The following is a 111,955-nucleotide window of genomic DNA, read 5'->3' as shown; positions in this document are numbered from 1 at the left end:
GGACTCCTGCAGCAGCTCGACGATGCGCTTCTTGGCGCTGAACACCGTCTTGCCGGCGAGTTCCGCGTATGCCGCCTTGGCGGCATCCGTCACGAGCACGTCGGGGGCCTCCTCGATGATGCGGCCGTCGCGGCCGAGGATCGTGCGGTTCGGCAGGTCGAGCTCGCGCCACCAGATGATGTCGGTCACGTCGCCGAACGTGCAGATCATCGCGATGCCGGTGCCCTTGTCCTTCACCGCGAGGGGGTGAGGGAGGACCGGCACCTCGACGTCGAACAGCGGCGTGCGCACGGTCGAGCCGAAGTAGGGCTGGTAGCGCTCGTCGTCGGGGTTCGCCACGAGGGCGACGCAGGCGGCCAGCAGCTCGGGACGCGTCGTCTCGATGTGGATGTCGCCCGAGCCGTCGCTCTTGTGGAAGGCGACCCGGTGGTAAGAGGCCTGCTGATCGCGGTCCTCGAGCTCGGCCTGCGCGATGGCCGAGCGGAAGTCGATGTCCCAGAGGGTGGGCGCCATGGCCTGGTACGCCTCACCGCGGTCGAGGTTACGCAGGAACGCGAGCTGGCTCGTGCGGATCGTGTCGTCCGAGATGGTCCGGTACGTCTGCGTCCAGTCGACCGAGAGGCCGAGCTTGCGGAACAGGTCCTCGAACTGCTTCTCGTCCTCTATCGTCAGCTCCTCGCAGAGCTCGATGAAGTTGCGGCGGCTGATCGGGACCTGGTCAGCAGGCTTCAGGCTCTTCGCGTCGCCGCGGAAGGGCGGCGTGAAGTCCGGGTCGTAGGGCAGCGAAGTGTCGCAGCGCACGCCGTAGTAGTTCTGCACGCGGCGTTCGGTCGGCAGACCGTTGTCGTCCCAGCCCATCGGGTAGAACACCGTTTTGCCGCGCATGCGCTCGTAGCGCACCTTGACGTCCGTGTGCGTGTAGCTGAACACGTGACCGATGTGGAGCGATCCGGATGCCGTCGGGGGAGGCGTGTCGATCGAGAAGACGCCCGCGCGCCCCTTGGCCTTGGCCGCGTCGCGGTCGAACAGGTACGTGCCGGCGCCGGACCAGGCGGCATCCCACTTCTGCTCGAGGCCTTCCAGGGCGGGCTTGTCGGGAATGTGCGCGTTCGTCATGGTGATGCTCCTCGAGCGATATGTGCGGCACTGTGTGAGCGTGCCTGAGTGTGGGTGCCGCGCCAGTCTACCGCCGGGGTGCGTGCCGGCTCAGAACGCGGTCTCGATGGTCTTGTTGCCGTCGATGATGTCGCGCACGGGGTCGCTCGTGAAGGCGTCGATGAGGGCCTTCGTGGACGCGGCATCCTTGTCCTCACCGGGGACGACCAGCTGGAGGGCGAAACGGTCGTCGAGCTCGGTCAGCAGGCCGTCGTCCTGAGGGGTGAGGCCGAGCGCGGCGATGTGCGAGGGCCACTGGAAGACGAGGTCCGCCTCGTCGTAGGCGGTGTTGAGCTGGTTGATCTGCAGCTCGAGGAACTGCAGGTCCTTCGGGTTCCCGGCGATGTCGCCGAGCGTCGCGGCGTAGGGGTCGACGCCCTCGGCGAGCGTGATGATCTTCGCGTCGGCGAGCATCTTCAGTGCACGCCCCGTGTTGGACGCATCGTTGGGGATCGCGACGGTGGCGCCCTGGGGGAGGTCGGCGATGTCGTCAAGGGTCTTCGAGTAGAACGCGATCGTGAAGTTGTAGATCGGCTGCACGGCGGTGAGGTCCGCTCCGTTGGCGGCGTTGAACTCCTCCATGTAGGGCTTGTGCTGCGAGAAGTTCGCGTCGATGTCGCCCGCGGCGAGCATCTTGTTGATCGTGACGTAGTCGGCGACCTCGACGAGCTGGATCTTGTAGCTGTCCTCGATCTCGTCGGCCGCGGCTTCGACGATGTCGGTCATCGGCGAGGTCACGGCGCCGACCCGGATGGTCTGGACGTCGCCGCCGCCCTGCGCGGCGGGGGAGGCGCAGCCGGCGAGGAGGGCGACGGCGGCGGCGGTGAGGGCTGCGGCGAGGGTGAGGCGGCGGGGGGACATGGTGCTCCTTGTGGGATGGGGATGGATGCCGGTGGTGAGCCGGAGTCAGCGGTGGTCGAGGCGGACCGAGATCCGCTGGCCGACCGCCTGGATGACGAGGACGATGACGAGGATGACGAGGATCGTGAAGTACATGAGCACGTCGTCGTACTCCTGGTAGCCGTACCGCAGCGCGAAGTCGCCGATGCCGCCGCCACCGACGACTCCGAGCACCGTCGAGTACGAGAGCAGGCTGATGCTCGCCGAGGTCAGCGCGTAGACGAGACCCGGCAGGGCTTCGGGCAGCAGGAAGCGCCAGACCGTCTGCGGGACGGTCGCGCCGAGGGTCTGCGCGACACGGGGGATGCCGGGGCTCACCTCGCGGAGGATCTGCTCCACCAGCCGGCCGTAGACGGCCACGGCGACGACGCAGAGCGAGAACGTCGCCGCGGGCGTCCCGAAGGTCGTGCCGTAGACCGCCCGGGTCACGGGGACGAGGAAGACCACGAGCAGCAGGAACGGAAAGGAGCGGATGACGTTGATCAGGAAGTTCGCGACCGACCAGACGAGGCGCTGGGGGCGGATCCCGCCGGGACGGGTCAGGTAGACGGCGGCGCCGAGGGGCAGGCCGAACACCACCGCGGCAGCGAGCGAGACGCCGAGCATGTAGCCGGTCTCGCCGAGGGCCTCGACGAGGTCGTCGCCGCGCTCGGCGAGCGACGCTCCCAGGGAGGCGAAGACGTCCTCTGTGCCGCTCATGCGCCGAGCTCCCGCCGTGCGCGATCGAGATAGGTCTCGCGCTCGCCGCGTGCCGACGGCGCGACCGCGAGGATGTCGACGAGCCGACCGTCCTCGAACAGGGCGACCCGATCGCAGACGCTGCGGACGACGTCGAGGTCGTGGGTGACGATGACGATCGTCGTCCCGAAGCGGTCCCGCGCGTCGCGGAGCAGGTCGAGGACCTCGCCCGCGGTCGCCGCGTCGAGCGCGGAGGTGGGCTCGTCGCACAGCAGCAACCGGGGCCGGCTCACCAGCGCCCGCGCGATCCCGACCCGCTGGCGCTGCCCGCCGCTGAGCTGCGCGGGGTAGGCATCGGCCCGGTGATCAAGCCCCACGAAGCGCAGCACGTCGTCGACGGCGCTCGCCGTCCGCTCCTGTCGGGGTCGCAGCGCGAGGGCGACCTCGACGTTCTGCCGGACCGTCCGGTTCGACAGCAGGTGGACCCCCTGGAACACGACGCCGATCTCGCGTCGCAGGCGGCGGAGACCGGCGCGGTCGAGGCGGCCGATGTCGGAGCCCAGCACCGCCACGGAGCCTGACGTGGCCGTGACTTCGCCGGTGAGCAGGTTCAGGAGGGTGCTCTTGCCCGCACCGCTCTCGCCGATGATCCCAAGGATCTCGCTCTCGGCGACGGTCAGGTCCACGTCGGCGAGACCCTGCACGCCGCCGGGGTACGCCACGCCCGCACGAGCGAGCTCGACGGGGGACGGGGACAGCACGAAAGGACCTCAAGACGTTGTTGGATGCCGTCCAACTATAGTTCTGCCATGAGCACCAGGTACCGGACCGAGGCGATCAACGACGACGGCGGGACCGGTGTCAGCCGGGTCACGGGCGGCCTGGAGGTCGCGGTGTCGAACCCGCTGAGCCCCGACGCGGACCTGTCGCGGAGCAATCCCGAGCAGTTGCTCGCCCTCGCCTGGGCCACCTGCCTCGACGCCACCCTGCAGGCGATCGTGAAGGGCGCCCAGCGCACGCGGGTGCGCGTCGAGGTCGAGCTCCACGACTCCCCGGAGCGCGGCGGGTACGAGTTCCACGTCACGGCGTTCGTCTCCGCGGAGGGGCGCACGCTCGGCGAGACGGACGAACTCGTCGCGGCCGCGCACGACCGCTGCCCGATCTCGCGCCTGCTGCAGGGGGCGGCGACCGTCGGCATCCGTGCGGAGGACTGGGCCTCCTAGCAGTCCACGGCGAATCCGAGGTGCGGCATGTCGACGCCTCGGTAGTGGGTGACGAAGCGGCGACGGACCGTCATCCCGAGGCGGATGGCGACGTTCATCGACGCGATGTTCGTGTCGCGGACCTTCGCCCACACGGCCGGGGCGTCGAGCGCGCGGAACGCCCAGTCGCGGGACGCCGCCGCTGCCTCGGTCGCGTACCCCCGGCGCCAGTGGGCCGGGCGGAAGAGATACCCGACCTCCAGGACCTCGTCGTCGTCAATGCGCTGCCGGGTGATGCCGCACTGCCCGATCACCTCGCCCGGGGCGTCGGCGAGCTCGACGGCCCAGAGCCCGAACCCGTCCTCCGCATAGCGCTGGAGGTTGCGCTCGAGCCACGCTCGACACTCGGTCTCGGCGAAAGGGCCCTCGTACGCGGTCATCGCGACCGGGTCGGTGAGGATCGTCCGGAGTGCCGGCAGGTCGTCCTCGCCCATGTCGCGGAGGACGAGCCGCGCCGTCCGCAGGGTCACGCGTCCGTCCTCACGTCGATGCCGAGGGATGCCGCGAGCGCGAGCGCATGCGAGGTCGCCTGATCGGCGGTCAGGGTGACGCCCCGCAGCATCCGGACGTCCGTGAAGGAGAGCACGTCCGCGCCGCGCAGGTCGACGTCGCCCGCCTGCCACTCCCTGACGTCCATCTCGTCCACCGACGTCTCCGCGAACCGCATCCGCTCCACGCGGGCGCCGGGGAGATCGAGGGTGCCGATGCGGCATCCGGTCACCTCGACGTCTCGGAGCGTCGCACCGCCCGCCGTCAGGTAGTCGATCCGCACGCCGTCCAAAACGAGACCGTCGCAGCGCGCGCGGGACAGGTCGAGGGTCCCGATCCGCCCGCCGCGGACGACGACCGTCCGCCACGTCCCCTCCCGGGCGATCAGCTCGGCCGTCGACACGGCGTCGAGGACGACGTCGGTGAGGATCGCTCCGGTCAGATCGAGCGTCTGAACGGATGCCGCGGCCACGAGACTCTCGCTGATGCGGGTGTGCGCGGCATCCGTCGTCCCGGGGTCGAGGTCGATGCGCGCCTCGGACGTCTCGCCCGACCGGTGGAGCATCGCGGACGAGAACTCCAGGGGGAGATCCGGATCCGGGATGCGGGGAGGCTCGGGACGGATGCGGGAGCGGGCCATGACGCCAGGCTATGCCGACGGTATGATTGTCCGCATCAGCACCGATCCGGCCATCACCGGGGAGCTCTCGGAAGAACAGCGGTCCGCCGCCCAGTAGAACCGAGCGGGGCAGGCCCGTCATCGCCGCAGGTGAGTGGGTGCACCCGGATCCGGGTCGCACCAAGCGGGGTGGTACCGCGGTCCTCGGATCGTCCTCGCAGGACCAGACCTGCAGGAGCGACATGACCTACCCCCGACCTTCCGCCTTCGGCCCCGCCGCTGACGCCCCCGCGGCCGTCGTCCCGAGCCCGCGGTTCCCCGACCTCGAGCGCGACGTCCTCGCGTTCTGGGAGCAGGACGACACGTTCCGAGCGTCGATCGCGCAGCGCGACGGCGCCGACGAGTGGGTGTTCTACGACGGCCCGCCGTTCGCCAACGGCCTGCCGCACTACGGCCACCTCCTCACCGGTTACGCGAAGGACCTCTTCCCGCGCTTCCAGACGATGCGAGGCAAGAAGGTCGACCGCGTCTTCGGCTGGGACACGCACGGGCTGCCCGCCGAACTCGAGGCGATGAAGCAGCTCGGGATCACCGAGAAGAGCGAGATCGAGGAGATGGGGATCGCCGCCTTCAACGCGAAGGCGCGCTCATCCGTCCTCGAGTACACGCAGGAGTGGGAGAACTACGTCACCCGCCAGGCGCGGTGGGTCGACTTCGAGCGCGGCTACAAGACGCTCGACACCGGGTACATGGAATCCGTCCTCTGGGCCTTCAAGGAGCTGTACGACAAGGACCTCGCCTACGAGGGCCACCGCGTGCTGCCGTACTGCTGGCGCGACGAGACCCCGCTCTCGAACCACGAACTGCGCATGGACGACGACGTCTACAAGATGCGTCAGGACCCGTCCGTGACGGTGACCTTCCCGCTCGTCGGCGCCAAGGCCGAGGCTCTGGGACTCACGGCGGTCCGCGCCCTCGCCTGGACGACGACCCCGTGGACCCTCCCGACCAACCTCGCGCTCGCCGTCGGCCCCGACATCGAGTACGTCGTCCTGCCGGGCGGTCCTGCCGGAGCCGCCGACGTCCACGAGGACGCCCTCGAGGGTCAGTCGCACCGCTACCTGCTGGCCTCCGACCTGCTCGCGAACTACGCGAAGGACCTCGGCTACGCCTCGGCCGACGAGGCCCGCGAGGCGGTCGACCAGACCGTCCGCGGTGCGGACCTCGCCGACGTCGCGTACGACCGGCTCTTCGACTACTACGCCGACGAGGAGACCTGGGGCACCCAGCACGCCTGGCGCATCCTCGTCGACGACTACGTCACCACGACCGACGGCACGGGCATCGTCCACCAGGCCCCGGCCTACGGTGAGGACGACCAGCGCGTGACGGGGGCCGCCGGCATCCCGCTCATCATGAGCCTCGACGACGGAGGACGCTTCCTGCCGCAGGTGACCGACGTCGCCGGCGAGCTGTGGATGGACGCCAACCGTCCGCTCATCCGCCTGCTGAAGGCCGAGGGCCGGCTCCTGCGCGAGGCGTCGTACGAGCACTCGTACCCGCACTGCTGGCGCTGCCGGAACCCCCTCATCTACAAGGCCGTCTCGAGCTGGTTCGTCCGGGTCACCTCGATCAAGGACCGCCTCGTCGAGCTCAACGAGCAGATCACGTGGGCGCCCGAGAACGTCAAGCACGGCCAGTTCGGCAAGTGGCTCGAGGGCGCCCGCGACTGGTCGATCAGCCGCAACCGGTTCTGGGGTTCGCCGATCCCGGTGTGGAAGAGCGACGACCCCGAGTACCCCCGCGTCGACGTCTACGGCTCGCTCGCGGACCTCGAGCGCGACTTCGGCCGGCTGCCCGTGAACGAGGCGGGCGAGGTCGACCTGCATCGGCCGTTCATCGATGACCTGACCCGTCCGAACCCCGACGACCCGACCGGGCAGTCGACGATGCGCCGCATCGAGGACGTCTTCGACGTGTGGTTCGACTCCGGCTCGATGCCGTACGCGCAGGTGCACTACCCGTTCGAGAACCGCGAGTGGTTCGACGAGCACGCCCCCGCCGACTTCATCGTCGAGTACATCGGGCAGACCCGCGGCTGGTTCTACGTCATGCACGTCCTGTCGGGCGCGCTCTTCGACCGCCCGGCGTTCTCGGGCGTCGCCTGCCACGGCATCGTGCTCGGCAGCGACGGTCAGAAGATGTCGAAGTCGCTGCGCAACTACCCGGACGTCAGTGAGGTCTTCGACCGCGACGGCTCCGACGCGATGCGCTGGTTCCTCATGAGCTCGTCGGTCCTGCGCGGCGGCAACCTCGTCGTCACCGAGGAGGGCATCCGCTCGGGCGTCCGCGAGTTCCTGCTGCCGCTGTGGAACGCGTGGTACTTCTTCTCGACGTACGCGAATGCGGCCGGCGGCCAGGACGGTGCCGGCTACGAGGCCGTGCGGCGCACCGACTCGACGAACGTCCTCGACCGCCACATCCTGGCGCTCACGGGCGACCTGGTCCGCGACGTCGCCGCGGACCTCGAGGCCCTCGACTCGACGATGGCGGCGGCGAAGCTCCGCGAGTTCGCCGAGGCGCTGACCAACTGGTACGTCCGTCGCTCGCGCGACCGGTTCTGGGTGGGGGTGGATGCCGCCGACCCGACCACGACGGAGGCGTTCGACACGCTCTACACGGTGCTCGAGACGCTCACCCGCGTCGCGGCTCCGCTCATCCCGCTCGTTTCCGAACGCATCTGGCAGGGTCTCACCGGGGGGCGGAGCGTCCACCTCGAGGACTGGCCGGACGCCGACGAGTTCGCCCCGGCATCCGACATCCGCGAAGCGATGGACACCGTCCGCGAGGTCTCGTCCGTCGCGAACGCGCTGCGCAAGAAGGAGGGCAAGCGCGTGCGTCTGCCGCTCGCGAACCTCACGGTCGCGGTGGGCGGTGCCGACGCGCTCGCGCAGTTCGAGGACATCGTGCGCGACGAGCTCAACGTCAAGGCCGTTCAGGTCGTCGAGCTCACCGACGGCCTGGCCGAGCAGTACGGCATCAGCCAGCGCCTCGCCGTCAACGCGCGTGCGGCGGGTCCGCGCCTCGGCAAGCAGGTCCAGCACGTCATCAAGGGTGCCAAGGCGGGCCTGTGGACCGAGGAGGACGGCGTGGTCGTCGTCGACGGCATCGCGCTCGAACCGGGGGAGTACGACCTCACGCTCGAGGCGGGCGGCGTCGCCGAGGGCACCGCGATCGCGCTCCTGCCGCGAGGCGGGTTCGTCCTGCTCGACACCACGACGACGCCCGAGCTCGAGGCCGAGGGTCTCGCGCGCGACGTCATCCGCGCCGTGCAGGACGCCCGCAAGGCCGCCGGGTTCGAGGTGAGCGACCGCATCGCGCTGCAGCTCACCTTCGACGACGACGGCGACGCCGAGGCGGTCGCGGCGGCGTTCGACGTCGCCGACGTCGCGGGGGAGACCCTCTCGGTCGCCGACCTCGTCGCCACCGCCGACGGCACCGCCCTCCGCGGCGAGGCCTTGCGCTCGAGCCCCGAGCACACGGCATCCGTCCCCGCCGGCACCTACGCGAATGCCGGCTCCTTCACGATCGGCGTGCGCCGGATCGGAGCGACCTCATGAGCGACCGGACACGAGCGGATGCCGTCTACGCGGCGCTCCTGGAACGGCAGGGGGAGCGCTGGGTCGAACCCCGGGTCGAGCGCACCCGTCGCGCGCTGGAACTCCTCGGCGACCCGCAGCGGAGCTACCGCGTCATCCACGTGACGGGCACGAACGGCAAGACCTCGACGAGCCGCATCGCCGAGTCGATCGTCCGGGCCCACGGGCTCCGGACCGGGCTCTTCACCAGCCCGCACCTGCAGCGCTTCACCGAACGGATCATGGTCGACGGCGAGCCCATCGCAGATGCCGCGATCGCGGACGCATGGGATGAGATCGCGCCCATCGTCGCACTCGTCGACGAAGAGCTCGACGGCACGGACGAGCCTCCGCTGACCTTCTTCGAGCTGCTCACCGTGCTCGCCTTCGTCGCGTTCGCCGACGCCCCCGTCGACGTCGCGGTGATCGAAGTGGGCATGGGCGGTGCGTGGGACTCGACGAACACCGCCGACGGCGACGTCGCGGTGTTCGCGCCGATCGACATCGACCACGCCGACAAGCTCGGCGACACGATCGGCGAGATCGCCACAGTGAAGTCCGGCATCATCAAGCCGAACGCCGCCGTGGTGTCTGCGGCCCAGCAGACCGCGGCGCTCAGCGTGCTGACGACGGCGGCTCGGGCTCAGGGCGCGTCCTTGGCCGTCGAGGGGGAGCAGTTCGGCCTGCTCGACCAGAAGCTCGCCGTCGGCGGTCAGCTGCTGACGGTCCGCGGGCTCGCGGCCACGTACGACGAGCTCTACCTGCCGCTGTACGGCGCGCACCAGGGCCACAACGCCGCGCTGGCGATCGCGGCCGTCGAGTCGCTCATCGGGGGAGCGTCGCAGCCCATCGCCGCCGACGTGCTCGCCGACGGCCTCGGCAACGTGACCTCGCCCGGACGTCTTCAGCTCGTCGGCATCGCGCCCACCGTCCTCGTCGACAGTGCGCACAACCCGCACGGTGCCCGCTCGCTGGTCGCAGCCCTGGGGGACTCGTTCGACTTCGACGACTGGGGTCTCGTGCTCGGCGCCTTCGCCGACAAGGACGTCGCCGGGATCGTCCAGACGCTCGCCCCCGCGGTCGCGCACGTGTTCGCGACCGCTCCCGAGTCCGACCGCGCGGAGGAGCCGGATGCCGTCGCCGACCTCGTCGAGCAGACCGAGACGCCCGTCACGGTCCACCGCGACCTCGCCGAGGCAGCCGAGGCCGCCCGCGCGTGGGCGGCGGAATCCGACCGGCGCGCGGTGGTCATCGCCGGCAGCGTCGTGCTCGCCGGCGAGGCGGTCGTCCTCGCCGAGGCGGAGGACTGGAAGTCGGGGTACCGATCGTGAGCAGGTCACCGCGTCAGCCCCGTCCGCGCCGCCAGCGCGGCGCGCGCGAGTCGCTCCTGTCGGTGATCCTCGGCTTCGAGTCCATCGTCGCCTTCCTCGCGGGCCTGTCGGTCTACGGGCTCCGTGCGCTTCCGCAGGGGGTCGAGCCGTGGTGGGGGATCGTGGGTGGTGTCACCCTCGGCATCCTGATGATCGTCGTCAGTGCGTTCACCCGTTATCGCGCGGGAGTCATCGCCGGCGGACTGCTGCAGGTCGTCGTCGCCCTGGGTGCGTTCCTCGTGCCGGCCGTCCTGATCGCGGCCGCCGTTTTCGGCGCGTTGTACGTGTATGGCACCATCAAGGGCGGCGCGCTCGACGAGCGCAACGCCACACTCGCCGCCGAGGCGGAGAAGAACGGAGACTGACATGGCCACCGAACAGACACTCGTCCTCGTGAAGCCCGACGGCGTCGCGCGCGGACTGACCGGCGCGATCCTCGCCCGCATCGAGGCGAAGGGGTACTCGCTCGTCGACATCCGCCTCGTCGACCCCGATCGCGAGCGCCTCGAGCAGCACTACGCCGAGCACGAGGGCAAGCCGTTCTACGAGCCGCTCCTCGAGTTCATGATGTCGGGCCCGTCCGTGGCGATCCGCCTCGCAGGCAACCGCGTCATCGAGGGTTTCCGCTCGCTCGCGGGGACCACCGACCCGACGACGGCCGCACCCGGCACGATCCGCGGGGACTTCGGACGCGACTGGGGCCTCGCCGTCCAACAGAACCTCGTCCACGGCAGCGACAGCGTCGAGTCCGCGAACCGGGAGCTCGCGATCTGGTTCGACTGACGACACGTCGTCACGCGCCCGTCCCGATCACCGGGGCGGGCGCGTCGTCGTCTCAGCGGGTGAACTCGGAGATCCAGTCCAGTCGCACCTGAGCGATCACGCCCACCACCGCGAACGCCACGATGGCCATGAGCGGTGTCCAGGGCATGAGTGCGTCCGCGCGTCGTCGGACGGCGGCGGATGCCGGGATCGCCCCTTCGCGGACCAGGTGGACCGCGACGGCGAAGAACGTCGGGATCGTCACAGACCACGTCACCATGCACCAGGGGCAGAGGGTGGCGAGCACGAAGATGCTCTGCGTGATGAGCCAGAGGACGAACGCGAACGCAGCGGTCACGCCGAGCCCGAACAGCAGCCAGAACCACTTCGCGAAGCGCGCCCCGGCCAGCAGCGCCGCACCCACCACGATCGGAGCGACCCACCCGGTGAGCCCGAGGATCGGGTTCGGGAACCCGAACACGGACCCCTGGGCCGAGTCGAGGTTCTTCCCGCACTGGACGAGAAGGCTGATGTCGCAGGATGCCGACGAGCCGGGGTTCTCGAGGAGCGAGAACTTCTCGGTGGTCAGTGCGAACGCCGCGATCCACCCCACGACGCCGGCGAAGATCAGCCAGAGTGCGAAGACGGTCGGGCGGGGAGAGCGGGTCCGCGTGGTCATGTCGGCGATTATCCCATCGGGACTGATCACCTTTCTGATGCGCCGGCCGTGCATATCGGAGAGCTCCGGTCACGGTTCGGGTCCGGGTAGTGGGATAATGGGGCTCGACGTCCCCGCGGCCGCGCCGCCAAGATGTCACCAGAAGACTTCGGGCGATCACGCCCGCGCAGCATCACCCCGCCGAGTGTGCGGGGATCGGCTGCAGACCGAATGAGTTCGCGGCACCTCCGAGACCGGAGCGTCGCCGCCCGATTTTCGCCGGACGGCACGCGGGGCCGTCGGCTGGGAGTAGGCCAGAGATGGCAGATGACACGAACGACACGACAGCGACCGACGCGATCGATGGGGATCTGACGGCCACGGCCGACCAGACCGCCGAGGTGGCGTCGTCCGATCAGGATGCAGCTCAGCTCGAGCAGCAGGTCGAGCCCGAGCAGCACGTCCAGTCCTCCGGTCCCGAGGAGCCGACGGAAGACGCTCCGTCCGCGGAGGCCGAGCAGCCTGCCGAGCCCGAGCAGCCTGCCGAGCCCGAGCAGCCCGCCGAGCCCGAGCAGCCCGCCGAGCCGGAGCGGTCCACCGAGCCGGAGAAGCCTGCCGAGCCGGAGAAGCCCGCTGAGCCGGAGCAGCCTGCCGAGCCGACGATCCCGACGGCGGTCAGCCTCGGGCTCCTGCCCGAACAGTTCGTCTCGGCCGTGTCGACGGCCCTCCACTTCTACGCCCCCGAGGTCCCGCCGTTGCCGGCTGCGGCGCGCGACGAGCGCGACCGGGACGACCGCGGCCGGGACGACCGTGGGCGTGACGACCGTGATGAGCCGTCCGCCGAGTCCGGCGGCAGCTCGCGTCGTCGCAACCGTCGTCGCGGTGGCAACGCCGTCGAGCAGAACGACGAGCCGGTCGCGCCCCGCCGCCGCGCCGTCGAGGTCATCACCGAGCCGCAGCGGATCAAGGGATCCACGCGACTCGAAGCCAAGAAGCAGCGCCGTCGCGACGGGCGCGAAGCCGGTCGTCGCCGCGCCGTCGTCACCGAGGCCGAGTTCCTCGCCCGCCGCGAGTCCGTCGATCGCGACATGATCGTCCGCTCGCGCGGCGGTCGCATCCAGATCGGCGTGCTCGAGGACAACGTCCTCGTCGAGCACTACGTCGCCCGCAACCAGGATGCGTCGCTCATCGGCAACGTGTACCTCGGTCGCGTGCAGAACGTCCTCCCCAGCATGGAGGCGGCCTTCGTCGACATCGGTCGCGGCCGCAACGCCGTGCTGTACTCCGGTGAGGTCGACTGGGATGCCGTCGAGACCGGCAACCAGCCCCGCCGGATCGAGCTGGCACTCAAGTCCGGCGACCGTGTCCTCGTGCAGGTCACGAAGGACCCCGTCGGCCACAAGGGCGCCCGCCTGACGAGCCAGATCTCCCTTCCGGGTCGCTACCTGGTGTACGTTCCCGGCGGCGCCATGAACGGCATCTCCCGGAAGCTCCCCGACACCGAGCGTGCTCGCCTGAAGAAGATCCTCAAGGAGGTCCTCCCGGAGTCGTCCGGCGTCATCGTGCGCACGGCCGCCGAGGGCGCGACCGAGGAGCAACTGACGAGGGACGTCCAGCGGCTCACCTCGCAGTGGGAGCACATCAGCACGCAGGCGCAGACCGGCCAGGCTCCGGCGCTCCTGCACTCGGAGCCCGACCTCCTGGTCAAGATCGTCCGCGATGTCTTCAACGAGGACTTCCGCAAGATGCTCATCCAGGGCGACGAGGCATACGAGACCATCACGTCGTACCTGACGGGCGTCGCTCCCGACCTGCTCGAGCGCATCGAGAAGTACGAGGGCGAGCAGGACCCGTTCGACGTCTTCCGCGTCACCGAGCAGATCGAGAAGGCGCTGGATCGCAAGGTCTGGCTGCCCTCCGGTGGTTCCCTCGTCATCGACCGCACCGAGGCGATGACGGTCGTCGACGTCAACACCGGCAAGTTCGTCGGCACCGGCGGAAACCTCGAAGAGACGGTCACGAAGAACAACCTCGAGGCCGCGGAGGAGATCGTCCGCCAGCTGCGCCTTCGCGACATCGGCGGCATCATCGTCGTCGACTTCATCGACATGGTGCTCGAGTCCAACCGCGACCTCGTGCTCCGCCGCCTCGTCGAGTGCCTGAGCCGCGACCGGACGAAGCACCAGGTCGCCGAGGTCACCTCGCTCGGCCTCGTGCAGATGACCCGCAAGAAGATCGGCCTCGGCCTGCTCGAGACGTTCAGTGAGGCGTGCGAGGTGTGCGCTGGTCGAGGCGTCATCGTCCACCACGACCCCGTCGTCAAGCACCGTTCCTCGGGCGGCGACCGCGGCAACGGCAACGGTGGCAACAACGGGAACAACCGCCGTCCGCGCCAGAACAGCGGTTCGTCGCAGAATCAGGGCGCAAACGCCCCCGCCGCGGCACCCGGCCACACCCACGTCATCACGGAGGGTGTGAAGTCCGCGCTCGCGCAGATCGCGGCATCCACCATCCAGCCTCACGAGGAGGCGGCCGCGGCCGCTGCGGAGGAGCAGGTCGCCGAGCGGCCCGAGCGCGCCAAGCGTCCCCGTCGCAAGAAGGCGGATGCCGCGCCGAAGACCGATGCCGATCGTCTGCTCGACTCGGTCCTTGAGGCGCTCCCCGAGCCGAAGGCTCCGGGTCAGGGCCGCGCGCGCCGTCGTGTGACGACGGCCGCCCTCACGGGCACACCCGTCCAGACGGCTCCGGAGGACTGATCCGGCGCGTCACCGCCCCCGACGTTGGCGGGCGGTGACGCGCAGTCCCGAGGCGATCAGTCGGCGCACGAGCTCGTGCGCGCCGACCTGCTCGGCGCCGCCGGCGACCAGGCGCGCAATCGCGTCCTCCGGGACGTCGTAGTGGTCGCGATCGAATGCACGCGGCGGGATGCCGTGGGTCGCCGCGAAGGCGTGCAGCTCATCCAGGTCGCTGTCCGAGACCAGGTGGGCCCACAGCCTGCCGTGGGCGGGCCACATCGCGGAGTCGACGAGAACGGTCATCCGCCGATCTTAGGCGGGCGCGTCCCGGGCGGGACCGCGCGCGACGCGCCGGGGGTCGCTTTTGCCCTCACTGCGGGGATCGGGTATTCTGGTCCCTTGGTGCGTCACGTGTCGCAGGCAGTTGCGATGCAGAGCCTGGCTTCCGCACCATGACTTCCAGTCTCATCAGACAATCGGAGCCGTGCGCTCCACAGAAGAAACAAGGTGTGAAGTGGTTTACGCAGTTGTGCGCGCCGGTGGCCGTCAGGAGAAGGTTCAGGTCGGAACGATCGTCGTCCTCGACCGTCAGTCGGCCAAGATCGGCGACAAGATCGAGCTCCCCGCCGTCCTGTTCGTCGACGGCGACGCCGTGACGACCGACGCCGACAAGCTCGCCAAGGTCAAGGTCACCGCCGAGGTCGTCGGCGAAGAGCGTGGTCCGAAGATCATCATCCAGAAGTTCAAGAACAAGACCGGCTACAAGAAGCGCCAGGGCCACCGCCAGGACCTCACGCGCGTCAAGATCACCGGCATCAAGTAAGTAGCCGAGAGGACACGAGAGATGGCACACAAAAAGGGCGCAAGCTCCACCCGTAACGGTCGTGACTCCAACGCACAGCGCCTCGGCGTGAAGCGGTTCGGTGGTCAGAAGGTCCTCGCCGGCGAGATCATCGTCCGTCAGCGCGGCACCCACTTCCACCCCGGCGCCGATGTCGGCCGCGGTGGCGACGACACGCTGTTCGCTCTGGCCGCCGGTGCGGTCGAGTTCGGCACGAAGGGCGGCCGCAAGGTCGTCAACATCGTGCCGGTCGCTGAGTGACCACACACAATCCTTGACGAGGGGCGGGCTGCGGCCCGCCCCTCTCTTTTTCCCCGCCGACCGTGGTCGGCTTCCCCGTCAGGAGACACCGCATGGTGACGTTCGTCGATCGCGTGACGCTGCATTTGAGCGCAGGCAAGGGCGGCAACGGCTGCGTGTCCGTAAAGCGCGAGAAGTTCAAGCCTCTCGCCGGTCCTGACGGCGGCAACGGCGGGCACGGCGGCGACATCATCCTCGTGTCCGACCCCCAGGTCACCACCCTGCTCTCGTACCACCACTCGCCGCACCGTTCCGCCGGTAACGGCGGCTTCGGCATGGGAGACCACCGCTCCGGAGCCCAGGGCGAGCCGCTCGAGCTCCAGGTGCCCGTCGGAACCGTCGTCAAGGACGAGACCGGTGAGGTCCTCGTCGACATGGCGACGCCCGGCATCCGCTTCGTCGTCGCCCCCGGCGGCCAGGGTGGTCTCGGCAACGCGGCGCTCGCGAACCCGAAGCGCAAGGCGCCCGGATTCGCACTCCTGGGTACCCCGGGGTGGGAGGGCGACGTTCAGCTCGAGCTGAAGACCGTCGCTGACGTGGCTCTGGTCGGGTTCCCGTCGGCCGGCAAGTCGAGCCTCATCGCGGCCATCTCGGCGGCGCGGCCCAAGATCGCCGACTACCCGTTCACGACGCTGCACCCGAACCTCGGTGTCGTCCAGGCCGGCGATGCCCGCTACACCGTGGCCGACGTCCCCGGGCTGATCGAAGGCGCGAGCGAGGGCAAGGGCCTCGGGCTCGAGTTCCTCCGCCACGTCGAGCGTTGCACGGCCCTCGTCCACGTGCTCGACTGCGCGACGCTGGAGCCCGGTCGCGACCCGATCAGCGACCTCGACGTGATCCTGGCCGAGCTCGCCGCCTACCCCGTTCCCGAGGGGCAGATTCCACTGCTCGAACGGCCGCAGCTCGTCGCGCTGAACAAGCTCGACGTGCCCGAGGCGAAGGAGCTCGCAGATCTCGTTCGCCCTGAGCTCGAGCAGCGCGGATTCCGTGTCTTCGACATCTCGACGGTCAGCCGCGACGGCCTCCGTCAGCTGACGTTCGCCCTCGGTGAGATCGTCGAGGAGCACCGTGCGGCGCTGGCCGCGGCGCCCGCTCCCGAGCGCGTCGTCATCCGCCCGCAGGGAACGAAGAAGGACTTCGAGATCCGCGTCGAGGGTGGCACCTACGGCAACATCTACCGCATCCTCGGCGACAAGCCGGTGCGGTGGGTGCAGCAGACGGACTTCCAGAACGAAGAGGCCGTCGGCTTCCTGGCCGACCGCCTCGAGAAGCTCGGCGTGGAGGACGGCCTCTTCAAGGCCGGTGCGCAGGCTGGGTCGACGGTCGTCATCGGCGCCGGCGACGGGATCGTCTTCGACTGGCACCCCTCGCTCGGCTCCGCAGCTGAGCTCATGACCGCGCCGCGTGGCACGGATCCCCGACTCGACCTGAACCCCCGTCGCACGACCTCGCAGCGCCGTGATCGCTATCACGAGCGGATGGATGCCAAGGCCGAGGCGCGCGCCGAGCTCGAGTCCGAGCGGATCGCTGCGACGCGCGGGGAGGACGAGGACGAGTCGTGACGCTGCAGGACCGTGCCGGGCTCGCGGGCGCACGCCGCGTCGTGGTCAAGGTGGGCTCGTCGTCCATCAGTGGTGAGAACGCGGAGAAGATCGGGCCGATCGTCGATGCCCTGGCCGAGGCGCACGCCCGCGGGACCGAGGTCGTCCTGGTGTCCTCGGGTGCGATCGCGACCGGGATGCCGTTCCTGCTGCTCGACGCCCGTCCGAGCGACCTCGCGACGCAGCAGGCCGCGGCCGCCGTCGGGCAGAACGTCCTGATCTACCGCTACCAGGAGGCCCTTCGGCCCTTCGACATCGTCGCCGGGCAGGTGCTCCTGACCGCGGGGGACCTCGAGAACCCGACGCACCGTTCCAACGCCCGACGGGCCATGGAACGCCTCCTGGGCCTGCGCATCCTCCCGATCGTCAACGAGAACGACACCGTCGCGACCCACGAGATCCGCTTCGGCGACAACGACCGATTGGCGGCCCTCGTGGCTCAGCTCGTCGGCGCCGACGCCCTCGTGCTCCTGAGCGACATCGAGACTCTCTACACGCGCCCGCCGGACGAGCCGGGCGCCACCCCGATCATCGACGTCGCGTACGGCGACGATCTGTCGGGCTATCAGTTCGGGTCGGTCGTCGTGAACAGTGTCGGCACGGGCGGAGCGGCGACGAAGGCCTCGGCCGCTCGGCTGGCAGCATCCGCCGGGATCGCGGTGCTCGTCACGAGCGCCGACCTCGTGCACGACGCCCTGCGGGGCGAACAGGTGGGCACCTGGTTCGCACCGAACCCCCAGCCCGCCGCTCCCGTGGCTACCGCTCCGGTGCGGGTCGACGGCGCTTGAGACGCTGAGACCCGGCATCCGCCGCCCTAGACTTGGCGGATGACGATCACCGCTGCCACGCCCCAGGAGCGCATGCATTCGGCGCGGACCGCCTCGCGGTCGCTGGGACTGCTGACGGATGCCGCCAAGACCGCCCTCCTGCGTTCGATCGCCGAGGCCATCGATGAGAACGTCGACGAGATCGTCGAAGCGAACGCCGACGACGTCTCGCGCGGGCGAGCTGACGGCCTCACGACGGGGCTCATCGACCGGCTCACCCTCGACGGCAGTCGGGTCGCGGCCCTCGCGACGGCGGTGCGCGACGTCGCCCAGCTGCCCGACCCCGTCGGACGCGTCCTCGACGACCGCGTCCTCGACAACGGGCTGCACCTGCAGAAGGTCTCCGTGCCGTTCGGTGTGATCGGGTCGATCTACGAGGCTCGTCCCAACGTGACCGTCGACATCGCCGCCCTCGCGCTCCGTTCGGGGAACGCGGTGGTGCTGCGAGGGGGGAGTGCTGCGCAGTCGACCAATGCGGCGCTGATCTCGGTGATGAGGGGCGCTCTCGCCGACGCCGGCGTCGACCCCGAGGCGATCCAGACCGTCGACGACTTCGGTCGCGATGGTGCGCGGGCCCTCATGCGGGCGCGCGGCCTCGTCGACGTCCTCGTGCCGCGGGGGAGCGCGCAGCTCATCGAGACCGTCGTCACCGAGTCCTCCGTCCCCGTCATCGAAACCGGTGCCGGCGTCGTGCACATCGTCCTCGACGCGACCGCACCGCTGGACTGGGCGACCGACATCGTCGTCAACGCGAAGGTGCAGCGTCCGAGTGTCTGCAATGCGGTGGAGACCGTCCTCGTGCACCGCGATGCGGCATCCCGTCTCCTGCCCTCCGTCATCGAGGCTCTGCAGGAACGCGGCGTGACCGTCCACGGCGATGCCGCCGCGGCATCCTTCGGGCGGAATGTCGTACCCGCGACCGACGAGGACTGGGCCACCGAGCACATGAGCCTCGACATCTCGATCCGCGTCGTCGACGACCTCGACGACGCGCTGGCTCACATCCGGCGATACTCGACGCAGCACACCGAATCGATCATCACGACCGACGACGACGTCGCCGAACGGTTCCTGGCCGAAGTGGATGCCGCCGTCGTGATGGTCAACGCGTCGACCCGGTTCACCGACGGGGGAGAGTTCGGCTTCGGCGCCGAGGTGGGGATCTCGACCCAGAAGCTCCACGCCCGAGGGCCCATGGGGCTGCCCGAACTGACGACCACGAAGTGGTTGGCGCGGGGCGCCGGGCAGATCCGGTCCTGACCGCCTAAACTGTTCCTGCACCCGACCCCTCGAACGGAGCCCGAATGAACTTCGCGACGACCATCGTCCTCGCCGCAGCCGAGACTGAGCACCACGGTGGAAACGTCATGGCCACGACCTACGGGTACGGCATCGTGGCTTTCGCGCTGTTTATGCTGCTGGGCCTCGTGAGCGTGTCGTACCGCAACGTGGCCAACCGTCACGCCCACAAGGCCGAGGCGTACGCCGCGAAGAACCCCGTGCAGCAGGCGGGCCACGGCCACCACTGAGGCCGCGTTCATGGGAACCACGCGGGCACCGCGTATCGGTGTGATGGGCGGCACGTTCGACCCCATCCACCACGGTCACCTCGTGGCGGCGAGCGAGGTTGCGCAGTCGTTCGACCTCGACGAGGTCGTGTTCGTCCCGACCGGTCAGCCCTGGCAGAAGTCCGGCGTGTCGTCGTCGGAGCACCGCTATCTGATGACCGTCATCGCCACGGCATCCAACCCCATGTTCACCGTCAGTCGTGTCGACGTCGACCGCACCGGGGCCACCTACACGATCGACACGTTGCGTGACCTCAAAGCGCAGCGGCCCGATGCGCAGCTCTTCTTCATCACCGGTGCGGACGCGATCGCGCAGATCGTCGGCTGGCGGGACGTCGACGAACTGTGGGACCTCGCGCACTTCGTGGCGGTCTCCCGTCCGGGCCACACGCTGAGCGTCGACGGGCTGCCCTCGGACGACGTCAGCGTCCTCGAGATCCCGGCGCTGTCCATCTCGTCCACCGACTGCCGCGCTCGCGTGAGCCGTGGGCACCCCGTATGGTACCTCGTGCCCGACGGCGTCGTCCAATACATTGCGAAGCATCACCTGTATCGGAGCAAGGCATGAGCACACCAGACCAGCCGAGCACCCCGCCCCTGACACGGCGGCAGCTGCGGGAGCTGCGCAACACGGCATCCACGCCGATCATCACGCCCGAAGAGGCGCAAGCGGATGCCGACGCGTCGGACGCCGCTGCCGTGGAGGCTGCTCTCGCCGAGGTCGAGCACGAGTCCGAGGTCGCCCCGGAGCGCACTCCGGCCGTTCTCGCGGACGACGTGGACCTCGACCCTGACGCCCACCCCGTGACGCGACGCCAGGCGCGGCATCTCGCGAAGCTGCGCACTGGGACGGTCGACGTCGTCGAGTCCGCTCCCGTAACGGACGAGGTCTCGACAGGCGACGCCGCGGCGACCGAGCACGAGACGACCGAGCACGAGACGGCTGAGCACGAGACCGCCGATGGTGAGCCGGTCGATGGGATCCCCGCCGATGGGGACCACGATGACGACCATGCGTCCGCCGACGACGCCGAGACGCCGCAGGAGGACGCTGAGGGGTCGACCTCGGTGGACGAATCTGCGGAACCCGTCTCGGACGCGCCGGAGCACACTGTCGAGCCGGATGCCGACTCCGCAGAAGTTCCCCTCGACGCGGCCCCCGCGGACGTGGAAGCCGAGGCCGACGAGTCCACCGACGCGCCGGAGCCCGCGCGGGTCGTCGCTCCCGAGCTCGGCGCGCAACTCCTCGCGGACGGTGCGGCGCCCGTCGACGTGCCGCCGTCGTTCGACCACCTGCTGACGCGCGGCGGCAGCGGCTCGTCGTCGGCGCCTAACGCGCTGATCCTGTCGCAGACGCCCGAGACCGGATCGCTCTCGGTCCCGATCCTCGGCACGGGAGAACTGATCATCACCGGCAGTTACGCGTTGCCGGAGAGCTTCGGGTCCACGGGGACGTCCCCTGGATCCGACGGTAAGGATGCCGACGCCGCCCTCATGGACGGCGAACTGCCGCCGGCATCCTCACCGACCCCGATCGCCGCATCGGCGGCGATCAGTACGATCAAGAGTGCGGATGAGATCATCCGCCCCCCGGCTCCCGAAAAGGGAAGCCGCCTCATCATGACCCTCGCGATCTGCGCCGGTGCCCTCGGGCTGGCTCTCGCGACGGTGCTCATCTTCACCGTTGTGAACGGAGTCTTTTAATGGTTGCTGCAGAGCACACGCACGAACTGGTCCAGGTGGCCGCGGCCGCCGCCGACAGCAAGGGGGGAACCGATCTCGTCGCCTTCGACGTGTCGGGACCGCTTCCGCTGATCGACGCCTTCCTCCTCGTCACCGGTAACAGCGAGCGCAACGTCGCCGCCATCGCCGACGAGGTCGAGGACAAGATGCTCGAGGCGGGCCAGAAGCGCCTGCGCCGCGAGGGACGCGACGAATCGCGCTGGGTGCTGATCGACTTCGGCGACCTGGTCGTCCACGTCTTCCACGAAGAGGAGCGCGTGTTCTACGGCCTCGAGCGCCTGTGGAAGGACTGCCCGATCATCCCCGTGACGATCGCGGAGCCCACGCGCAGCGAGTGACGTCGTCGCCGCGTGTTCAGAGCACTCCTCCGCGTGTAGTAAGCTGGATGAGTTGCCGCGAGCGGCGACCAAGGGCCTGTGGCGCAGCTGGTAGCGCACCTGCATGGCATGCAGGGGGTCAGGGGTTCGAGTCCCCTCAGGTCCACCAAATACCCCGGTTCGCCGGGGTTTTTGTGTTTCTGGAAGGTGCGGGTGTCACGTGCTCGTCGAGGTCCGGAGCGCACTCCGCGGGTTCCTGTAGACCCGCGCGCGCCGGTCACAAATCCTCGAGGTCACGCGTCCGGTCGCTGGCATGCGCCACGACGTCGCGGGCGACGTCGGCGAGGCGTTGCTGATTCGTGCGTGCCTGTGCCCGTAGACGCTGAAATGCCTCGTCCATATCGATGTTGTGCGCATGAGCCAGGACACCCTTCGCCTGTTCGATCACGACTCGACTGTCGAGCGCCTGCTGCAGCTGCGTGCGCGCCGCATCCGCCTCGCGGAAAGCCTGCTCGTGGAGAATGCCGATCGTGGCGATGTCGGCCAGCCCACGCGCTGCGAGAGAGTCCTCGGGACTGAGGCTTTCGGAACCGTCGCCGAAAAGATTGAGCGACCCGATGACCTCGTCGCGCAGACGCAACGGCACAGCATGCATCCAGTTGTAGCCCAGAGCCCCTGCCTTCTCCGCGAAGAGCGGCCAGCGCTCGCGGATGGATGAGATGTCGTCGACCGTCACCGGCTCGCCAGATCGATAGGCGTCGACGCACGGACCCTCATCCGCGGTGAGCTGCAGGAGGCTGATGAGCTGGCTTCGCTCCGTCGTCGAGGCGACGACTTCGAGTGGTTGCCCTCCGATGCGCAGAAGTATGCCGGCGTCCGCCGCCGAGAAGATCACCGAGCACCGTGACACCAGGCGATACAGCAGATCGACCACGTCATATCCACCCACCATGGTGTCCGCGATCTCCACGAACGTCTCGATGAGCTGCTTCTCCCGCATTTCCCTGCCCATGTCTGCAACCTCCTCCGAATCGATCCGGTCTCAGGCGGTGAAATCGATTTCGCGACTGATGATGGACTCCGCAATCTGCGTCACTGATCTTCCAGACGCGAAAGCATGGGCACGGATGACCACGAGAGCGTCGTTGGAATTCACTCGCAGCTGGGCGCACACCATTCCGGTCGCCTGGTGGACGACACGTCGAGACGACCCTCCGGATCCGCCGTCGGCATCGTTGCCGGATAGAACCCGCTCGAAGATGCGAAGGGCGGCGGCATCCGCCATCACGGAGGCGAGAGCAAGATCTCGCTGTTTCAGCGCTCCGAGGCCGTCGGCGTACAGATCGACGACCCCCACCTCGAGCGCGCCGACCGTCATCGGGAACGCGTAGAGGGAGCGAACACCGTGGTAGGCGGCGACGGACCGGAGCATGGGCCAGTCCGTCGTCGTCGCGTCGCGGAGGTCGTGCAGAAGCACAGGAGCACGCGCGATCCGGGCGTCCCAGCCTGGCCCAACCCCGGAACTCAACTGGACCTCTTCGAGCGCCGCAGCCGCGCCGTCGCTCGCGCACACAGTCTCGACGTCGAACGGATCACCCAGCGTCGAGACGCCCACATGATGGATCGGGAGCATCGTCAGAAAGACCGCACAAATCGGATCATCGTCTACTGAGTCGGAACCGAGCACGTTTCCTCCAGACCTGGGTATCCCGAGGCGGCCGAGGTCCAGGGACGCTGATCCCATTGTAGGGAGTCCGCGAGCTCGCATCGATCTTCTTGTGCCGGTCTCCGGGGTGGCATTACAGTGGCACCACGTTGCCCCGGACCCCGGCTCACCATCAGAACGAGAGCAGAGGACCGTGATGCCGACGTACCTCGGACCACAGAAGGACGCGCTCCAGTGGAAGGTAACCGAGCCGGGATTGCACGTCTGCGACGACCACGCGCGACGTGTGGGTTACGTCGTCCGCGTTGATGGGGGTTTCATCGCGTTTGATGATGCGTCAACCCCCCTCGGCCGGTACCAGCGACTTCGGGCCGCGAAACAGGCCGTCGAGACGATCCCGGCGCGGCGCTCAATGCAGTGACGACCTCATGTGTCCGAGGCATCGTCCACCTCGAGGTCTCCACCTCGGGGTGCGTGGAAGCGGGCCTCGGGTGCGATCGTGTCCACATCGTCTGGTGCCCCCATTGGCGCCGGGGGGAGGCCATCCTGCTCGCCGCCGACGAGTCGTTCCAGGTCGGGCGTGGTGGGCGTGTCGTTGGTGCTCATTGGTGTCATCCTCTCGCTTCTTCGATAGTGACCTTCCCACGACAGCGGGTCGAGGGTCTTGACGTTTTCGTTCTCCCTCGCCACGTCGATCAGCGCGAGGAGCCGCGCGCGGATCGGCTGCGACCGCTCGGTGAACCGTCGTTGCCCAGCGACGTACTCGGCCTTGCCCGCCGGCGTCTCGATGGGCACGGGGGAGTAGCCCCAGTCGCTGAGGTCGTACGGCGAGGCTCGCATGTCGAGTTCCCGGATGTCGCGGGCGAGCACGAACGCATCCAGGAGCAGCTCGCCGGGAACGAGCGGGCCGAGCTTCACCGCCCACTTGTAGAGGTCCATCCCCGCGTGGAGACACCCCGGCTGCTCCGTCAGCGCCTGCGTGTCGCGCGTGGGAGCGAAGCGATTGCGTGGCGCCGCGTCGGGCGTGAAGAAGCGGAACGCGTCGATGTGCGTGCATCGCAGATCGTGCGCCTCGACGACGGCATCCGTCCCCTCGGCACCGAGTCGCAACGGCACGGGATGCCGCGTCTCACCGTCCCGGTAGACCATCGCCCACTCGTGAAGGCCGAAGCATCCGTACGAGCCCGTCCGCCCCAGCGTGCTCGACAGGATGCCCCGGATCGCGCGGACCAGCGGCGCCTTCTCGGTGAGGAACGCGTCGGCGTCGGCCGCGACGGTGCCCGCCTCGCTGCGGTACCAGCGCCACCCCGCGTGCGGCGAGTCCGCGGCATCCGCCAACCGGACGTCACGCCCCGGATGCCAGCGGCGCAGGACGGCCGGCTTGTAGGAGTAGTACGTGTAGAGGAAGTCGTCGACCGGGTGCGTCTCGCCCCTGGCCGCGCGATGACGGCGTCCGGCGGTCAGCGCATCGGCCCGCTCGGCGTGCGCTCGCATCCGCTCGGTCCAGTCGGTCCGCGCGAGGACGTCGCTCGTCAGGGTGGGCATCACGGGCCGGTCAGAGGGGCTGGATGAGTTCGGGGGAGTCGTTGCGGACGTTGCCGACGGCGCTGGAGACGACGTGGTCGGTGAGGCCGGCGACGACCTGGGGGGCCGCGTCGACGGCGGCGTCGAGGAGGTCGCCGACGTTGTCCACCTCGGTATCGAGCCACGCGTCGGCGAAGTCGGCGTCGAGGAACAGCGGCATCCGGTCGTGGATCGACCCGAGCGGCGCGACGGCGTCGCGCGTGATGATTGTGAAGGACAGCACCCAGCGCGTGGGGTCGTCCTCGGCCTTCGCCGGGTCCTTCCACCACTCGTAGAGTCCCGCGAACAGCAGCGGGGACCCGTCGGCGGCATGGATGAAGTACGGCGTCTTGCCCTCGTCGGTCGTCTGCCACTCGTAGTACCCGGTGGCAGGCACGATCGCGCGGCGCTTGATGAGGGCCTGCCGGAACATCGGCTTGTCCTCGAGCTCCTCCGAACGCGCGTTGAACGCCCGCGCGCCGACCTTCACGTCCTTCGCCCACGAGGGGACGAGGCCCCAGCGCGCCGGCTCCAGCCGCCGTGTGGGCGGGTCGGTCTTGGCCGAGTCGAGGACGATACCCACCCGCGAGGTCGGGGCGATGTTGTACGACGGAGCGGGGAGGTCGTCGCTCTCGACGTCGACGCGGAGAACGCCGACCAGTTCCGAGGCGACGTTGGCAACGACGAAGCGACCGCACATGGCTGTCAGCCTAGGAGGAGGTGGGGACATCGCGGACGATGTCGACGTCGGTCAGTCGCTCGAGCAGCTCCGCGCCGTCGTCGCCGGTGACCCAGGGCACGCCCGCGGCGCTGTGGTCGTCCACGGCCGTCCGACCGCCCGCGAGGACCGCCTCGGCGGGAGTCAGTCGCCGGATCGCGACGGCGGCGACCTGCTCGGGATGCTCGATCGTGAACTGCGTGTAGATCTCGTCATCGTGCTGACCGTCGTCGCCGATGAGCAACCAGTCGATGTCGGGGAACTCATCCGCCAGGCGGCGCAGGTTCTCGTGCTTGTGCTCCTTGCCGCTGCGGAACCACCGGTCGTGCGTCGGACCCCAGTCCGTCAGGAGCATCGCGCCGAGGGGGAACAGATGCCGCCGCTGGAATCGCACCAGGGTCGGCGCGACGTTCCACGCACCTGTCGAGAGATACAGGATGGGCGACCCGGGGTTCTCACGAACGAGCCGCTCGAGCAGGACGGCCATGCCGGGAACCGGCTGGCGGGCGTGCTCGTTGAGGACGAAGGAGTTCCACGCCGCTACGAAGGGCCGGGGGAGGGCGGTGACCATGACGGTGTCGTCCACGTCCGAGATCACCCCGAACCGGATGTCGTCTCCGACGATGAACACGCGGGCGTCGACCGGGTCGGCATCCTCCACGCTCATCGTGATCGTCTGCCAGCCCGCTGCGAGCGTGGCCGGGAGCACGGCGTCGACGACCCCACCGCGATCGGCGGCGACCTCGTGGCTCACCCCGTCGATCATCACGGTCACCCGCGCGTGGGCGATCGGCACGGCGGCGAAACTCCGCCATCCGCGCACACCGGCGTAGTCGCCCCGCTCTCGGCGCTTGGCCTTCGGGGGGATCAGCACCCGGCCGAGGACGCGCACCCACTGCGTGCTGCCGTACCCGGGGAACGCGGCGACCGTGGGCCGGCGGCCGTTCGCGCGGGCGCGCTTCTCGCGCCAGGCGTGGAACCGGTATTCGAGGCGTGCCAGCCAGAGCACCTTGGCGTCGCGGGGGGAGGAGGACATCGATTCAGTCTTTCACGTCGTCGGCCCGAGCCTCCGGCGCATCGTCGAGCTCGAGGTGGCGTGCCTCCCGGGCGCTGATGACGCGCTTCGCGATGTAGACGAGCAGGACGAACGCCGCGATGACGGCGACGAAGAGGTAGCCCGCGTAGTGGAGGCTGTCGGAGAGTTCGCGGTACCCCTCGGCCGCGGCTGCGGCGACGGAGACGTACGCGACCGACCAGACCGTGCAGGCGGGGACGGTCCACGCGAGGAACCTGCGGTACGCGAATCCGCTCATCCCCACAGTGAGCGGGACGAGGGAGTGGAGGACCGGGAGGAAGCGCGACAGGAAGATGGCGGGCCCGCCGCGTCGACGCAGATAGAGCTCCGCCCGCATCCAGTTGCGTTCGCCGATCAGCTTCCCGACGCGCGAGAACCGGATGCGCGGTCCCAGCCAGCGTCCGAGCGCGAATCCGATGCTCTCGCCGATGAGCGATCCGACGAGAATGGCCAGGACGAGCCAGGTGCCCTCGGCGAGGTTGTCGACGGCCGTGCCGGCGACGATGACGATCGTGTCGCCGGGGACGATGAGCCCGACGAGGACGCTCGTTTCGAGCATCATCGCGAGTCCGGCGACGATGACGCGCACGACCGGGTCGACCGCCTGGACGGTACCGAGCAGCCAGTCGAGGATCTCGTTCACGACCTCAGATTATCCGCCGTCTACCCTGAGGGGGTGCCCAGCGACCTCGCCTTCCGCGCACTCGACGGCTGGCTCGATCCCGCGGTCGCCTTCGCGACGGTCGTCGGCGATGCCGGGGACGCCTTCTGGTTGGATGCCGGTCCCGACGCCGCCGACGGGTGGAGCTGGGTGGGCACCGGCATCCCCTCGTCGCCTCCTCACGAGGTCCGCCTCTCCGGTGGGACGGATGCCGCTGCGGGACCCTTCCGTGGCGGCTGGGTCGGCTGGTCGGGGTACGACGCGGCGGCCCGTCGGGCCGGCGCGCCTGCAGCGGACGACGTCGGGCCCGCGGAGGTGTGGCTCCGCGTCGATCGGATGCTGGGGTTCGATCACGCTGCACGGCGGATGGTCGCCTTCGGTGCGGAGGACGTCCTCGACGGGCTGGCCGCGGCGGTCGCTCGGGCGATCGCGACGGGAGAGACCCCGAGCCCTGCGGAACCGCCTGTGGTCGAGGTCATCGCCCGGCACGATCCTGCGGGGTACATCGCCCTCATCGAGCAGTGCCGCGAAGAGATCAGGGAGGGGCGTGCGTACCAGCTGTGCCTCACCACGCGGTTCGAGACGGCGGCATCCGTCGACCCGGTCGACACGTACCTGCGGCTGCGAGCCGCGACACCGGCGCACCACGGCGGACTCATCCGCAGCGGCGGGTGGGCGCTCGTCAGTGCGTCACCCGAGCAGTTCCTGTCGGTCTCGGAGGGGATCGTCCGCACGCGCCCCATCAAGGGCACGCGACCGCGCTCCGTCGACGTCGTCGAGGATGCGGCTCTCGCCGCCCAGCTGCGGGGGAGTGAGAAGGAGCAGGCCGAGAACGTCATGATCGTCGACCTCATGCGCAATGACCTGCAGCGCGTGTGCCAGACGGGGACGGTCGCGGCGGAGCGACTGCTCGAGGTCGAGTCCTACCCCGCGGTGCACCAGCTCGTGAGCACGGTGGCGGGGCGGGTGCGCCCGGGGACGACGGTCGGCGACCTGTGGGATGCCGCTTTCCCGGCCGGGAGCATGACGGGCGCGCCGAAGCTCTCGGCGATGCAGATCCTCCACCGGCTGGAGGGCGCGCCGCGCGGTGTGTTCGCGGGGTGCTTCGGGTGGGTCGGCTCGGACGGGGGACTCGACCTCGCCATGGTGATCCGCTCGATCGTGACCCATCCGGGCGGGGCCTATGTCGGTGCCGGCGGCGGTATCACGTGGGGCTCGATCGCGGCCGACGAGGTCGCGGAGGTGGGGATCAAAGCCCGAGCGCCGCTTCGCGCGCTGGGGGCGGAACTGCCACCGGGATGGTGAAAGTCCTGGTCCGCTAGGCTGAAAAGGCGCTTTCGCGCGCCCTCCCGACTTTGCACGATTGGTTCACCGTGTCCTCCAGCACCTCCTCCGACGCATCGACTCCCGAGCAGACCGGTTTCGACTCGCGCGCCATCCAGGCCAAGTGGCAGGCCCGGTGGGCGGAGTCCGACCCGTTCAAGGCCGGCGGCGACGAGGACACGCGCCCGCGCAAGTACGTGCTCGGGATGTTCCCCTACCCCTCGGGCGACCTGCACATGGGCCACGCCGAGAACTACGCCTACGTCGACGCCGTCGCACGCTTCTGGCGTCACCGCGGCTACAACGTGCTGAACCCGATCGGCTGGGACTCCTTCGGCCTGCCCGCCGAGAACGCCGCGATCAAGGGCGGCGCCGGGTCCGACCCGCGCGAGTGGACCTACAACAACATCGACCAGCACAAGGTCAGCTTCCGCGCGTTCGGGTCGTCCTACGACTGGAGCCGCGTGCTCCACACGAGCGACCCCGAGTACTACCGCTGGAACCAATGGCTGTTCCAGCGCCTGTTCGAGCGCGGGCTCGCTTACCGCAAGCAGAGCGCCGTCAACTGGTGCCCCAACGACCAGACCGTGCTCGCGAACGAGCAGGTCGTCGACGGACACTGCGAGCGCTGCGGGTACGAGGTCGTCAAGAAGAAGCTGACGCAGTGGTACTTCAAGATCACCGAGTACGCCGACCGTCTGCTCGATGACCTGAACCAGCTCGAGGGCTTCTGGCCCCACAAGGTGCTGCAGATGCAGCGCAACTGGATCGGCCGCTCCATCGGCGCCGACATCGACTTCGAGATCGAGGGGCGCGCCGAGAAGATCACCGTCTTCTCCACCCGCCCCGACACCCTGCACGGCGCGACCTTCATGGTCGTCGCGCCTGACTCGGACCTCGCTGCGGAGCTCGTCGACGGCGCCTCGCCCGAGGTTCAGCAGCGCTTCCGGAACTACCTCGACACGGTGCAGAAGACGAGCGAGATCGAGCGCCAGACCGCCGATCGCCCCAAGACCGGTGTGTTCCTCGACCGTTTCGCGATCAACCCGATCAACGGTGAGCGTCTGCCGATCTGGGCGGCGGACTACGTCCTGGCCGATTACGGTCACGGCGCCGTCATGGCCGTCCCCGCGCACGACCAGCGCGACCTCGACTTCGCCCGCGCGTTCGGCCTGCCGGTCAAGGTCGTCGTCGACACGACCGCTCCGGTCACCGGTGCCATCCCGGTCATCGAGGTCGACGAGGACGGCGTGCCGATCGGCGATGACCTCGAGTCGATCGACCCCGCCCGCACGGGCACCGCCCTGACGGGCGACGGACGCCTCATCAACTCCGGGTCGCTCAACGGCCTGTCCAAGCGCAACGCGATCGCCCGCGCGATCGAGGAGCTCACGTCGGCGGGAACCGGTCGCGCCGCGAAGACCTATCGCCTGCGCGACTGGCTGATCTCGCGCCAGCGCTTCTGGGGCACACCGATCCCGATGATCCACACCGAGGACGGGCGGATCGTCCCCGTTCCCGACGAGCAGCTGCCCGTCATCCTGCCCGACGCCAAGGGTCTCGACCTGAAGCCCAAGGGCACGTCGCCGCTGGGCGGCGCCACGGAGTGGATGTCGACGGTCGACCCCGAGACCGGCGAGCCGGCTCTCCGCGATGCCGACACGATGGACACGTTCGTCGACAGCTCGTGGTATTTCCTGCGCTTCCTGGCCCCGAACGGGGCGACGGAGCCGTTCCCGACGGCCGAGGCATCCAAGTGGGCGCCGGTCGACTCGTACATCGGCGGCGTCGAGCACGCGATCCTCCACCTGCTGTACGCCCGGTTCATCACGAAGGTCCTGTTCGACATGGGCCTCGTCGACTTCACCGAGCCGTTCACGAGCCTGATCAACCAGGGCATGGTCCTGCTCGACGGCTCGAAGATGTCGAAGTCGAAGGGCAACCTCGTCGAGTTCGCGTCGAGCATGGACGACCCGGGTGCGGATGCCGTCCGTGTCGCTATCGCATTCGCCGGGCCCGTCGAGGACGACATCAACTGGGAGGACGTGTCGACGACCGGCGCTCAGAAGTTCCTCGCCCGTGCGATGCGCGTCGCCACCGACGTCGCGAGCCCGTCGGACGTCGTCTGGGCCGAGGGGGACACCGCGCTCCGCCGCGTGACCCACCGCCTGTGGGCCGATGTCGTCGGGCTCGTCGAGCAGTCGAAGTTCAACGTGGTGGTCGCGCGTCTCATGGAGCTCGTCAACGCGACGCGCAAGACGATCGACTCGGGCGCAGGCGCCGCCGACCCCGCCGTCCGCGAGGCCGCCGAGGCCGTCGCGATGATCCTCGACCTCTTCGCCCCGCACACCGCGGAGGAGATGTGGGAGATCCTCGGCTACAAGCCGTTCGTCGGCGTCGTGCCGTGGCGTCAGGCCGACCCCACGCTCCTCGTCGAGGAGTCGGTGACGGCGGTCGTGCAGGTCAACGGCAAGGTGCGCGGCACGCTCACCGTCCCGGCGAAGATCTCGGGCGACGAGCTCGAGAAGCTCGCCCGGGCCGACGAGAAGGTGCGTCGCGCCATCGGCGACAAGGAGATCACCCGCGCCGTCGTACGCGCGCCGAAGGTCGTCAGCTTCACCGTCGCCTGAGCGCCTTCTCCACCGCGGTCGGCTGACCGCTGCCCATCCACCGGCCGTGCGCCGGGCCGAGCGGGGCTGTGCCGCGCCGCGAGGATTGTCCCATGGGTGCGGAGGCGGTGCCGGGATCTCGACGCCGGTTGGGGATCGGAGCCGCGATCGTCCTGGTCGTCGTGGTAGCCGCGGTGACCATCGCAATCGGGATCGTCCGCACCGGCGCCGACTCCGCCGTCGAGACGGTCCCTGACGCCGTCGCCGAGACGGTCGCCCCCGCCGCGGTCTACGTCCACGTCTCCGGTGAGGTCCGCGCCCCCGGTCTCTATCGCCTGGACCAGGGCGCCCGCGTCGTCGATGCCGTCGCTGCCGCGGGCGGGTTCTCGGACAAAGCCTCCCGCGACGGCGTGAACCTGGCGCGGCCGGTGAGCGACGGTGAACAGCTGCACATCCCGGCCGAAGGAGCCGAGCAGACGGATGCCGGTGCCTCGACCGCCCCTGAGGGGGTCGGTCGTGTGAACCTCAACACCGCTGACCTCGCCGCCCTCGACACGCTCCCGCGGGTGGGTCCGGCGATCGCGCAGCGGATCCTCGACTGGCGCGAGGAGAACGGCCGCTTCACCAGCGTCGACGATCTCATGGCGGTGCCGGGGATCGGGGAGAAGATGCTCGCGTCTATCCGCGACCTGGTGACGGTGTGAGTGTTCGGACCGCGCGGCGTCGAGACCTTCGGTTGCTGCCGGTCGCTCTCGTGGCCTGGGCCGGTGCAGGCGCCGCGATCGTCTTCCCCGAGCATGCAACCGCTCTCGCTGTCGCACTGTGGGTGGTTGCCGTCCTTGCTCTGGCGATCGCGGCGCGAGGGTCCCGGCCGACGACGGCGGCACTGATCGCGGTGGCCTTCGCTGTCGCCGCGGGCGCGGCATCCCATGTCGCGCTCGCTCAGCCCGCGCGGGACGCCGTCGCAGACCTGCCGATCACCGGGGGGCGAAGCGCCACGTTCGAGGTCGATGTCGTCGGCAAGGTCGAACGGTCCGCCACCGGTTTCCGCTATGACGCGATCACCCGCGCCGTCACGATCGGCCCCGACACGACTCCGGTCTCGGCTCCCGTCCTCGTCCGGGCGCAGGAGAGGCCGCCCGGGCTCGACCTGGGGGCGCGTGCGGTCGTGACGGGGACCGCGTTCCGAGCGGATGCCGGGGACCGGGAAGTCCTCGTCATCGAGGCGTCGTCGATCGAGCTCGCGCGTCCGCCGACGGGTCCGCTCGCCGCGGCGGCCCAACTGCGGACGGGCCTGGTGAACGCGGCCGACGGCCTCCCCGACCCAGGTGCGGGGCTCGTTCCGGGGCTCGCCGTCGGCGACACGTCAGCGGTCACCGAGGACCTCGACCAGCAGATGAAAGCATCGTCGCTTTCGCACCTCACCGCAGTCTCCGGGGCGAACTGCGCGCTCGTCGTGGGGATCGCCTTCGGCATCGCAGCCCTCTGCGGGGCGCGGCGCGGTATTCGCGTCACGGCGGGACTCGCGACGCTCATCGCGTTCATCGTGCTCGTCTCACCCGAGCCCAGCGTCGTCCGCGCGGGAGCGATGGCGGCGATCGCGATGCTCGGGGTCCTGCTGGGACGCATCGGCGCGGGCATGTCCATCCTGTCCGCGTCGGTGTGCGTGCTGCTGGTGTTCGACCCTTGGCTCGCGGCCTCCCTCGGCTTCGCCCTGTCGGCGGTGGCGACCGGGTCGCTCCTGCTGTTCGCCGGGCCGCTCGCCGACGGGATGTCGCGATGGATGCCGGCGCCCCTCGCGCTCGCCCTCTCCGTGCCGCTCGCGGCTCAGCTCGCCTGCGGCCCGCTGCTCGTGCTGATCGAGCCGACCGTGCCTCTCGTCGGCGTGCTTGCGAACCTGCTCGCAGGACCCGCGGCGCCCGCCGCGACCGTCCTCGGGCTGCTGGCATGCCTCGCGCTGCCATTTCCCGTCCTCGCGCAGGGGCTCGCGGCGATCGCGTGGCTGCCCGCCGCCTGGATCGCGGGGACGGCGGACGTGTCCGCGCGGCTGCCCGGGGCATCCATCGGATGGCTGGAAGGGATGCCGGGTCTCATCGCCCTCGCCGCGACAGGAGCCGCGATCGGCATCGTGCTCGTGGCGCGTCGGCATCGGTTGCGGCGGTGGGCGGGGTGGGCGCTCGTCGCGATCGTCGTCGTCGTGCTGGGGGCGGGGCCGTTCCGGACCCTCATCGACCGCACCCGTGCCCCGGACGAGTGGGCGATCGTCGCGTGCGACGTCGGCCAGGGCGACGCCGTCCTCGTCCGGTCCGGCGACGCGGTCATGCTCATGGACACGGGGCCAGAGCCGGCGCCCCTCCGCGCGTGCCTCGATCGATTCGCGATCGACCGTGTCGACGTCCTCGTCTTGACGCATTTCGACATGGATCACCGCGGCGGTGCAGACGTCATGGTCGGCCGCGCCGACCTCGTCCTGCACGGTCCGATCCCCGATCCTGAAGCGGCCACCGTGATCGCCCGCTTCACGGTGGCCGGTGCGCGTGCGCTCGAGGTGTCCGCCGGCCAGAGCGGAGCCCTGGGGGAGTGCCGCTGGCGCGCCCTGTGGCCCAAGCCGCGCGACCCGGTCTATCCCTCCGGGAACGACGCGAGCGTCGTCATCGACGTCACCGGATGCCGCGTCCCCGACGCCATCTTCCTCGGCGACCTGTCGGCGCAGCCGCAACGATCCCTGCTCGCTTCCCACGCGATCGACCGCACCTATTCGGTGGTCAAAGTCGCGCACCACGGCAGCGCCGATCAGGACCACAGCCTCTATGAAGGGCTCGACGCGGCCGTCGCCCTCGTGACCGTCGGAGAGAACACCTACGGCCACCCACGGGACGAGATCCTCGACCTCCTCCGCGAGGAGCACGCGATCATCGCCCGCACCGACAGGTCCGGTGACGTCGCTCTTTGGGGCGACGGTGACGGGATCCGGCTGTGGCGGTCCCGCGGGGAAGACGGCTGACCCTCGTAGGCTGACCGGATGCCTCCCACCCGCACGGCCCTTTCGCTCACCTCTCTGCGCGATGCTCCTCGCGGCGGTCGCGGCTGTGTGGGCGCTGTCCCGAATCGTCCTGCCACGACGGCGAGGCGTCGGCGCCCCTCGGTAGGCTGGACCCATGCCGAGCCCCCGTCGTCCTGCCGCGAAGACGGCGAAGTCGGCGATCCCGCAGATCTCCTGGCGTGCGCCGCAGCCCGCGCCCGTCGTCCTCGTCTCGGGGCCCGAGGAGATCTGCGCCGAGCGGGCGACCGCCGGCATCCGTGAATACCTGCGCGCCGAGGATCCGAGCCTCGAAGTCACCGACATTCGCGCCGACGACTACGCGCCGGGCACCCTCTTCGCGGTGTCATCACCCTCGCTGTTCGGCGAGCCGCGCCTCGTCCGCGTCTCGGGTGTCGAGAAATGCTCCGACGCGTTCCTGACAGAGGCGATCCGCTACCTCGAAGCGCCGCAGGAGGGCGCGACGATCGTGCTCCGCCACACCGGCGCGAGCGTTCGCGGCAAGAAGCTCCTCGACACGATCCGTTCGGGCGCCGGCGGCGGCATCGAGATCGCCTGCCCCGCGGTCAAGCGTGACTCCGACCGCTTCGACTTCGCGGCGGGCGAGTTCCAGGCCGCCAAACGCCGCATCGCCCCGCCCGCGCTCCGCGCCCTCGTCTCGGCCTTCGCCGACGACCTCACCGAGCTCGCGGCCGCGTGCCAGCAGCTCATCTCCGACGTCGAGGGCGACATCACCGAGCAGGTCGTCACCCGTTACTACGGCGGCCGCGTCGAGACGACCGCGTTCGCCGTCGCCGACACCGCCATCGCCGGACGCTACGGCGACGCCCTCGTCACCCTCCGCCACGCGCTCGCCTCCGGGGCGGACCCCGTGCCCATGGTCGCGGCGATCGCCTCGAAGCTCCGCACCATGGCGCGCGTCGCCGGCACCCGCGAGCCCTCCGGCGCCCTCGCCGCGCGCATCGGCATGAAGGACTGGCAGGTCGACCGTGCCCGCCGCGACCTCGCCGGCTGGACCGAGTCTTCGCTCGGCATCGCGATCCAGGCTGCCGCCCGAGCGGATGCCGAGGTCAAAGGCGCGTCCCGCGATGCTGTGTTCGCGGTCGAGCGCCTCGTCACGGTCGTGGCGACCCGAGCCCCGTACGGCGCCTGAGGCACGTCAGCCGCAAACGACGAAGGCCCATCCCTTTCGGGACGGGCCTTCGTCGTAGCTCGGCGTTCGCGGCTCAGAGAGCAGCGACCTGCTTCGCGATCGAGGACTTGCGGTTCGCCGCCTGGTTCTCGTGGATGACGCCCTTGCTGACGGCCTTGTCGAGCTTCTTGGTCGCCTTCACCAGAGCCTTCTCGGCAGCGGCCTTGTCGCCGGCGGTGATGGCCGCGCGGGTCTGACGGACGACGGTCCGCAGCTCGCTCTTGACGGCCTTGTTCCGCTCGCGGGCCTTCTCGTTGGTCTTGTTGCGCTTGATCTGCGACTTGATGTTCGCCACGTTCGACGTATCTTTCGTTCGAGGTACAGGTGGATGTGCCGGCGACAGAAGAGGGCTGTCACTCAGCGGTCGTGTGAGGGAGGAACCCACACGCAAGCCAAAAACAGATCTTATCAGGTGGGAGGCTCATCCCGAAGTCGGCCGCTCCTGCGCCATCGTCGCGAGGGCGAGGTCGATGACCGCATTGAACACCCGAGGCCGCATGGCGGTGACCAGATGGGATGTCCGGGGCACGACGATGAGCTCGGCCTCGGGCTTCAGAGCGGTGAAGAGCCGCTCGTTCAGACGAAGTTGGTCCCACTGCCCGTTGACGAACCACATCGGCACCGAGATGCGTTTCAGCGCGGACACGAGATCGAGGACCGACAGGCTCCGGAGCGCGGTGTCCTGCGCGTCGTACGCGTACCCGCCCGCCGCGAAGTCGGCGCGTGTCTCGGGCGGGAGCGTGCGATCCAACACCATGTCGGTGAGCGGCTGACCACGCCGGGGGAGACGATCGAATCCCCGCGCCAGCGTCCGGTACATCGTGAGGCCCGCGCCGCGCGGGATCGACGTGCACCCCGCCGGAATGAACGCCTCGACCGGGGGAGGATCCTCGCGGCCCATGTACTCGATGGAGACGAGTCCACCCATCGAGTGGGCGACCAGGAGCACGGGGCCGCGAGCCGCGGCATCCGTCACCGCGGCGTCGATCGTCTCGAATGCCCCGTCCAGCGTGAAGGTCTCGCTCATGCGGGTGCCGTGCCCGGGCAGGTCAAGGGCGTGCGCGCCGATGCCCGCCGCGGTCAAGTGCTCGACCTGCGCGCGCCACATCGTCGCCGAGGTCCGGATGCCGTGGACGAACACCACCTGAGGCGTCATGCCTCCAGCCTACGAAGCAGCGACCGCGCAAACGGGGAACGGGGGCGGATCCGAAGACCCGCCCCCGTTCCGCCGATGGCGGCGTCAGAACAGAACGCGGACCGTCGCCCGGTTGCTCACCGATCCCGCAGCGACCTTCGGGTCGTCGGGCACGAAGGTCGCGGTGTACGTGTGCGCGCCCTTGGAGAGCCGTCCGAGGGTGGTCGTCGCGACACCTCGGCGGACCTCCGAGGTCGCGATGACGCGGTCGCCTTCCCGGAACTCCACGACGCCCTCCGCGCGCCCACCGTCCTGCAGGACGATGGCGACGAGGGTCGACGGCAGGATCCGGTTGATGTGCACCGGCGGGAGCGCGAGGAGCGACGTACGCGTCGTCGCCGCGGGCTCGGCCGCCTCCTCGACCGTGACGGGCACCTGGGCGACCGTGCCGCTGGGCGCCGCCGTGACGGTGAGCTGCGCCGTGCCCGCGGGGGTTCCCGCCGGCAGCGTGACACTGACGGATGCCGCGCCACCGGTCACCGGCGCAGTGCCGAGCACCTGCTCGCCCAGGCGCACCGTCACCTCGGTGTTGGCCGGAGCGCCCTTGCTGGTCAGGTCCATGCCCGCCACCTGGAAGGTCACCGTGTCACCCGCGGCGACGGTCTCGGGAACGCCCGACACCTGCACGCCGTGCTTGGCGAACGACGGGGCGACGGGGGAGCCGTCGGCGATGTAGTCCACCCATGCCTCGTAGTCGAGGAGGCCCGTGTCGACGTAGTCGTCACCCTCCGTGAAGGCGCGGAAGTTGTCGCCGCCGGCCGCCAGGAACGAGAACGTGCCGATGCGGTACGTCCCGGCCGGGTCGATCGCCTTGCCGTCGACCGTCACCGAGGTGATGCGCTGCCCCTCGGGGAGCGCCGGGTCGTAGGTGTACGACACGTTGTCCGAGAGGCCCAGCTGCAGGTACGGCCGCTGCGGGACGTTGCCCGCCGCATCCCGCTGCCACTGCTGCTCGAGCATCTGGGTGAACTCCTCACCCGTGAGGGTGACGAGGGCCAGCGTGTTGTTGAACGGCAGCACCGCGTTGGCCTGGCTGAACGAGATCGACCCGTCCACGAGACCCGCCACGGCGCCGGCACCGAACTCGGCCTGCGTGTCGAACAGGTCCGCGCGGAGGCCGCCCGGGTTCGTCACGCCGATCACAGCGCCGTTCGGCAGGTCGGCCAGGCTGTCGCGCAGCATGTTCGCGACGGTGTTGCCGAGCGTCGACTCGGCGGCGCGGTTGTCGCGCGAACCCCCGGTGTAGACGCCGTCGACGTACGATCCGCCGCTGAAGGCCGTCGTGATGTCGCCGGCGACCTGGCCGACCTCGGTGTTGCCGACGGCAGCGGCGTTGTCCGTGGCCGCCTTCGTGATGCGGGCGACCTCCGCCACTCGGGGGTACGCGGCGACGAGGTCCGCAGCGGGCGTCGTCGTGCGGGCGACGTTGCGCTCGGTGTGCGTCGAGACCTCACCCGTGGCGGCATCCAGTGTCAGCGTGATCTCGCCGATCTTGGCGCCGTACGAGCCGGTCTGGACGACCGGACGGGTGCGGTCCGTGCCGGGGATCGGCGCCGACCAGGCGTATTCCTTGTGCGTGTGGCCGGTGAAGATCGCATCGACGTCGGCGGACGTGTCGTTGATGATCGCACCGAAGGCGCCGCCGGCGGCTACCTCCTCGTCGAGGGTCGCGCCGTCGGGCGTGCCCGCGCCGGCCCCCTCGTGGTACATCGCGACGATGACGTCGGCCTCACCGTTGGACTCGTCGCCGTCGCTCAGCTGAGCGGCGACGCGGTTGACCGCCTCGACCGGATCGCCGAAGTCGACGGACTCGATGCCGGTCGGCGTCACGAGCGTCGGGGTCTCCTCGGTGACGGCGCCGACGACACCGACCGTGAGGCCGTCCGCCTCGAGCAGCGTGTACTCGTCGAGCGCGGGGGTCGTCGTGCCCTTCTTGTAGACGTTGGCCCCGAGCTGCGGTGCGTCGAACGCGTCGGACACGCGGCCCGACAGGTCGTCGAACCCGCGGTCGAACTCGTGGTTGCCGACGGCGCTCGCCTGCAGACCCATGGCGTTCAGGACGTCGATGGTCGGCTCGTCCTTCGCCACCGATGAGGCGAACAGCGACGCACCGATGTTGTCACCTGCGGACAGGAACAGGGTCGGACCGGATGCCGCCTTGCGCAGCTCCTCGACGGTTCCCGCGAATGCGACGGTGTTGCCGTCGATGCGCCCGTGGAAGTCGTTGATGCCGAGGAGGGTCAGCTGGACGGGAGCGGCCTTCGCCTTCATCCCGACGATCACGGGGTCGTGGTCGCTCGAGCGGTACGGGTCCGCGGAGTAGAACTCCGTGCCGTGCGTGCGGAACCGGCTGTACTCCAGCGCGATGGACTCGCCCGAGTTGATGTTCCAGATGTCCGCATCCGTGGAGCGGGCGAGAGCCGGCTTGTTCAGGAGGATGTGGTCGAGCGAACCGGACAGCCCCGAGAAGCTGTAGGACGACGAGTCGACGTCGAACGCCTGCTCGGCATCCGCGTAGCCGGCGTCGTACAGAACCTCGAGCGGGTCCTCCTGGCTGTAGGAGTTGAAGTCGCCTGCGAGGGCGACGGCGTCGACATCGCCCTGGATCTTCGCGACCCAGTCGCGGAGGGCGGTCGCCTGACGGACCCGCGACTCGTTCGACGAACCCTGCCCGTCGCCGGTGTCGGCGTCGCCCGGCCACGGGCCAGCGGAGCCCTTCGACTTGAAGTGGTTCACGACGAACAGGAACGGGTCGCCGCCAGCGGCGGGCTCGAACACCTGGGCGATGGGCTCGCGCGCGTTGCCGAAGGCCTCGCCGTCCGCGCTCTGGTCGCCGAGGGCGCGGGACGCGCCGACGGGGGAGACGCGCGCGGGCTGGTAGATGATCGCGTTCGTGATGACGTCCTGCTCGGATGCCGGGGGCAGGTCCGTCGAGGAGGGCACGAACGCCCACGTGCCGGCGCCTGCCTTCGCGTTGAGCGCGGCGACGAGGGTCGCCGTGGCCTCATCGGTCTTCTCGCCGAGCGCGGCCGAGTTCTCGATCTCCATGAGGCCGACGACGCCGGCGTCCACCGAGGTGATGGCCTCGACGAGCTTCGCCTGCTGGCGTGCGAGGTCGGCGGCATCCCACGCTCCGCGCTGGGCGCAGCCGTCTCGGACGGTCACACCGTCGCCGAAACGGTCGGTGTAGGCCTCGCAGCTCGCGGTGTCGGTCCCGAGCGTCGTGAAGTAGTTGAGGACGTTGAACGAGGCGATCGAGAGGTCTCCGCTCACCTCGGCGGGTGCGTCGGTTCGGACGTTCTCGAAGACGACCTCATCCGTGCCCGTGCCGTCGCCGACGAGCGGCTGAGTCGGGTTCAGCTTCCACGAGTCATTGCGGTAGTCGACGATGAGCGGTTCCGTGAAGGTGACCCCCGCGCCGACCGTGATCGGCTCGGTGAGCGAGACGTACGCGGGCGTCAGCGCCTGGTTCGCGGCCGACGTGTAGTCGAGCCCGGCTCCATCGTCGAGACGCACGCCGCGAGCCGCGTTGTCCGCGGCGACCGCGGCGGCCGCGTCCGAACCGGGACGCGCCGCGTCCGTCGGCTGGCGCAGCGGCTCCGACCCGGCTGCGAGGCCCACCTCGCCGAAACGGTTGGTGCTGTAGGTGTCGCTGACGGTGAAGTCGCCCTGGGGCGCGACCAGCATCGACTCGAGCGACTCGCGCTGTGCGACCGTCTTCGGCCATTCGACGGTGGCGGGCGTCGGCGCCTCGGCATCGGCGACGACCTTCGCGGCTCCCGCCTTGACGGTGAGTTCGGTGAGGCCGTTGAACTCCGAAACGACGCCGGTGACCGTCACGGTGTCGCCGAGGGCGACCTCGCCGGTCGCTCCGGGCGCGTAGACGAAGACGGCGTCGGAGGCCGTGTGCGCGGCGAGGTCCAGCGCGCCGCCGGTGCCGGCCGTCTGGATGACGTAGCCGTTGTATCCGCCGGTGGGGTAGTGGGCCGTGACGACCCCGGTCGTGGTGACGGTGCGGCCGGCCAGGGGCGAGGCATCCGTCGTGCCCTGGATCTCTGCGATCGTCGCCGCCTGCGGCTCGGGCTCGGGCTCGGGGTCGACATCGGCGCCGAGACCGGTGGGGGTGGGGGCGCCGGCCGTGAAGTCCGCGGCGTTGTCGGCGGTGTTCGAGTTCTCGTCGTCGCGCGAGACGCTCGTGGCGTTGGCGGTCCCGGGGGCGGGCGCCGAACCGGCGAAAGCCGTGGCCGTCGTTCCCCACCCGACGAGGTCGACGACCTGGTCGAGGGTGGCGATGCCGGTGCTGCCCGTCAGCGCGGTGTCGTTCGCGACGAGGGCGACCTTGGCTCCGCTGCCGCTCATCGCGATGGTGCCCTCGACATCGGCGTCGAAGCCGGGGAGGGAGGTGTTGCTGCCCGGCGCCTCGCCGATCAGCAGGTTCGCGCCGGCGGGCAGGTCGACGTCGCCGAGCTTCGTCACCTGCCACGAGCCGCCGGTGGCGGAGGCGTACTGGACGCTGTAGCCGCTCAGATCGACGGTCTCGTCACCGGTGTTGGCGAGTTCGATGAAGTCGCGGTTGAACGCGGCGCCGCTGTTGCCGCCGCCGCCGTAGACCTCGGAGATCACGATGGGCGAATCGGCCGACACGGCGGCGGTGGCGACCGACGGAGCGAGGGCGAGCCCTCCGACCGTCACGGTCGCGGCCGTCAGCAGGGCGCAGGTCCGGCGGAGAACCGGATGCGCGGCGGGCACGGGGGCAGGTGGGTGCGACACGGTGGGTTCTCCCGAGGCGGCGCGGGCGCGGGGCTTATCGCGCAGGAACCGACCGCCACACTGAGCATTCGGGCGGTGGTGCGCCCCTCGCAAGGGTCAGATCGGTTAACTCTTTCTCATGCGTCGGTGCGCTGGCGTGTCGATGAGACGAGCGGTTATTGTGCCCGGTCGGCCGGGACGCTGCGCAGCCGGTCGCCGGTAGACTCGCCTGGTCATGTCACCCCGCGCACTCACGCCCCTGCAGCCCGCGGCCACGCCGCCCGCGCAGCTTCGCAACTTCTGCATCATCGCCCACATCGACCACGGCAAGTCCACGCTGGCCGACCGCATGCTGCAGATCACCGGCGTGGTCTCGGACCGCGACATGCGCGCCCAATACCTCGATCGCATGGACATCGAGCGCGAGCGCGGCATCACGATCAAGAGCCAGGCGGTCCGGATGCCGTGGGCCACCGATGCGGGCACGTTCGCGCTCAACATGATCGACACCCCCGGTCACGTCGACTTCACGTACGAGGTCAGCCGGTCGCTCGCCGCGTGCGAGGGAGCGATCCTCCTCGTCGACGCGGCGCAGGGCATCGAAGCGCAGACGCTCGCGAACCTGTACCTGGCGCTCGAGAACGACCTCGAGATCATCCCGGTCCTCAACAAGATCGACCTGCCCGCTGCCGACCCGGAGAAGTACGCGGCTGAGCTCGCGAACCTCATCGGCGGCGACCCCGCGGACGTGCTCAAGGTCAGCGGAAAAACGGGCATCGGTGTCGAGGAGCTGCTCGACCGCATCGTCGAGCGCATCCCGGCACCGAAAGGCGACGCCGACGCGCCGGCCCGGGCCATGATCTTCGACTCGGTCTACGACGCCTACCGCGGCGTCGTCACCTACGTCCGGATGATCGACGGCAAGCTCGAGCCGCGGGAGCGGATCCAGATGATGTCGACGCGCGCCGCTCACGACCTCCTCGAGATCGGTGTGTCGAGCCCGGAGCCGGTCCCCACCAAGGGATTGGGCGTCGGCGAGGTCGGTTACCTGATCACGGGCGTGAAGGATGTCCGCCAGTCCAAGGTCGGCGACACGATCACGAACCACCGCAAGCCCGCGACCGACGCGCTTGCCGGCTACACCGACCCGAAGCCGATGGTGTTCTCGGGGATCTACCCGATCGACGGCAGCGATTACGCCGTGCTCCGCGAGGCACTCGACAAGCTGAAGCTCTCTGACGCCTCGCTGCAGTACGAGCCCGAGACCTCCGTGGCCCTCGGCTTCGGCTTCCGCTGCGGGTTCCTCGGACTGCTGCACCTCGAGATCATCACCGAGCGCCTCTCGCGGGAGTTCGACCTCGATCTCATCACCACGGCGCCCTCGGTGACCTACACGGTCACGACCGACACCAACGAGACGGTCACGGTGACGAACCCGTCCGAGTACCCGGACGGCCGCGTCGCCGAGGTGTCCGAGCCGGTGGTCAAGGTCGGCATCCTGTTGCCGAAGGACTACGTCGGCACGGTCATGGAGCTCTGCCAGTCGCGTCGCGGCACGCTCCTCGGCATGGACTACCTCAGCGAGGACCGCGTCGAGCTCCGCTACAACATGCCGCTCGGCGAGATCGTGTTCGACTTCTTCGACCACCTGAAGTCGAAGACGCAGGGATATGCGAGCCTCGACTACGAGCCGGCGGGCTCGCAGACCGCCGACCTCGTGAAGGTCGACATCCTCCTGCAGGGTGAGAAGGTCGACGCGTTCAGCTCGATCGTGCACCGCGAGAAGGCCTACGCCTACGGCACGCTGATGACCGAGCGTCTGCGCAAGCTCATCCCGCGCCAGCAGTTCGAGGTGCCGATCCAGGCCGCCATCGGTGCCCGGATCATCGCCCGCGAGAACATCAGCGCGATCCGCAAGGACGTCCTCGCCAAGTGCTACGGCGGTGACATCAGTCGTAAGCGCAAGCTGCTCGAGAAGCAGAAAGAGGGCAAGAAGCGCATGAAGATGGTCGGCCGCGTCGAGGTCCCCCAGGAGGCGTTCATCGCCGCCCTCTCGGGCGATGTCGAGGGCAAGGACAAGAAGTAGGCTGACACGATGCGCCGCGGGAGTTTCCAGGCAGGAACCGTCGACTACGCCGCCGTCGGGGCCACGCAGGCCCCCGACCTCATGGGCTATCCGCCGAAGGGTACGACCCCGGCGGAGGCGTCGTGGCGTCTCGGCAGCGGCGAGAGCCGCTTCGTCACCTCGACCGAGCAGCTCCTCGGGTGGGGTGCCCAGCGAGGTGCGGGATTGCGCGTCGAAGATGTGCGCCCGGCATCCGGACCCATGTACTCGGGTGTCGGGTTCGACGCCGACGGCAACGCCGTCCAGCCGAGCAGGCTGGACGATGAGCAGCGCTTCGATGCGGACGGCACGCCGTTCGTCGGCGCCGGCACGACCGCGCACGTCCATGGCCGGGTCGGTGGGATGAGGGCGGATGCCGAGCTCCGCGTCATCTCGCTGATCGACGAGCCGCGGCGGGTCGGGTTCTCGCTCGGCACCGTCGGCGGCTCGGTCGTCAGCGGCGAGGAGTCGTTCCTGCTCGAGTGGCGGGACGACGACGAGGTGTGGTTCACGGTCCGCGCCTTCGACAAGCCGACCGGCGTGCTCTACCGCCTGTGGCATCCCCTCGTGAAGCGTCGTCGTCGTGCGCTGTTCCAGGGGTACCTGCAGGCGATGTCGCCCATGTACGCCACCGGTTCCTGATGGGCTCTGCTCTTCCCCTCGGCGATCCCGCACCCGCCGACGGCGCGCTGCCGCACGACGTGCCGGTGGATCCCGCCGTCGACTTCGGCGTCTACCTGCACGTGCCGTTCTGCCGGGTCCGCTGCGGATACTGCGACTTCAACACGTACACCGCGACCGAGCTGCGCGGTGCACGCCAGGACGCCTACGCCGACGAGGTGCTCCACGAGATCGCGCTGTCCCGTGAGGTCCTCGCCGCACAGGGACCCCTGCGTCCGGCCCGCACCGTGTTCTTCGGCGGTGGCACCCCCACTCTCCTTCCGCCGGGCGACCTCGCGCGCATGCTCGACGGCATCCGGGGAACCTTCGGTCTCGCGGACGGCGCCGAGGTCACGGTCGAGGCGAACCCCGACACGCTGACCGATGAGGTCGCGCAGACCCTTGCCGCTGCCGGCGTCACACGGTTCTCGATCGGGATGCAGTCGTCCGTGCCGCACGTCCTCGCGGCACTCGACCGCACGCACGACCCCGCGAACATCGCGACGGCCGTCGCGGCGGCGCGGAAGGCCGGGCTCGCGGTCAGCCTCGATCTCATCTACGGCGCACCGGGGGAGTCGCTCGAGGACTGGCGCACCTCGCTCGAGACGGCGATCGCGCTCGCACCTGATCACATCTCGGCGTACGCGCTCATCGTGGAGGACGGAACGAAGCTCGAGCGTCAGATCCGCCGCGGCGAGGTACCCGCCCCCGACGACGATCTGCAGGCCGACATGTACGAGCTCGCCGACGAGCTGCTCGCGGCAGCCGGCTACGGCTGGTACGAGGTCTCGAACTGGTCGACGACTCCCGCCCAGCGCTCCCGCCACAACCTGTCGTACTGGCGGGGTCAGGACTGGTGGGGCTACGGCCCCGGTGCCCACAGCCACGTCGGCGGGCTGCGCTGGTGGAACGTCAAGCACCCCGCCGCGTACGCGCAGCGCCTGGCGCTGGGGGAGTCGCCGGCGGCCGGACGGGAGCGACCGGATGCCGAGGCCCGCCGCCTCGAGGTCATCCTGCTGCGCTCGCGCATCGTGGACGGCGTCGCGGTCGACGAGGCGACCGTCGCGGGGCGGCGGAACGTGGCATCCCTCATCGCCGACGGACTCGTCGACGGCGCCTCGGCCGTGCGGGGACGCATCGTGCTGACGCGTCGCGGACGGCTGCTGGCCGACGCCGTCGTCCGCGCACTCACCGAGTGATCCGAGCAGATCGCTTCTCGCGCGGTAGAATTGGCACTCCCAGAACGAGAGTGCCAGCGGAGGAGGGGTGATGGTCTCGGAACGCGGTCTTCAGGTGTTGCGTGCGATCGTCCAGGACTACGTCGACACGCGCGAGCCGGTCGGCAGTAAAGCGATCGTCGACCGTCACCAGTTCGGCGTCTCCGCGGCAACCATCCGCAACGACATGGCGCTCCTCGAAGACGAAGAGCTGATCACCGCGCCCCACACGTCGTCGGGCCGTGTACCCACCGACAAGGGGTACCGCGTCTTCGTCGACCACCTCGCCGACGTCCGCCCCCTCACCTCTGCGCAGCGCTCCGCGATCGGCGCCTTCCTCGAGGACACCGGTGACCTCGACGACCTGCTCGTCCGGACGGTCCGCTCCCTGACGCGTCTGACCGGTCAGGTCGCGATCGTGCAGTATCCGTCCTTCGCGCGGGCGAACGTCTCGCACGTCGAGGTCGTGCACCTCGGCGGGCCGCGGATCGTCATCATCGTCGTGACCGACACCGGCCGAGTGTCGCAGCGCGTCGTGCTCCTGTCGTCCGAGCCGTCAGCCGACGAGGCCGCGCAGCTCAAGCTCGCGATGGCGTCGCTGCTCACGGGCAAGAGCGTCCGAGACGGCGCGGCGGCGATCGCGCGCATCCTCGAGGACGAGACCCCGGTCCCGCGCGAGGAGAACCGCCGCGTCGTACTGCGCGCGATCGGCGAGGAGCTCGACGAGTTCCGCCAGGACCGCATGGTCATGGCGGGGTCCGCGACCCTCGCCCGCCGGGAATCCGACTTCCGCGGCAGCATCTACCCGCTCCTCGAGGCGATCGAGGAGCAGGTGACGCTGCTGCGGCTCATGGGGGAGATGGTCGCCGACGACCGCGGGCTGGCGACCAGCATCGGGCGCGAGAACGAACCGTTCGGGCTGTCCGAGGCATCCATCGTCGCGGGCGACTACGACGCCGGCGGGTCCCACGCCCGCGTCGGCGTGCTGGGTCCCACACGCATGGACTACCCCACGAATCTCGCGGCGGTCCGCGCCGTCGCGCACTATCTGACGCGGTTGCTCGAAGAAGACGAGACGTCGCGCTGAACGAATCGGCCCGCGGGCCGGAGAGGTGATTGTGGCTGACCACTACGAGGTCCTGGGTGTCGCGCGCGACGCGAGCCCTGAGGAGATCAAGAAGGCTTACCGGCGTCTGGCGCGCCAGCTGCACCCGGACGTGAACCCGGGGGAGGATGCCTCCGAGCAGTTCAAGCTCGTGACGCACGCCTACGACGTGTTGAGCGACCCCGACCAGCGCCAGCGTTACGACATGGGCGGCGACGGAGGCGGCTTCGGCGGAGCCGGTGCAGGTGCCGGCTTCGGCGGTTTCAGCGACATCTTCGAGAGCTTCTTCGGCGGTGGCGGCGGAACCCGCGCCGGCCGTCCGCGGTCACGCCGCGAGCGGGGCCAGGATGCGCTCGTACGCGTCGACCTCGACCTCGGCGACGTCGTCTTCGGCGTCCACCGCGACATCGAGGTCGACACCGCGGTCCTCTGCGAGACCTGCCAGGGCTCGTGCTGCCAGCCGGGCACCCAGCCGGTCACCTGCGACATCTGCCACGGATCGGGCCAGATCCAGCGGACGGTCCGGAGCCTCCTCGGCAACGTCGTCACCTCGCAGCCCTGCACCACGTGCCAGGGCTACGGCACGACCATCCCGTACCCCTGCTCCACCTGTCAGGGCCAGGGCCGTGTGCGTGCACGTCGCACCGTGTCGATCGACATCCCGGCCGGCGTCGAGACCGGTCTTCGACTCCAGCTCCCCGGGTCCGGCGAGGTCGGTCCCGCCGGCGGCCCGAACGGCGACCTGTACCTCGAGGTCACCGTCGCCCCGCACGACGTCTTCAGCCGCGACGGCGACGACCTACTCGCGACCCTCGAGGTCTCGATGGTCGATGCCATCCTGGGAACGAGTGTGACCATCGAGTCCCTCGACGGATCCGTCGACCTCGACATCCGCTCCGGGGTCCAGGCGGGCGACGAGCTCACCATCCGCGGTCGGGGGATCACGCCTCTCCGAGGCGACCAGCGCGGCGACCTCCGGGTCGGCGTGCAGGTCGTCACGCCTTCGCACCTCGACCCGAAGTCGCGGGCGCTCGTGCAGGAGCTCGCGAAGCGGATGCGTCCGGCCCCGCCTCATCTGGCGGAGTTCCACCCGGGTCTGTTCTCCAAGCTCCGCGGCAAGTTCAAGCGCTGATCGTGGCCCTCCACTTCCTGATCGAGGATGCCGGGGCCGCCGGCCCGGGCGATGTCGTCCGGCTGACGGGGGCCGAGGCGCACCACGCCGCGGCCGTCCGTCGCATCCGGGCGGGAGAGGACGTCACGGTGGGTGACGGCCGCGGCGTGTGGCTGACCGGCACGGTCTCGGCCGCCGCGCCCAAAGAGGTCTCGGTCGAGGTCTCCACCCGCGCCGAGGTTCCCGCGGCGTCGCCGCGCACCGTCCTCGTCCAGGCCCTCGCGAAGGGCGATCGCGACGAGCTCGCCGTCCAGGCGGCGACGGAGCTCGGGGTCGACGCGATCATGCCGTGGCAGGCGGCCCGCTCTGTCTCGCGGTGGGAGGGTCCGAAGGTCGCCAAGGGCGTCGCACGCTGGGAGACGATCGCCCGTGAGGCGGCGAAGCAGGCGCATCGGCCGTGGCTGGCAGAACTCCACCAGCCGGTCTCCACGCGGCAACTGGCGGCACTCGCCCAGAACGCACGGATGCTGGTGCTCGAGCCGACGGCATCCGTCGCGCTGTCGCGCATCGAGATCGACGCGGCCGACGCGAGCGACGTGATCCTCGTCGTGGGACCCGAAGGGGGCATCTCGCCCGAGGAACTCGACCTGCTGCAGTCGGCGGGTGCGACGCTCGTGCGGCTCGGCGACACTGTGCTGCGCACCTCGACGGCGGGGCCGGCGGCCCTCGCCGTGGTCAATGCGGCCCTCGGCCGCTGGTGAGCCGGACCCGACCGACGCGGGAAGGCGCTGAGTAGACTGGGAGGATGAGCGAGCCATCGGTGTTCACCCGCATCCTCCGGGGTGAGATCCCCTCCGAGATCGTCGCCGAGACCGACAACGCGTTCGCGATCCGCGACATCGCCCCGCAGGCGCCCGTCCATCTCCTCGTGATCCCCAAGACCGAGGACTACCGCGACGTGGTCGAGCTCGCGGCGGGCGACCCCGCCCTCCTGGCCGAGCTGGTCGGCCTCGCGAACAGTGTCGCCGCCGAACACGCCGGCGGCGACTTCAGACTCGTGTTCAACACCGGCCCCGACGCCGGACAGACCGTGTTCCACGTCCATGCACACGTGCTGGGCGGCGGACTCACGGAAGGGAGCCTCGGTGGCTGACAGCGCCGAACCCACCGTCGCGCACATCTACGCGGACGGTGTCGCCATGGTGCAGCTGCTCGGTCCGCAGGACCGTCTGCTGCGCACCGTGGAACGCGAACACCCGGACGTGCAGGTACACGTCCGCGGCAACGAGATCACCCTGACCGGTGGCGAGGGCGCCGTCGCGCGCGCCCACGAGCTCGTGGACGAGCTGATCGGCATGGCGAGATCGGGCCAGGGCCTCGACCCGAGCGACGTGACGCAGTCGAACCGCATCCTCCGCGAGAACAGCGGGATGCGTCCGTCCGAGGTGCTCGGCGAAGCGATCCTCTCGTCTCGCGGCAAGGTCATCCGACCCAAGACGCGCGGCCAGAAGGAGTACGTCGACGCGATCGAGGAGAACACGATCGTCTTCGGCATCGGCCCCGCCGGCACCGGAAAGACCTACCTCGCGATGGCGAAGGCCGTCCAGGCGCTGCAGCGCAAGGAGGTCAGCCGCATCATCCTGACCCGTCCTGCCGTCGAGGCGGGGGAGCGGCTCGGGTTCCTCCCCGGCACGCTGACCGACAAGATCGACCCCTACCTCCGCCCGTTGTACGACGCCCTGAACGAGATGATGGACCCCGAGCTCGTCCCGAAGCTCATGGCGTCGGGCACGATCGAGGTCGCGCCTCTCGCGTACATGCGTGGGCGCACGCTCAACGACTCGTTCGTCGTCCTCGACGAGGCCCAGAACACGACGCCCGAGCAGATGAAGATGTTCCTCACGCGCCTCGGGTTCGGCACGCGCATGGTCGTCACCGGCGACATCACCCAGGTCGACCTGCCGCAGGGTGCCTCGGGGCTGCGACTCGTCACCCGCGTCCTCAAGGACATCGATGACATCCACTTCTCGCGTCTGACGAGCGACGACGTCGTGCGCCACACGCTCGTCGGTCGGATCGTCGACGCCTACACCGCGTACGACGAGGAGAAGCTCGTGGCGCGACGCGAGCGCGACGAGGCGAGCGAACTCGCGAACCGCGCCGAGCGCCGGACGGGGCTCCGCCCTGCCGGCCCCCGAGACCGACAGCCCAAGCGAGGACGTTCATGACCATCGAGATCACCAACGAGTCCGGCGTCGAGGTCGATGAGACCGTGCTGCTGCGCCTCACCGAGAACAACTTCGCCGAGCTGCACGTCAGCCCCGACGCCGACCTGGCGATCCTCCTCGTCGACGAGGGGGCGATGGAGGCGCTGCACGTCCAGTGGATGGACGAGCCCGGCCCCACCGATGTCCTGAGCTTCCCGATGGACGAGCTGCGCCCGGGAACCGAGGAGTCCCCGACGCCTCCCGGACTCCTCGGCGACATCGTGCTGTGCCCCCAGGTCGCCGAGACCCAGGCCCAGGCGGCCAAGCACACCACGATGGACGAGCTCATCCTCCTCACGACGCACGGCCTGCTCCACCTGCTGGGGTTCGACCACGCCGAGCCCGAGGAGGAGCGCGAGATGTTCGGACTTCAGAAGGAGCTCATCGGCGCGTTCCACTCGAGCGAGCGCCACCGGCGCGCATGACCGAGATCCTCCTGCTCCTCGGAGCTGTGCTGCTCGTCGCGCTCGGCGGGCTGATGGCCTCCCTCGAAGCGGCGCTCGACGTGACGTCCCGCGCGGACCTCGCCGACCTCGCCGATGAGGCGCGCTCCGGCGCAGGTCTTCGCCGGATCGCCGCCGACCCGGACGCGCACCGGACGGCCGTCGTCTTCATCCGCATCCTCATCGAGACCGCTGCCGCCGTCATCGTCACAGTGGCGTTCACCCTCGTCTTCGACAACATCTGGTGGGCGATGCTCGCCGCAGTCGTCGTGATGACCATCGCCTCGTTCGTCCTCGTGGGCGCATCGCCGCGGGCCGTGGGGCGTCAGCATTCGAAGGGGTTCTTGAAGGCGTGCGCCGGGCTCATCCGCGGGGCGCGCATCGTCCTCGGCCCGTTGGCGCACCTGCTGGTCCTCCTCGGCGACCGCCTGACCCCCGGCATCCACCGTGGGGCGTCCTTCGCGTCGGAGGAGCAGCTGCTGAGCATGGTCGATGAGGCCGCGTCGCAGGACCTCATCGAGGCCGACGACCGCGACCTCATCCACTCCGTCTTCGACTTCACCGACCGTTTCGTGCGCGCCGTCATGGTGCCCCGCACCGACATGGTGACCATGGATGCCGCGGCCACGACACAGGAGGCGATGACGCTCTTCCTCGACAAGGGCGTCTCCCGCATCCCGATCGCCGACGGCGAGGCCGACGACATCACGGGCGTCGTGTACCTCAAGGACCTCGTCCAGTTCGCCTACCGCGACGAGACCGCGTGGCGGGGCGTCCCGGTCGCGCAGATCGCCCGGCCCGCCGTCTTCGTGCCGGAGTCGATGCGTGCCGAGAGTCTGCTGCAGCAGATGAAGCGCGAAGCCGTGCACGTCTGCCTCGTCGTCGACGAGTACGGCGGAGTGTCGGGACTCGTGACGCTCGAGGACCTCATCGAGGAGCTGGTGGGCGAGATCGCGGACGAGTACGACCTGCGCACGAGCGAGGTCTCGGACCTCGGCGGCGGTCGATTCCGCGTGAGCACCCGCCTGGCCCTCGACGAGGTCGGCGACCTGTTCGGGATCGAACTCGAGGACGACGACGTCGACTCGATCGGCGGCCTTTTCGGCAAGGCGCTCGGCAGCGTCCCCGTCCCCGGCGTCCGCGTCGAGCACAGCGGGCTCGTCCTCACCGGCGGCACATCCCTCGGCCGGGGCCGCGGCCTCGCGACCGTCTTCGTCGAGCGCGCCGACCCACCGGCCGCCGAACCCGTATCCCCATCCACCGCAGAGATCCGCGTCGCGCGGGGATCGGAGTGACCGTGAGCAGCCGTTCCGGTTTCGTGACGTTCGTCGGACGTCCCAATGTCGGCAAGTCGACCCTGACCAACGCCCTCGTCGGCGAGAAGGTCGCGATCACCAGCGACAAGCCGCAGACCACGCGCAAGGCGATCCGGGGCATCCTCAACCGTCCGGGCGGTCAGCTCGTGATCGTCGACACCCCCGGCATCCACAAGCCGCGGACTCTTCTCGGGCAGCGACTCAACGACCTCGTCGAGCAGGTGCTCGGCGACGTCGACGCGATCGGGTTCCTCGTGCCGGCCACCGAGAAGGTCGGCCCGGGCGACCGGCGTATCGCGGCATCCCTCGACGGCTACGGCCGGGCGAAGAAGGTCGCGATCGTCACGAAGGTCGACATCGCGTCGCGCGAGGAGATCACCGAGCGGCTCATGGAGGTCGACGCGCTCCGCGAGGATTGGGACGCCGTCATCCCGCTGTCCGCGGTGACGGACGACCAGCTCGACGTCCTCGCCGACGAACTCCTGAAGCTCATGCCGAAGGGACCGCCGCTCTATCCGGAGGGGATGGTCACCGACGAGAGTCTCGAGGACCGGATCGCCGAGATCATCCGCGAGGCGGCGCTCGACGGTGTGCGCGACGAACTGCCGCACTCGATCGCCGTGACCGTCGAGGACATCGCTGCCCGCGAGGACAGCGACCTCACCGACGTCTACGCGAACATCGTGGTCGAGCGCGACAGCCAGAAGGCGATCATCATCGGTCGCGGCGGCTCGCGGCTGAAGGACGTCGGTGCGCGCTCACGCGCCGGCATCGAGCCGCTGGTCGGCGGACGCGTGTTCCTGTCGCTCCGGGTACGCGTGGCGAAGGAATGGCAGCGCGACCCGAAGCAGCTCGGGCGCCTCGGATTCTGACCCGCGACGCCGGGTCATCACGGAAGGGCACACGCATGGCACAGGCATGGTTCGCGACCGGTCCGGAAGGACTCTCGGACTGGGAGCTGCGAGAGGTCGACGTCTCGGCGCCCGGCCCCGGAGAGGTGACGATCCGGGTGCGTGCGATCGGGATGAACCCGGCTGATGTGAAGTACCCCACGCGTCCCGATGCGACGTTCCCCTTCCCGATCGGGTACGAGGTGTCCGGTGAGATCACCGCGCTCGGTGCCGGAACGCAGATCGGCTCGGGCGCGGCGACGGTCGGCGACGAGGTGCTCGCGTTCCGCCTGAGCGGCGGGTATGCCACCGAGCTGACCGTTCCCGCCGAGAAGGTCTTCGCCAAGCCGTCGACCCTCGCCCATCCCGAAGCAGCGAACCTGTTCCTGGCCGGTGCGACCGCCGCCGAGCTGCTCGAGCTAAGCGGTGCGCGGAGCGGCGACACGGTTCTGTTCCACGCCGCCTCCGGCGCGGTCGGAGTGAGCTTCCTGCAGCAGGCAGCCGTCCGGGGCGTCCGCGTCGTCGGGACCGCCGGAGAGCGGAACGCCGATGTCGTCCGGCGCTACGGCGGCATCCCGATCACCTACGGACCTGGCCTCGTCGACAGGGCGAAGGATGCCGCGGCGGGCGCGTCCTTCGTCGCATCGCTCGACGGCGTGGGGACCGACGAGGCGATCGAGGCCTCGCTCGCGCTCGTCGAGGACAGGACGCGCATCATCACGATCGTCCGTCGTGACCTCGAGTCGGAGGGCATCGTGGCGATCGGCGGGATGCTGCCCGCGAGCGCTGCGTTCCGCGACGCCGTCCGCGGCGAGCTCGTCGATCTCGCGCGGCGCGGACTGCTCGAGGTGCCCGTCGCCCGCACCTTCCCGTTCGCCGACGCGGTCCAGGCGGCGCGCTTCCTCATGGAGGGGCACCCCGGCGGCAAGCTCGCACTGCTGCCGTAGCGGGAGCGTCGCTCAGCCGACGGATCTGAGCGCGGAGCGGATGATCACCTTGCCGGTCCCGAAGTCCTGGTCGGCCGCCTTCTGCCACGTGCCGTCGTCCCAGATCACGTCGACGTACACCCAGCCGTCCTGGTCGTGCATCCCCAGCATGTCGTTGCCGATCGCATCGGGGACGATCTTCTCGATCGTTGCGATGTCCTCCGCGGTGGCTGATCCGGTCTTCCCCTCGGTGGGATCGGGCGCCGGCATCGCATCGAACAGGGCGAGCGGCACCGGCGTTCGTGTCAGGGTGAACGTCGTGCCGTCGTACGAGCCCCAGACTGCGTAGGCTCCCCACGTCGACCCGCCCGTCGATGTCGCATCCAGCTTGCCGTCCCAGGACCATTCGGTGACGGGGATGCCGCTGCACCGCGGCGGTGCGGATTCCGCAACCGCCCCGAGACACAGCTCGACCGCCGAACCGTCGTCGAGGATCGTTCCCTGGCCCCACACCTCGCCGGTGGGGTTCTCCGGTGTGAGCGCGGCGAGCGCCGATCCCGGGGGTGCTGCCGAGCCACCCGCATCGGCCGCGGCGGCGCAGGAGGTGAGCAGGAGGGCGGCGCCGGCGACGAGGACGGCGAAGGAGCGACGGTGCATCATGCCCGGAGAGTGTCAGGTCCGCGGCATCCGTCTCAGAATGTCGAGCGGCGCGAGCGGGGTGTAACGTGTCGGTATGCGCTTCTGCGGCCTCCTTCTTCGTCGCCGCGACGAGTCCTCGATCTAGGACCAACTCGTCGCGGAGGTTGTCGTGGGTCCGCACCAGTGACGAGAGAAGAAGCCCCATCATGCGAAACCACCAGAAGCCCTCGGGCGCCCCGATCCACAAGTACCGCCCGTACCACGAGCAGATCCGTGTAGACCTGCCCGACCGCACGTGGCCCGGCAACCGCATCGAGGTCGCGCCCCGCTGGTGCGCCGTCGACCTGCGCGACGGCAACCAGGCCCTCATCGACCCGATGAGCCCCGAGCGCAAGCGCGTCATGTTCGAACTGCTCGTGAAGATGGGCTACAAGGAGATCGAGGTCGGCTTCCCCTCCGCGAGCCAGACGGACTTCGACTTCGTCCGCCAGCTCATCGAGGACGACGTCATCCCCGAGGACGTCACGATCCAGGTGCTGACGCAGGCCCGCGAGCACCTCATCAAGCGCACGTACGAGTCGATCGCCGGCGCCAAGCAGGCCATCGTGCACCTCTATAACTCCACGAGCGTTCTGCAGCGCGAGGTCGTGTTCCGCACCGACCAGCAGGGAATCATCGACATCGCTCTCGAGGGCGCGCGCCTGTGCCGCCAGTACGAGAAGACGATCCCCGAGACGGCCGTCTACTACGAGTACTCGCCCGAGAGCTACACGGGCACCGAGCTCGAATTCGCCGTCGACGTCTGCAACCAGGTGATCGAGGTGTTCGAGCCCACCCCCGACCGCAAGGTCATCATCAACCTGCCGGCGACGGTCGAGATGGCGACGCCGAACGTGTACGCCGACTCGATCGAGTGGATGAGCCGTCACCTGGCCCACCGCGAGAACATCATCCTGTCGCTGCACCCGCACAACGACCGCGGCACCGCGATCGCCGCGGCGGAGCTCGGCTACATGGCCGGCGCGGACCGCATCGAGGGATGCCTGTTCGGCAACGGCGAGCGCACCGGCAACGTCGACCTGGTCGCCCTGGGGATCAACCTGCTGACGCAGGGGATCGACCCTCAGATCGATTTCAGCGACATCGACCACGTCAAGCGGACCGCGGAGTACTGCAACCAGCTGCCCGTCCCCGAGCGCAGCCCCTGGGCCGGCGATCTGGTCTTCACCGCCTTCAGCGGGTCGCACCAGGACGCCATCAAGAAGGGCTTCGAGGCGATGGAGGCCCGCGCGAAGGCCGCGGGCGTCTCGGTCGACGAGATCGAGTGGGCTGTCCCGTACCTGCCCATCGACCCGAAGGACCTGGGGCGGTCCTACGAGGCCGTCATCCGCGTCAACTCGCAGTCCGGCAAGGGCGGCGTCGCCTACCTGCTGAAGACGGACCACTCCCTCGACCTGCCGCGCAAGCTCCAGATCGAGTTCTCCGGCGTCGTCCAGGCGAAGACGGATGCCGAGGGCGGCGAGGTCTCCAGCGGTCAGATCTGGTCGATCTTCTCGGACGAGTACCTGCCCGCCCGCGCGGCCGACGACAAGTGGGGTCGCTTCGAGCTCCTGTCCACGCGCACCCAGAGCGACATGTCCGGTGATGTCACGCTCGACGTCACCCTCCGCGACGGCGACGAGCATGTCGCGGCGACCGGCGCGGGGAACGGTCCGATCGCGGCGTTCCTGAAGGTCCTCGGCGAGCGAGGTTTCGAGATCTCCCTGTACGACTACGTCGAGCACACGCTCGGTGCCGGCGGCGACGCCCACGCGGCCGCGTACGTCGAGCTGCAGGTGGAGGATCAGCGCCTGTGGGGCGTCGGCATCGACGGCGACATCTCGACCGCGAGCCTGAAGGCGATCGTGTCGGCCGTGAACCGGGCGATCCGCAGCCGCATCCACGAGGGCGAACTGGCGGGCGTCTGACTCTTGCAGGAGGTCGCCGCCGAGGGGCGCCCGGTCACGGCTTGATGATCGGGATCGTCGAGGTCTCGACGGCGACCTTCCTGCGGTAGAGGGCCCGTTGCTCGGGCAGCGAGATGTCGAAGACCACGGCGAGCACGCGGATGACGGCGGTCACGGCGATGCACGTGATCGCGGCGGGCACCGCCGGGACCCCGAGGGTGTCGAGGACGGCGAGGACGGCGCATCCGACCGCGGCGGCGACGGCGTAGAGCGACCCGACGTGCATCATGGCGACGGGGAGTCCCATGAACACGTCGCGGAGGAGTCCTCCGCCGACGGCGGCACAGGCGCCCACGAAGATCGACGGGATCGGCGGGAGGCCGAGGGCGAGCGCCTTCGTCGTCCCCAGGGCGCCGAACATCCCGATCGCGACGGCGTCGAGGCCCACGATGACGGCGTTGAGGCGCTGGAACACGTTGGCGAGCAGCATCCCGATCAGCGCCGCCGCGGTGACGGTGATCAGGTAGCCGTCGCTCTGGAGGGCGACGGGTGTCGTGCTGAGCAGCAGGTCGCGGATCATGCCGCCGCCCAGCCCCATGACGACGCCGATGATGGCGACCCCGAGGAGGTCGAGACGACGCTGCCCCTGGAACCCCGAGGCGAACAGGGCTCCCTGCACGCCGCCGAGGCCGACGGCGGTGAGGTCTGCCCAGAGGGGGATGAGGAACTGCGGCTCGGTCACGCCTTCATTGTGCCTGGTCACGGGATAATCGATGGGTGCCCACCTACCGTGACGAGGTCGTGATCCTGCGCACCCACAAGCTGGGTGAGGCCGACCGCATCCTGACGATGCTCAGCCGTCGTCACGGCAAGGTCCGTGCCGTGGCGAAGGGCGTCCGCCGCACGTCGTCGAAGTTCGGCGCGCGGCTCGAGCCGTTCATGGTCGCCGACGTCCAGATGTACAAGGGCCGCTCGCTCGACATCGTGCAGCAGGCGGAGTCCCTGGGCGCCTACGGTGCCGACATCGCGACCGACTACGACCGGTACACGGCGGCGTCGGCGATGTCCGAGACGGCCGACCGGCTCAACGAGGCCGAGACGACGCCGCAGCAGTACCTGCTGCTCGTCGGGGGGCTCCGCGCGCTGGCGCGAGGCGATCACGCACCGAGATCGGTCCTCGATTCCTACCTCCTCCGCGTCATGTCCCTCTCCGGCTGGGCGCCGTCGCTGCAGGAATGCGCGCGGTGCGGTGCGCCCGGACCGCACGACTGGTTCGTCGCTCAGCTGGGCGGCATCGTCTGCTCCGCGTGCGCGCCGGCGGGGTCGCCTCGGGTGAGCGCCGAGACCTCCGACCTCCTGCGTGCGCTCCTGGCGGGGGAGTGGGATGTGGTGGATGCCGCATCGGGCGGCGCCACCGCGGCATCCTCCGGTCTCATCGCGGCGTATGCGCAGTGGCACACTGAACGAGGCATCCGTTCCCTGTCCCACCTGGAGGCGCCTCGGTGAGTCCCAAGCCGTACACGCATCGCGACGCGGTGCCCTACCGCCCGCTCGACTGGACCGGCGTGTACCCGCCGGAGTTCCCGAAGGGCTCGGTCCCGGCTCACGTCGCGATCGTCATGGACGGCAACGGCCGCTGGGCCAACCGCCGCGGTCTCACGCGGATCGAGGGGCACCGCGCGGGGGAGGAGGTCCTCCTCGACGTCGTGGCCGGTGCGGTCCAGGCCGGGGTGAAGCACCTGAGTGTGTACGCCTTCTCGACCGAGAACTGGGCGCGCTCACCCGAGGAGGTGCGCTTCCTCATGGGGTACAACCGCGATGTGCTGCACCGTCGTCGCGACCAGCTCAACGAGTGGAACGTCCGCATCCGCTGGGCGGGCCGAAAGCCCCGGCTGTGGGGGTCGGTCATCAAGGAGCTCCAGTACGCCGAACAGCTCACGTCCGGCAACACGGGATTGACCCTCACGATGTGCGTGAACTACGGCGGACGTCACGAGATCGTCGATGCGATGCGCGCCATGGGGGAGGAGATCGCCCGGGGGAAGCTGAAGCCGTCGGCGATCACCGAGAAGACGCTCCGCCGGCACCTGTACGTCCCCGACATGCCCGACGTCGACCTGTTCGTACGCTCCAGCGGGGAGCAGCGGACCTCGAACTTCCTGCTGTGGGAGGCGGCCTACGCCGAGATGGTGTTCCTCGACACGCTGTGGCCGGATTTCTCCCGCACGGACCTGTGGGGAGCGATCGAGCTGTATCTCTCCCGCGACCGCCGGTTCGGCGGGGCGAAGGACGCGCCGACCGCGTCCTGACGCTCAGCGGACGTCGGCAGCAGGCCCCGCGAGCCAACGATCCACGTCGCGGGGGTGCGTGAGGCGCACGACGGGCAGGTCGTACTCGGCGGCGACCACCGGCATCCGCGTCTGCCATGTGCGGTGCGTGCGCATCTCCCACCGGAGGATGTGACCGGGGTCGCGGAAGACCGTCCACAGCGGCGGCTCGACGTTGCCGTTCCAGAGTCGCTCGCGACGGATGCGGCGGCGCAACGTGCGGCGGAGCAGCCGCGCGCGGGCGACCCGACGCGGCAGGTCGAGCCACACGGCGAGGTCGGCGCGCTCGCCGAGGATCTGTCCGCCGCCGGACCCGAAGTAGTTCCACTCCGACACCCACCGGTCGCCGTCGGCGACGCGGCGGACGTCGCTCAGGAACTCGGGTCGCGTCGTCCACCGCGGTCCGTGGAAGAGCGCGTCCAGCTCCGTGTACTCGAGGCCCCACAGCTCGGCCAGCTGCCGTGCCAGAGTCGACTTCCCGACGCCGGTGGTGCCGGCGATCACGACGCGCTGCGGGCGGAACGGGAGCGGGGTGTCGGCCGACAGCATCCCGCCAGCCTAGGAGCGGCGGAGGGAATACCGCGAGGGCCAGGTGGCGTTGCACGGGATGTGACGGAACCCATCAAGATCGACGTGTGGAGCGATATCGCCTGCCCGTGGTGCTACATCGGTAAGCGGAACCTCGAGACCGGGCTGGCGGAGACGGCGACGGACGCCGACGCCCCCCGCGTAGAGGTGACCTTCCACTCGTACGAGCTGTCCCCGGACACCCCCGTCGATTTCGACGGAACCGAGATCGACTTCCTCTCGGAGTACAAGGGGATGCCGGCCGATCAGGTGCAGCAGATGCTCGACCGCGTGACCGGTGTCGCCGCCGACGCCGGACTCGGCTATCGGTTCGACATCCTCAAGCACACCAACACCGTGAAGGCCCACGAGCTGCTGCACTTCGCGAAAGAGCAGGGCCTCCAGAAGGAGGCGACCGAGCGTCTCATGTCGGCCTACTTCACCGAGGGCCGTCACGTCGGCAACATCGACGACCTCGTCGCGCTCGCCGGTGACGTGGGCCTCGACACCGACCAGACGCGCGACGCGCTCGAGTCGGGGCGGTATCTCGAGGCGGTGCGCGCCGACCAGGCTCAGGCCCAGGCCTACGGCATCCAGGGCGTTCCGTTCTTCGTCATCGACGGCAAGTACGGCGTGAGCGGCGCCCAGCCCGCCGCAGCGTTCGCGCAGATCGCCCGCCAGGTGTGGGCTGAGCGCGCCGAGGAGCCCGCCGCGAGCTGAGCTCTTCTCCCACGATGAAGGCCGCATCCCGGATCGGGGATGCGGCCTTCATCGTTCGTGCGAGGTCTCAGGCGAGGGCCTTCTCGATCGCCGAGATCACCTCGGGCTCGTTGGGCTTGGTTTGCGGGCGGAAGCGGTGCAGCTCACCGTCGCGTGTCACGAGGAACTTCTCGAAGTTCCACATGACTGGTCCCTTGGCGCGCTCGGCGTTCGGGGACTTCTTCAGCGCCTTATAGAGCGGGGCGGCGTGCGATCCGTTGACGCGCACCTTGTCCATGATGGGGAACGTGATGCCCCAGTTGACGGCGCAGTAGTCGAGGATCTCGTCCATCGCCCCGGGCTCCTGGCCCATGAACTGGTTGCAGGGGAAGCCGATGACCTGCAGGCCCTGGTCGCCGTACTGCTTCTGCAGCTCCTCGAGCTGCTCGTACTGGGGAGCCAGTCCGCACTTGGATGCGACGTTCACGATGAGGAACGCCTTGTCGCCGAAGTCGCCGAGTGTCGCCTCCTTCCCGTCTGCGGTGGTGAACGGGATCTCTCGCAGCGAGGAGGTTTCGGTCATGTCTCCACGATAGGACTCGCGCAGATGCCCGATGCGCTCGCCGTCTGGGAGAATGTGAAGGATATGTCCACGACCCTCGCTCCGCCCGCGCCACTGCGCATCGGGCCCATCACCCTCGACGCGCCCGTCGTGCTGGCGCCCATGGCGGGCATCACCAACACCGCCTTCCGACGTCTGTGCCGCGAGTACGGTGCCGGCCTCTACGTGAGCGAGATGATCACCACTCGCGCGCTCGTCGAGCGGAACGCCACGACCATGCGCCTGATCCGCCACCACGAGTCCGAGACCCCGCGGTCGATCCAGCTCTACGGCGTCGACCCGGCCACCGTCGAAGCGGCCGTCCGGATCATCGTCGAAGAGGATCACGCCGATCACGTCGACCTGAACTTCGGGTGCCCGGTCCCGAAGGTCACTCGCAAGGGCGGAGGCGCGGCCCTGCCCTGGAAGACGGCGCTGTTCCGCGAGATCGTCGAGCGCGCCGCCAAGGCCGCGGGTTCGGTCCCGCTGACGGTGAAGATGCGCAAGGGCATCGACTCCGACCACCTCACCTACCTCGAGGCCGGCCGGATCGCCGAGGGCGCCGGCGTCGCCGCCGTCGCGTTGCACGCACGGACGGCGTCCGAGTTCTACTCGGGGCACGCCGACTGGTCCGCGATCACGAAGCTGAAGGAGACGGTGACGAGTGTCCCCGTCCTCGGCAACGGCGACATCTGGTCGGCGGAGGACGCCCGCCGCATGATGGCCGAGACCGGCTGCGACGGCGTCGTCGTCGGACGCGGATGCCTCGGCCGCCCCTGGCTCTTCGGTGACCTCGCGCGCGAACTGGGCACCGGCCACGCCGCCGATCCGGTCGACGCGACACTCGGGTTCGTCGCGGCCGCGTTCCGACGCCACGCGGAACTCCTGGTGGAGTTCTTCGAGAGCGAGGACCGCGGCTGCCGCGACATCCGCAAGCACGTCGCCTGGTACTTCAAGGGGTACCCGGTGGGCGGTGACCTCCGCGCCAAGCTCGCGACGGTCTCGAGCCTCGAGGAGATCGACGAACTGCTCGCGACCCTCGACCTCGAGGCGCCGTACCCCGGCGCGGCCGCCGAGGGGCAGCGCGGGCGTGCGGGAACGCCCAAGCGGCCCGCTCTGCCCGACGGCTGGCTGGACTCGCGCGAGATCGGCCACGCGGCATCCACCGCCCTCGCCGATGCGGAGCTCGACACCAGTGGCGGCTGAGGCGGTGACCGGCGCGAGCGTGGGCATCGCCGCCGGACGTCCCACGGGCTACGACGACCACGACGCCGAGCGGTTCCATCCCGAGAAGCACCGTTCCCTCCGCGACGGGTTCGCGCGTGACCGGGCGCGGGTGCTGCACTCCGCGGGGTTCCGTCGCCTGGCAGCCAAGACCCAGGTGCTGAGCCCCGCGAGTCCCGACGACTTCGCCCGCAACAGGCTGACGCACTCGCTGGAGGTGGCGCAGGTCGGTCGAGAGCTCGCGATCGCGCTCGAGCTCTCGCCCGACGTGGTCGACACGGCCTGCCTGAGCCACGACCTCGGGCATCCGCCCTTCGGGCACAACGGCGAGCGTGCGCTCAACGAGTGGGCCGAGGACATCGGCGGTTTCGAGGGCAACGCGCAGTCGCTGCGCATCCTCGCCCGGCTCGAGCCGAAGGTCGTCGACGACGACGGTGAGAGCTTCGGGCTCAACCTGACCCGGGCGAGCCTCGACGCGACGTGCAAATACCCGTGGACGGCGGATCACGCGATCCCCGACCCGGGTGGGCGGCAGAAGTTCGGCGTGTACGCCGAGGACGAGGCGATCTTCCACTGGATGCGGCAGGGTGCGCCCGGCCGGGTGCGGTGCATCGAGGCGGAGGTCATGGACCTCTCCGACGACATCGCCTACTCGGTCCACGATTTCGAGGACGCGGTGCTCAACGGTTACCTCGACCCCCGGCGCCTCGCGGACAGTCGCGAGCGCGAGTCGCTCCTCACGGCGATCCAATCGTGGGTGGGCCTCGGCTTCAGCCGGGACGAGCTGGCGGACGCGATGTACCGGCTGGTGCGGCTGCCCGAGTGGATGACGGAGTTCGACGGGACGCGCGCCTCGGTGGCGCGGCTGAAGAACCTGACGTCGGACTTCATCGGACGCTTCGCGCGCGCGGCGACCGCGGCGACGCGCGAGCACTACGACACCCCGGCGTTGACGCGATACCGGGGACGCATGATCGTGCCGCGCGTCATCGAGGCCGAGATGGCGGTCCTCAAGGGGACGATCGGCGCCTTCGTCGTGTCGATCGACGGTCGGAAGGGTCTCTACAAGGAGCAGCGTCGCGTGCTGAAGCGGCTCGCGTCGGCGCTCCTCGAGCGCCCCGAGCACCTCGACCGCGTGCACGCCGTCGACTTCGCCGCGGCGCAGACGGATGCCGAGCGCAAGCGCGTCGTGGTCGACCAGGTCGCGACCTTGACGGACCGCTTCGCGATCGAATGGCATTCCGCCCTCGTGGGGCCCGTCGACCTGCGGGAGCTCGGACTGTGGCCGGCGGGATCGCGGGCGGTCGCGAACCCCGGCTTCGCGCTCCCCGAACCGATCGAGGGCCTCTGATGGCCCGCATCCGTCAAGCCGACGTCGACGAGGTGAAGGCCCGCACCAACATCGTCGACATCGTCGGCGAGCGGGTCGCCCTGAAGTCCGCCGGTGTCGGGTCGATGAAGGGGCTCTGCCCGTTCCATGACGAGCGGAGCCCGAGCTTTAATGTCCGTCCGCAGGCGGGGTACTACCACTGCTTCGGATGCGGCGAGTCGGGCGATGTGTACTCGTTCCTGCGGGCGATGGACCACCTGTCGTTCACCGAGGCGGTCGAACGCCTCGCGGGGCGGATCGGCTACCAGCTGCACTACGAGGACGGCGGCGCCGCCCCCGAGACGAGCGGTCGCACGCGGCTCTACCAAGCGAACACCGCCGCCGCGGAGTACTTCCGTGGACAGTTGGCGACGGCCGAAGCGGATGCCGGGCGTCGATTCCTCGGCGAGCGCGGCTTCGACGCCGGTGCTGCGGCGCACTTCGGGGTCGGGTACGCGCCGAAGGGCTGGAACAACATGCGCGACGCACTGCGCGCACAGGGGTTCACGGATGAAGAGCTCACCACGGCGGGCCTCGTCTCGCAGGGGCAGCGCGGTGTCTACGACCGCTTCCGCGGACGCGTGGTCTGGCCCATCCGTGACCTCACCGGCCAGACGATCGGCTTCGGTGCGCGCAAGCTCTACGACGACGACCAGGGACCGAAGTACCTGAACACCCCCGAGACGCCGATCTACAAGAAGGCGCAGGTCCTGTACGGCCTCGACCTCGCGAAGAAGGACGTGTCGCGGTCTCACCGCGTCGTCGTCGTCGAGGGATACACGGACGTCATGGCATGCCATCTCGCCGGCATCACGACGGCGATCGCCACCTGCGGAACGGCGTTCGGATCCGACCACATCACCGTCCTCCGTCGCGTGATGGGCGACGACAGCGCGGCGGGCGAGGTGATCTTCACCTTCGACCCCGATGCGGCAGGTCAGAAGGCGGCACTGCGCGCCTTCGCCGATGAGAAGAGGTTCTCCGCCCAGACGTACGTGGCCGTCGCGCCCGATGGTCTCGATCCCTGCGACCTGCGGCTGAATCGCGGCGATGGCGCCGTGCGTGCGCTCATGGACGCCAAGGCCCCCATGTTCGAGTTCGTCATCGATCAGAAGTTGGCGGGCTTCGACCTGCGGAGTGTCGAGGGTCGTGTGGGTGCTCTGCGTGCGGCGGCACCGATCGTTGCCGAGATCCGCGACTCGTCGCTGAGGCCGGGGTACACCCGGGTCCTCGCCCGCAAGCTGGGGATGGATCTGGGCGAGGTGACGCCGGCGGTCGAGCGGGCCGCGCGGGGCAATCACGCACCGCGCGAGCGCGGCCCAGCGGCTGCCCAGTCACCGGAGGAGGGTTCCGCGCCGGTGCGGGTGACGATGGCGACGTTGCCGCGGACCGCGAGCGTGACTCTCGAGCGAGACGCGCTCATGGGGGTGCTGCAGTACGGGCACGTCCTGGATGCCGCCGAGGTGGATGCCGCGCTTCAGATCCCGATGGAGCACCCCGCTCTCGAAGCGGTGCGCCAGGCGGTCACCGCTCAGCCGGATCGGTCGCGCGTCGGCTGGTCGACGGCGGCGGTCGACGCGACACGGGAGCCGTACCGCGGGCTCGCTGCTGAGCTCCTGACGTCGTCGTTTCCCGCGCTCACGGAGATCGAGGCGAAGGCGTCCGCACGAGCCATGTGCCAGCGGTTGCGGCTGCGCGCGATGGATCGCGAGAAGGCCGAACTCCTCGGGGCGGTTCAGCGGGTGTCGGCCGAGTCCGAGGAAGGTCGCGCGGTCCGCGTCGCGCTGCGGGACCTCGATCAGCGACGACGGACCCTGGCCGACTCGATCTGATCGGCGCCGATGATCAGCGCATCGACCTCGACGACTGGCATCCCCGGCTCGGAGAGGTGAGGATGGATCGCATGCCTCGAGTGAACGATCCGGATGCCGCGATCTTCTGTTCGGACCTGTCGATCGCTCGTGCGTCAGCCGACACACGCGTCGTCGACGGCGTGTCGATCCGGTTGATGCCAGGTGAGACCCTCGCTGTCATGGGAGCAACGGGCTCCGGGAAGTCGAGTCTGGCGTCCTGTCTGGCGGGGGCCGATCAGCGCGATCTTCGCATCGTGGGGGGCACCGGCGAGGTCGCCGGGATCTCGCTGCGTGCGCGGGGTCGTGCCCGCCGCATCCGCGGGTACCGCACCGGCCATCTCGCGCAGGGCGTCAACTCGTCGCTTCCCTCCCGCCTCACCATCTCCGAGATCGTCGCCGAGCCGATCACGGGGCGCGATCGGAAGGTCAACGAGCGCGCGCTCGCGCTCCGCGTCGCCGCGCTGCTCGACGAGTTGCAGCTGCCCATCGGCGCATCGGAGAAGTACCCGTACGAGCTCAGCTCGGGTATGCGTCAGCGGGTGGCGATCGCGCGGAGCCTCGTCCTCGATCCGCAGGTCCTCATCGCCGACGAGCCCTATGCCAACCTCGACGTGGATGTCCGTCCCGCGGTGCGCGACGCACTCCTGCGCAGGATCGAGGACGGCATGGCGCTGCTCGTGGTCACCAACGAGCGCGAGCTCGTGACCGACCTCGCAGCGCAGGTGCTCGTCCTGCGAGCAGGTCACCCGGTCGGTGTCGGCCGGCACCTCGACGACGTGCTGTGGACCCCCGACGAGGCGACACGCATCGGCGGCTGATGTCACGAACACCCCTCGGGCTTTGCTACGATTGTGTGGTTGCCCGGTTCCGGGTGACTGATCCTCGGTAGCTCAATTGGCAGAGCAATCGGCTGTTAACCGATAGGTTCTTGGTTCGAGTCCAAGCCGGGGAGCCACTCTGACCGAAACCCCCGGATACCCGGGGGTTTCGTCATTCCCGAACTTTGCGAGCAACGGATTTCTCTTGCCGCGGCGCCCTTGTGGCCCCATGCTGATCGCATGGACACGGGGAACGCAGGCTGGTCGGCCTGGACCTGGGGTGAACGTGTGGGAGCGCTGGTCGGCTTCGCCGCGGTCATCCTGCTGTTCTGGGCGGCGGTCCAGTACGGCGCGGGCAACGACGTCGCCTTCTTCGGGCTCGCACTCGCCCTCGCGCTCGGAGTTTCGGGCCTCGGCATCCACGTCGCGGCGCGCGAGGCGCGCTACCGCCGCCAGGCTCGCGACGAAGGATCGGCTGCCACGCCGCCTCGGTGAGCATCGGGGGTGCTCGGACGCACGGCACGAGCGCGGACCCGATAGTGTGCAGAGCGGATTTCAGAACACGTGGGGGGATCACGATGACGGATCGTACGAGCGCGCCTGCCGGATGGTACCCGGCGCCGCATGCGGGCAACGAGCTGCGCTACTGGGACGGCACGGAGTGGACGGCGCCGCCGCCGGCTGTTGCGGCGTGGCCGGCGCCCGGGGGGGGGGGCCGCCCCGGGGCAACCGGCCGGCTACCCGGTGTCCGCACCGCAGGTCATCCGCCCCCTCCGCGGCATCGCCGGAGCCACCCGCATCCTCCTCATCGTCGGGGCGGTCGTCTCGTTCCTCACCGTCCTCGTCGAGGCCTGGGGACTCGTCGCCGTCGACGGCTTCACCCGAGGAGCCGCGCCGCTGTCGGACCTGGAGCTCTACGACACGCTGTCCGCGCCGATCTCCTTGGCGTCGGCGGGGCTGATGCTGGCGACGGGAATCTGCTGGGTCGTCTGGCAGTACCGTGCCGCGGTGCGCGTCCGCGCGATCACCCCGACCGCCACTCGTCGCACACCGGTGTGGCACGTCGTGTCCTGGCTCATCCCCGTGATCGCGTGGTGGTTCCCGTTCCAGAACGTGAAGGACCTCGTGGTGGCTTCGCGTGCGAGCCTGACTCGAGCGATCCTGGGCACCTGGTGGGGCCTCTGGATCGCTTCGACGGCGTTCGTGTCACTTTCCGGCAGGCTGTCGTGGAACGCCGAGACCCTCGCGGACTACCCTGCCGTGATGTCCACGTCGCTGTTGGGGGAGCTCCTCTCCATTGCCGCCGTTCCGCTTGCCATCGTGATCCTCACCCGCGCGACCGACGCCATGGACCCGGCAGGGCGCTGACGCTCACGCGGTGAGCTGAGCCTCCACGTCCGTGTCGTCGGAGCCGCTCGAGGCGACGATCCGGCCTTTGTCGAGCCGGAGGAACCGGAACTCCGCCGCGTTGACGTGGCGACGGGTGGCAGGGATGCCGCGCCACGGTCCGGTATGCGTCCCGCTGCCGCGGAGGTGCGCAGCGATGCGGTCGTCCTCGGCGACGAGTTGGATCGTCTTCCACCGCCAGTCCGGGAAGCCGTGGAACAGGTCGGCGAGATCGTCGATCCAGGCGTCTGCTCCTGCCGGCAGGTGTGCGCGGCGGACCGCGGGGTCGAGGAACCCGCGGACCTCCGTCAGATCATGTCGGTTGCACGCGTCGAGATACTCCTCGAACCACCCGTGCAGCTCCCACGGTTCCACGCGAAGTGCCTCAGGCGTCGAGGTCGTCGACGCCCGGCATCCAGCTCTGGCCCGGCTTTCCCCAGCCGCGCTTGCGCGCGATCTTCTGCGTCGTCTTCCAATCGGAGTCGGACAGCCGGTCGATGTAGAGGATGCCGTTGAGGTGGTCGAACTCGTGCTGCATGATGCGGGCACGCCAGCCGTCGACACGGATGCGGACGTGGCCGCCGTCGAGGTCGGTGCCGGTGACGAGCACCTCGTCGCCGCGGCGGAGCGGGAAGCGCTCACCGGGGAACGACAGGCATCCCTCCGACTCGTCATCGGGGTCCGGGGATCCCGGCTCCGGCGGCGACATCCAGAGTTCGGGGTTGATGATCACGCCGCGCCACGGGGCGCCGTCGTCATCCTGATAGGAGTAGGTGTAGATGCGCAGACCGACGCCCACCTGGGGGGCTGCGAGTCCCACACCGGGAGCGGTGTCCATCGTCTCGAACATGTCCGCGACAAGGGTGCGGATCTCATCCGTCACCTCGGCGACGGGAGCGGCGACGGAGTGAAGGACGGGATCGCCCATGATGCGAATCGGAAGTACGGCCACGTCAGAAGCCTAACGAGGCCTGAGCCGGGTATCGTCGAGGCGTGATTCATGCCGGAACACCGATCAACGACCTCACCGATGAACTGGTGGGCGTGTTCGGGAACCCGGCGATCCTGATCGGCATCCCGCTCGCCCTCGTCGGCGCGGTCTTCATGTCCTTCGGCGCGCAGTACCAGCACCGCGGTGTGCAGAAGGTCGAGCGGCTGACGGCTCAGGCGGGTGTCTCCGGTCTGACCGGCAGTCAGCTGCTCCGTCTGCTGACGCGTCCGTCCTGGGTTCTCGGGACCGTGATGCTCGGCCTCGCGATCGTGTGCCAGCTGGCGGCGCTGTCGTTCGCGCCGCTGATCCTCGTCCAGCCGATCGGCGCGATCTCGCTGGTCATCACGACGCTTCTGAACGCCCGGATCAGCGGCCACAAGCCGACGAGGCGCTCGATCACCTCCATCGCGCTGTGCGTCGGCGGCATCTTCATCTTCGTCACGGTGGCCGCGCTGTACGCGACCGAGCGCCCCATCAGCGACGGGCAGCTCCTGACCGTCCTCGGCATCCTGCTGGGCGTCGTGGTGGTCCTCGGCGTCCTCTGGGGGACGCTGCGCAAGCGGATGCGTGCCCTGTTCTACATCGTGGCGGCCGGCGTGGTCTACGGCTTCGTCGCAACCCTCGCCAAGGTGGTCATCAACCGCATCGCCAACGGCGACTTCGAATGGCTCACCGTCTTGTGCATCGTCGCCCTGCTCGCGGGCACGGCGATGGGCGCCTACTTCGTCCAGACGGCCTACTCGTCGGGTCCGCCGGACCTCGTCATCGCCGGTCTCACGGTCATCGACCCGATCGTCGCCATCGTGATCGGTCTCGCGGTCCTCAACGAAGCGCAGGGCGCACCGCTCGGCGCATACATCGGTTTCGCGATCGCGGGCGTCCTGGCCGTCACCGGGGTGTTCCAGCTGGCCCGCTACCACCCGCAGGTGGTGAGCGAGAGCCAGGAGATCCCGATCACGCGGGGGAGTGCGGATGCCGCCGAAGGCAGACGTCCCTCGACGGGGTCGATCCGTCTCACCGAGGCCGTTTCGAAGGTGTGGCCGGAGCCGCCCGTGAAAGACGAGGACCGGCCCGGGCGATAAGCTCGACTCCACAGGGGGCGGTGGCCAAGCTGGTCAAGGCAGCGGGCTCATAACCCGACGATCGTGGGTTCAAGTCCCACCCGCCCTACTCAACCTCTGAACTTCTACGGCGTCGCACGAGGAAGCCCCCGCTCCTTTGCAGAATGCGAGGGCTTCGTCGTATCGCGTAGGTTCAGTCGTCCTGCGCGTCGGACTCCCGTTCGTCGGTGTCTTGCTCGGCGGCCGTGATGTCATCGTCGCCGATGTCGCCTTCGGCCTGGCTCGGCTTGTCGGGGATGGAATCGCTCATCATGTCTCCTTTCGACACGCACATCGAACGCCCTCGCCGCGTTCGACCCGCAGGGGCTTGACAGAGCATCCTCGCTATCGGTTCCGTCGCTGAACGGCGTCGTAGGAAGGCTGGCGGACCGCGTTCACCCAGCGATACATGCGCGCTCCGGGCAGCACATTCCGCCCTGCGTCGAAGCGGATGTCCAGGTCGCCTCCGCGGCTGCGCAGGCTCAGGAGCGCGAATGGATGCCACGGCCCGCCCGGCGTGGCGAAGGAGAGGGAAAGGTGCCAGGCGTCTTCTCGCAGAACCCTCTCGATGCCCGGAAGGTCGTTCGGCAGGGATGGCCGAAGCGGGCGTGCTCGGAGAAGGATGGCGCCCGCGGTGCCGCGGTAGGGGATCAAGGTCGTGAAGACTCCCCGCGACGGGTTTCGCCGGCTCAATAGAGCGAACCGTAGCGGCAGCGCCGATCCGGTCGACGCGAGCTCGATGTCCGCGTACCCCTCATCCGTCTCGACCCGGAGTGCGAGCCCGAGGATGTCCGGAAAAGGCTCGGGGAGCCCGATCGACCGCGAGTATCGGGCGGTGACCGTCGCCCGGGTGCCGGGCGAGGGTGCGTCGATCCACGCGATCCCGGCGACATGATCTCGCTCTCCCCAGAAGACGTCGCCCCTCAGCGGGACACCGCGTGGATGAATGGGCCTCGGAGACCGCATCGTCTGCAGCGCGAGGAAGCACCGTTGGATCGCGTGGCCGAGTAGGCCGAATGTGGCGGATGCGTCAGCGATCGTCGTGGTCCTCGGCGGTGACCTCGCTGCCGGCGCGGGCTGCGTCCTCCTTCACCTCGTCGCTGACGGCGTCGGTCGGGAGTGCGTCATCGGCGTGAGCGTCATCGGCGTCGCGCGTGTGGGGAGTGTTGTCGCTCATGATGGTCCTTTCGTCGAGCGGTCAGCTTGCGCCCATCGTGTCCCGCGGGCCATGGGGTTGACGAACGTCCGACGAACCTCGTGTTACACGGTTGTGATTCGCCCAGGATATGGGCGATAATGGCGGCACAACCGGATATCCGGCCAGCACTCTCCATCAGGTCGTAGGGGAAGACGTACCTGAACGAAACGGAGAGATCGATGGCCACACCTCACGCGCGCGGAGTGATCTTCATCCACTCCGCGCCACGCGCGCTGTGCCCCCACCTCGAGTGGGCTGCTGGTCGTGCCCTCGGGCATGCCGTCAGCTTCGACTGGGCGGACCAGCCCGTCCAACCGGGCAGCCGCCGCGCGGAGTTCTACTGGGAGGGACCCGCCGGAAGCGGGGCCGCTCTTGCCTCCGCCATGCGCGGCTGGGAGCACCTGCGGTACGAGGTGACGGAGGATCCGACGCCCCGCACCGACGGCGGTCGCTGGCTCCACACGCCGAGCCTCGGCATCCACTACGCGCAGACGGATGCCTCGGGCAACGTCGTCGTCGGAGAGGACCGCATCCGCTACGCCATGGAGATCGCCGCCGGCGACATGAGCGAGCTGCAGCGGGAGCTCGACGTGGCGCTCGGCGCCTCGTGGGACGAGGAGCTCGAACCCTTCCGCCACGCAAGCGACGACGCTCCGGTCGTGTGGCTGCACAAGGTCGGCTGAGACGACTCCGCTGGAGCGGACACTCCATGGACGGACAGGTTTTCAGGCGGGGTGAGTGGGCCTCGACCGGCTTCGGACGGCTTCCCGGAGACCGGGGCGGCTACCGCCCCGCCTGAACTGAACGACGAACGCCCCCGGTGGCTTCCCGGGGGCGTTCGTCGTGTTCGGGGTCAAACCGAGCGGAACGCGACGACGGCGTTGTGACCGCCGAAGCCGAACGAGTTGCTGATGGCCAACTGGTCGCCGTCGCCGAGCGGGACGGTGTCGCCGGACAGACGGAAGGGAACGGCCGGGTCGGGCTCGGTGATGTTGATGGTCGGGGGAGCGATGCGGTCGCGGAGCGCCAGCACCGTGAACATCGCCTCCAGCGCTCCCGTGCCGCCGAGGAGGTGACCGGTGGACGCCTTCGTGGCCGACACCGGCATCTCGTCGACCCGGTCGCCGAAGACGGACTTCAGGGCGACGTACTCGTTCGGGTCGCCGACGGGGGTCGACGTCGCATGCGCGTTGACGTGGGTGACGTCGTCGGGCGAGGCATCCGCCATCTCGAGCGCGAGGCGGACGGCTCGCGCCGCACCGGTGCCCTCGGGGTCGTTGGCGGTGATGTGGTACGAGTCGGCGGTGACGCCGCCGCCCACGAGCTCGGCGTAGATCTTCGCGCCGCGGGCCTTCGCGTGCTCCTCGGTCTCGAGGATGAGGACCGCGGCGCCCTCTCCCATGACGAATCCGTCACGGTCGATGCTGCCCGGACGGGATGCCGTCTCGGGGGAGTCGTTGCGACGCGACAGCGCCTGCATCGAGGCGAACGACGCGATCGTGATGGGGTGGATCGCCGACTCGGTGCCGCCCGCGATGACGATGTCGGCGAGGCCGGCCCGCATGTGCTCGATCGCGTTGACGATCGACTCGGTGCTCGATGCGCACGCGCTCGCGAACGTGCGAGCGTAGGCGCGAGCGCCGAAGTGCAGCGAGAGGTTGCCCGCTGCAGCGTTGGGCATGAGCATCGGCACGGTCATGGGCATGACGCGCCGCGGGCCCTTCTCGCGCAGGGTGTCCCATGCGTCGAGGAGCGTCCATACCCCGCCGATGCCGGTGGCGAACTCGACGCCGAGGCGCTCGGGGTCGACCTCGGGCGCGCCGGCATCCTCCCAGGCCTCCTTCGCCGCCACCATCGCGAGCTGCGAGGACGGGTCGAGGCGCTTGGCGACGGGACGGTCGAGGACCGTCTCGGGTCGCACCTTCGCCTCGGCGGCGAACGTGACGGGCAACTGGTACTGCTCCACCCAGTCGTGCTCGAGCGTGCGGGTACCGGACGCTCCGGCGAGGAGCGCCTCCCAGCTCTCGCTGGCGGTGCCGCCGATGGGGGAGGTCGCACCGATGCCGGTGACGAAGATTCGCGTGTTGCTCATGATTCCCTCGTGCTGCTCCGGTGGGGGCGGACCCCCACCGGACGCGCGGATCAGGCCTGGTTGGACGTGATGTAGGTGACGGCGTCGCCGACGGTCTTGAGGTTCTTGACCTCGTCGTCGGGGATGGTGACGCCGAACTTCTCCTCGGCGTTGACGACGATCGTCATCATCGAGATCGAGTCGATGTCGAGGTCGTCCGTGAACGACTTCTCGAGGGCGACCTCGTCGGACGAGATACCGGTCTCGTCGGTGATGAGCTCAGCCAGGCCGGCGAGGACCTCGTCGTTGGTGAATGCCATGGGATTTCTCCTTCTGTGGGGGTCGGCCCAGCCGGGCCGGTAGTCAGTTTAGGTGGGGGACGGCCGTCGTCACGGGAGGACGACGACCTGTGCGCCGAACACGAGCCCGGCGCCGAAACCGATCTGCAGGGCGAGGCCGCCGCTGAGCTCGGGGTGCTCGTCGAGAAGACGGTGGGTGGCCAGCGGGATGGATGCCGCCGAGGTGTTGCCCGTCGTCTCGATATCGCGGCCGATCACGACGGTGTCGGGCAGCTTCAACTGCTTGGCGAACTCGTCGATGATGCGCATGTTGGCCTGGTGGGGCACGAAGGCGGCGAGGTCGTCGGGCGTGATCCCCGCGGCCTCGATCGCCTGCCGGGCCACCTTGACCATCTCCCAGACGGCCCAGCGGAACACGGTGGGCCCTTCCTGACGGAGCGTCGGCCAGGGGGCGACACCGTCGCGGAACTCGGTCAGCGTGTGGTTCATGCCCACGGCATCCGCTTTCGAGCCGTCCGATCCCCAGATGGTCGGGCCGATGCCGGGCGTGTCGCTGGGGCCGATGACGACCGCACCGGCACCGTCCCCGAGCAGGAACGAGATCGAGCGGTCGGTCGGGTCGACGACGTCGCTGAGCTTCTCGGTGCCGATGACGACCGCGTAGTGCGCGGCACCCGCACGGATGAGGGCGTCCGCCTGCGCGACGCCGTAGGCGAATCCGGCGCACGCGGCGTTCAGGTCGTAGGCGGCGGCCGGGTTCGCGCCGACGCGGTCGGCCACAATCGCCGACACGGACGGGGTCTGCTTGGGGTTCGAGATCGTCGCCACGATGACGGCGTCGATCTTGTCGGCCGGGACGCCGGAGCGCTCGATGGCTTCGGCCGCGGCGTCAGATGCGAGGTCGATCGCCGTGGTACCGGCATCCGCTCGTACTCGCGTGATGATGCCGGTGCGCTGACGGATCCATTCGTCGCTCGAGTTGATCGGCTCGATCAGGTCCTCGTTGGGGACCGCGTTCTCACCGCGGGCGGCGCCGTACGCGTAGATGCGGGTGTGCGCCGCGCCGGTGGGCTGGATCAGCTGGGGGGTCATGCGTTCTCTCCGGTCAGGAGGGCGTTCGCGGCGGCGAGGTCCTCGGGCGTCTTCACCGCAACAGACGGTACGCCGCGCAACCCGCGCTTGGCGAGTCCGACGAGGGTGCCGGCGGGAGCGAGCTCGATGATGCCGGCCACCTCGTTCTCGGCGAACGAGGCCATGCATAGGTCCCATCGGACGGGGTTCGCAACCTGCGCCACGAGGAGGTCGACCGCGGCGCGGCCGTCCGAGACGGTCCCGCCGTCGCGGTTGCTCCAGAGCGTCAGAGCGGGTTCGGATGCCTCCACCGCGGCCGCAGCCGTGCGGAGGGTCTCGACGGCCGGTGCCATGTACCGCGTGTGGAATGCGCCCGCGACCTGCAGCGGGATGACCCGGCTGCCGCGCGGCGCGTCGGAGCCGAGCTCGGCGAGAGCCGGAAGCGCCCCGGCTGCGACGATCTGTCCGCCGCCGTTGTAGTTGGCCGGCGTCAGGTCGAGCTCTTCCAGGCGGGCGAGGACCGTGGCCTCGTCGCCGCCCACGACCGCGCTCATGCCGGTCTGCTCGAGAGCGGCGGCCTCGGCCATGGCGCGGCCGCGGATGCTGACCAGGCGCATGCCGTCCTCTTCCGTGAGGACGCCGGCGGCGACCAGCGCGGCGATTTCACCGACGGAGTGTCCGGCGACGCCGTGGGGGCGATGACCGGCGTCGACCAGCGCGCGCCACGACAGCAGGCTGGCGGCGACGATGAGCGGCTGGGCGACCTTGGTGTCGCGGATGCGGTCGGCATCCCACTCGGTGCCCGCCGCGACCAGGTCGACCTCGGCGTAGGCGGAGTACTGCTCGAGAAGCTCACGGGTGCCCTCGGTCTCCAGCCACGGAGTGAGGAACCCGGGGGTCTGAGAGCCCTGACCCGGGAAGACGGCGATGATCACGGTTTCCATCCTTGCAAGTTCGAGTCGTCGTTGCTGTCGGTGAGCGCACAAGAAAGTGCGATCCGTTTGTTCGAGTCGTACAGAGATCAGGTTCGGCGCACGGGGCGACGGCGGGTCACGTCGCCGCCGATCGAGCCGAGGATGAGCGCCGTCTGCAGGATCAGAGCCTCACGGGGACCTGTGGCATCCCATCCGATGACGTCGGAGACCCGCTTGAGTCGGTAGCGGACCGTGTTGGGATGCACGAACAGTTCGCGGGCCGTCGCCTCGAGCGAGCGACCGTTGTCGAGGTAGCTCCAGAGCGTCGTGACGAGATCCGTCGAGTGCGCCTGCAGCGGGCGGTAGATCCGTTCGATGAGCGTGGCCTTCGCGAGCGGATCGCCCGCAAGAGCGCGCTCGGGAAGCAGGTCGTCGGCGTCCACGGGGCGCGGGGCGTTCCGCCACGACTTGGCGACCGCGAATCCGGCCAGGGCCGCCCGGGCGCTCAGCCCTGCGTCGAGCAGAGCGGATGCCGTGGGCCCCAGCACGAGGTGACCGCTTCCGAACCCCGGCTCGAGGCGCGTCGCGATCTCGGCGAAGGGCAGCTCTTCGGCATCCTCGCGGCCGCTCTGGTCGGCCCGACCGATGACGAGAACCAGGCGGGAGCCCTGCACTCCGATGAGCACGTCGACGCCGAGCTTCCGCGCCGTGCGGCGCACCTGGTCGACGTCGAGCTGCGGGGGAGTCGTGCCCACGAGGACCGCGACCTCGCCGTGGCCGTGCCAGCCGAGGGCGGCGATGCGGCTCGGGAGCTCCTCATCGGCCTCACCCGTGAGGATCGAGTCGACGACGAGCGCTTCGAGGCGGGCATCCCACAAGCCGCGTGCTTCCGCAGCCCGGGCGTAGACGTCCGCCGCGGCGAAGGCGACCTCGCGCGAGTAGAGCAGGATGCTCTCGCGCAGTCCGTTGCCCCGTCCGGCGACGCGTTCCTCGGTGGTCTCGACCGTCACCTTGATGAGCTGGAGCGTCTGGGTGAGGCTGATGCTCCGCAGCAGCTCGCGCGGCGCCGATGCGAAGACGTCGGCCGCGATCCACGGCGTCGAGTTCGGGTCGTCGTACCAGTCGACGAAGGACGAGATGCCCGACTGGGCGACGAGACCGACGGCCGACCGGCGCCCCGGAGGCATCTCGGCGTACCAGGGCAGGTACTCCTCGAGCCTCCGGAGCGTGGTGGTTGCGAGATCTCCCGAGATCCGGCGGAGCCACGCGAGTGTCTCCGCCTTCTCCTGGGCGGTCGGCCGTTCGGTCATCGCGCGGGTCAGGCTTCGCCGCCCGCGTTGCCGGAGGTGCCGGCGTTGACGTCGTGCAGGCGGTACTTCTCGATCGCCTGTGCCGACAGGCCGCGGTCGACGACGCCGTCCTCGGCGAGGGCCTGCAGGGTCCGCACGACGATCGACGGACCGTCGATCTTGAACTGACGACGAGCCGCGGCACGTGTGTCCGAGAAGCCGAAGCCGTCGGCACCGAGCGTCGCGTAACGGCGCGGGACCCACTGGCGGATCTGGTCCTGGACGGCGTGCATGAAGTCGCTGACGGCGACGACGGGGCCCTCCGAGTCGCGGAGCTTCTCGGTGATGTAGGCCGTCTTGGGCTCGTCGGTGGGGTGCAGGAAGTTGTGCTCGTCGGCGGCGAGGCCGTCGCGGCGGAGCTCGGTCCAGCTGGTCACCGACCAGAGGTCGGCCACGACGCCCCAGTCGTCCTTGAGGAGCTTCTGCGCCTCGTGGGCCCACGCCAGGCCGACGCCCGACGCGAGGATCTGGGCGCGGTGCCCCTCGCCCTCACCGGTCGAGACGCGGTGGATGCCGCGGACGATGCCGTCGACGTCGACATCCTCCGGCTCCTTGGGCTGGACGATCGGCTCGTTGTAGACCGTGATGTAGTACATGACGTTCGGGTCCTCGTGCTCCCCGCCGTACATGCGCTCGAGACCGGACTGCACGATGTGCGCGATCTCGTAGCCGTAGGCCGGGTCGTACGAGACGGTCGCCGGGTTGGTCGAGGCGAGCAGGTGCGAGTGGCCGTCGGCGTGCTGCAGGCCCTCACCCGTGAGGGTGGTGCGGCCGGCCGTGGCGCCGATGATGAACCCGCGCGCCATCTGGTCGCCGGCGGCCCACTGAGCGTCGCCCGTGCGCTGGAAGCCGAACATCGAGTAGAAGACGTAGACCGGGATGAGCGGCTCGCCGTGGGTCGCGTAGGACGTGCCGACACCGGTGAAGGCGGCGAGGGCGCCGGCCTCGTTGATGCCCACGTGCATGATCTGACCCTGCGGGCTCTCCTTGTAGGCCAGGAGCAGCTCGCGGTCGACGGACGTGTAGTTCTGCCCGTTGGGGTTGTAGATCTTCGCCGTCGGGAAGTACGCGTCCATACCGAACGTGCGTGCCTCGTCTGGGATGATCGGCACGATGCGGTGGCCGAAGTCCTTCGAGCGCAGCAGATCTTTGAGCAGCCGCACGAACGCCATCGTGGTGGCGACCTCCTGCGTGCCCGACCCCTTCTTCGGCAGCGCGTACACGCTGTCGTCGGGGAGGCTCAGCGAGGTGTGCGTGCTGCGACGCTGCGGGAGCGTGCCGCCCAGTGCGCGACGCCGCTCGACCATGTACTTGATGGTCTCGTCTTCGGCGCCCGGGTGGTAGTACGGCGGCTCGTAGGGGTTCTCTTCGAGCTGGGCGTCCGTCAGCGGGATGTGCATCTGGTCGCGGAACAGCTTGAGGTCGTCGAGGGTCATCTTCTTCATCTGGTGCGTCGCGTTGCGCCCCTCGAAGTGCGGGCCGAGCCCGTAGCCCTTGACGGTCTTCGCCAGGATGACGGTCGGCTGGCCCTTGTGCTCCATGGCCGCCTTGTACGCCGCGAAGACCTTGCGGTAGTCGTGGCCACCGCGCTTGAGGTTCCAGATCTGCTCGTCGGAGTAGTCCTTGACGAGGGCTGCGGCGCGCTCGTCGCGGCCGAAGAAGTGCTCACGGACGTACGCGCCGTTCTCGGCCTTATACGTCTGGAAGTCGCCGTCGGGGGTGCTGTTCATGAGGTTGAGCAGCGCGCCGTCCTGGTCGCGGGAGAGCAGGTCGTCCCACTCGCGACCCCAGACGACCTTGATGACGTTCCAGCCGGCACCGCGGAAGAAGCTCTCGAGCTCCTGGACGATCTTGCCGTTGCCGCGAACGGGGCCGTCGAGGCGCTGCAGGTTGCAGTTGACGACGAAAGTCAGGTTGTCGAGGCCCTCGTTGGCGGCGACCTGCAGCTGGCCGCGGCTCTCGACCTCGTCCATCTCGCCGTCGCCGAGGAAGGCCCACACGTGGGCGTCGGAGAGATCCTTGACGCCGCGGTTGGTGAGGTACTTGTTCGTCATCGCCTGGTAGATGGCGTTGATGGGACCGAGGCCCATCGAGACGGTCGGGAACTGCCAGTAGTCCGGCATGAGGCGCGGGTGCGGGTACGACGGCAGGCCGTGAGGGGCAGCGGATGCCTCCTGGCGGAACCCGTCGAGCTGCTGCGTCGTCAGGCCGCCCTCGAGGAACGAGCGGGCGTACATGCCGGGGGAGGCGTGCCCCTGGAAGAAGACCTGGTCGCCACCGCTCTCGTGGTCCGGACCGCGGAAGAAGTGGTTGAAGCCGACCTCATACAGTGCCGCCGACGACGCGTACGTGGAGATGTGGCCGCCGACACCGATGCCGGGGCGCTGCGCACGGTGCACCGTGAGGGCGGCGTTCCAGCGGATCCAGCTGCGGTAGCGGCGCTCCACCTCTTCGTCGCCCGGGAACTCCGGCTCGCTGTCGACGGGGATCGTGTTGATGTAGTCCGTCGTGGGGACCTGCGGGACGTTGAGGTGCAGTTCACGCGAGCTCTGCAGCAGGCTCAGCATGATCTCGCGGCCGCGGCTCGCTCCGCGGGCGTCGACGAGTTGGCGCAGGGAATCCTGCCACTCCGACGTCTCTTCCGGGTCGCTGTCCTGCGGGCCCTGCGAGTACGGATCCTGATCGTTGACAGTCACAAGAGGCCTTTCGTCGCCTGGCAGATCGTGCCAGGAAGGAGGGATCGAGCGAGGGCGCGCTTGTTCGCCGCGCACAACTCGCTTGTCCTCAGCCTACCCATACGGCCCGGTGCTGGACGCCGCGCGGGCGCCCTAGACTCGGTACGTCAGGGCCTTTAGCTCAGCTGGTAGAGCGCCACGTTTACACCGTGGATGTCGTCGGTTCGATCCCGGCAGGGCCCACCACCGGCATCCCGCCGCTCCCCTCAGTCCCGACCGGCGACCTTCGGTGTCGCGGGGTCGATGTACAGGTCGCCGCCCTTGCCGAGACGCGAGTGCCGACGTGAGTACGCGAAGTAGATCACGAAGCCGATGGCGAGCCAGATGAGGAAGCGCAGCCACGTCTCGACGGTCAGGTTGAGCATCAGATAGACGCAGACGATCACCGACAGCGCCGGCAGCCACGGATTCAGCGGGACGCGGAAGCCGCGCTCCAGATCCGGACGCCGACGGCGGAGGACGATGACGCCGACCGAGACGAGCACGAACGCCGACAGCGTGCCGATGTTGACCATCTCCTCGAGTACGCCGACCGGCGTGAGGCCGGCGACGAGGGCGACGATGACCGTCACGATCGCCGAGATGACCCACGGGGTGCGGAACCGGGGGTGTACCTTCGCGAGCCCGCGCGGCAGGAGGGCGTCGCGCGACATCGCGAAGATGATGCGCGTCGCACCGATCATGAGGGTCAGCACGACCGTCGTGAGGCCGGCCACGGCGCCCGCCGAGATGACGGTCGCCATCCAGGTCTGGCCGTGGAACGCGAACGCGTTGGCGAGCGCCGCGGCGGGGTCGAGCTTGTCGTAGGGCACCATGCCGGTGACGACGAGAGCGACGGCGCCGTAGAGCACCGTGCAGATGATGAGCGAGGCGATGATGCCGATCGGCAGGTCGCGCTGCGGGCGCTTGGTCTCCTCCGCCGTCGTCGCGACGACGTCGAACCCGATGTACGCGAAGAACACGAGGGCGGCGCCCGCGAAGATGCCGCCGACGCCGAACGCGGTCGGCTCGATGCCCGAGAAGAACTGCAGGAGCGGCTGGGTGAGTCCCGAGGCGGTCTCGCGGGGAGCTGCGTCCGGCACGAAGGGGGAGTAGTTCGCTGGGTTGACGAACATCAGTCCCGCGACGATCACGAACAGGACGATGAACAGCTTCACCGCGACGAGCACGAGGTTCACCCGAAGGGACTCCCGGATGCCGACGGTGATCAGCACGCCGAGGACCACCACCAGGAGGACGGCCATCAGGTCGATAGACCCGCCGTATCCGATCGCGGCGGGGATCGGGGCGCCGAGCTGCTCCATGAGCGATCCGAGGTAGGCGCTCCACCCCTGCGCGACGACGCTCGCCCCCAGGAACATCTCGAGGATCAGATCCCATCCGATGATCCAGGCGAAGAGCTCGCCGAGCGATGCGTAGGAGAAGGTGTAGGCCGAACCCGACACGGGAACCGTGGACGCGAACTCGGCGTAACACATGGCTGCGAGCCCGCACGCGATGGCGGCCACGACGAAGCTGATGACGATCGCGGGGCCGGCGACCTCATGGGCGGCGCGTCCGGTCAGGGTGAAGATCCCGGCGCCGATGACGACGCCGACGCCGAAGACCGTGAGGTCGAGGGCCGAGAGCGATTTCTTGAGTTTGAACTCGGGCTCTTCGGTGTCGGCGATCGACTGTTCGACCGTCTTGGTGCGCAGCACGCTCATGCTGTTCTCCTCCCGCGCGATTCCGGCACGCAATGTTAGTGCGTCGCGGCATCCTGTCTGAAGCCGTCGCCCCGACGGCCGGTCGCCCGCGGGGTAGGTTGGAGGACGTGAAAGCCAGCTTTACCGACCAGCGCCGCCTCCTCGATCTCGCCGACGCCGACATCGCCGTGCGCCGTGCGGATCACGCGAGACAGAACCCCGCGCAGGCCGCACGCGTGAAGGAGCTGCTGGCGGAGCGCGCGACCCACTCGGCCGAGCTGACGCGTCGGCTCGGTGAGCGCGACGATGCGAAGGCCGAACTCGCCCGCATCCAGTCCGACGTCGCTGTCGTCGACGCCCGGACCGCGCGCGACAACGACCTGCTCGCCGCGACGTCGAGCGTCAAGGACGCCCAGGGGCTGGAGCACGAGATCGCTTCGCTCGCCCGGCGCAAGAGCGACCTGGAGGACGCCGAGCTCGAGGTCATGGAGCGTCTCGAGGCCGCCGAAGCCGCTGTGGCGGAGCAGGAGGCCCTCATCGCGTCGGTCAATGAAGAGGGGGCGCGACTGAGCGCCGAGGCCAAGGCGACCGTCGCCGAGGCGACCACGCGTCTCGAGGCTGCGACCCGCGACCGTGCCGCGATCGCCGCGTCGCTTCCCGCCGACCTCGTCGGCATGTACGACAGCCTCGCCGCTCGCGGGAACGGTGCCGGTCACCTGCAGCGTCGCACGTGCGGTGGCTGCCACATGGTCCTGTCGGGCACCGACCTCAACGTCGTGCGTGCCGCGGCGGAGGAGGACGTCGTCACGTGCCCGGAGTGCGGCTGCATCCTCGTTCGCGACGAGGACTCCGGGCTCTGACCGATCCGGAAGCTCCCTCGGACGGTCCCGTCCCGTGGATCGTCGTGGGCGCCTCCGAGGGGCGGATCGCCCTCGTCTCGCTCGATGTCGCCGGGCGGGCGGTCGACCGTGTGCTCGTCGATGCGTCGTCCCTCCGCGAGCACGTCCGTCGGGCGGGTGATACGACGCGGTGGGTGTGGAGCGACACCTCGCACTGGTATCCGTCGCTGATCGCCGCGGGAGTCCGTGTCACCCGCTGCCACGACCTCCGCCTCGTCCACGCGATCCTGCGTGACAGCGCCCTCGCAGTCGACACCGACGCGCTCCGACGGGCGACGGAGTGGGATGCCGCGGCATCCGTCTCGGACGACGGTCCGAGCGCCCTCTTCGATCTCGACCCCGGCTCCCGCGAGGCGCCGCACGACATCGATGCCGCGATCGCCGAGTTCGAGCGGCAACGGCGGGTGATCGGCGCCAGTGCTCCCAGCTTGCGGCTGCTCGTCGCGGCCGAGTCCGTCGGTGCCCTCGTCGCGGCCGAGATGCACGCGGCGGGCGTGCCGTGGGACGGGCGGGTCCACGACGAGATCCTGACCGCGATGCTCGGCGAGCGGGACTCCGGCGGCCGGCCACCTGCGCGCATCGTCGCCCTGGCGGGCGAGATTCGCGGTCTTCTCGGGGATCCCGGCGCGAGTCTCGATTCGCAGCCGAAGCTCCTGCGGGCGCTCCATCGCGTCGGCGTCGCCGCGACGTCGACGAGCAAGTGGGAGCTGAAGGAGTACGACCACCCGGTCGTCGCACCGCTCCTGGAGTACAAGCGGCTCATGCGGATGTACACGGCGAACGGGTGGGCGTGGCGCGACGAGTGGGCGCCGGAGGGCCGATTCCGTCCCGTGTACGTCCCCGGCGGTGTCGTGACCGGCCGGTGGGCGTCGTCGGGCGGCGGGGCGCTGCAGCTGCCGCGGCAGCTTCGACCCGCCGTCCGCGCGGACCCGGGATGGACGCTGGTGGTCGCCGACGTCGCGCAGCTCGAGCCTCGGGTGCTGGCGGCGATGTCGCGGGATGCCGCCCTCGCAGACAGCGCGCGCGATACCGACCTGTACGAGGGCATCGTCTCGCGGGGCGTGGTCGGTACCCGCTCCGAGGCGAAATTCGCCCTGCTGGGCGCGATGTACGGCGCGACGACGGGGGACAGCGGCCGCCTCGTCCCGGCGCTCCGACGGGCGTATCCGCGGGCGATGGGACTCGTGGACGACGCAGCCCGTGTGGGCGAGGAGGGCGGCGTCGTCTCGACCTGGCTCGGGCGGTCCAGTCCACCTCCGTCGCCCGGATGGCGCGCGGTGCAGAGTCGAGCGGGCGATCCCGACGCGACCGAGACGGACCGCACCCAGGCCCGGCGCATCGCGCGCGACCGGGGCCGGTTCACACGGAACTTCGTCGTGCAGGGAACCGCGGCCGAATGGGCCCTCGCGTGGCTCGGCGATCTGCGGGCGAGGCTCGCGCTGCTGCCGTTCGTCGGTGACGAGGATGCCGCACCCCGGTCGGGCGCGCTCCACTCGCGGCAGGCGCATCTCGCGTTCTTCCTCCACGACGAGGTCATCGTCCACGCACCCGCCGCGCATGCGGAGCAGGCGGCGGAGGCGGTGCGCCAGGCCGCGGACGCGGCGACCCGGCTCCTCTTCGGCGACATCCCCCTCGACTTCCGCCTCGACCTGCAGGTGCGGGTCGACGCGGCGAAGGACTGACCGCCGCGACGACTAGACTCGACCCCGCGAATGGGTCGGCTGGACGGTCGCGTGGCGCGAGAGCGCACCGAGGAACGTCCGGGCTCCACAGGGCAGGGCGGTGGGTAACACCCACCCGGAGTGATCCGCGAGACAGTGCCACAGAGAGCAGACCGCCCCGGTTCCGACCGGGGTAAGGGTGAAAGGGTGGTGTAAGAGACCACCGGGGTCGTGGTGACACGGCCCGCACGGTAAACCTCGCCCGGAGCAAGGTCAGACAGGGGATGCCGACGCGGCCCGCCGAGTCCCCGGGTAGACCGCTGGAGCGGCACGGCAACGTGTCGCCGAGAGAGATGACCGTCCACGGGGTTTCGACCCCCGGACAGAACCCGGCGTACAGGCCGGCCCATTCGCCTATTCCGTCCTGACCTGCTGCTTTGTCAGCCCTGGCTGTCCGCAGTCCGCACGGGGTCCGCAGGAGCGCCGAGAACGCTGTCGACGGCCTCCCGCGTGCGGTCGTCGGAATCCGCCCACATGTGCCCGTAGGTGTCGAGCGTCTCGGTTGCCGACTTGTGTCCGAGGCGCCCCTGCACGGTCTTGACGCTCTCGCCGTACCGGATGAGCAGGCTCGCGTAGTAGTGCCGGAGCGCGTGCATGCCGGTGCCCGTCGCGTCCGTGAGGCCGGCCGCCTGAGCTGCCGGACGCCAGAGGTGCCCGAACCGCTGTCGCGTGATGCCCTTGCCGTTGAGCGTGAACAGCAGCTCGCCGTCGCCGACGTCGAAGCGCGCGAGGTGATCATTCAACGCAGCTACGACGACGTGGGGGAGTGGGACGGTTCGGACGGATGCCGCGGTCTTCGGTGGTGCGAACGCAGTCTCGCCCTTCGACTTCGTCACGAGCTGTCGGTCGATGGTGACGGCGGGATTCTTGCCGAGCAGTCGGATGCGATCACGGGTGAGCCCGAGGGCCTCGCCCTGCCGAACCCCCGTTCCGGCCGCGAGGATGACGAGGGTGCGCAGTTCGGCAGGCACATGCTCGGCGAGGAGCTCTACCTGAGCGGTCGTGAGCGGCTGAACGCGGGCCTTGGATACGTCGGGCAGGGATATGCCGTCACAAGGGGTCGAGGCAAGCTTGCGGTCACGCACGGCCGCGCGGAAAACGGATGCGACGACGGTGTACACCACGCCGATCGTCGCGGGGGAGAGCGCCTTGCGCTTCGTCTTAGGGTCGTCGACAGTCAGACTCTTCACCCAGCCTTGCACCGTCGTGCGGAGGATAGTTCCGAGCGCCCGATCTCCGAGAGTGGGGTAGGCGTGGCGCTCGAGGTGCCCACGGTAGAGAGCGGCTGTCGCGTCGCGGTGCACCTGCGCGGCAAGCCATATGTCGGCGTATGCGCGGAACGTGAGCCTACTGGCGTTCGGGTCGACGTACTGCCCGGACACGACAGAGGTTGTCACTTCGTCGAGCCACCGCTGCGCGTCTCGTTTGAGCTTGAAGTGCTTCGCGTGCTCTTTTCCGGCTTCGTCGAAGTACCGCGCCCGGAACTGCATTCCGACGCCGTGTCGCGTGCTGCGCTTCCTGGAGCCGTCGGCATCTCGTATGTGCCAACGGTCCTCCACATACTTTCTCATGATCGTCCCGAGCCAACGCGGACGCCCGATGTGCTCGTATCAACCACGATCGCCTCTATAGCCGGTCGTTCTCATGTAGAAGTTCAGCATGGACCCGGGCTCCGCCGGATCCGGGGCCGACAAGGGATACGGGTTCGAGCGATCGACAGGTGTGTCACCCTCAGCGACGTTGACGGCCCACACCTCGTACGTCTCGGCGAGCTCGATCGGGCCTACTCGGACCTCCTGGAGTACTTCGTGATGTTCCGTGACTCCGAGGTCATGATCGTCCGCAGCGATTGCCAGGTCGAGGCGCGCGTGATTGTAGGAGTGGATGGCCCTAATGGCTGAGTCTCTGAGTTTCCGCACCCTATCGACCATGTCGGCCATGTCGCGCTCGAAAGCGCTTCCGATGATCTGGTGCACGTTGCTCAAGTTCAGGATCGGCAGAAGGTCCTCCGCCTCCGCAAGGCGGAGCGGGCGGTCCCCCTTTTCGATGGACCAAACCGTCGACTGTGACCACTTCCACCCCAGCGCTTTCATCTGTGCGGCGAGTTCGCTCTGCGAGATGGAGCCGCGAAGCCTCGCGAGATTCTGGCCAATCTGGACGTCTCTGGACATGAAGCAAAGATAACCACGATTCCTAGTTGCCACTACCGGAAACGCGGGTTACAGTAATTCCCAGTCGCTACAACTGGAATAGGGAGTTAGGAGGGACCATGACCATACCCGCATCACCGCGCCCGAGGTTCTACTTCGTAGATGAAGTGGCGACCGAGCTTCGTCGGACGGCGGCATCAGTTCGTTGGCTGATCCACACGAAACAGATCAAGGCCGGCAAGATCGGCGGACGCACTGTCGTTGCCGCTGAAGAGCTCGACCGCATCATCAACGAGGCATTCGCGTAGGCCGTCTAGACAGTCTTGTTGCCGACGCGGGAACGCCCGAACACCCCACCGAGGAGCAGGTGTCGCCCGATACTCGGCTAACTTGCCTCGGCCTGCGCCGTTTGGCGACCCAAAAAGAAAGGGCCGGCTCATCCACTGCCATGGAGGAACCGGCTTCATCCACCCGGAGGTAGATCAATGCTGGACACCATCCTAGCAACACCCAGCTCGGACATTCACCCCGAGCTCTCAACGTCGGCACGGGCCGAATCCCCGTCACGATTTGAGCGCGAGGAGGTGCAGTCGTGACCGTGAATCACTACGCGGCCCGGAAGGCCATCGACACCGCTCTCATCTCTGGTGGTGACATCCGCGCACTCTGCGGCGAGCACTTTACGCCCTCCCTCCGTGTCGGAAGTGGCGGGAAGGCCGACGATCCGGGCGCCGAGATTTGCGCCGAATGCCAGGCCCTCCTTGACCTGATGGGCGACCTTGAGTATCTCCGCGACGAGCGTGACCGCCTCAACCAGCGGATCAAGGATGCCGAGCGCCACCTGGCAGACGCGCGTCGTGAGAAGCACCTCGAGAAGCCGGCCTTTACCTGATGGCTGACGCGATCGGGATGCTTCACGACCTCGTGCGACGGGTCAAGTCACTCGAGGACGGCAGACCGCCCCACCCCAATGGCCAACCCGCCCGTGCGTCTGGCAGGCCAAGTCTCGTGCTGCCCGCTGACCCGGACAGTGCGGCGATCATCCGATACCTCCAGACCAGCCACACGAAGACAGCAGAGGACCGCGACGTCGCGGCCGTCCGCGCATGGTTGACGACACGAAAGCAGACACGATGACCACCACCAACACGAACGTCAGCACGCTCGTCCGCGACGCTTCGACCGCCCTCGGCGAGATGCGTGCCTCGATCGCAGACATCGTGACGCGCCGGCAGAATCTCATGCTCACCGCCTGCGCAGGGCTTCACGCCTCGGGCGTCGATGCCCGCATCGTCACCGCCCGAGGCACTCAGCCTTTTACCGCGGGGGAGCATGGGTCTCTCACGATCACCTACGACGTGTTCCGCGGGGTGACGACGTCCCGGACGAGCTTCAACCGTACGGACGCGCGACGCGACCCCGGCCCGTTCACCGGCCGCGGCCTCTTCAGCGGAGGCATCCTCTACGACGCCCTCGGCACGTGGGAGGTGCTGCTCGTCGACGACAACCAGCTGCTCATCGCTCGCTTCGAAACCGGAGGGGAAGAGCAGGCGCACCGGAAAGCCGTCGCCCGCCTGCGAACCCTCGCGAAGCACGACGACCTCCGCGTCAGAACACGTGACCACGACGTCACCCTCATGGACCCGATGGGCAACACCGTCCACGAAGGCACCGTCACTACCGCTCACGCGTTCATCCTCAACATCGACATCGACAACGCGGTCCCCGCATGAACACCTGCCCGAAGTGCGGGTGGTGCCAGCTCGAGCACACCACGCAGGACGAGTTCGAGCGGGACGGGCACTTCGGCGCGATCATCGACGCGAAGGCGGGCGACAGCGAGGTCCGCGTCTACGGATCCCACCTGATACCCATAGACGGCTTCGACACTGACGAATGGACCGCAACGCTCGACCTAAGCGAGTGGAGCATCACCGCGCGCACCGTCACCGAGCTCGAAGCCGTCATCGGCCGTGAATTTGCGGACCTCCGCGCGATCGTCGACCAGATGGAGACGGCCGTCCGCGCTTGGCACTCCTCCCTGCCCGCGTAGCGGACACCTGGGTCGGATGCCCCACCTGAGTCAGGTGACTCACCTGTGTCGAATGACACACCTGAGGAAGATTCCTCACCTGATGCGACTGCATCACCTGTTGCGCATGCAACACCTGGCGCAGGTGCCCCGCCCCCGGCCAGCCCCCTGCCGTAGCTCAGTGGATAGAGCAGCCGCCTTCTAAGCGGACAGTCGCAGGTTCGAATCCTGCCGGCGGGACCACCCACGCCTCACGACACCCGAACGCCAAGAGAGGACCCGAAATGGCCATCAGCCCCGAAAGACACCGCATCGCGGGGGAGTACCTCGACAGAGCAAAGCAGCTCACCGACACTGCCGCCGAGCAGGTCGAGGCAGCCCGAGTGCACGCAGAACGTATGGCTACGAGCACCGCACACATCGCAGTCATTGCCCGCTCGTACGGGTGGACGGGCAAGCAGATCTCGCGCCGTCTCGGCATCAGCCGGCGCGAGCTCCGGGTGCTCCTCCGCGAGCACGAGCAGGTGACCACCTGATGCCCCGCGAACACGCGAACATCCGGCTCGACATGTGGGGCGACTCCGACTGGCGTTCGCTGACGCGTGACGCCCAGTGGTTGTACGAGCTTCTTCTCACTCACCCGGACACCAACCGAGCCGGCGTAAGCGACTGGCGACCCGGGCGGCTCGCCCAGATGTGCACCGGGACGACGGCCGCCGACGTGAAGCGCATGGGAACGGAGCTCGAGCTGAAGCACTTCATCGTCATCGACGAGGACAGCGAGGAGGTCCTCGTTCGGTCGTATGTGAAGTACGACGGGGTGCTGAAGCAGCCCAACCTCGCAATAACGATGGCGGCCGACTGGACGGGCGTCGCGTCGCAACGACTCCGCGGTGTGATCGCTTTCGAGGTCCAGCAGTTGCGAATCCGGAAGCCGGAGCTGGCCGGGTGGAAGTCGGAGCAGCACCTCGCGACGTTGCTCTCATCTCCCGCCATCAATGTGAAGGCTGACCCATCCACCGACCCATCGGTTGACCCATCGATTGACCCCAAACCGAAGGGTGGAAGTGACCCATCGGCTGAGGGTCCTCCTACTACTACTGGGACTGAAACAGGGACGAAGACTTCGTCTTCCACGGCGAAGCGAAGAGAGACACCTCTTCCTGCCTCGTGGGCACCTACAAGTGCGCACACCGAAAGAGCCAAGACGGCGGGTATCGATGTCGTTCGCGAGGCGGAAGCGTTCCGTTTGCACGCGGAGACTCATGACCGCCGCGCGGCCAACTGGAACGCAGCCTTCACGACCTGGCTGATCAAGGCGCCCGGGCTGAAGGGAGCGGCCGGCTTGTCTGCAGCCCGGCGCGACTCCGATGCGTGGATGCAGGGCGGGCAGTCAACCGCTGGGTGGCAGCGCCCCCGGGCCGAGGGCGCTGCCACGTGACCGCGGCGGAGGAGAACCTGCTTGGCGCGCTCATCATCGAGCCCAAAGCGACCCTGAGGACAATCGAAGGCCTCGTCTCCGCCGACGACTTCACAGACGCGCGACACGGTGCCGTGTTCTCCGGGCTCATTGCGGCGGTCGCGAAGAACATGCCGATCGACGTCGTCGCGGTCGACAGCCACTTCCACGAGTGGGGTGCGTCGTCACTCAACCCTGCTGACGTGTGGCTGTGGACCGACGCGCAGCGGATGGTCCCTCACCGTGCCTTCCAGTACGCGCAGGTCGTCCGCGCCGAATCGGTCCGCAGGCAGCTCCGGGATGTGATCTCGCAGACGGCGGAACGCGTCAAGAACGGGGAGCCGGCTCTCGACGTCGCATCCTCCGCGGTGTCGGCGCTCACGAGCCTTGTCGATGGAGCGTCGTCTGGCACCTTGCAGACGAAGACCCTCGGGGAGGTCTTGTCAGGCGTCGACACGTACGACTGGGTGATTCCGGGTCTGCTCGAGCGGCAGGACCGTCTCGTCGTGACTGGGGGAGAGGGCGCAGGAAAGACCATGTGGATGCGACAGCTGGCGATCCTCTCCGCATCCGGCATCCACCCGGTCACCTTCGGGCGCATCGAACCCGTCGAAGTGCTCGTCGTGGACGCGGAGAACACCGAACGCCAGTGGCGGCGTGCGACTCGGTGGATCGCGCAGAACGCCGCCAGGGAAGGGGCGCGAGACCCGGCAGACGTCGTGCACCTCACGGCGGGGAAACGCATCGACATCACCAAGGGGTCGCACCTCGCTGAGATCCACCGCCTCATCGACCACCACAAGCCGGACGTCCTATTCATAGGACCGCTCTACAAGCTCGTCTCGAAGGCGATCAACTCGGACGACGATGCCGCACCCCTCATCGTCGCGCTCGACTCTCTCCGCGAGCGGAACGTCGCGCTCGTCATGGAGGCCCACGCCGGCCACTCCATCGGCTCGTCCGGGTATCGCGACCTACGCCCGCGCGGCTCATCAGCTCTGCTCGGCTGGCCCGAGTTCGGGCTGGGCCTCCGGCAGGTACCCGATATGGATGGCGTCGTTGACGTCGTCCGATGGCGCGGTGACCGCGACCAGCGCGACTGGCCGAACCAGATGTACCGCGGCCAGGACTGGCCATGGGAAGCGTGGCAGCAATGACACGCCCACAACGAAAGGACACACATATGACACGCACAAACACCGCGACGCGCGTAGGCGGCGTCGAAACGGGGAGCCCCCTATTCGTCAAGGTCGCCGACCTCTGGGTCAACCCGTACTCCGTGGCGAGCATCACGCCCATTGCTGACAGCGAATCGAGGATCGTGTTCATGTCTGGGCAGCCCGTAGATGTGAACCTCCCCGCCAACAGCGTGGTTTACCTGCTCTCCGACCAGGCGATCGAGACGCCTGCCCGATACCAGTTCGTTGGAGGAGGCGAGGAAGGCGATGGCCAGCATCGGCGTTAGGCGCCTCCCAAGCGGGGAGATCCGCTACCGGGTACAGGGACGTCACGAAGGGAAGCAGCTGCAGGAGAACTTCATCCACCTCGGGGGCGCTCAGCAGTTCAAGTCACTCGTCGAACGCGCCGGCTGGCCCGCAGCCCGCGCCGTTGTCCGAGCGCGACGAAACACCGACCCCGACGCTCTCACCCTTGGGGCATGGACCGACAAGTACCTCGACCCCGCTTCCGGTCTTTTGACCGGCATCGAGGACGCCACCCGAGAGGGATACAGGCGAAACGCCGAACGATCGTTCATCGCCTACCTCGGACAGGTCCCGGTCGCCACACTCACCAGGGCAGACGTCGGCCGATGGGTGAACTGGCAAGAACAGCAACCAACATCACGACGACCCGACCGGCCCATCTCGGCGAAGACAGTCCGCAACTATCACGCGCTCCTATCCGCAGTGATGACAGCCGCGGTGGACAGCGGCATCCGACCGGACAATCCCGCTCGCAAGACACGCCTCACTCGGGGGCAGGCGCGCGAGGGCGTGTTCCTGTCCGTCGACGAGTACACGACCCTCCTCCACTTCATCCCCGAGGGGTTCACCTCGTTCGTGATGTTCCTCGCGAATACCGGATGCCGTTGGGGGGAAGCGACCGCGCTGACCTGGGGCGACCTGGACGCACGCGTCACCCCGGCCACGATCCGAGTCGACAAAGCGTGGAAGAAATCAGCGGGTGGTGGGCCAATCCTGAAGCACCCGAAGTCGTCTCGAGCTCGCCGGACGATATCCGTGCCACCCGACATCGTTGACGCGCTCGGGAAACCCGGTCGTTCCGACGCGCTGATCTTCGCGAACAGCAACGGCAAGCACCTATGGATGGGACGGTTCCGCGCGAGCGTCTGGGACCCCGCCGTCGAGAAAGCGATCGACCCCGAAGCGTGCGAACCGTACGGGCTCGTCCCGCTGCGGCGGAAGCCGACCCCGCATGACCTCCGCCACTCTCACGCGTCCTGGCTTATCGCCGGGGGAGCGCCCCTCCCTTTCGTGCAGGCCCGCCTCGGACACGAATCCATCACCACCACGATCAATACCTACGGTCATCTGCAGCCCGACGCCCACGTCCGAATGGCCGACATGATCGGCGCGGCCCTCGCAGGAACCCGACCCATGCGCCAGCTCGATCACCCAAAGGAGACCTTGTGACCGAACCGAGCAGATACTGCCACCGACACGAAATCGATCCCACCCACGAGAACACTGCGACGCACGGCCGCTACTGCACCAGCTGCTGGGCCCGGCTCGATATGCCCCTCACCCAGGCGGGAGAGATTGCCGGCCATCTCGTCGGCAACATGGTCACCAGCGGCACCGCCGGAACCGACAAAGTCGACACGGCGAGCGACTCAGCACCGCTCCCGTTCAACCAAGCCGCATTCGACGACGTCAACCATCTCTACGCGACTCTCGTGTACTGGTCCGGACACTGGGGGAGCATCCTCGATCAGAAGCCTGTCCGAGTCCTCGCGGGATCCTGGCGGGACAACAACGGGACCATCGTGGGCTTGCCGGTCGGCGTCACGGCCGCTCAAGCGGCAGAAGCCGTCGGAGTAGCCGCGCACTGGCTCAAGATTCGACTCGACGCGATCCTCGCCACCACCCACACCAGCGACATTGACGCGATGGGGGAGCAGTTCCGTGACATCTGGCGGATGAACGCCCGATGGCCCCGCGCCACCCAGGCCGCCTACTCGCAGGTCCCTTGCGGGCAAGACGACTGCGGCGCGCGCCTCGCTGTCTGGCCCCCCGCGTTCCCAGGCGACTCGCGCCGCGTCGTCTGCGCCGCCGGACACTTTTACGCCGAGGACGACTACGAAGCCCTCGTTATGAAATACGCGAAGGAGCAGAAGGAGAAGCGACAGGAGCAGGCGAAGACCGATCGCATCGCACAACGCCTAGCCAAGAAGTACGGAATCGGAGCCCGCTGACGCGCTTGTCAAGCACCTCCGATGCCAGTCGGGAGTAGGAGACACGACCACAAATGGCGTGCCAGCGGCGCCCCGATGTGGTTATACTCGTGGTGTAGGTCGCAACCCAACGGGGATGCGGCCTTTTGTGTTCTCGCCGAAAGCCGGTGTCCTCCAGCCCGGCGAGCCGGGTCGAGAGGCCCCCGACATCGGGTTAGGGGTCACACAGGTAGCTGCCGTAGCTCAGCCGGTAGAGCCATCGGTGCGCGGGTTCGAACCCCGCCGGCAGCACAAGGGGGCTTTCTGTCTATATTCACGATCGCGCTTTATAGCGTGGCGACTTGATCCCCCGTTCTCGAAACCACGCGACGCGCTCTGCATATTCAGAGGGAGGATCCGGGAGATCGGAGATGGGTTTCAGGCCCTGAACTCCGATCCCGAATCGGTAGTCAAAGAAGGAGATGGGGTCTGCTCGCAGGAGGCTGCGCTCCTGTTGAAGGTCAGCCGACGCACCTTCGGGGTCGAGGCTCCATTGCCGAATACGCTGCGCTATCCGATCTGCTCGAGCTGGCCCTACTCGATCCAGGATCTCGCTGCCCGCCGAGGGCCAATATTCATCCCACACGGCATCCGGCATGTGAACCGCATCCGGCATGTTTCTCCAAAGACCCTCAATCTCGGCGGTTGTCAACTCGAGTAGTGCATCCGCGCCGGGGACCACGCTTTGGCTGAGTATCGTTGTCGCTTTATCGCGAAGGGTGGGGCCGTGTCGGTCAGGGCCGACGTCGTCGAGCTTGACGATTTCCCAACTCACCCACTTGGACGCCGCAATGCACCAGGCCATCAAGGCCCGCGCTTCCTCGACAGCCATCGCTTGGAGCCTGTGTCTCTGCTCATCCTCGGCACGTTCGGCAGCAGCAGATTCCCGTTGACGCTCTACCTCGTGAGCTAAGGCTGTTGCCCGGGCGGAAGCTACCAGGGCGGCTACGGATACGAACACTGTCGCGGCGCCAACTCCGAGTGGTATCCAAATCTGCGACCACCACGTGAATGTGTCTCGACCAGCATCACCGGGAATTAGCCCTCCCAGGACAGCCCACGCGATCATCAAAATCGCGCTCGCCGCCGCTGCTCGAACTGCATTCTGCCCCATTCCCCAACTCAACTGGCTCTTCAGAGCTACCGAGTCAGCGACACGCTGGCGGGTGCGCGCTCGGCACCCACACCACCTATACGGGCGCATTATCCGGTGGATCTGGACCGCCGACGTCCGCGCCACAGACCCCGACCTGTACCGGAAGGCACGCTGACCATGCCCACCTGCGAACACTGCGATCGCGAGTGGAACAACCAAGCCAGCGCCTACACCTGCTGCACTGAGGAGGACGAACGATGACGTCACCCACCCCGCGCTACCAGGTGTACCGAGACGGCAAACCCGTCGACGGGTTCCCTTCCAACCCCGACCGCTCGTGGGCGGAACGTGACCGCGACTCGATGAAGGACGCCGACCGCGACCTCAACCGCGGGAAGCACCGGTACAGCATCCGCAAGGTCACCACCTGATGACCGATCCGAACCGGGCTGGGGGTTTCCCTCACGCCGCGTACAAGGTCAGCACGAGCACCGGCACCCGCGAGCTCACCGGATGGATCCGAGTCGACGAGTTCGGGTACTGGATCCTCAACGAGACCGACCTTGTCCTCCACGTCGCCCACGGTTCCCTAGTCAGCATCGAACCCGCCACACCCGCAGTCAGCTCGACTGCCGAGGCCGCACGCGACACCCTCCGCACACGAGCAGGACGGTAACCACCGATGCCATGGGAACGGGCACGCCCCACTCACGTCCCCACCAGCATCCGCGACGCCTGCCTCACACGAGACGGACACCGGTGCACCGCCACCCTCAACGACGGAACACGCTGCCCCGCAACAACAAACCTCCAAGCCGCACACCACGGCCAATGGAACCCAGGCGAACGCACCACCGTCGACATGGTCCGCACCCTCTGCCACTGGCACCACAACCGTGAAACCCAGCAACAAGCCGCCAACGCCCGACACCGACCACCGAGCGCCAACCACCCACGGGAACAACACCCAGGACGACGCTGACCCCACCCCAGGACCCCCCACCCCCCACCACAGGGTCGCGGGGAGTTGCTGTGATTCCCGGTCTGTACGGGTCTGGGGTTTCTGACCCGCTCTGAGCGCGGATCCCGAAACGGGGTCGTGTTCGTTCCCGAAACGGGGTGATCGCTGATGGCTGGTCGTGGTCCTGCGCCGAAGCCTTCGGGTCAGCGCGCTCGGCGGAACAAGGATGTCGTGGATCTGCGGGTCGTCGAGGTTCAGCCGGTAACGCAGCCTGATCTCCCGTCGTTCACCGTGGCTGTGTCGCGGAACGACGAGCTTGTATACGAGGAGTTCCAGTGGCCGGCGATGACGCTGGACTGGTGGTCGATGCTCGAGCATCATCCCCTCGCGTCGGAGTTCATTGAGGCGGACTGGGCGTTCCTGATGGAGACGGCTCGCATTCACGCGGAGTTCTGGTCGGGGAAGATGTCGCTGGCCGGTGAGCTCCGGCTGCGTGAGGCCAAGTACGGTTTCACGCCGGAAGATCGGGCTCGGCTGCGGATCCAGTTCGCCCAGGCAACGTCGGCCGAGGTCGAGAGTGCGGAGCGGGTCAGTCGGATCGGCTCCTCTCGCGATCGCATGAAGGGGATCCAACGGAAGGACCCGGCCTGATGCCTTGGGTACCTCAGACTGAAGGTGACTTCCCAACTCTCGGTTGGTCTGTCGCCGACCAGATGGCGGAGTATCTCGGGCGTCCTGATGCTGGCGACGATGACATCTTCGACCCGTTCGTCCTCACTGTCGAGCAGCAGGAGTTCCTGAACGAGCTGTACCGCATCGATCCCGCGACGGGGAAGCGGCTCATCCACCGCGCTTCGCTGGTGCGTCCTCGCGGTTGGGGTAAGTCTCCGTTCGTCGCGGCCATCATGATCGCGGAGGGCATCTTCGACGTTGTCCCCGATGGGTGGGACGCCGAGGGTCAGCCTGTCGGGAAGCCGTGGTCGAAGGTCCGCACCCCGTACGTCGCGATCGCGGCGGTTTCGGAGGAGCAGACGAAGAACACGTGGGAGCCCCTGCTCGAGATGCTTCGTCAGGGCAACGCTGTCGACGAGTTCGGCCTTGAGCCGATGGATTCGTTCGTCGCCCTCGAGCGTGGGCGCATCGTCCCGATCACATCGTCGGCGAACACCATCAAGGGTTTCAAAGCGGTCGCTGCGTCGATGGACCAGACGGAGACGTGGCTGCGGGGTAACGGCGGCATAAAGCTCGCTCAGACCCTCCGCAACAACGCGACAAAGCTCGGCGGCGTGACCATCGAGACCCCGAACGCATACACGCTCGGCGAACGGTCGGTCGCTGAGGCGACGTTCCAGTTCTGGGACGACATCAAGTCCGGGAAGTACGAGAACCTGCAGGACGTCCGGTCGGTGTACTTCGACCACCGTCCCGCGCCGGCTGACACGCAGATCGACGACATGGACTCGCTCGTCCACGGGCTACGCGTCGCGTACGGCGACTCCGCGAAGCACCCCGAAGGGTGCGTCCTCCACGACCCGCCCTGCGAACCCGGATGGTTCGACGTGCACCGTGGTGCGCTCGACTTCTTCGACACCGCGAACGACCCAGCCGTCATGCGGGCCGACTTCCTGAACCAGATCGACGCGGCCCGCGATGCGTACGTCACCGACCCGGAGATCCGCGCTTGCGTGGACGCCGGCCGCGACAAAACAGTCGGGCGCTCGGAACCAGTCACCCTCGGGTTTGACGGCTCCGAGGGACGCAAGGACAAGCACATCGCTGACTCGACGGTTCTCATCGGCTACTCGGTGACACAGCGTCACTTCTTCGTGATCGGCATGTGGGAGCAGCCTGACGGCCCAGCCGGTGAAGGTTGGCGTCCACCGAAGCTCGAGATCGAGCAGGCGGTCGCGAAAGCATTCAAGGACTACAACGTCGTCGGCTTCTATGCGGACCCGTCCGCTGGATGGGCTGGCGAGGTGAAGCAGTGGGAAGCCGCGCATCACAAGCGCCTGAAGGCGAAGATGAGCGTCGCTGAGCCGATCCGGTGGCGGCAGAAGGACATCTCCCGCACGACGGACACGTTCGAGCAGCTCTACTCGTCGATCCGACAGGGCGAAGTCACCTTCGACGGCAACCCAGCGATCATCCGTCACTTCCTCAACGCGCGTCGCGATCCTCGCCGATCGGGGTACGTGCTGAAGAAGGCCGACGACAACCAGGACTACGGCAAGATCGACGCGACCTACGGGGCGGCGTTCGCTTTCGCCGCCGGCAACGACGCGCTCGGTAAGGGCGTCACAGCGAACTCGACGAAGCGGATGCCGCGTCAGCTCAGGTAGGGGGTACCAATGGCGAGCACGCCCGAGGAATGGCTCCCCATCTTGGCGAAGCGTATGGATGCGCGGGCGCCGCGGATCGCGGAGCTCCGACGGTACGCGTCAGGTGACGCTCCGGTGCCGGAGATGGGTGCGAACACGAAGGCGTCGTGGGCTGCGTTCCAGCGAAAGGCCCGCACGAACTATGCGGGCCTCGCGTGCCAGTCGCTCGCGGGCCGCATCGTCCCGACCGGTGTCAGCGTCGGTGCGAGCCAGACGAACCCCGCCGTGGTCGCGCTGCGACGCATCTGGCGGGACAACCGCCTGTCGATCGTCTTCGCTGACGCCATCCGCAACATGCTGTCCGTCCGTGTCGGCTACCTCATCGCGGGTGTCCGCGACGGTGAACCGATCATCACGTCGGAGCCGCCCGAGAAGGTCATCACAGCGCCCGATCCGACGCAGCCGTGGCGAGCCCGCGCTGCACTCCGCGCCTGGCGTGACAACGACGACGAGAAGGACTACGCCTACGTGTGGGTGCCTGGCGTGCGGCAGCGTTTCCAGCGCTCGGTGAAGACCGACAGCGGAACCATCCGCGGCGTGGTCACGGGTGGTTGGGAACCGGCCGGTGAAGCCGAGCTGTACGAGGGCCCGGTGCCCGTCTTCGCGATGGAGAACGAGGACGGTGTCGCGGAGTTCGAACCGCACATCGACGTCATCGACCGCATCAACCTCGGCAAGCTGCAGCGTCTCGTCGTGACCGCTCACCAGGCGTTCAAAGCACGAGCGCTGAAGGGCCTTCCCGATAAGGACGAAGAGGGCAACGACATCGACTGGGGCAAGCGCCTCGACTTCGCCCCTGGCGCGCTCATCGACCTCCCCGAAGAGGTCGACGTGTGGGAGTCCGAAGCTGTCGACATCCGCCCTCTCCTCGAAGGGGAGAAGACAGACGCCCGCGACTTCGCCGCTGTCATGCGTACCCCGATCGACGTGTTTATCCCGGAGGGACAGAACCAGTCGGCCGCGGGCGCAGCGAACGCGCACAAGGGCGAGATCCAGAAGGCGAAGGACCGCATCAACCGGGTCAGCGCGCCGATGGAGGGTGTCCTGCTCGCGTGCCTGCGGGTGAAGGAGCTCGAGACCGAGGAGACCGTGCAGGTCACGTTCGAATCGCCCGAGCACATCTCCCTGACCGAGAAGGCAGCCGCGGCTGTAGCGGCGAAGGGCGCGGGGAAGTCGCAGCGGTGGATCGACCAGCACATCTGGAACATGTCACCCGACGAGATCAACCGTGAAGAGACAGACCGCGCCACAGAGCAGCTGCAGTTGATGGCGCTGACGGGAGCGATCGGCGATGGCGGAACTAACGCCTGACACCCTCACTGACGCGTACATGCGGCAGTCGACGGAGCTCCGCGACCGGGTGCTCGCCTTCGCTGTCGCGCTGTGGGCTGGCGCCGCCTCACTCCGCGACGCGGACGTCGACCGTCTCGTCGAACGGCTCCTGCCGGTCATGCGCGGCGGGATGATGCAGACCGGCCGACTCACGAACGCGTACGTGCGGCGGCTGGCCGAACTAGCCGGCGTCAGGGTGACCACGGTCGACGTCCCCGATGATCTCGTCGACTACCGAGGGGTGTCGCAGGAGACGGTGTACCGCCGCCCCGCGGTCACGGTGTACACGGCGTTGTCGAAGGGGCAGGAGTACAGCGCAGCCCGGGACGCTGGCCTCGCCCGCCTCCGCTCCATCGTCACGACGGACATGCAGCAGGCCCGAAACCGGCAAGCACGCGACGCGTACGCCAGCACGGGGTTCGACTACACCGTCCGCACCCTCTCTGGGGCTGAGAACTGCGCGCTGTGCGTCATCGCATCCACCCAGCGGTATCAGCTGTCTGAGCTGCAACCGATCCACCCCGGTTGCGACTGCGGGGAACGCGGCGTGACTGCTGGCAACGACCCAGGCCAAGTGATCGACCAGGGCTTGCTCGACGAGGCTTACCGCCTCATCGACCAGAAGCTCACCAGCGGCGACCGCTCACCGGAACTCGGAGAGAAGCGCACGTCGCGGGGCAAGAAGCTCTCCGACCTGACCGACCTCATCATCACCCGGGAGCACGGCGAACTCGGCCCCACGCTCACGTGGCGCGACCAGGCCTTCACCTCGAAGAGCGACCTGGACCACTGACTTCCCGCCCAAGCGGGACGCGACGCACCGAAACGGGCGTCGACCATCACTCCGAAACGGGGAACAACTCATGTCCGACACCGACCCCACCACCGACCCGCAGCCCGAAACGGGCGAGCTTGAGAAGGCTCGCGCGGAAGCCGAGAAGTGGAAGGCCCTCTCCCGCAAGAACGAGGAGCAGGCCCGGGCCAACGCCGACAAGGCCAAGCGGTTCGACGAGATCGAGGAAGCGAGCAAGACCGAGCAGGAGAAACTCCTCGCCCGCGCCGAAGCCGCCGAGAAGAAGCTCGCCGAACGCGACGCCAAGGACGCGGCCAAGTCGCTCGCCACCGAGATCGCAGATGCGAAGGGCGTCCCCGCGGCGGCCCTCCGAGGCGCGACGCGTGAAGAGCTCGAGGCGCATGCCGACGAGCTCCTCGCCTTTCTGCCGAAGCCGCCTTCCGCACCGTCAGCTGACGGTCAGGGCGAGGGCGACCCCATCGGCGACGGCGACATGTCGGCAGACGACATCGTCAACGCGGCCACCAGCCGCTGACACCCCGCAGACGTTCGCCACGAACGCTCTCGGGCCACACCAACCATCCAAGGAGGAATCGTGGCAAACATCTTCGTGAAGGGGCAGAAGTTCGCGCAGACCGCGCTGGCACTGCTCCGCAAGCAGGTGAAGGCCCCCGGCCTGTTCACCTACAAGTTCGGCATCGCGGACTTCCGCGGCGCTGAGGGCGACGTCGTCAACATCAAGCGACCCGCCGTCCTCGTCGCACGGGAGAAGCCGTGGCGCGGTGACGACGCAATCGTCGTTGACCGTCTCGCGAACTCCAAGATCCAGGTTCGGCTCAACCGCCACATCTACAACGCGGTCGCGCTTTCCCCGGAGGAGGAGACGCTCGACGAGGTCGACTACGTCCGCGACGTCCAGGCACCCCAGGTGCAGGCAGTCCTCGACTTCTTCGAGAACATCGTCGTCGGCGCGCTCCGCGCCGCCGCGTTCGTCTTCGGAGTCACCTTCAACCCGGCCTCCGGGTCGGCGGTCGAGAACGATGCCCGCAAGGTCGCCATCCGTGCCCGCAAGCTCGCGCAGAAGGCTCACTGGCCCCTCGCCGGCCGCTACTGGCTCGTAGGCCCGAACGTGTCCGAGGCCATCGCCTCCCACGACAAGCTGCTCGAGGTCGACGCTGCGGGTCTCCCCGAAGCGCTCCGCGACGGTGTCGTCGGCAAGCTCGGCGGCTGGACCATCATCGAACTCGACGCGCTCGGCGACGACGAGTCGTACTTCGTCCACGAGACGGCTATCGCGATCGCCAACGTGGCCCCCGCCGTCCCCAACGGCGTCGCCAAGGGCGGTGGTGTCGCGGCCGGCAACGGCCTCGCCGTCACCCAGCTGTGGGACTACGACAGCGACCACCTGAAGGACCGCTCGATCGTTCACGCCTTCGCTGGCGCGACGGCTGTTCTCGACCCGGAACAGAACCCCGACACCGGGGCCATCGTCCGAGACGAGAACGACGAGGTCGTCCTGAAGTTCCAGCGTGCCATCAAGGTCACGTTCGGCGCTGGCGGCTCCGAGAAGGCCAGCTACACGCTGACCATCACCGGCGCACCGACCGGCGGCACCTTCACGGTGACCATCGACGGTCAGACGACCGACGCGATCGCCTACAACGCGAGCAACGAGACCATCGCCTCCGAGATCAACGAGCTCACCGGCGTGTCCGGCGCGAAGGTCTCCGGCGGTGCGTTCCCGGCCAACGCGAAGACCCTCACGCTCAACGAGCGTGCGACCGTCTCCGCGACCGGCGCGTTCACCGGCGGCACCAGCCCCGCCATCACCGTCGCGTAACAGCGACCCACTGAGAGGAGTCAGGGCATGGCAGAGATCTACACCCCCCTCGCCACCCGCGAGGACGTGGTCGCAGCGCTCGGCCGTGCCCTGACACCCTCCGAAGAGATGAGCCTGGAGGTGCGTCTCGTCACCGCGTCCGGCCTGTTCCGGGCCGAAGCACGCCGGCAGTTCACCGCCGGACGAAAGACGGTCCGGTTGAAGGTAAACGGGGGAGAGGTCCGTCTCCCCGAGACGCCTGTCCACGACATCCACTCCGTCACATCAGCTGATGGCCCCATCGCGTATACGCAGACCGGGAACATTCTGTCCCTCGGCCTCCGCTCGGTCGCGTTCGTGACCGTCGACTACAGCTTCGGGTCCGCCGACATCCCCGCCGAAGTCACCGCGACTGTGGCTGCGATGGTAGCCCGGGTCTACGGCGTGGATGTGCGCGCCGCCGCCGGGTTCACCCAGGTATCGAGCAGTGAGGGACCGTACAGCGAGAGCGGACAGTTTGCCGGCTGGGCAGTGGGTGGTCAGGTCATGCTCGCCCCCGCCGACGCGGCCGTCGCCCGCCAGTACCGACCCGCGCGTCTGCCCACGACGATCGTGAGCGGGTCGTGAGTATCCCCGTCGAATCCGGCGAAGAGACCGCGTCTGGCGAGATCGTCGTCCTGCTGACCCCGTCCGTCTCGGGCGAGGACTCGAGCGGTGAACCCATCCCGGGTGAAGACGTGGAGACCCCGCTCGACTGCCGAGTCTGGCCCGCAACGTCCTCCGAAGATCTCCAAGTCGGTGTGGCAGCGACGGTCGAGGAATGGGTCGTATCGTTCCCCGACGGCACAGTGATCCCCGCTGACGCGCGGGCCCGCATCCGTGGCCGCGAGTTCAGCGCCGTGACCGACGGGTTCCAATGGCGCAACCCCATGACCGGGCGCCGCCCGGGAACGACCGCCACGTTCAGGCGGGTCGGCACCGGTGGCTAAGCGCGTCACCGCGAACCAGCGCGGAATCCGCGAACTTCTCCACTCTCCAGGTGTCATCGCCGATCTCACCTCGCGCATGCGGGCTGTGGAGCGTGCGTTCGGACACCCACTCGTCATCACCGTGAAGGTCACCGGCGTCGGCCGAGCGATCGTGACTGGCACCGATCCTCGCGAGGATGCGCTCTGGCGCGAATCGTGGACGGGAGACCTTGCCGCGTCGATGCCCGCCGCCGCTGGGCGACCTGAACGGGTCGGGGCGAACTGGGGTCCGCGCAGGCAGTGGGGTCCGGGGCTCCGGTTCCCGCGTAACGGGGAGGGCAGCGCATGATCCCGCTCCTGTTCACCGACCCGATCCCCGAGCTCGTCTCGGTCATGCCAGCGCGTCTCGCCGAGCTCGGCGAGGAAGGTGTCGTCGTCAAACGCGTCACCCCCAAGGAGCGGCCCGCACGGTTCGTTCTGCTCGTCGGTGATGGTGGGCCGCGTACCCGTGAGGTGCACCGGTTGTACCGGGTCCGCGCGCAGGTGTGGGCCACCCACGCGAACAAGCAGACCGACTGGGACGGTGTCTGCGAGCTGGCGAAGCACGTCCAGTACGTCCTGGAACGGTTCGCGCGCACCTCCACGAGCATCGCGACTGTCACTGATTCGACCGGCCCCGACGCGGTGCAAGACCCGTCCGGTGTCGAGTACCGGTTCCTGTCTGTCGAGTACCAACTCCGCGGGATCCCCGCCCCCTGATCTACGTGGCACCGCCGCGTATCCAAGCCCGCCTTGCCAGGGCACTCATTTGAATCGAAAGGAAACACGATGGCTGATGCCACCAAGGTGAAGACCGTCGTCGGCGGTGTGCTGTATCGCGCCCCCCTCGGGACGGCTCTCCCCTCGTCCGCTGAGAGCACCCTCCCCGGTGCGTACGTCGACATGGGTTACTGGGCTGAGGATGGGTCCACGCTGACCCCGGTCCCGGGCGACACGGTCGAGATCATCGCCCACACCGGCGCGACTGTCATCTCGCGGCAGAAGAAGGGGAACGTCACGCTCGAGTTCCCGTTCATCGAGACGACCAAGGACGTGTTCGAGACGTACTGGGACACCACGGTCGCCGCGGACGGGTCGTACGAGATCCAGGGCGGTTCGGCGAACAAGGAGTACATCCTCGTCTACGACCGGCTTTACTCGGACGACACGTCGGACCGGATCGTCGCGCAGCGCGCGAACATCGCGGAGCGCGCTGGCCAGACGAACTCGGAGGGTGACGCTCTCACGTACGGGATGACGTTCCAGACCCTCGAGCCCGCCGGTGGTGGTGCTCACATCATCGGTTGGGCGCCTGAGTTCGCCACCGAGTAATAGACCGGGTGCCCGCGTCGGCAAGGGGCGCGGGCACCCTTCACCCTCACCCTTGCAACCACCTCTACCCCTTGCCAGGAGGCATCATCATGAAGACCACTCTCACGTTCCCCGACCCGTCCGAAGCGACCGACGGGGGGTTCCTGTTCGAGATCGACGGGCGACGCGTCGAGATCCCCAAGTTCACCGACATCATCGGTTCGTTCGGCGTGTCGCGCCGTGCGGGTGCCCGCAACGTCAAGGAAGACGACTGGGGTGCGAAGGCGATCATCGCGCTCGAGATCGCGGTGAAGGATGACGAGTCCGCTGTGCGTCTCCTCGACCACCTCGACACGGAGCAGGGCGTCGAACTCCTCTCGAAGTGGGGCCAGTTCACGGGGGCTGATCTCCCGGAATCCTGACCGCCGATGCCGCATGTCAGCGGCATGAAGCGGCGGTCCTGTACGACTTCCTCACCCTCACCCACCTGCACCCGAACGCTCTGGAACCCCACGATCGCCTCCTGATGGTCGTGGGGTTTCTGCGTGACCGGGCGTCACGGACGTACGCGGCCGTGCAGGGGTGGATGTTCGCGCCGTCTGAGGCGTTGCAGGTCGCGTACTGGCAGCGCGACCTGCACCGGTTGGACAACACCCCTGAGAAGGAACGTCACCGGTGGAAGCCGATGCCGCGTCCGTGGGAGCCCGTGAAAGCGGCTCCGAAGATCACGGATGACGTGCGCGCCCGCATTCAGAAGCACCGGCGGCGCGTGCAACCAGCAACTCAATAGCCCCTGCGGGGTGAACCGATCGGAGGCCTCATGGCGGAAGTCGCAAGCGCCTCAGTCGGCCTCATCCCCACGTTCGCGGGTGGGCCCCGGAAGATCGAACAGGCCATGGGGCCCGCCCTCGACCGTGCCGGTGTCACCGGTGGTCAGCAGTACGGGCAGTCGTTCGCCGGCGCGCTGATGGCGTCACCCGCGATCCGTCAGCTCGCCGCGGCGGGCGGTATCGGCGCGATCCTGTTCGCCGGCATCAACCGTGTGAAGGCGATCGACACGGCGCAGGCCAAGCTCCGCGGACTCGGCAACGACGCAGAACGCGTCGACAAGATCATGCAGAACGCCCTCGCCTCAGTGAAGGGCACAGCGTTCGGTCTCGACGACGCCGTCACGGTCGCATCGCAGCTCGTCGCCGCGCAGATCCCCGCCGGCCAGCAGCTCGAGTCGACCCTGAAGTCCGTCGCGAACGCGGCCGCCGCGTCCGGTTCGACCCTGTCCGAGATGGGTTCGATCTACGCGAAGGTCGCATCGCTCAACAAGGCGCAGAACGACTCCCTGCAGCAGGTCGCCGACCGGGGCATCCCGATCTACCAGGCCCTCGCCACCCAGCTCGGTGTCACCACCGAAGAGGTGTTCAAGATGGCGTCCGCTGGGCGCATCGGGTTCGCTGAGTTCTCCGAGGCGATGACCTCCGCTTCGGGCACGGTCGCAGCTGAGATGGGCGAGACGCTGCAGGGCCGCGTGGACAACCTACTCGCAGCCGTCGGTCGTCTCGGTGCCGGTCTCGCTGGCGGTTCGCTCACTCAGGGTGCGAATACTCTCACCACGCTCACGAAGGCGATCGACGGGCTCACCCCCGCGGCCACTGTCCTCGGTAACGCTGCAGGTGCTGTCGTGGGCGCCCTCAACGCCGTCCCCGGCCCCGTGTACGCGTCGGTCGCGGCATTCGTCGCGCTTCGCGCTGTCACCCGCACCACAGCGTTCCAGACCATTGCCGGTCAGGCGCGCGGGCTGGGTACCGCTCTTACTACGGTGACGGCCATCACCCGCTCGAGCGGGAGCGCGATGGTCGGCCTGCAGGCCGGGGTCGCTGCAGTAACACCGGCGGCCCGCGCCGCGGGCGCGTCGCTGCTGACCGCTTTCGGTGGCCCTGTCGGTCTCGCTATCGCTGGCGTGTCCCTCGCGGTCGGTGGGCTGATCACTGTGTGGCAGCAGGGCGAGCAAGCCGCTGCCGACCAGAAGGCCGCGATCGACGAGCTCACCGCCTCCCTGGACGCGAACACCGGGGCAACCACCAAGACCACCGTGGCGGCGATCACCAAAGATCTGGAGGGCGTGTTCCCGATCCTCGACAAGCTCAGGATCAACTACACGGGCCTTGCCACGGCAATCTCCGATGGGGACCCCGAAGGTAAGGTCGCCGCGCTCCGCGAGGAACTGCAGGCTCTGGCGAAGAGCGATGCGGACGTCGACAAGCCCATCTGGGATGCCATCACTGAGGGCCTGAACGGCACGAAGACGGCAAGTGACGCCCTCAAGGGCGTGGACGAAGTTCTTGCGAACCTCGACGCCGCGCTGAAGGCGTCCGAGCAGAGCATGAAGGCCGTGGGTGACGAAGCCAACACAGGGTTGGCTCCCGCGTTCGAGAACGTCGGAGACGCAGTCGAATCGGCGTTCTCGAGCATCAACGGGCTCGCTGGCCAGACCTCCGCGATCCGTGACTTGGCGCAGTCGTTCATCGACAACGGGAACGCGATCAACACGACCACGTCCGGTGGGATCGCGAACCTTGGCGCGTTGCAGGCGACGATCGCGGCGATGGCCGATAACGCTGGCGATAACTACGGTGTTTTCGTCAGCAACGTCGGCGGGCTGATGTCGTACCTGGACTCGCAGGGCATCAACACGCAGAACGTGATGGGCGCTGTTCGCGCGGCGGTGGAGAACGTCGCCGGGAAGCGGTACTCGATCTTCTTCGACGGGTCGCAGTTCATCGCGGAGTCGAACCAGGTCGTGAAGGCCGCGCGCGCGACGATCGCGGCGGCGACAATGGTGACCCGTGCGGGTGACCTGACCCTCAACCGCAACACCCCGGGGTTCAACTCGGCGGTGCGTGCGCTGCGGGACTTCGATTCGACTGTTCGTCAGGCCGCTCAGGCTCAGACGTACATCGGCTCCCAGTTCCGTGGGGTCAAGTCGGCGGCCGTCGGTTCCGCGAAGGCCGTGAAGTCGGTCGGGTCGTCGATCAAGAAGACGAGCGCGACCGCGGCGAAGGCGGCGCAGAAGACAGCCTCGGATCTGAAGAAGGTTCGGGAGGAGTTGTACGCGACCGCTCGCGCATGGTTGACGCCGTCCTCTTTCACGTCTGAGGCTGTGTCGCTGATGGACCGGATCCGGGAGTCGTTCTCGGATAAGGCGATCGGTCGTGGAACGCGGAACCGTCTCATCGAACGGGTGAAGCAGACCGATCAGGCGATGCAGCGGGTCGTGAAGAACCGTGAGCGTCTCGCCGATCAGATCGACGCGGCGTCGGAGAAACTGGCCGACGCTGTCGCGCTGCGGAACGACTACCGGTCGCAGATCATCGAGGGTGTCCGGGATCTCGCGGACATCAGCAAGTACTCCGCCGCGGAGGACACGGTCAACGCGCTGCGAGAGCAGTACCAGGCGCTCGGTGACATCGCGAAGTACACGGCATCTGAGGATGCTGTGGGCGCGTTGCGTGACCAGTACCGGGCGTTGGGTGACCTGTCGAAGTTCGCCGCTGACACGGCGGATGACACGCTCGCCACCCTCCGCACCCAGTACCGGGCGCTGGGGGCGTTGTCTAAGTTCGCTGAGGACGTTGAGAAGACCGTCACGGAGACGTACACGCAGGGCGGCCGGGAGTACACGGTTCAGCAGGTCGTCAAGCAGAAGAAGAACGCTGACGCCCTGATTCAGGGGTTGTCGGATCAGGTCGCTGCGGCTGAGTCGTTCCAGGCGAACGTGAAGCAGCTGCAGTCGCTCGGGTTGAACAAGACGACCCTCGACGAGATGATGAGCGATTTCCTGTCCTCTGGGGACGGGTCGGTCATCTCCGAGCTCGTGAAGGGTGGTTCGTCGGCGGTCGCTGAGGTGAACGCGCTGATGGGCCGGTTGGGTGCGATGGCGGGGACGGCTGAGACCGTGTCCGACCAGCAGGCCACGGCCCGGAAGAAGATCACCGATGGGTTGAAGGATCAGCTGACGCAGGCGAAGCAGTTCAAGGCTGCGTACTCGAAGCTGCAGAACCTGGGCCTGAATCAGACGTCTCTCGCGGACCTGCTGGGCGACTTCACGTCTTCGGGTGATGCGTCGCAGATTCGTGCGCTCGCTGCGGGCGGTGCGGATGCGGTGTCGTCGGTGAACTACCTGATGTCGCAGTTGTCGAACCTGGCTGGGTCGACGCGGACGGTGTCGCAGGAGCAGGCCGCTACTCGGCAGGCGATGGCGGCGGGGCTCCGCGAGCAGGTGGCTCAGGCGAAGTCGTTCAAGTCGGCGTACGCGCAGCTTGAGCGGTTGGGGTTGAACGAAACCTCGTTGTCGAACCTGATGACCGAGTTCATGTCGAACGGTGACGCGTCGCAGATCAAGGCGCTCGTCGCCGGCGGCAAAGCTTCCGTCGGTGAAGTGAACCGGCTGATGAACCAGCTGGGCGAGCTCGGCGGGAAGACGCAGACGATCGCGCAGAAGCAGACCGCGACACGGCGTGCCGTGGCGAACGGTTTGCGGGATCAGCTCGCGCAGGCGAAGTCGTTCAAGTCGGCGTACGACAAGCTCCGCAAGGCAGGCCTGAACGATGCGTCCCTGCAGAACCTGATGACCGACTTCTTGTCGACGGGTGACTCGGCTCAGGCCGCAGCGATCGCGTCGGGCGGGAAGGCGACTGTCAACGAGATCAACAAGCTGATGAAGGACATCGGCGGGGTCACGGGGGACAGCAAGTCGGGGTGGGCGAACGCTGTCGCGACGGACATGTTCGGTGCTGGTGTGAGCGCGGCTGACGGGTTCCTGAAGGGCCTGCAGTCGCGTGACAAGGCGTTGAACAAGCAGTACGCGTCGATGGCGGCCACGCTCCTCGCGACGATCCGAAAGGATCTGGGGATCCGGTCCCCGTCGCGGAAGATGGAATATCTCGCAAACATGACCTCGGATGGGTGGAACCAGAACCTCCACCTCGACCCGGTCAGCCCGGATGTCGCGGTCCCCGACCCGATGACGCGCGCTGGGCTCGCTGACGGTTCCGGGCTCGTCGTGTACGTCGAGAACCCCTGGACCGGTGAGCAGGTTCATGCGCACACCGTCCAGGTCGCTCGAGGCGAGATGGATGCTCAGTCGTCAGCCCGCGCGCTGACCCTCCGTGGTGGAAGGCGGACCTGATGGCTGTTGCAATCACCGCGGTGGTGTCGTCCGCGGCTGTGCCGGCGCCCGTGATCCTAGTGGTCACGGGTGTCGGGGCGGGCGTCGCGTACCGCATCCACGGGACCACCGATCAGGGGTTCGAGTGGGATGTGAACGGTGGCTCCGGGGTGGGGTATGGGAACCAGATCACTCTGGGTGACATCCTCACACCGGTGAATGTCCCGGTGACGTACATGGTGACGACGAGCGCTGGGTTTTCGGTTGCTGGGGCGATCACCGTTCCCGGCCCGGAGTTCCTGCTGCAGTCCCTCGACGGGCGCACCACGGTCACTGTCCTCGCTGTCACGGATGGGACGTTCGACCGGGAGTACTCGACCCGAGTGTCCGCGTTCAACATCCCCGGGCGGGCGCGGCCCGTCACCCGGTACGACATGGTGCAGGACGGGACCGGATCCCTCACCCTCGCCACGGTCGGTGCGCAGACGAAAGCGCTCGAGGCGCTTCTGCGTCCGGGGTGGCCGTTGGTGTACCGGCAGTCGGGGATCCGCGATCTTGACCCGGTTGATGTGGTGCAGTTCACGGCCGTGAAGACAGCATCCCCGGACGGTCCGTACCGGACGTGGGAGCTCACGTATCAGCTGCTTGACCACCCGCAGTCCGCGGTCGCCGCTGTCGTGGCGTCGTGGGATGTGTTCGACCAGGTGTACTCCGGTGCGACGTGGAACTCGTTCGACACGGAATGGGCCTCTGGGACTTGGGATGCGTTCGACGCGTACGACTGGACGGCGAGGGTCTGATGCGAGACGGTGCCCCTTCCGATGTGATCCGTCAGTCGGCGGGATGGGCGTGCAGTGTGTCCTCTTGGCTGTCTGGTCGGTTGCTCGCCGACGACATTCCTGTCATCGGTGGGACGGCGTCGGGGGATCGGGCGAACCTGGTCCCGGAACGGTTGACGCTCACCGTGCCTCGGTTCACGTCGGTGAACGGGGACTACTTCGACTGGTTGCCGGGGGAGGGCACGGAGCATCCGCTCGCGAAGTTCGGGCAACGACTCCAACTGTCGTTCACGGTGACTGCTCCGTCGACGGGGCGTGCGTACGTGACGCAGTTCGCGACGTACGCGATCCAGTCGTGGGCAGAAACCGGGGACGGGTCGATCCAGGTTGAGGCGGCGGGGGTGTTGCAGCTCGCGTCGGATGAACGCTTCATCTCACCGACTGCCGCGTCGGGCACGTTCTCCTCCCAGTTCCGCCGGCTCCTCCCAGTGACCCTCACGGGCGCCACTGATGGTGGGCTCGTGGATCGGGGTGTGCCGTCGACGTTCAACTGGGGTGAGGATCGCCTGTCGGCGATGTACGAGCTCGCGGATGCGTGGCCAGCGCGGATTCGAACGGACCCGACCGGGCTGGTGCGAATGCTCCCTGTGCTGCCTGACGCTCCGGTCCCGGCGATCGTGTTCGAGGACGGCGCGGACGGCACTCTCGTCACCGCGCCCCGCTCGGACACGCGGGCGGGCACCGCGAACCAGGTGACCGCGGAATCCGAGGGTGGCATCACTGTCACCGTGTCGCAGTTGAACGGTCCGATGGCGGTGAACGGCCCGTACGGGGTCGTGTCATACCGGTTCTCGTCGGGCGCGTTGACGACTGAGGCTGAGGTGAAAGCCGCAGCGAACGCGAAACTCGCTGACCTGCTCCGCGGCTCCCGGTCCGTCACCGTGACGGCCGCCCCGGACCCTCGCATCGACATCGACGATGCCGTGTCGGTTGTGAACGACAACGCGGACACGTGGGGTTGGGTCGACTCGTACGAGATGCCGTTGACGGTGAATGACGGCCCGATGACCCTGACGGTGAGCGTGCAATGACGAGCGAACTCGACTTCCTCCCGCAGGGCCCCCAGTGGGGGTCGGATACCCGACCTGTGGTGAAGGGTGTCCTGAGCGCGGTGAACGCGGCGACGTTGACGTGTCAGGTGTCCCTGGCGGGTCAGGCGCCCGTGTGGATGCCGTACGTGTGGCAGCAGGGCCTGTCGGCGCGCGTGGGGGAGCAGGTGTGGGTTCAGCGTGACCCGATCAGCGGTCGCGCCGTGCTGTGCCTTGGCCTTGTTGGCGGGGTGCTGTCCGACCCGGCGGCGGGATCGTTGCCGAGGGATGCGGTGGTCGCTTCGACTTCACCCTTCACGGTGACCGTGTCGGGGCAGACGTTCCTGTGCGGTCAGCTTTCCACGTACACCCCGACCGTGGGGGATCGGGTGCTGTTGCACTGGTCGGGCGTTGAGGTGTGGGCGGTCGGGAAGACCGTGGACGCGTCTGGCACTGCCCCGGCCGCTCCTACTGGTCTCTCGGTGACCCGCAACGGGTCGAACGTGTTCGCGACGTGGGACCAGGTTGCGAGGGCGAACCTGTACGTGGTGCAGCGGTCTCTTGATGACGGTGTCACGTGGAATGCGTGGACGGTGTTCATGCCGCAGGCGATCATCCCGATGGAGCAGGGTCAGCGGGCGCTGGTGAGGGTTCAGGCGCTCACGCAGGGGGTGAGCGGTTCCGCGTCGTCCGCTGTGGCGTACACGTGGGCCGCGCCCAACACGCCCGCCCCCTCGTTGCAGACGTTCACGACGACGATCCGTCCCACATGGTCGGGGACGTGGTTCCCGCAGAGTGGGCATTACGGCCTCATGTCGGTTGACGGGGGCAAGCCGGACCCGTATGACATGTTGGTCGGGTCTGCGCTCGGCGAGGGGCCGTTCGAGGGCATGGCCCTGTACGGCGACCAGATCACCCTGCTCGGTGCTGAGTCGATCACGTCGATCGAGCTCACTGTCCGGGCGGACCGCGCGTTGAGCGTGGACGTGCAGGGCGCGACCGAACGCGCCGCCGTCTCTGGCGCCCCTCACCCGGTGGGCGCTGTTGTCACCGTCCCGGCGGTGACCGGTGTGGTGCGCGCGACTCTGCCTTCCTCCATCCGTGAGGCGTTCCGAACTGGCGCGACCGGTTCACTGCGGGTCGTATCCGACACGTTCGGGAAGACCCGCGGCATTTCGACGGCTGACGGCATGGCCCTCAACGTCACTTACACGAAAACGATCTAGGAGAACCTGATGGCGACTGACGTTCGCAAGCACACTGTCCCCGCCGCGGGCGACGCACCCCGCCGGCAGGCGATCCTCGACCTGGGGCTGTCGATCCGTGACGTGATCCCTGTCGCGAACACGACGGCACGCTCCCAGCTCATCACGGCGATGGGTGCGGCGGGGCAGGGCCCGTCGGCTAGTAACCCGGTGCTCGTGTTCCGGGCGGACGCTACCGCCGGGCTCAACCACGAGTACACGACCGACGGCACCACGTGGCGCGTCCTCCGCGCGGTGGACACCGGCTGGGTGGACATCTCCTCCGGTCTCGCGTCGGGGTTCACGGGGGCTGTGCAGGTCCGGAACCTGAACGACATGATCACCGTCCGGTGCTCGAACGTGGTCGGCGCGTTCCCCGAGAAGAGCACATCGACGACGTTCCTGACCATCCCGACCGAGTACACGCCCGCGACGAACCTGCTCGGTGCCGCATACGTCAACTCGCCGATGAACCCCGCAACGATCCTCATGCGTGGTCTCGGCGGGGCGTCGATCATCCACGCGATGGTCGGTGGCGCTACTTCGGCGGCGTTCACGATCACCTACCCGCGCGGCTGACCCGAGCCGCAACCCACTCTCGAGCCCCCGCACGTCGGGGGCTTTGTCGTTCCCGGAGGAGCAGACATGGCCAAGTCAGGCACGCCCGCGCAGGTCAAAGCGAAGTTCAAGACGTGGGGTGACTTCAACTGGTACGGCATGTGCGCCGGCCTCACCCACACGGTCTGCCGGCACTTCGGTTACGTCACGAAGGCCGACACCGCATACCCGTCCGCGAAGGCCGCCTACCAGGCAGCGAAAGCCGCGGGGAAGATCCGGTCGACCGACCCGAAGAAGGCCCCTCGCGGTGCGATCCACTACTGGGCGTACTGGGGGAAGAACTCGCGTGGCGAGATGGGCGATTGGGGTCACGTCGGCGTCGATATGACCGGCGGTGGCCGCGACATCCTCAACGCGACGTCGAAGCCCAACGACCGGTACGGCCTCAACGCGGGCACCTCCACGTTCGCAGAGATCGACGGCCGTGTCGGCACGTACCTGGGTTGGGGGACGACGTACGGACGCGAGTACACCGCCAACATCCTCGACCCCACCCGACCCAAGCCGAGCACCCCCAA

The 111,955-nt window shown here is 68.6% G+C and carries 108 protein-coding genes, 6 tRNA genes, 1 other RNA gene and 2 pseudogenes (2 of these 117 running past the window's edge); 83 read left to right on the top strand and 34 right to left on the bottom strand.

The window, feature by feature from the left end; all coding sequences use genetic code 11:
* The 4 genes from valS to MRBLMI1x_RS12925 all read right to left on the bottom strand — a co-directional run.
* Positions 1-1,116, bottom strand: partial view of a valine--tRNA ligase gene (valS, locus tag MRBLMI1x_RS12940; RefSeq protein WP_363459208.1) — the 5' portion only. It extends 1,461 nt beyond the left edge of the window; 1,116 of the gene's 2,577 nt are visible here — the first part of the coding sequence; its start codon is at positions 1,114-1,116; its stop codon lies beyond the left edge, outside the window.
* Between the two features lie 90 nt (positions 1,117-1,206).
* Positions 1,207-2,016, bottom strand: a complete 810-nt coding sequence (locus MRBLMI1x_RS12935) for a MetQ/NlpA family ABC transporter substrate-binding protein (RefSeq protein ID WP_363459206.1) — start codon at positions 2,014-2,016, stop codon at positions 1,207-1,209.
* 45 nt (positions 2,017-2,061) lie between these two features.
* Positions 2,062-2,754 (bottom strand): methionine ABC transporter permease, encoded by a 693-nt coding sequence (locus MRBLMI1x_RS12930; RefSeq protein WP_363459204.1) that lies wholly within the window; start codon positions 2,752-2,754, stop codon positions 2,062-2,064.
* A complete protein-coding gene (locus MRBLMI1x_RS12925; RefSeq protein ID WP_363459202.1) occupies positions 2,751-3,494 on the bottom strand; it encodes a methionine ABC transporter ATP-binding protein in 744 nt (247 codons plus the stop codon). The genes MRBLMI1x_RS12930 and MRBLMI1x_RS12925 overlap by 4 nt, the downstream gene beginning before the upstream one ends.
* A gap of 48 nt (positions 3,495-3,542) precedes the next feature.
* Here MRBLMI1x_RS12925 and MRBLMI1x_RS12920 point away from each other — a divergent pair, with 48 nt between their 5' ends.
* Positions 3,543-3,956 carry an OsmC family protein gene (locus tag MRBLMI1x_RS12920; protein WP_018186581.1) on the top strand — a complete coding sequence of 138 codons (414 nt, stop codon included), beginning with the start codon at positions 3,543-3,545 and terminating at the stop codon, positions 3,954-3,956.
* Here the strand turns inward: MRBLMI1x_RS12920 and MRBLMI1x_RS12915 are convergent.
* Positions 3,953-4,465, bottom strand: a complete 513-nt coding sequence (locus MRBLMI1x_RS12915) for a GNAT family N-acetyltransferase (RefSeq protein WP_363459200.1) — start codon at positions 4,463-4,465, stop codon at positions 3,953-3,955. The two genes, MRBLMI1x_RS12920 and MRBLMI1x_RS12915, sit on opposite strands and share 4 nt — an antisense overlap.
* The gene (locus MRBLMI1x_RS12910) at positions 4,462-5,124 is read right to left on the bottom strand and encodes a hypothetical protein (protein ID WP_363459198.1); all 663 of its coding nucleotides are present in this window, start codon (positions 5,122-5,124) and stop codon (positions 4,462-4,464) included. Before MRBLMI1x_RS12910 ends, MRBLMI1x_RS12915 begins: the two co-directional genes overlap by 4 nt.
* A gap of 221 nt (positions 5,125-5,345) precedes the next feature.
* Here MRBLMI1x_RS12910 and ileS point away from each other — a divergent pair, with 221 nt between their 5' ends.
* Genes ileS through ndk form a run of 4 tightly spaced genes read left to right on the top strand, consistent with a single transcriptional unit; the run spans position 5,346 to position 10,894 of the window.
* Positions 5,346-8,723: an isoleucine--tRNA ligase gene (gene ileS, locus MRBLMI1x_RS12905; protein ID WP_363459196.1), complete on the top strand. Its 3,378-nt coding sequence runs from the start codon at positions 5,346-5,348 to the stop codon at positions 8,721-8,723.
* A complete protein-coding gene (locus MRBLMI1x_RS12900; protein ID WP_018186586.1) occupies positions 8,720-10,072 on the top strand; it encodes a bifunctional folylpolyglutamate synthase/dihydrofolate synthase in 1,353 nt (450 codons plus the stop codon). Before ileS ends, MRBLMI1x_RS12900 begins: the two co-directional genes overlap by 4 nt.
* On the top strand, positions 10,069-10,476 hold the full coding sequence (locus tag MRBLMI1x_RS12895; protein WP_363459193.1) for a DUF4233 domain-containing protein: 408 nt from the start codon (positions 10,069-10,071) through the stop codon (positions 10,474-10,476). Before MRBLMI1x_RS12900 ends, MRBLMI1x_RS12895 begins: the two co-directional genes overlap by 4 nt.
* A gap of 1 nt (position 10,477) precedes the next feature.
* Entirely contained in the window at positions 10,478-10,894 is a 417-nt protein-coding gene (gene ndk, locus MRBLMI1x_RS12890; RefSeq protein ID WP_116229198.1) for a nucleoside-diphosphate kinase, read from the top strand.
* A 52-nt stretch (positions 10,895-10,946) separates the two neighbouring features.
* Here ndk and MRBLMI1x_RS12885 read toward each other — a convergent pair whose 3' ends face one another.
* Positions 10,947-11,552 carry a vitamin K epoxide reductase family protein gene (locus MRBLMI1x_RS12885; protein ID WP_018186589.1) on the bottom strand — a complete coding sequence of 202 codons (606 nt, stop codon included), beginning with the start codon at positions 11,550-11,552 and terminating at the stop codon, positions 10,947-10,949.
* Positions 11,553-11,851: 299 nt separating this feature from the next.
* On the opposite strand from MRBLMI1x_RS12885, the gene MRBLMI1x_RS12880 reads away from it, so the two are divergent.
* On the top strand, positions 11,852-14,287 hold the full coding sequence (locus MRBLMI1x_RS12880; RefSeq protein ID WP_363459191.1) for an Rne/Rng family ribonuclease: 2,436 nt from the start codon (positions 11,852-11,854) through the stop codon (positions 14,285-14,287).
* Between the two features lie 9 nt (positions 14,288-14,296).
* Here MRBLMI1x_RS12880 and MRBLMI1x_RS12875 read toward each other — a convergent pair whose 3' ends face one another.
* On the bottom strand, positions 14,297-14,569 hold the full coding sequence (locus MRBLMI1x_RS12875) for a DUF4031 domain-containing protein (protein ID WP_018186591.1): 273 nt from the start codon (positions 14,567-14,569) through the stop codon (positions 14,297-14,299).
* A gap of 211 nt (positions 14,570-14,780) precedes the next feature.
* Between MRBLMI1x_RS12875 and rplU the strand changes: the two genes are divergently transcribed.
* From rplU to MRBLMI1x_RS12825, 10 genes are all read left to right on the top strand, one after another.
* Positions 14,781-15,089, top strand: coding sequence for a 50S ribosomal protein L21 (gene rplU / locus MRBLMI1x_RS12870; protein ID WP_026302840.1), 309 nt, complete (start codon positions 14,781-14,783; stop codon positions 15,087-15,089).
* 21 nt (positions 15,090-15,110) lie between these two features.
* Positions 15,111-15,368, top strand: a complete 258-nt coding sequence (rpmA, locus tag MRBLMI1x_RS12865) for a 50S ribosomal protein L27 (RefSeq protein ID WP_018186593.1) — start codon at positions 15,111-15,113, stop codon at positions 15,366-15,368.
* Positions 15,369-15,460: 92 nt separating this feature from the next.
* Entirely contained in the window at positions 15,461-16,969 is a 1,509-nt protein-coding gene (gene obgE / locus MRBLMI1x_RS12860) for a GTPase ObgE (RefSeq protein WP_018186594.1), read from the top strand.
* Positions 16,966-17,796, top strand: coding sequence for a glutamate 5-kinase (proB, locus tag MRBLMI1x_RS12855; protein ID WP_363459187.1), 831 nt, complete (start codon positions 16,966-16,968; stop codon positions 17,794-17,796). The genes obgE and proB overlap by 4 nt, the downstream gene beginning before the upstream one ends.
* Before the next feature lie 39 nt (positions 17,797-17,835).
* Positions 17,836-19,095 carry a glutamate-5-semialdehyde dehydrogenase gene (locus tag MRBLMI1x_RS12850; RefSeq protein WP_363459185.1) on the top strand — a complete coding sequence of 420 codons (1,260 nt, stop codon included), beginning with the start codon at positions 17,836-17,838 and terminating at the stop codon, positions 19,093-19,095.
* A 44-nt stretch (positions 19,096-19,139) separates the two neighbouring features.
* Positions 19,140-19,364: a hypothetical protein gene (locus tag MRBLMI1x_RS12845; RefSeq protein ID WP_020097448.1), complete on the top strand. Its 225-nt coding sequence runs from the start codon at positions 19,140-19,142 to the stop codon at positions 19,362-19,364.
* Positions 19,365-19,374: 10 nt separating this feature from the next.
* Positions 19,375-19,971 carry a nicotinate-nucleotide adenylyltransferase gene (gene nadD, locus MRBLMI1x_RS12840; protein ID WP_363459183.1) on the top strand — a complete coding sequence of 199 codons (597 nt, stop codon included), beginning with the start codon at positions 19,375-19,377 and terminating at the stop codon, positions 19,969-19,971.
* Positions 19,968-21,107: a hypothetical protein gene (locus MRBLMI1x_RS12835; RefSeq protein WP_020097447.1), complete on the top strand. Its 1,140-nt coding sequence runs from the start codon at positions 19,968-19,970 to the stop codon at positions 21,105-21,107. Before nadD ends, MRBLMI1x_RS12835 begins: the two co-directional genes overlap by 4 nt.
* On the top strand, positions 21,107-21,484 hold the full coding sequence (gene rsfS / locus MRBLMI1x_RS12830; RefSeq protein ID WP_020097446.1) for a ribosome silencing factor: 378 nt from the start codon (positions 21,107-21,109) through the stop codon (positions 21,482-21,484). Before MRBLMI1x_RS12835 ends, rsfS begins: the two co-directional genes overlap by 1 nt.
* A gap of 72 nt (positions 21,485-21,556) precedes the next feature.
* Positions 21,557-21,632, top strand: a tRNA-Ala gene (locus MRBLMI1x_RS12825).
* Positions 21,633-21,740: 108 nt separating this feature from the next.
* Here the strand turns inward: MRBLMI1x_RS12825 and MRBLMI1x_RS12820 are convergent.
* The 6 genes and pseudogenes from MRBLMI1x_RS12820 to MRBLMI1x_RS12795 all read right to left on the bottom strand — a co-directional run bounded on the left by MRBLMI1x_RS12820 (position 21,741) and on the right by MRBLMI1x_RS12795 (position 27,128).
* The gene (locus MRBLMI1x_RS12820) at positions 21,741-22,475 is read right to left on the bottom strand and encodes an ANTAR domain-containing protein (protein ID WP_116229194.1); all 735 of its coding nucleotides are present in this window, start codon (positions 22,473-22,475) and stop codon (positions 21,741-21,743) included.
* A 30-nt stretch (positions 22,476-22,505) separates the two neighbouring features.
* Complete coding sequence (locus MRBLMI1x_RS12815) at positions 22,506-22,940, bottom strand: ANTAR domain-containing protein (protein ID WP_363459180.1); 435 nt, start codon at positions 22,938-22,940, stop codon at positions 22,506-22,508.
* Positions 22,941-23,819: 879 nt separating this feature from the next.
* Positions 23,820-24,674: pseudogene (locus MRBLMI1x_RS12810) on the bottom strand (3-methyladenine DNA glycosylase); the annotation flags it as partial.
* A gap of 10 nt (positions 24,675-24,684) precedes the next feature.
* Positions 24,685-25,392, bottom strand: a complete 708-nt coding sequence (locus MRBLMI1x_RS12805) for an SOS response-associated peptidase (protein WP_363459178.1) — start codon at positions 25,390-25,392, stop codon at positions 24,685-24,687.
* A 10-nt stretch (positions 25,393-25,402) separates the two neighbouring features.
* Positions 25,403-26,446, bottom strand: a complete 1,044-nt coding sequence (locus MRBLMI1x_RS12800; RefSeq protein WP_018186606.1) for an App1 family protein — start codon at positions 26,444-26,446, stop codon at positions 25,403-25,405.
* Between the two features lie 4 nt (positions 26,447-26,450).
* Positions 26,451-27,128, bottom strand: coding sequence for a DedA family protein (locus MRBLMI1x_RS12795; protein ID WP_363459176.1), 678 nt, complete (start codon positions 27,126-27,128; stop codon positions 26,451-26,453).
* A 33-nt stretch (positions 27,129-27,161) separates the two neighbouring features.
* Here MRBLMI1x_RS12795 and MRBLMI1x_RS12790 point away from each other — a divergent pair, with 33 nt between their 5' ends.
* From MRBLMI1x_RS12790 to holA, 5 genes are all read left to right on the top strand, one after another.
* Positions 27,162-28,451, top strand: coding sequence for an anthranilate synthase component I family protein (locus MRBLMI1x_RS12790; protein ID WP_363459174.1), 1,290 nt, complete (start codon positions 27,162-27,164; stop codon positions 28,449-28,451).
* A 68-nt stretch (positions 28,452-28,519) separates the two neighbouring features.
* Positions 28,520-31,099 carry a leucine--tRNA ligase gene (leuS, locus tag MRBLMI1x_RS12785; protein WP_363459172.1) on the top strand — a complete coding sequence of 860 codons (2,580 nt, stop codon included), beginning with the start codon at positions 28,520-28,522 and terminating at the stop codon, positions 31,097-31,099.
* A gap of 92 nt (positions 31,100-31,191) precedes the next feature.
* A complete protein-coding gene (locus tag MRBLMI1x_RS12780) occupies positions 31,192-31,782 on the top strand; it encodes a ComEA family DNA-binding protein (protein WP_363459170.1) in 591 nt (196 codons plus the stop codon).
* The gene (locus MRBLMI1x_RS12775; protein WP_363459168.1) at positions 31,779-34,082 is read left to right on the top strand and encodes a ComEC/Rec2 family competence protein; all 2,304 of its coding nucleotides are present in this window, start codon (positions 31,779-31,781) and stop codon (positions 34,080-34,082) included. Before MRBLMI1x_RS12780 ends, MRBLMI1x_RS12775 begins: the two co-directional genes overlap by 4 nt.
* Positions 34,083-34,236: 154 nt before the next feature.
* Positions 34,237-35,271, top strand: a complete 1,035-nt coding sequence (gene holA / locus MRBLMI1x_RS12770; RefSeq protein ID WP_018186613.1) for a DNA polymerase III subunit delta — start codon at positions 34,237-34,239, stop codon at positions 35,269-35,271.
* A 73-nt stretch (positions 35,272-35,344) separates the two neighbouring features.
* Here the strand turns inward: holA and rpsT are convergent, their stop codons facing one another.
* The 3 genes from rpsT to MRBLMI1x_RS12755 form a co-directional block, all read right to left on the bottom strand.
* On the bottom strand, positions 35,345-35,605 hold the full coding sequence (gene rpsT, locus MRBLMI1x_RS12765; RefSeq protein WP_018186614.1) for a 30S ribosomal protein S20: 261 nt from the start codon (positions 35,603-35,605) through the stop codon (positions 35,345-35,347).
* A gap of 126 nt (positions 35,606-35,731) precedes the next feature.
* The gene (locus MRBLMI1x_RS12760) at positions 35,732-36,466 is read right to left on the bottom strand and encodes an alpha/beta fold hydrolase (protein ID WP_018186615.1); all 735 of its coding nucleotides are present in this window, start codon (positions 36,464-36,466) and stop codon (positions 35,732-35,734) included.
* Between the two features lie 84 nt (positions 36,467-36,550).
* Entirely contained in the window at positions 36,551-41,254 is a 4,704-nt protein-coding gene (locus tag MRBLMI1x_RS12755) for an ExeM/NucH family extracellular endonuclease (RefSeq protein WP_363459416.1), read from the bottom strand.
* Between the two features lie 235 nt (positions 41,255-41,489).
* Here MRBLMI1x_RS12755 and lepA point away from each other — a divergent pair, with 235 nt between their 5' ends.
* The 12 genes from lepA (at position 41,490) to MRBLMI1x_RS12695 (ending at position 53,314) form a co-directional block, all read left to right on the top strand.
* Complete coding sequence (lepA, locus tag MRBLMI1x_RS12750; protein ID WP_018186617.1) at positions 41,490-43,340, top strand: translation elongation factor 4; 1,851 nt, start codon at positions 41,490-41,492, stop codon at positions 43,338-43,340.
* A gap of 9 nt (positions 43,341-43,349) precedes the next feature.
* A complete protein-coding gene (locus tag MRBLMI1x_RS12745) occupies positions 43,350-44,000 on the top strand; it encodes a DUF1990 family protein (RefSeq protein WP_363459164.1) in 651 nt (216 codons plus the stop codon).
* Positions 44,000-45,217: a radical SAM family heme chaperone HemW gene (gene hemW, locus MRBLMI1x_RS12740; protein WP_363459162.1), complete on the top strand. Its 1,218-nt coding sequence runs from the start codon at positions 44,000-44,002 to the stop codon at positions 45,215-45,217. Before MRBLMI1x_RS12745 ends, hemW begins: the two co-directional genes overlap by 1 nt.
* A 70-nt stretch (positions 45,218-45,287) precedes the next feature.
* A complete protein-coding gene (gene hrcA / locus MRBLMI1x_RS12735) occupies positions 45,288-46,322 on the top strand; it encodes a heat-inducible transcriptional repressor HrcA (protein WP_018186620.1) in 1,035 nt (344 codons plus the stop codon).
* 31 nt (positions 46,323-46,353) lie between these two features.
* Entirely contained in the window at positions 46,354-47,472 is a 1,119-nt protein-coding gene (dnaJ, locus tag MRBLMI1x_RS12730; protein ID WP_018186621.1) for a molecular chaperone DnaJ, read from the top strand.
* A gap of 2 nt (positions 47,473-47,474) precedes the next feature.
* The gene (locus MRBLMI1x_RS12725) at positions 47,475-48,212 is read left to right on the top strand and encodes a 16S rRNA (uracil(1498)-N(3))-methyltransferase (RefSeq protein ID WP_363459159.1); all 738 of its coding nucleotides are present in this window, start codon (positions 47,475-47,477) and stop codon (positions 48,210-48,212) included.
* A gap of 44 nt (positions 48,213-48,256) precedes the next feature.
* Positions 48,257-48,604 carry a histidine triad nucleotide-binding protein gene (locus MRBLMI1x_RS12720; RefSeq protein WP_026302843.1) on the top strand — a complete coding sequence of 116 codons (348 nt, stop codon included), beginning with the start codon at positions 48,257-48,259 and terminating at the stop codon, positions 48,602-48,604.
* A gap of 46 nt (positions 48,605-48,650) precedes the next feature.
* Entirely contained in the window at positions 48,651-49,679 is a 1,029-nt protein-coding gene (locus MRBLMI1x_RS12715) for a PhoH family protein (RefSeq protein ID WP_363459414.1), read from the top strand.
* A complete protein-coding gene (gene ybeY, locus MRBLMI1x_RS12710; protein ID WP_018186625.1) occupies positions 49,676-50,143 on the top strand; it encodes an rRNA maturation RNase YbeY in 468 nt (155 codons plus the stop codon). The genes MRBLMI1x_RS12715 and ybeY overlap by 4 nt, the downstream gene beginning before the upstream one ends.
* Complete coding sequence (locus MRBLMI1x_RS12705) at positions 50,140-51,456, top strand: hemolysin family protein (RefSeq protein WP_018186626.1); 1,317 nt, start codon at positions 50,140-50,142, stop codon at positions 51,454-51,456. Before ybeY ends, MRBLMI1x_RS12705 begins: the two co-directional genes overlap by 4 nt.
* Complete coding sequence (gene era, locus MRBLMI1x_RS12700) at positions 51,453-52,349, top strand: GTPase Era (protein WP_018186627.1); 897 nt, start codon at positions 51,453-51,455, stop codon at positions 52,347-52,349. The genes MRBLMI1x_RS12705 and era overlap by 4 nt, the downstream gene beginning before the upstream one ends.
* Before the next feature lie 35 nt (positions 52,350-52,384).
* Complete coding sequence (locus MRBLMI1x_RS12695) at positions 52,385-53,314, top strand: quinone oxidoreductase family protein (protein ID WP_363459156.1); 930 nt, start codon at positions 52,385-52,387, stop codon at positions 53,312-53,314.
* Between the two features lie 12 nt (positions 53,315-53,326).
* Here MRBLMI1x_RS12695 and MRBLMI1x_RS12690 read toward each other — a convergent pair whose 3' ends face one another.
* Complete coding sequence (locus MRBLMI1x_RS12690) at positions 53,327-53,953, bottom strand: hypothetical protein (RefSeq protein WP_363459154.1); 627 nt, start codon at positions 53,951-53,953, stop codon at positions 53,327-53,329.
* 185 nt (positions 53,954-54,138) lie between these two features.
* Here MRBLMI1x_RS12690 and leuA point away from each other — a divergent pair, with 185 nt between their 5' ends.
* Complete coding sequence (leuA, locus tag MRBLMI1x_RS12685) at positions 54,139-55,899, top strand: 2-isopropylmalate synthase (protein ID WP_363459152.1); 1,761 nt, start codon at positions 54,139-54,141, stop codon at positions 55,897-55,899.
* Positions 55,900-55,933: 34 nt separating this feature from the next.
* On the opposite strand, the gene MRBLMI1x_RS12680 is transcribed toward leuA, so the two are convergent.
* Positions 55,934-56,620, bottom strand: coding sequence for a trimeric intracellular cation channel family protein (locus MRBLMI1x_RS12680; protein ID WP_336123578.1), 687 nt, complete (start codon positions 56,618-56,620; stop codon positions 55,934-55,936).
* Positions 56,621-56,655: 35 nt separating this feature from the next.
* Here MRBLMI1x_RS12680 and recO point away from each other — a divergent pair, with 35 nt between their 5' ends.
* Together recO and MRBLMI1x_RS12670 are read left to right on the top strand one after the other, a co-directional pair.
* Positions 56,656-57,384 carry a DNA repair protein RecO gene (recO, locus tag MRBLMI1x_RS12675; RefSeq protein ID WP_018186632.1) on the top strand — a complete coding sequence of 243 codons (729 nt, stop codon included), beginning with the start codon at positions 56,656-56,658 and terminating at the stop codon, positions 57,382-57,384.
* The gene (locus MRBLMI1x_RS12670; protein WP_018186633.1) at positions 57,381-58,187 is read left to right on the top strand and encodes an isoprenyl transferase; all 807 of its coding nucleotides are present in this window, start codon (positions 57,381-57,383) and stop codon (positions 58,185-58,187) included. Before recO ends, MRBLMI1x_RS12670 begins: the two co-directional genes overlap by 4 nt.
* Positions 58,188-58,190: 3 nt before the next feature.
* Here the strand turns inward: MRBLMI1x_RS12670 and MRBLMI1x_RS12665 are convergent, their stop codons facing one another.
* Entirely contained in the window at positions 58,191-58,754 is a 564-nt protein-coding gene (locus tag MRBLMI1x_RS12665) for an AAA family ATPase (RefSeq protein WP_363459149.1), read from the bottom strand.
* Between the two features lie 60 nt (positions 58,755-58,814).
* On the opposite strand from MRBLMI1x_RS12665, the gene MRBLMI1x_RS12660 reads away from it, so the two are divergent.
* Positions 58,815-59,492, top strand: a complete 678-nt coding sequence (locus MRBLMI1x_RS12660; RefSeq protein ID WP_018186635.1) for a DsbA family oxidoreductase — start codon at positions 58,815-58,817, stop codon at positions 59,490-59,492.
* Between the two features lie 67 nt (positions 59,493-59,559).
* On the opposite strand, the gene MRBLMI1x_RS12655 is transcribed toward MRBLMI1x_RS12660, so the two are convergent.
* Positions 59,560-60,054, bottom strand: a complete 495-nt coding sequence (locus MRBLMI1x_RS12655) for a glutathione peroxidase (RefSeq protein WP_363459147.1) — start codon at positions 60,052-60,054, stop codon at positions 59,560-59,562.
* A 63-nt stretch (positions 60,055-60,117) separates the two neighbouring features.
* Between MRBLMI1x_RS12655 and dusB the strand changes: the two genes are divergently transcribed.
* The 8 genes and pseudogenes from dusB (at position 60,118) to MRBLMI1x_RS12615 (ending at position 66,704) form a co-directional block, all read left to right on the top strand.
* The gene (dusB, locus tag MRBLMI1x_RS12650) at positions 60,118-61,278 is read left to right on the top strand and encodes a tRNA dihydrouridine synthase DusB (RefSeq protein ID WP_363459145.1); all 1,161 of its coding nucleotides are present in this window, start codon (positions 60,118-60,120) and stop codon (positions 61,276-61,278) included.
* Positions 61,250-62,647 (top strand): deoxyguanosinetriphosphate triphosphohydrolase, encoded by a 1,398-nt coding sequence (locus MRBLMI1x_RS12645; RefSeq protein ID WP_231370896.1) that lies wholly within the window; start codon positions 61,250-61,252, stop codon positions 62,645-62,647. The genes dusB and MRBLMI1x_RS12645 overlap by 29 nt, the downstream gene beginning before the upstream one ends.
* Complete coding sequence (dnaG, locus tag MRBLMI1x_RS12640) at positions 62,647-64,497, top strand: DNA primase (protein WP_018186639.1); 1,851 nt, start codon at positions 62,647-62,649, stop codon at positions 64,495-64,497. The genes MRBLMI1x_RS12645 and dnaG overlap by 1 nt, the downstream gene beginning before the upstream one ends.
* A 71-nt stretch (positions 64,498-64,568) precedes the next feature.
* The gene (locus tag MRBLMI1x_RS12635) at positions 64,569-65,336 is read left to right on the top strand and encodes an ATP-binding cassette domain-containing protein (RefSeq protein WP_026302846.1); all 768 of its coding nucleotides are present in this window, start codon (positions 64,569-64,571) and stop codon (positions 65,334-65,336) included.
* A gap of 61 nt (positions 65,337-65,397) precedes the next feature.
* Positions 65,398-65,473, top strand: a tRNA-Asn gene (locus tag MRBLMI1x_RS12630).
* A 103-nt stretch (positions 65,474-65,576) separates the two neighbouring features.
* Positions 65,577-65,831, top strand: coding sequence for a hypothetical protein (locus MRBLMI1x_RS12625; protein WP_018186641.1), 255 nt, complete (start codon positions 65,577-65,579; stop codon positions 65,829-65,831).
* An 83-nt stretch (positions 65,832-65,914) separates the two neighbouring features.
* Positions 65,915-65,977, top strand: a pseudogene (locus MRBLMI1x_RS12620) (hypothetical protein); the annotation flags it as partial.
* A gap of 103 nt (positions 65,978-66,080) precedes the next feature.
* Positions 66,081-66,704, top strand: a complete 624-nt coding sequence (locus MRBLMI1x_RS12615; protein ID WP_363459142.1) for a DUF4328 domain-containing protein — start codon at positions 66,081-66,083, stop codon at positions 66,702-66,704.
* Positions 66,705-66,707: 3 nt separating this feature from the next.
* On the opposite strand, the gene MRBLMI1x_RS12610 is transcribed toward MRBLMI1x_RS12615, so the two are convergent.
* A complete protein-coding gene (locus tag MRBLMI1x_RS12610) occupies positions 66,708-67,097 on the bottom strand; it encodes an ester cyclase (protein WP_018186643.1) in 390 nt (129 codons plus the stop codon).
* 10 nt (positions 67,098-67,107) lie between these two features.
* Complete coding sequence (gene def / locus MRBLMI1x_RS12605; protein ID WP_018186644.1) at positions 67,108-67,674, bottom strand: peptide deformylase; 567 nt, start codon at positions 67,672-67,674, stop codon at positions 67,108-67,110.
* Between the two features lie 41 nt (positions 67,675-67,715).
* Here def and MRBLMI1x_RS12600 point away from each other — a divergent pair, with 41 nt between their 5' ends.
* A complete protein-coding gene (locus MRBLMI1x_RS12600; RefSeq protein ID WP_363459139.1) occupies positions 67,716-68,795 on the top strand; it encodes a DMT family transporter in 1,080 nt (359 codons plus the stop codon).
* A gap of 14 nt (positions 68,796-68,809) precedes the next feature.
* Positions 68,810-68,883 (top strand) — tRNA-Ile (locus MRBLMI1x_RS12595).
* Between the two features lie 960 nt (positions 68,884-69,843).
* Here MRBLMI1x_RS12595 and MRBLMI1x_RS12590 read toward each other — a convergent pair.
* The gene (locus MRBLMI1x_RS12590; RefSeq protein WP_018186647.1) at positions 69,844-69,990 is read right to left on the bottom strand and encodes a hypothetical protein; all 147 of its coding nucleotides are present in this window, start codon (positions 69,988-69,990) and stop codon (positions 69,844-69,846) included.
* Between the two features lie 200 nt (positions 69,991-70,190).
* Here MRBLMI1x_RS12590 and MRBLMI1x_RS12585 point away from each other — a divergent pair, with 200 nt between their 5' ends.
* On the top strand, positions 70,191-70,694 hold the full coding sequence (locus MRBLMI1x_RS12585) for a DUF3145 domain-containing protein (RefSeq protein ID WP_026302847.1): 504 nt from the start codon (positions 70,191-70,193) through the stop codon (positions 70,692-70,694).
* Positions 70,695-70,864: 170 nt separating this feature from the next.
* Here MRBLMI1x_RS12585 and MRBLMI1x_RS12580 read toward each other — a convergent pair whose 3' ends face one another.
* From MRBLMI1x_RS12580 to aceE, 6 genes are all read right to left on the bottom strand, one after another.
* Positions 70,865-72,103 carry a beta-ketoacyl-[acyl-carrier-protein] synthase family protein gene (locus tag MRBLMI1x_RS12580; protein ID WP_020097418.1) on the bottom strand — a complete coding sequence of 413 codons (1,239 nt, stop codon included), beginning with the start codon at positions 72,101-72,103 and terminating at the stop codon, positions 70,865-70,867.
* Positions 72,104-72,153: 50 nt separating this feature from the next.
* Positions 72,154-72,402, bottom strand: a complete 249-nt coding sequence (locus MRBLMI1x_RS12575; protein WP_018186650.1) for an acyl carrier protein — start codon at positions 72,400-72,402, stop codon at positions 72,154-72,156.
* Between the two features lie 69 nt (positions 72,403-72,471).
* Positions 72,472-73,473 carry a beta-ketoacyl-ACP synthase III gene (locus tag MRBLMI1x_RS12570; protein ID WP_018186651.1) on the bottom strand — a complete coding sequence of 334 codons (1,002 nt, stop codon included), beginning with the start codon at positions 73,471-73,473 and terminating at the stop codon, positions 72,472-72,474.
* Positions 73,470-74,387, bottom strand: a complete 918-nt coding sequence (locus tag MRBLMI1x_RS12565) for an ACP S-malonyltransferase (protein ID WP_363459135.1) — start codon at positions 74,385-74,387, stop codon at positions 73,470-73,472. Before MRBLMI1x_RS12565 ends, MRBLMI1x_RS12570 begins: the two co-directional genes overlap by 4 nt.
* Positions 74,388-74,473: 86 nt before the next feature.
* A complete protein-coding gene (locus tag MRBLMI1x_RS12560) occupies positions 74,474-75,676 on the bottom strand; it encodes a PucR family transcriptional regulator (protein ID WP_018186653.1) in 1,203 nt (400 codons plus the stop codon).
* An 8-nt stretch (positions 75,677-75,684) separates the two neighbouring features.
* On the bottom strand, positions 75,685-78,411 hold the full coding sequence (gene aceE, locus MRBLMI1x_RS12555; RefSeq protein ID WP_363459133.1) for a pyruvate dehydrogenase (acetyl-transferring), homodimeric type: 2,727 nt from the start codon (positions 78,409-78,411) through the stop codon (positions 75,685-75,687).
* 149 nt (positions 78,412-78,560) lie between these two features.
* On the opposite strand from aceE, the gene MRBLMI1x_RS12550 reads away from it, so the two are divergent.
* Positions 78,561-78,636 (top strand) — tRNA-Val (locus MRBLMI1x_RS12550).
* 20 nt (positions 78,637-78,656) lie between these two features.
* Here the strand turns inward: MRBLMI1x_RS12550 and MRBLMI1x_RS12545 are convergent.
* Positions 78,657-80,156: an amino acid permease gene (locus MRBLMI1x_RS12545; protein ID WP_018186655.1), complete on the bottom strand. Its 1,500-nt coding sequence runs from the start codon at positions 80,154-80,156 to the stop codon at positions 78,657-78,659.
* 107 nt (positions 80,157-80,263) lie between these two features.
* On the opposite strand from MRBLMI1x_RS12545, the gene MRBLMI1x_RS12540 reads away from it, so the two are divergent.
* The 3 genes from MRBLMI1x_RS12540 (at position 80,264) to rnpB (ending at position 83,108) form a co-directional block, all read left to right on the top strand.
* Positions 80,264-80,995 (top strand): zinc ribbon domain-containing protein, encoded by a 732-nt coding sequence (locus tag MRBLMI1x_RS12540; RefSeq protein WP_018186656.1) that lies wholly within the window; start codon positions 80,264-80,266, stop codon positions 80,993-80,995.
* Entirely contained in the window at positions 80,953-82,716 is a 1,764-nt protein-coding gene (locus MRBLMI1x_RS12535) for a bifunctional 3'-5' exonuclease/DNA polymerase (RefSeq protein WP_363459412.1), read from the top strand. The genes MRBLMI1x_RS12540 and MRBLMI1x_RS12535 overlap by 43 nt, the downstream gene beginning before the upstream one ends.
* A 31-nt stretch (positions 82,717-82,747) precedes the next feature.
* Positions 82,748-83,108: RNase P RNA component class A (rnpB, locus tag MRBLMI1x_RS12530), an RNA gene on the top strand.
* A 27-nt stretch (positions 83,109-83,135) separates the two neighbouring features.
* On the opposite strand, the gene MRBLMI1x_RS12525 is transcribed toward rnpB, so the two are convergent.
* Both MRBLMI1x_RS12525 and MRBLMI1x_RS12520 read right to left on the bottom strand, forming a co-directional pair.
* On the bottom strand, positions 83,136-84,326 hold the full coding sequence (locus tag MRBLMI1x_RS12525; protein WP_363459130.1) for a tyrosine-type recombinase/integrase: 1,191 nt from the start codon (positions 84,324-84,326) through the stop codon (positions 83,136-83,138).
* A gap of 39 nt (positions 84,327-84,365) precedes the next feature.
* Positions 84,366-84,926 (bottom strand): helix-turn-helix domain-containing protein, encoded by a 561-nt coding sequence (locus MRBLMI1x_RS12520; protein WP_363459128.1) that lies wholly within the window; start codon positions 84,924-84,926, stop codon positions 84,366-84,368.
* A 98-nt stretch (positions 84,927-85,024) separates the two neighbouring features.
* On the opposite strand from MRBLMI1x_RS12520, the gene MRBLMI1x_RS12515 reads away from it, so the two are divergent.
* From MRBLMI1x_RS12515 to MRBLMI1x_RS12460, 12 genes are all read left to right on the top strand, one after another.
* Complete coding sequence (locus tag MRBLMI1x_RS12515) at positions 85,025-85,213, top strand: helix-turn-helix domain-containing protein (RefSeq protein ID WP_363459126.1); 189 nt, start codon at positions 85,025-85,027, stop codon at positions 85,211-85,213.
* A 284-nt stretch (positions 85,214-85,497) separates the two neighbouring features.
* The gene (locus MRBLMI1x_RS12510) at positions 85,498-85,797 is read left to right on the top strand and encodes a DUF3039 domain-containing protein (RefSeq protein ID WP_363459124.1); all 300 of its coding nucleotides are present in this window, start codon (positions 85,498-85,500) and stop codon (positions 85,795-85,797) included.
* Positions 85,798-86,038: 241 nt separating this feature from the next.
* Positions 86,039-86,638 carry a hypothetical protein gene (locus MRBLMI1x_RS12505; RefSeq protein WP_363459122.1) on the top strand — a complete coding sequence of 200 codons (600 nt, stop codon included), beginning with the start codon at positions 86,039-86,041 and terminating at the stop codon, positions 86,636-86,638.
* Entirely contained in the window at positions 86,635-86,958 is a 324-nt protein-coding gene (locus MRBLMI1x_RS12500; RefSeq protein WP_363459120.1) for a hypothetical protein, read from the top strand. The genes MRBLMI1x_RS12505 and MRBLMI1x_RS12500 overlap by 4 nt, the downstream gene beginning before the upstream one ends.
* 146 nt (positions 86,959-87,104) lie before the next feature.
* Positions 87,105-87,180, top strand: a tRNA-Arg gene (locus tag MRBLMI1x_RS12495).
* Positions 87,181-87,335: 155 nt separating this feature from the next.
* Positions 87,336-87,473: a hypothetical protein gene (locus tag MRBLMI1x_RS12490; protein ID WP_363459118.1), complete on the top strand. Its 138-nt coding sequence runs from the start codon at positions 87,336-87,338 to the stop codon at positions 87,471-87,473.
* Positions 87,473-88,378 (top strand): hypothetical protein, encoded by a 906-nt coding sequence (locus tag MRBLMI1x_RS12485; RefSeq protein WP_363459116.1) that lies wholly within the window; start codon positions 87,473-87,475, stop codon positions 88,376-88,378. Before MRBLMI1x_RS12490 ends, MRBLMI1x_RS12485 begins: the two co-directional genes overlap by 1 nt.
* Positions 88,375-89,553 (top strand): AAA family ATPase, encoded by a 1,179-nt coding sequence (locus MRBLMI1x_RS12480; protein ID WP_363459114.1) that lies wholly within the window; start codon positions 88,375-88,377, stop codon positions 89,551-89,553. Before MRBLMI1x_RS12485 ends, MRBLMI1x_RS12480 begins: the two co-directional genes overlap by 4 nt.
* Positions 89,554-89,579: 26 nt before the next feature.
* Entirely contained in the window at positions 89,580-89,861 is a 282-nt protein-coding gene (locus tag MRBLMI1x_RS12475) for a hypothetical protein (RefSeq protein WP_363459112.1), read from the top strand.
* The gene (locus tag MRBLMI1x_RS12470) at positions 89,842-91,050 is read left to right on the top strand and encodes a tyrosine-type recombinase/integrase (protein WP_363459110.1); all 1,209 of its coding nucleotides are present in this window, start codon (positions 89,842-89,844) and stop codon (positions 91,048-91,050) included. The genes MRBLMI1x_RS12475 and MRBLMI1x_RS12470 overlap by 20 nt, the downstream gene beginning before the upstream one ends.
* Positions 91,047-91,832, top strand: a complete 786-nt coding sequence (locus tag MRBLMI1x_RS12465; protein WP_363459108.1) for a hypothetical protein — start codon at positions 91,047-91,049, stop codon at positions 91,830-91,832. The genes MRBLMI1x_RS12470 and MRBLMI1x_RS12465 overlap by 4 nt, the downstream gene beginning before the upstream one ends.
* Positions 91,833-92,043: 211 nt before the next feature.
* Positions 92,044-92,102, top strand: a tRNA-OTHER gene (locus MRBLMI1x_RS12460).
* A gap of 22 nt (positions 92,103-92,124) precedes the next feature.
* Here the strand turns inward: MRBLMI1x_RS12460 and MRBLMI1x_RS12455 are convergent.
* The gene (locus tag MRBLMI1x_RS12455; protein WP_363459106.1) at positions 92,125-92,682 is read right to left on the bottom strand and encodes a hypothetical protein; all 558 of its coding nucleotides are present in this window, start codon (positions 92,680-92,682) and stop codon (positions 92,125-92,127) included.
* A gap of 521 nt (positions 92,683-93,203) precedes the next feature.
* Here MRBLMI1x_RS12455 and MRBLMI1x_RS12450 point away from each other — a divergent pair.
* The 19 genes from MRBLMI1x_RS12450 to MRBLMI1x_RS12360 form a co-directional block, all read left to right on the top strand.
* On the top strand, positions 93,204-93,377 hold the full coding sequence (locus MRBLMI1x_RS12450) for a hypothetical protein (protein WP_363459104.1): 174 nt from the start codon (positions 93,204-93,206) through the stop codon (positions 93,375-93,377).
* Complete coding sequence (locus tag MRBLMI1x_RS12445; protein WP_363459102.1) at positions 93,377-93,622, top strand: hypothetical protein; 246 nt, start codon at positions 93,377-93,379, stop codon at positions 93,620-93,622. Before MRBLMI1x_RS12450 ends, MRBLMI1x_RS12445 begins: the two co-directional genes overlap by 1 nt.
* Positions 93,623-94,138: 516 nt before the next feature.
* Positions 94,139-94,558, top strand: coding sequence for a hypothetical protein (locus MRBLMI1x_RS12440; RefSeq protein ID WP_363459100.1), 420 nt, complete (start codon positions 94,139-94,141; stop codon positions 94,556-94,558).
* 62 nt (positions 94,559-94,620) lie between these two features.
* Positions 94,621-96,246, top strand: coding sequence for a hypothetical protein (locus tag MRBLMI1x_RS12435; RefSeq protein WP_363459098.1), 1,626 nt, complete (start codon positions 94,621-94,623; stop codon positions 96,244-96,246).
* Positions 96,247-96,255: 9 nt separating this feature from the next.
* A complete protein-coding gene (locus MRBLMI1x_RS12430) occupies positions 96,256-97,596 on the top strand; it encodes a phage portal protein (RefSeq protein ID WP_363459096.1) in 1,341 nt (446 codons plus the stop codon).
* Entirely contained in the window at positions 97,577-98,410 is an 834-nt protein-coding gene (locus MRBLMI1x_RS12425) for a hypothetical protein (protein WP_363459094.1), read from the top strand. The genes MRBLMI1x_RS12430 and MRBLMI1x_RS12425 overlap by 20 nt, the downstream gene beginning before the upstream one ends.
* A 70-nt stretch (positions 98,411-98,480) precedes the next feature.
* Positions 98,481-98,945 carry a hypothetical protein gene (locus tag MRBLMI1x_RS12420; RefSeq protein ID WP_363459092.1) on the top strand — a complete coding sequence of 155 codons (465 nt, stop codon included), beginning with the start codon at positions 98,481-98,483 and terminating at the stop codon, positions 98,943-98,945.
* Between the two features lie 60 nt (positions 98,946-99,005).
* Positions 99,006-100,250 (top strand): hypothetical protein, encoded by a 1,245-nt coding sequence (locus MRBLMI1x_RS12415; protein ID WP_363459090.1) that lies wholly within the window; start codon positions 99,006-99,008, stop codon positions 100,248-100,250.
* A gap of 27 nt (positions 100,251-100,277) precedes the next feature.
* Positions 100,278-100,856 carry a hypothetical protein gene (locus tag MRBLMI1x_RS12410; protein ID WP_363459088.1) on the top strand — a complete coding sequence of 193 codons (579 nt, stop codon included), beginning with the start codon at positions 100,278-100,280 and terminating at the stop codon, positions 100,854-100,856.
* Positions 100,853-101,218: a hypothetical protein gene (locus MRBLMI1x_RS12405; RefSeq protein ID WP_363459086.1), complete on the top strand. Its 366-nt coding sequence runs from the start codon at positions 100,853-100,855 to the stop codon at positions 101,216-101,218. Before MRBLMI1x_RS12410 ends, MRBLMI1x_RS12405 begins: the two co-directional genes overlap by 4 nt.
* 324 nt (positions 101,219-101,542) lie before the next feature.
* Positions 101,543-101,956: a hypothetical protein gene (locus MRBLMI1x_RS12400; protein ID WP_363459085.1), complete on the top strand. Its 414-nt coding sequence runs from the start codon at positions 101,543-101,545 to the stop codon at positions 101,954-101,956.
* Positions 101,957-102,025: 69 nt separating this feature from the next.
* Positions 102,026-102,568 carry a hypothetical protein gene (locus MRBLMI1x_RS12395; protein ID WP_363459083.1) on the top strand — a complete coding sequence of 181 codons (543 nt, stop codon included), beginning with the start codon at positions 102,026-102,028 and terminating at the stop codon, positions 102,566-102,568.
* A gap of 89 nt (positions 102,569-102,657) precedes the next feature.
* On the top strand, positions 102,658-102,969 hold the full coding sequence (locus MRBLMI1x_RS12390; RefSeq protein ID WP_363459081.1) for a hypothetical protein: 312 nt from the start codon (positions 102,658-102,660) through the stop codon (positions 102,967-102,969).
* A 398-nt stretch (positions 102,970-103,367) separates the two neighbouring features.
* Complete coding sequence (locus MRBLMI1x_RS12385) at positions 103,368-107,729, top strand: tape measure protein (RefSeq protein WP_363459079.1); 4,362 nt, start codon at positions 103,368-103,370, stop codon at positions 107,727-107,729.
* The gene (locus MRBLMI1x_RS12380; RefSeq protein ID WP_363459077.1) at positions 107,729-108,508 is read left to right on the top strand and encodes a hypothetical protein; all 780 of its coding nucleotides are present in this window, start codon (positions 107,729-107,731) and stop codon (positions 108,506-108,508) included. Before MRBLMI1x_RS12385 ends, MRBLMI1x_RS12380 begins: the two co-directional genes overlap by 1 nt.
* A gap of 56 nt (positions 108,509-108,564) precedes the next feature.
* The gene (locus tag MRBLMI1x_RS12375) at positions 108,565-109,578 is read left to right on the top strand and encodes a hypothetical protein (protein ID WP_363459075.1); all 1,014 of its coding nucleotides are present in this window, start codon (positions 108,565-108,567) and stop codon (positions 109,576-109,578) included.
* Positions 109,575-110,801: a hypothetical protein gene (locus MRBLMI1x_RS12370; protein WP_363459073.1), complete on the top strand. Its 1,227-nt coding sequence runs from the start codon at positions 109,575-109,577 to the stop codon at positions 110,799-110,801. Before MRBLMI1x_RS12375 ends, MRBLMI1x_RS12370 begins: the two co-directional genes overlap by 4 nt.
* A 9-nt stretch (positions 110,802-110,810) precedes the next feature.
* A complete protein-coding gene (locus MRBLMI1x_RS12365) occupies positions 110,811-111,398 on the top strand; it encodes a hypothetical protein (protein ID WP_363459071.1) in 588 nt (195 codons plus the stop codon).
* A 66-nt stretch (positions 111,399-111,464) separates the two neighbouring features.
* Positions 111,465-111,955: the 5' portion of a type IV pilus assembly protein FimV gene (locus tag MRBLMI1x_RS12360; protein WP_363459069.1), read on the top strand. Its footprint extends 259 nt past the window's final position; only the first 491 of its 750 coding nucleotides appear in the window; its start codon is at positions 111,465-111,467; the stop codon falls past the right edge of the window.

It is taken from the genome of Microbacterium sp. LMI1x-1-1.1, from assembly GCF_040676205.1.
In the GTDB taxonomy this organism is placed as follows: Bacteria; Actinomycetota; Actinomycetes; order Actinomycetales; family Microbacteriaceae; genus Microbacterium; species Microbacterium aquilitoris.
The sequence above is the reverse complement of the archived record's forward strand: the minus strand, read 5'-3'. Positions and strand labels throughout refer to the sequence as shown.

Bases quoted from the DNA above. Each gene is read 5' to 3' on its own strand.
- MRBLMI1x_RS12500 (WP_363459120.1), top strand. From the start codon at position 86,635: ATGAACACCTGCCCGAAGTGCGGGTGGTGCCAGCTCGAGCACACCACG.
- MRBLMI1x_RS12625 (WP_018186641.1), top strand. From the start codon at position 65,577: ATGGACACGGGGAACGCAGGCTGGTCGGCCTGGACCTGGGGTGAACGT.
- MRBLMI1x_RS12590 (WP_018186647.1), bottom strand. From the start codon at position 69,990: ATGAGCGACAACACTCCCCACACGCGCGACGCCGATGACGCTCACGCC.
- MRBLMI1x_RS12850 (WP_363459185.1), top strand. From the start codon at position 17,836: ATGACGATCACCGCTGCCACGCCCCAGGAGCGCATGCATTCGGCGCGG.
- MRBLMI1x_RS12695 (WP_363459156.1), top strand. From the start codon at position 52,385: ATGGCACAGGCATGGTTCGCGACCGGTCCGGAAGGACTCTCGGACTGG.
- MRBLMI1x_RS12715 (WP_363459414.1), top strand. From the start codon at position 48,651: ATGGTGCAGCTGCTCGGTCCGCAGGACCGTCTGCTGCGCACCGTGGAA.
- leuA (WP_363459152.1), top strand. From the start codon at position 54,139: ATGCGAAACCACCAGAAGCCCTCGGGCGCCCCGATCCACAAGTACCGC.
- MRBLMI1x_RS12885 (WP_018186589.1), bottom strand. From the start codon at position 11,552: ATGACCACGCGGACCCGCTCTCCCCGCCCGACCGTCTTCGCACTCTGG.
- MRBLMI1x_RS12880 (WP_363459191.1), top strand. From the start codon at position 11,852: ATGGCAGATGACACGAACGACACGACAGCGACCGACGCGATCGATGGG.
- MRBLMI1x_RS12935 (WP_363459206.1), bottom strand. From the start codon at position 2,016: ATGTCCCCCCGCCGCCTCACCCTCGCCGCAGCCCTCACCGCCGCCGCC.
- MRBLMI1x_RS12370 (WP_363459073.1), top strand. From the start codon at position 109,575: ATGACGAGCGAACTCGACTTCCTCCCGCAGGGCCCCCAGTGGGGGTCG.
- MRBLMI1x_RS12365 (WP_363459071.1), top strand. From the start codon at position 110,811: ATGGCGACTGACGTTCGCAAGCACACTGTCCCCGCCGCGGGCGACGCA.
- MRBLMI1x_RS12560 (WP_018186653.1), bottom strand. From the start codon at position 75,676: ATGACCGAACGGCCGACCGCCCAGGAGAAGGCGGAGACACTCGCGTGG.
- dnaG (WP_018186639.1), top strand. From the start codon at position 62,647: ATGGCCCGCATCCGTCAAGCCGACGTCGACGAGGTGAAGGCCCGCACC.
- ileS (WP_363459196.1), top strand. From the start codon at position 5,346: ATGACCTACCCCCGACCTTCCGCCTTCGGCCCCGCCGCTGACGCCCCC.
- MRBLMI1x_RS12410 (WP_363459088.1), top strand. From the start codon at position 100,278: ATGGCAGAGATCTACACCCCCCTCGCCACCCGCGAGGACGTGGTCGCA.
- MRBLMI1x_RS12445 (WP_363459102.1), top strand. From the start codon at position 93,377: ATGACCGATCCGAACCGGGCTGGGGGTTTCCCTCACGCCGCGTACAAG.
- MRBLMI1x_RS12745 (WP_363459164.1), top strand. From the start codon at position 43,350: ATGCGCCGCGGGAGTTTCCAGGCAGGAACCGTCGACTACGCCGCCGTC.
- MRBLMI1x_RS12490 (WP_363459118.1), top strand. From the start codon at position 87,336: ATGGCTACGAGCACCGCACACATCGCAGTCATTGCCCGCTCGTACGGG.
- MRBLMI1x_RS12400 (WP_363459085.1), top strand. From the start codon at position 101,543: ATGATCCCGCTCCTGTTCACCGACCCGATCCCCGAGCTCGTCTCGGTC.
- MRBLMI1x_RS12470 (WP_363459110.1), top strand. From the start codon at position 89,842: ATGGCCAGCATCGGCGTTAGGCGCCTCCCAAGCGGGGAGATCCGCTAC.
- MRBLMI1x_RS12910 (WP_363459198.1), bottom strand. From the start codon at position 5,124: ATGGCCCGCTCCCGCATCCGTCCCGAGCCTCCCCGCATCCCGGATCCG.
- MRBLMI1x_RS12385 (WP_363459079.1), top strand. From the start codon at position 103,368: ATGGCGGAAGTCGCAAGCGCCTCAGTCGGCCTCATCCCCACGTTCGCG.
- MRBLMI1x_RS12570 (WP_018186651.1), bottom strand. From the start codon at position 73,473: ATGACCCCCCAGCTGATCCAGCCCACCGGCGCGGCGCACACCCGCATC.
- lepA (WP_018186617.1), top strand. From the start codon at position 41,490: ATGTCACCCCGCGCACTCACGCCCCTGCAGCCCGCGGCCACGCCGCCC.
- MRBLMI1x_RS12760 (WP_018186615.1), bottom strand. From the start codon at position 36,466: ATGACGCCTCAGGTGGTGTTCGTCCACGGCATCCGGACCTCGGCGACG.
- MRBLMI1x_RS12475 (WP_363459112.1), top strand. From the start codon at position 89,580: ATGACACGCACAAACACCGCGACGCGCGTAGGCGGCGTCGAAACGGGG.
- MRBLMI1x_RS12690 (WP_363459154.1), bottom strand. From the start codon at position 53,953: ATGATGCACCGTCGCTCCTTCGCCGTCCTCGTCGCCGGCGCCGCCCTC.
- dusB (WP_363459145.1), top strand. From the start codon at position 60,118: ATGTCCACGACCCTCGCTCCGCCCGCGCCACTGCGCATCGGGCCCATC.
- MRBLMI1x_RS12835 (WP_020097447.1), top strand. From the start codon at position 19,968: ATGAGCACACCAGACCAGCCGAGCACCCCGCCCCTGACACGGCGGCAG.
- MRBLMI1x_RS12390 (WP_363459081.1), top strand. From the start codon at position 102,658: ATGAAGACCACTCTCACGTTCCCCGACCCGTCCGAAGCGACCGACGGG.
- MRBLMI1x_RS12450 (WP_363459104.1), top strand. From the start codon at position 93,204: ATGACGTCACCCACCCCGCGCTACCAGGTGTACCGAGACGGCAAACCC.
- MRBLMI1x_RS12705 (WP_018186626.1), top strand. From the start codon at position 50,140: ATGACCGAGATCCTCCTGCTCCTCGGAGCTGTGCTGCTCGTCGCGCTC.
- MRBLMI1x_RS12805 (WP_363459178.1), bottom strand. From the start codon at position 25,392: ATGTGCGGTCGCTTCGTCGTTGCCAACGTCGCCTCGGAACTGGTCGGC.
- MRBLMI1x_RS12435 (WP_363459098.1), top strand. From the start codon at position 94,621: ATGGCGGAGTATCTCGGGCGTCCTGATGCTGGCGACGATGACATCTTC.
- MRBLMI1x_RS12920 (WP_018186581.1), top strand. From the start codon at position 3,543: ATGAGCACCAGGTACCGGACCGAGGCGATCAACGACGACGGCGGGACC.
- MRBLMI1x_RS12665 (WP_363459149.1), bottom strand. From the start codon at position 58,754: ATGCTGTCGGCCGACACCCCGCTCCCGTTCCGCCCGCAGCGCGTCGTG.
- ybeY (WP_018186625.1), top strand. From the start codon at position 49,676: ATGACCATCGAGATCACCAACGAGTCCGGCGTCGAGGTCGATGAGACC.
- MRBLMI1x_RS12485 (WP_363459116.1), top strand. From the start codon at position 87,473: ATGCCCCGCGAACACGCGAACATCCGGCTCGACATGTGGGGCGACTCC.
- MRBLMI1x_RS12395 (WP_363459083.1), top strand. From the start codon at position 102,026: ATGGCTGATGCCACCAAGGTGAAGACCGTCGTCGGCGGTGTGCTGTAT.
- MRBLMI1x_RS12420 (WP_363459092.1), top strand. From the start codon at position 98,481: ATGTCCGACACCGACCCCACCACCGACCCGCAGCCCGAAACGGGCGAG.
- MRBLMI1x_RS12645 (WP_231370896.1), top strand. From the start codon at position 61,250: ATGCGGAGCTCGACACCAGTGGCGGCTGAGGCGGTGACCGGCGCGAGC.
- MRBLMI1x_RS12580 (WP_020097418.1), bottom strand. From the start codon at position 72,103: ATGAGCAACACGCGAATCTTCGTCACCGGCATCGGTGCGACCTCCCCC.
- rpmA (WP_018186593.1), top strand. From the start codon at position 15,111: ATGGCACACAAAAAGGGCGCAAGCTCCACCCGTAACGGTCGTGACTCC.
- nadD (WP_363459183.1), top strand. From the start codon at position 19,375: ATGGGAACCACGCGGGCACCGCGTATCGGTGTGATGGGCGGCACGTTC.
- MRBLMI1x_RS12930 (WP_363459204.1), bottom strand. From the start codon at position 2,754: ATGAGCGGCACAGAGGACGTCTTCGCCTCCCTGGGAGCGTCGCTCGCC.
- MRBLMI1x_RS12575 (WP_018186650.1), bottom strand. From the start codon at position 72,402: ATGGCATTCACCAACGACGAGGTCCTCGCCGGCCTGGCTGAGCTCATC.
- MRBLMI1x_RS12900 (WP_018186586.1), top strand. From the start codon at position 8,720: ATGAGCGACCGGACACGAGCGGATGCCGTCTACGCGGCGCTCCTGGAA.
- MRBLMI1x_RS12380 (WP_363459077.1), top strand. From the start codon at position 107,729: ATGGCTGTTGCAATCACCGCGGTGGTGTCGTCCGCGGCTGTGCCGGCG.
- MRBLMI1x_RS12585 (WP_026302847.1), top strand. From the start codon at position 70,191: ATGGCCACACCTCACGCGCGCGGAGTGATCTTCATCCACTCCGCGCCA.
- MRBLMI1x_RS12780 (WP_363459170.1), top strand. From the start codon at position 31,192: ATGGGTGCGGAGGCGGTGCCGGGATCTCGACGCCGGTTGGGGATCGGA.
- MRBLMI1x_RS12800 (WP_018186606.1), bottom strand. From the start codon at position 26,446: ATGTCCTCCTCCCCCCGCGACGCCAAGGTGCTCTGGCTGGCACGCCTC.
- hemW (WP_363459162.1), top strand. From the start codon at position 44,000: ATGGGCTCTGCTCTTCCCCTCGGCGATCCCGCACCCGCCGACGGCGCG.
- MRBLMI1x_RS12545 (WP_018186655.1), bottom strand. From the start codon at position 80,156: ATGAGCGTGCTGCGCACCAAGACGGTCGAACAGTCGATCGCCGACACC.
- MRBLMI1x_RS12820 (WP_116229194.1), bottom strand. From the start codon at position 22,475: ATGGGCAGGGAAATGCGGGAGAAGCAGCTCATCGAGACGTTCGTGGAG.
- MRBLMI1x_RS12515 (WP_363459126.1), top strand. From the start codon at position 85,025: ATGACCATACCCGCATCACCGCGCCCGAGGTTCTACTTCGTAGATGAA.
- obgE (WP_018186594.1), top strand. From the start codon at position 15,461: ATGGTGACGTTCGTCGATCGCGTGACGCTGCATTTGAGCGCAGGCAAG.
- MRBLMI1x_RS12720 (WP_026302843.1), top strand. From the start codon at position 48,257: ATGAGCGAGCCATCGGTGTTCACCCGCATCCTCCGGGGTGAGATCCCC.
- MRBLMI1x_RS12635 (WP_026302846.1), top strand. From the start codon at position 64,569: ATGCCTCGAGTGAACGATCCGGATGCCGCGATCTTCTGTTCGGACCTG.
- MRBLMI1x_RS12520 (WP_363459128.1), bottom strand. From the start codon at position 84,926: ATGTCCAGAGACGTCCAGATTGGCCAGAATCTCGCGAGGCTTCGCGGC.
- MRBLMI1x_RS12425 (WP_363459094.1), top strand. From the start codon at position 97,577: ATGGCGGAACTAACGCCTGACACCCTCACTGACGCGTACATGCGGCAG.
- MRBLMI1x_RS12655 (WP_363459147.1), bottom strand. From the start codon at position 60,054: ATGACCGAAACCTCCTCGCTGCGAGAGATCCCGTTCACCACCGCAGAC.
- MRBLMI1x_RS12875 (WP_018186591.1), bottom strand. From the start codon at position 14,569: ATGACCGTTCTCGTCGACTCCGCGATGTGGCCCGCCCACGGCAGGCTG.
- ndk (WP_116229198.1), top strand. From the start codon at position 10,478: ATGGCCACCGAACAGACACTCGTCCTCGTGAAGCCCGACGGCGTCGCG.
- MRBLMI1x_RS12430 (WP_363459096.1), top strand. From the start codon at position 96,256: ATGGCGAGCACGCCCGAGGAATGGCTCCCCATCTTGGCGAAGCGTATG.
- hrcA (WP_018186620.1), top strand. From the start codon at position 45,288: ATGGTCTCGGAACGCGGTCTTCAGGTGTTGCGTGCGATCGTCCAGGAC.
- MRBLMI1x_RS12455 (WP_363459106.1), bottom strand. From the start codon at position 92,682: ATGGCTGTCGAGGAAGCGCGGGCCTTGATGGCCTGGTGCATTGCGGCG.
- MRBLMI1x_RS12505 (WP_363459122.1), top strand. From the start codon at position 86,039: ATGACCACCACCAACACGAACGTCAGCACGCTCGTCCGCGACGCTTCG.
- holA (WP_018186613.1), top strand. From the start codon at position 34,237: ATGCCGAGCCCCCGTCGTCCTGCCGCGAAGACGGCGAAGTCGGCGATC.
- MRBLMI1x_RS12525 (WP_363459130.1), bottom strand. From the start codon at position 84,326: ATGAGAAAGTATGTGGAGGACCGTTGGCACATACGAGATGCCGACGGC.
- MRBLMI1x_RS12845 (WP_020097448.1), top strand. From the start codon at position 19,140: ATGAACTTCGCGACGACCATCGTCCTCGCCGCAGCCGAGACTGAGCAC.
- rsfS (WP_020097446.1), top strand. From the start codon at position 21,107: ATGGTTGCTGCAGAGCACACGCACGAACTGGTCCAGGTGGCCGCGGCC.